General features: G+C 40.9%; 76 protein-coding genes and 20 pseudogenes (1 of these 96 running past the window's edge). 44 read left to right on the forward strand and 52 right to left on the reverse strand.

The window, feature by feature from the left end:
• From DXA05_RS07420 to DXA05_RS07425, 3 genes are all read left to right on the forward strand, one after another.
• On the forward strand, positions 1 to 81 hold the 3' portion of the coding sequence (locus DXA05_RS07420; protein ID WP_128858983.1) for a DNA-binding protein. Its footprint begins 408 nt before the window's first position; the window shows 81 of its 489 coding nt (coding positions 409-489); its start codon lies off the left edge, out of view; the stop codon is at positions 79 to 81.
• Positions 82 to 222: 141 nt separating this feature from the next.
• On the forward strand, positions 223 to 330 hold the full coding sequence (locus DXA05_RS26440) for a smalltalk protein (RefSeq protein WP_004303578.1): 108 nt from the start codon (positions 223 to 225) through the stop codon (positions 328 to 330).
• Positions 331 to 334: 4 nt separating this feature from the next.
• Positions 335 to 763 carry an N-acetylmuramoyl-L-alanine amidase gene (locus DXA05_RS07425; protein WP_128858984.1) on the forward strand — a complete coding sequence of 143 codons (429 nt, stop codon included), beginning with the start codon at positions 335 to 337 and terminating at the stop codon, positions 761 to 763.
• Between the two features lie 206 nt (positions 764 to 969).
• On the opposite strand, the gene DXA05_RS07430 is transcribed toward DXA05_RS07425, so the two are convergent.
• From DXA05_RS07430 to DXA05_RS07535, 22 genes are all read right to left on the reverse strand, one after another.
• Complete coding sequence (locus DXA05_RS07430) at positions 970 to 1,407, reverse strand: WbuC family cupin fold metalloprotein (RefSeq protein WP_128858985.1); 438 nt, start codon at positions 1,405 to 1,407, stop codon at positions 970 to 972.
• A gap of 5 nt (positions 1,408 to 1,412) precedes the next feature.
• Positions 1,413 to 2,402 (reverse strand): glycosyltransferase family 4 protein, encoded by a 990-nt coding sequence (locus tag DXA05_RS07435; protein ID WP_128858986.1) that lies wholly within the window; start codon positions 2,400 to 2,402, stop codon positions 1,413 to 1,415.
• 141 nt (positions 2,403 to 2,543) lie between these two features.
• Positions 2,544 to 3,440 (reverse strand): NAD(P)-dependent oxidoreductase, encoded by an 897-nt coding sequence (locus DXA05_RS07440; RefSeq protein WP_087317708.1) that lies wholly within the window; start codon positions 3,438 to 3,440, stop codon positions 2,544 to 2,546.
• Entirely contained in the window at positions 3,440 to 4,561 is a 1,122-nt protein-coding gene (locus DXA05_RS07445; protein ID WP_128858987.1) for a glycosyltransferase family 4 protein, read from the reverse strand. The genes DXA05_RS07440 and DXA05_RS07445 overlap by 1 nt, the downstream gene beginning before the upstream one ends.
• A gap of 49 nt (positions 4,562 to 4,610) precedes the next feature.
• A complete protein-coding gene (locus tag DXA05_RS07450; RefSeq protein WP_128858988.1) occupies positions 4,611 to 5,390 on the reverse strand; it encodes a glycosyltransferase in 780 nt (259 codons plus the stop codon).
• Between the two features lie 253 nt (positions 5,391 to 5,643).
• Positions 5,644 to 6,804, reverse strand: a complete 1,161-nt coding sequence (locus tag DXA05_RS07455; RefSeq protein WP_284515462.1) for a glycosyltransferase — start codon at positions 6,802 to 6,804, stop codon at positions 5,644 to 5,646.
• Positions 6,805 to 6,894: 90 nt separating this feature from the next.
• Positions 6,895 to 7,587, reverse strand: coding sequence for an acyltransferase (locus tag DXA05_RS07460; protein WP_128858990.1), 693 nt, complete (start codon positions 7,585 to 7,587; stop codon positions 6,895 to 6,897).
• Between the two features lie 6 nt (positions 7,588 to 7,593).
• The gene (locus DXA05_RS07465; RefSeq protein ID WP_128858991.1) at positions 7,594 to 8,736 is read right to left on the reverse strand and encodes a glycosyltransferase; all 1,143 of its coding nucleotides are present in this window, start codon (positions 8,734 to 8,736) and stop codon (positions 7,594 to 7,596) included.
• A complete protein-coding gene (locus tag DXA05_RS07470) occupies positions 8,733 to 9,929 on the reverse strand; it encodes a glycosyltransferase (RefSeq protein ID WP_128858992.1) in 1,197 nt (398 codons plus the stop codon). Before DXA05_RS07470 ends, DXA05_RS07465 begins: the two co-directional genes overlap by 4 nt.
• 460 nt (positions 9,930 to 10,389) lie before the next feature.
• Complete coding sequence (locus DXA05_RS07475) at positions 10,390 to 10,926, reverse strand: acyltransferase (protein WP_128858993.1); 537 nt, start codon at positions 10,924 to 10,926, stop codon at positions 10,390 to 10,392.
• A gap of 11 nt (positions 10,927 to 10,937) precedes the next feature.
• Entirely contained in the window at positions 10,938 to 12,032 is a 1,095-nt protein-coding gene (locus tag DXA05_RS07480; RefSeq protein ID WP_128858994.1) for a glycosyltransferase family 4 protein, read from the reverse strand.
• A complete protein-coding gene (locus tag DXA05_RS07485; RefSeq protein WP_128858995.1) occupies positions 12,016 to 13,290 on the reverse strand; it encodes an O-antigen ligase family protein in 1,275 nt (424 codons plus the stop codon). The genes DXA05_RS07480 and DXA05_RS07485 overlap by 17 nt, the downstream gene beginning before the upstream one ends.
• Positions 13,291 to 13,292: 2 nt before the next feature.
• On the reverse strand, positions 13,293 to 14,231 hold the full coding sequence (locus DXA05_RS07490) for a glycosyltransferase family 2 protein (protein WP_128858996.1): 939 nt from the start codon (positions 14,229 to 14,231) through the stop codon (positions 13,293 to 13,295).
• A gap of 11 nt (positions 14,232 to 14,242) precedes the next feature.
• Positions 14,243 to 15,766 carry a hypothetical protein gene (locus tag DXA05_RS07495; protein ID WP_128858997.1) on the reverse strand — a complete coding sequence of 508 codons (1,524 nt, stop codon included), beginning with the start codon at positions 15,764 to 15,766 and terminating at the stop codon, positions 14,243 to 14,245.
• Between the two features lie 378 nt (positions 15,767 to 16,144).
• The gene (gene wecB / locus DXA05_RS07500; protein WP_128858998.1) at positions 16,145 to 17,335 is read right to left on the reverse strand and encodes a UDP-N-acetylglucosamine 2-epimerase (non-hydrolyzing); all 1,191 of its coding nucleotides are present in this window, start codon (positions 17,333 to 17,335) and stop codon (positions 16,145 to 16,147) included.
• A 1-nt stretch (position 17,336) separates the two neighbouring features.
• On the reverse strand, positions 17,337 to 18,542 hold the full coding sequence (locus DXA05_RS07505) for an NAD-dependent epimerase/dehydratase family protein (RefSeq protein ID WP_128858999.1): 1,206 nt from the start codon (positions 18,540 to 18,542) through the stop codon (positions 17,337 to 17,339).
• A 7-nt stretch (positions 18,543 to 18,549) separates the two neighbouring features.
• Positions 18,550 to 19,599 carry a polysaccharide biosynthesis protein gene (locus DXA05_RS07510; RefSeq protein ID WP_128859000.1) on the reverse strand — a complete coding sequence of 350 codons (1,050 nt, stop codon included), beginning with the start codon at positions 19,597 to 19,599 and terminating at the stop codon, positions 18,550 to 18,552.
• Positions 19,600 to 19,645: 46 nt separating this feature from the next.
• Positions 19,646 to 22,054: a polysaccharide biosynthesis tyrosine autokinase gene (locus DXA05_RS07515; protein WP_128859001.1), complete on the reverse strand. Its 2,409-nt coding sequence runs from the start codon at positions 22,052 to 22,054 to the stop codon at positions 19,646 to 19,648.
• A gap of 9 nt (positions 22,055 to 22,063) precedes the next feature.
• The gene (locus DXA05_RS07520; RefSeq protein WP_165861484.1) at positions 22,064 to 22,897 is read right to left on the reverse strand and encodes a polysaccharide biosynthesis/export family protein; all 834 of its coding nucleotides are present in this window, start codon (positions 22,895 to 22,897) and stop codon (positions 22,064 to 22,066) included.
• Positions 22,898 to 22,913: 16 nt separating this feature from the next.
• Complete coding sequence (locus tag DXA05_RS07525) at positions 22,914 to 24,842, reverse strand: nucleoside-diphosphate sugar epimerase/dehydratase (RefSeq protein ID WP_128859002.1); 1,929 nt, start codon at positions 24,840 to 24,842, stop codon at positions 22,914 to 22,916.
• 326 nt (positions 24,843 to 25,168) lie between these two features.
• On the reverse strand, positions 25,169 to 25,759 hold the full coding sequence (locus DXA05_RS07530; RefSeq protein ID WP_004312725.1) for a UpxY family transcription antiterminator: 591 nt from the start codon (positions 25,757 to 25,759) through the stop codon (positions 25,169 to 25,171).
• A 148-nt stretch (positions 25,760 to 25,907) separates the two neighbouring features.
• On the reverse strand, positions 25,908 to 27,416 hold the full coding sequence (locus DXA05_RS07535; protein WP_004312723.1) for a DUF3078 domain-containing protein: 1,509 nt from the start codon (positions 27,414 to 27,416) through the stop codon (positions 25,908 to 25,910).
• A 189-nt stretch (positions 27,417 to 27,605) separates the two neighbouring features.
• Between DXA05_RS07535 and DXA05_RS07540 the strand changes: the two genes are divergently transcribed.
• The 4 genes and pseudogenes from DXA05_RS07540 (at position 27,606) to DXA05_RS07555 (ending at position 34,707) form a co-directional block, all read left to right on the forward strand.
• Positions 27,606 to 29,231, forward strand: a complete 1,626-nt coding sequence (locus DXA05_RS07540; protein WP_128859003.1) for a CTP synthase — start codon at positions 27,606 to 27,608, stop codon at positions 29,229 to 29,231.
• 57 nt (positions 29,232 to 29,288) lie between these two features.
• Positions 29,289 to 31,141 (forward strand): annotated as a pseudogene (gene yidC, locus DXA05_RS07545) (membrane protein insertase YidC).
• 84 nt (positions 31,142 to 31,225) lie between these two features.
• A pseudogene (gene bexA, locus DXA05_RS07550) lies at positions 31,226 to 32,556 on the forward strand (multidrug efflux MATE transporter BexA).
• A 48-nt stretch (positions 32,557 to 32,604) separates the two neighbouring features.
• Positions 32,605 to 34,707, forward strand: coding sequence for a S9 family peptidase (locus DXA05_RS07555; protein ID WP_044130186.1), 2,103 nt, complete (start codon positions 32,605 to 32,607; stop codon positions 34,705 to 34,707).
• 175 nt (positions 34,708 to 34,882) lie between these two features.
• Here the strand turns inward: DXA05_RS07555 and DXA05_RS07565 are convergent, their stop codons facing one another.
• The 4 genes and pseudogenes from DXA05_RS07565 to DXA05_RS07580 form a co-directional block, all read right to left on the reverse strand.
• Positions 34,883 to 35,389, reverse strand: a complete 507-nt coding sequence (locus DXA05_RS07565) for a flavin reductase family protein (protein WP_008022792.1) — start codon at positions 35,387 to 35,389, stop codon at positions 34,883 to 34,885.
• Positions 35,390 to 35,407: 18 nt separating this feature from the next.
• Entirely contained in the window at positions 35,408 to 36,406 is a 999-nt protein-coding gene (locus DXA05_RS07570; protein WP_009040515.1) for an MBL fold metallo-hydrolase, read from the reverse strand.
• Between the two features lie 152 nt (positions 36,407 to 36,558).
• A pseudogene (locus DXA05_RS07575) lies at positions 36,559 to 37,655 on the reverse strand (PspC domain-containing protein).
• A gap of 21 nt (positions 37,656 to 37,676) precedes the next feature.
• Positions 37,677 to 38,003, reverse strand: coding sequence for a PadR family transcriptional regulator (locus DXA05_RS07580; RefSeq protein WP_004312715.1), 327 nt, complete (start codon positions 38,001 to 38,003; stop codon positions 37,677 to 37,679).
• Between the two features lie 165 nt (positions 38,004 to 38,168).
• On the opposite strand from DXA05_RS07580, the gene DXA05_RS07585 reads away from it, so the two are divergent.
• Positions 38,169 to 38,666, forward strand: coding sequence for a GNAT family N-acetyltransferase (locus tag DXA05_RS07585; protein WP_128859004.1), 498 nt, complete (start codon positions 38,169 to 38,171; stop codon positions 38,664 to 38,666).
• 72 nt (positions 38,667 to 38,738) lie between these two features.
• On the opposite strand, the gene DXA05_RS07590 is transcribed toward DXA05_RS07585, so the two are convergent.
• The 3 genes and pseudogenes from DXA05_RS07590 to uvrA all read right to left on the reverse strand — a co-directional run bounded on the left by DXA05_RS07590 (position 38,739) and on the right by uvrA (position 43,889).
• Positions 38,739 to 40,298, reverse strand: coding sequence for a peptide MFS transporter (locus DXA05_RS07590; protein WP_008022801.1), 1,560 nt, complete (start codon positions 40,296 to 40,298; stop codon positions 38,739 to 38,741).
• A 97-nt stretch (positions 40,299 to 40,395) separates the two neighbouring features.
• Complete coding sequence (gene ybaK, locus DXA05_RS07595; protein WP_008643813.1) at positions 40,396 to 40,875, reverse strand: Cys-tRNA(Pro) deacylase; 480 nt, start codon at positions 40,873 to 40,875, stop codon at positions 40,396 to 40,398.
• 189 nt (positions 40,876 to 41,064) lie between these two features.
• A pseudogene (uvrA, locus tag DXA05_RS07600) lies at positions 41,065 to 43,889 on the reverse strand (excinuclease ABC subunit UvrA).
• 158 nt (positions 43,890 to 44,047) lie between these two features.
• On the opposite strand from uvrA, the gene DXA05_RS07605 reads away from it, so the two are divergent.
• Positions 44,048 to 45,814: a LysM peptidoglycan-binding domain-containing protein gene (locus tag DXA05_RS07605; protein ID WP_055234755.1), complete on the forward strand. Its 1,767-nt coding sequence runs from the start codon at positions 44,048 to 44,050 to the stop codon at positions 45,812 to 45,814.
• Between the two features lie 7 nt (positions 45,815 to 45,821).
• Complete coding sequence (locus tag DXA05_RS07610) at positions 45,822 to 46,556, forward strand: porin family protein (protein ID WP_004312709.1); 735 nt, start codon at positions 45,822 to 45,824, stop codon at positions 46,554 to 46,556.
• Positions 46,557 to 46,822: 266 nt separating this feature from the next.
• On the opposite strand, the gene DXA05_RS07615 is transcribed toward DXA05_RS07610, so the two are convergent.
• The 5 genes and pseudogenes from DXA05_RS07615 to DXA05_RS07635 form a co-directional block, all read right to left on the reverse strand.
• A complete protein-coding gene (locus tag DXA05_RS07615; protein WP_004312708.1) occupies positions 46,823 to 47,266 on the reverse strand; it encodes a DUF4293 domain-containing protein in 444 nt (147 codons plus the stop codon).
• 106 nt (positions 47,267 to 47,372) lie between these two features.
• Entirely contained in the window at positions 47,373 to 47,708 is a 336-nt protein-coding gene (locus DXA05_RS07620; RefSeq protein WP_004299989.1) for a DNA-directed RNA polymerase subunit omega, read from the reverse strand.
• A 14-nt stretch (positions 47,709 to 47,722) separates the two neighbouring features.
• Complete coding sequence (gene bamD, locus DXA05_RS07625) at positions 47,723 to 48,526, reverse strand: outer membrane protein assembly factor BamD (protein ID WP_004312707.1); 804 nt, start codon at positions 48,524 to 48,526, stop codon at positions 47,723 to 47,725.
• A 422-nt stretch (positions 48,527 to 48,948) separates the two neighbouring features.
• On the reverse strand, positions 48,949 to 49,374 hold the full coding sequence (locus DXA05_RS07630) for an amino acid-binding protein (RefSeq protein ID WP_008022809.1): 426 nt from the start codon (positions 49,372 to 49,374) through the stop codon (positions 48,949 to 48,951).
• A 137-nt stretch (positions 49,375 to 49,511) separates the two neighbouring features.
• A pseudogene (locus tag DXA05_RS07635) lies at positions 49,512 to 50,809 on the reverse strand (phenylacetate--CoA ligase).
• A gap of 135 nt (positions 50,810 to 50,944) precedes the next feature.
• Here DXA05_RS07635 and uvrB point away from each other — a divergent pair.
• Positions 50,945 to 52,972: pseudogene (gene uvrB, locus DXA05_RS07640) on the forward strand (excinuclease ABC subunit UvrB).
• A gap of 343 nt (positions 52,973 to 53,315) precedes the next feature.
• Here the strand turns inward: uvrB and DXA05_RS07645 are convergent.
• Positions 53,316 to 54,016: pseudogene (locus DXA05_RS07645) on the reverse strand (SGNH/GDSL hydrolase family protein).
• 345 nt (positions 54,017 to 54,361) lie between these two features.
• Here DXA05_RS07645 and DXA05_RS07650 point away from each other — a divergent pair.
• From DXA05_RS07650 to DXA05_RS07660, 3 genes and pseudogenes are all read left to right on the forward strand, one after another.
• A pseudogene (locus DXA05_RS07650) lies at positions 54,362 to 55,167 on the forward strand (KilA-N domain-containing protein).
• A 3-nt stretch (positions 55,168 to 55,170) separates the two neighbouring features.
• Entirely contained in the window at positions 55,171 to 55,647 is a 477-nt protein-coding gene (locus tag DXA05_RS07655; protein ID WP_074705229.1) for a hypothetical protein, read from the forward strand.
• A gap of 271 nt (positions 55,648 to 55,918) precedes the next feature.
• Positions 55,919 to 56,347, forward strand: coding sequence for an Hsp20/alpha crystallin family protein (locus tag DXA05_RS07660; protein WP_004300008.1), 429 nt, complete (start codon positions 55,919 to 55,921; stop codon positions 56,345 to 56,347).
• A gap of 161 nt (positions 56,348 to 56,508) precedes the next feature.
• On the opposite strand, the gene DXA05_RS07665 is transcribed toward DXA05_RS07660, so the two are convergent.
• The 5 genes and pseudogenes from DXA05_RS07665 to DXA05_RS07685 all read right to left on the reverse strand — a co-directional run bounded on the left by DXA05_RS07665 (position 56,509) and on the right by DXA05_RS07685 (position 62,492).
• Entirely contained in the window at positions 56,509 to 57,624 is a 1,116-nt protein-coding gene (locus DXA05_RS07665) for an ABC transporter permease (RefSeq protein ID WP_128859005.1), read from the reverse strand.
• 88 nt (positions 57,625 to 57,712) lie between these two features.
• Complete coding sequence (locus DXA05_RS07670) at positions 57,713 to 58,816, reverse strand: ABC transporter permease (RefSeq protein ID WP_055279283.1); 1,104 nt, start codon at positions 58,814 to 58,816, stop codon at positions 57,713 to 57,715.
• Between the two features lie 2 nt (positions 58,817 to 58,818).
• Positions 58,819 to 60,287 (reverse strand): annotated as a pseudogene (locus tag DXA05_RS07675) (ATP-binding cassette domain-containing protein).
• Positions 60,288 to 60,304: 17 nt separating this feature from the next.
• Positions 60,305 to 61,216, reverse strand: coding sequence for an HlyD family efflux transporter periplasmic adaptor subunit (locus tag DXA05_RS07680; protein ID WP_049703339.1), 912 nt, complete (start codon positions 61,214 to 61,216; stop codon positions 60,305 to 60,307).
• A 16-nt stretch (positions 61,217 to 61,232) separates the two neighbouring features.
• On the reverse strand, positions 61,233 to 62,492 hold the full coding sequence (locus DXA05_RS07685) for a TolC family protein (RefSeq protein ID WP_128859006.1): 1,260 nt from the start codon (positions 62,490 to 62,492) through the stop codon (positions 61,233 to 61,235).
• A 174-nt stretch (positions 62,493 to 62,666) separates the two neighbouring features.
• On the opposite strand from DXA05_RS07685, the gene DXA05_RS07690 reads away from it, so the two are divergent.
• Entirely contained in the window at positions 62,667 to 63,020 is a 354-nt protein-coding gene (locus DXA05_RS07690; RefSeq protein WP_007752298.1) for a type II toxin-antitoxin system RelE/ParE family toxin, read from the forward strand.
• A complete protein-coding gene (locus tag DXA05_RS07695) occupies positions 63,017 to 63,307 on the forward strand; it encodes a helix-turn-helix transcriptional regulator (protein ID WP_049702581.1) in 291 nt (96 codons plus the stop codon). The genes DXA05_RS07690 and DXA05_RS07695 overlap by 4 nt, the downstream gene beginning before the upstream one ends.
• A gap of 94 nt (positions 63,308 to 63,401) precedes the next feature.
• Here DXA05_RS07695 and DXA05_RS07700 read toward each other — a convergent pair whose 3' ends face one another.
• The 5 genes and pseudogenes from DXA05_RS07700 to glmS all read right to left on the reverse strand — a co-directional run bounded on the left by DXA05_RS07700 (position 63,402) and on the right by glmS (position 72,971).
• Positions 63,402 to 64,448 (reverse strand): mannose-1-phosphate guanylyltransferase, encoded by a 1,047-nt coding sequence (locus tag DXA05_RS07700; RefSeq protein WP_032839530.1) that lies wholly within the window; start codon positions 64,446 to 64,448, stop codon positions 63,402 to 63,404.
• 204 nt (positions 64,449 to 64,652) lie between these two features.
• Positions 64,653 to 67,879 (reverse strand): annotated as a pseudogene (gene carB / locus DXA05_RS07705) (carbamoyl-phosphate synthase (glutamine-hydrolyzing) large subunit).
• A 73-nt stretch (positions 67,880 to 67,952) separates the two neighbouring features.
• The gene (gene carA / locus DXA05_RS07710) at positions 67,953 to 69,086 is read right to left on the reverse strand and encodes a glutamine-hydrolyzing carbamoyl-phosphate synthase small subunit (RefSeq protein ID WP_128859007.1); all 1,134 of its coding nucleotides are present in this window, start codon (positions 69,084 to 69,086) and stop codon (positions 67,953 to 67,955) included.
• Positions 69,087 to 69,113: 27 nt separating this feature from the next.
• A pseudogene (locus DXA05_RS07715) lies at positions 69,114 to 70,995 on the reverse strand (amidophosphoribosyltransferase).
• 132 nt (positions 70,996 to 71,127) lie between these two features.
• Positions 71,128 to 72,971 (reverse strand): annotated as a pseudogene (gene glmS, locus DXA05_RS07720) (glutamine--fructose-6-phosphate transaminase (isomerizing)).
• Between the two features lie 362 nt (positions 72,972 to 73,333).
• Here glmS and gltB point away from each other — a divergent pair.
• The 6 genes from gltB (at position 73,334) to DXA05_RS07745 (ending at position 82,813) form a co-directional block, all read left to right on the forward strand.
• Positions 73,334 to 77,938, forward strand: a complete 4,605-nt coding sequence (gltB, locus tag DXA05_RS07725; protein WP_128859008.1) for a glutamate synthase large subunit — start codon at positions 73,334 to 73,336, stop codon at positions 77,936 to 77,938.
• A gap of 121 nt (positions 77,939 to 78,059) precedes the next feature.
• On the forward strand, positions 78,060 to 79,400 hold the full coding sequence (locus DXA05_RS07730; protein WP_128859009.1) for a glutamate synthase subunit beta: 1,341 nt from the start codon (positions 78,060 to 78,062) through the stop codon (positions 79,398 to 79,400).
• A 214-nt stretch (positions 79,401 to 79,614) separates the two neighbouring features.
• Positions 79,615 to 81,282: an asparagine synthase B gene (asnB, locus tag DXA05_RS07735; RefSeq protein WP_128859010.1), complete on the forward strand. Its 1,668-nt coding sequence runs from the start codon at positions 79,615 to 79,617 to the stop codon at positions 81,280 to 81,282.
• 172 nt (positions 81,283 to 81,454) lie between these two features.
• Positions 81,455 to 82,219, forward strand: a complete 765-nt coding sequence (locus DXA05_RS07740; RefSeq protein ID WP_165861485.1) for a glycerophosphodiester phosphodiesterase family protein — start codon at positions 81,455 to 81,457, stop codon at positions 82,217 to 82,219.
• A gap of 110 nt (positions 82,220 to 82,329) precedes the next feature.
• A complete protein-coding gene (locus tag DXA05_RS26445) occupies positions 82,330 to 82,500 on the forward strand; it encodes a hypothetical protein (RefSeq protein ID WP_153882613.1) in 171 nt (56 codons plus the stop codon).
• Positions 82,501 to 82,636: 136 nt separating this feature from the next.
• Positions 82,637 to 82,813 carry a hypothetical protein gene (locus tag DXA05_RS07745; protein ID WP_284515463.1) on the forward strand — a complete coding sequence of 59 codons (177 nt, stop codon included), beginning with the start codon at positions 82,637 to 82,639 and terminating at the stop codon, positions 82,811 to 82,813.
• Between the two features lie 142 nt (positions 82,814 to 82,955).
• Here DXA05_RS07745 and DXA05_RS07750 read toward each other — a convergent pair whose 3' ends face one another.
• A complete protein-coding gene (locus tag DXA05_RS07750) occupies positions 82,956 to 83,252 on the reverse strand; it encodes a thioredoxin family protein (protein ID WP_007752259.1) in 297 nt (98 codons plus the stop codon).
• A 414-nt stretch (positions 83,253 to 83,666) separates the two neighbouring features.
• Here DXA05_RS07750 and dapF point away from each other — a divergent pair, with 414 nt between their 5' ends.
• The 6 genes from dapF to DXA05_RS07780 all read left to right on the forward strand — a co-directional run bounded on the left by dapF (position 83,667) and on the right by DXA05_RS07780 (position 91,130).
• Positions 83,667 to 84,482, forward strand: a complete 816-nt coding sequence (gene dapF, locus DXA05_RS07755) for a diaminopimelate epimerase (protein ID WP_074910638.1) — start codon at positions 83,667 to 83,669, stop codon at positions 84,480 to 84,482.
• 50 nt (positions 84,483 to 84,532) lie between these two features.
• Positions 84,533 to 85,765: an LL-diaminopimelate aminotransferase gene (locus DXA05_RS07760; RefSeq protein WP_074705247.1), complete on the forward strand. Its 1,233-nt coding sequence runs from the start codon at positions 84,533 to 84,535 to the stop codon at positions 85,763 to 85,765.
• 186 nt (positions 85,766 to 85,951) lie between these two features.
• Positions 85,952 to 86,713: a hypothetical protein gene (locus DXA05_RS07765; RefSeq protein ID WP_118217875.1), complete on the forward strand. Its 762-nt coding sequence runs from the start codon at positions 85,952 to 85,954 to the stop codon at positions 86,711 to 86,713.
• 148 nt (positions 86,714 to 86,861) lie between these two features.
• Entirely contained in the window at positions 86,862 to 87,218 is a 357-nt protein-coding gene (locus tag DXA05_RS07770; protein ID WP_004303701.1) for a P-II family nitrogen regulator, read from the forward strand.
• 107 nt (positions 87,219 to 87,325) lie between these two features.
• Positions 87,326 to 88,765 (forward strand): ammonium transporter, encoded by a 1,440-nt coding sequence (locus DXA05_RS07775; RefSeq protein ID WP_055234777.1) that lies wholly within the window; start codon positions 87,326 to 87,328, stop codon positions 88,763 to 88,765.
• Between the two features lie 175 nt (positions 88,766 to 88,940).
• Positions 88,941 to 91,130, forward strand: coding sequence for a glutamine synthetase III (locus DXA05_RS07780; RefSeq protein WP_009040499.1), 2,190 nt, complete (start codon positions 88,941 to 88,943; stop codon positions 91,128 to 91,130).
• Between the two features lie 154 nt (positions 91,131 to 91,284).
• Here DXA05_RS07780 and DXA05_RS07785 read toward each other — a convergent pair whose 3' ends face one another.
• Complete coding sequence (locus DXA05_RS07785) at positions 91,285 to 91,863, reverse strand: DUF308 domain-containing protein (RefSeq protein ID WP_004315724.1); 579 nt, start codon at positions 91,861 to 91,863, stop codon at positions 91,285 to 91,287.
• Positions 91,864 to 92,038: 175 nt separating this feature from the next.
• Between DXA05_RS07785 and DXA05_RS07790 the strand changes: the two are divergent.
• Together DXA05_RS07790 and DXA05_RS07795 are read left to right on the forward strand one after the other, a co-directional pair.
• Positions 92,039 to 92,279, forward strand: a pseudogene (locus DXA05_RS07790) (Ppx/GppA family phosphatase); the annotation flags it as partial.
• A 169-nt stretch (positions 92,280 to 92,448) separates the two neighbouring features.
• Positions 92,449 to 93,096, forward strand: a complete 648-nt coding sequence (locus DXA05_RS07795) for an N-acetyltransferase (protein WP_032811781.1) — start codon at positions 92,449 to 92,451, stop codon at positions 93,094 to 93,096.
• A gap of 784 nt (positions 93,097 to 93,880) precedes the next feature.
• Here DXA05_RS07795 and DXA05_RS28320 read toward each other — a convergent pair.
• Positions 93,881 to 94,754: pseudogene (locus DXA05_RS28320) on the reverse strand (LruC domain-containing protein).
• Between the two features lie 347 nt (positions 94,755 to 95,101).
• The gene (locus DXA05_RS07805) at positions 95,102 to 96,961 is read right to left on the reverse strand and encodes an SLC13 family permease (RefSeq protein ID WP_049702569.1); all 1,860 of its coding nucleotides are present in this window, start codon (positions 96,959 to 96,961) and stop codon (positions 95,102 to 95,104) included.
• Positions 96,962 to 97,300: 339 nt separating this feature from the next.
• Between DXA05_RS07805 and DXA05_RS07810 the strand changes: the two are divergent.
• Positions 97,301 to 98,925: pseudogene (locus DXA05_RS07810) on the forward strand (ATP-binding protein).
• 231 nt (positions 98,926 to 99,156) lie between these two features.
• Here DXA05_RS07810 and DXA05_RS07815 read toward each other — a convergent pair.
• Positions 99,157 to 100,302: an iron-containing alcohol dehydrogenase gene (locus tag DXA05_RS07815; protein ID WP_009040493.1), complete on the reverse strand. Its 1,146-nt coding sequence runs from the start codon at positions 100,300 to 100,302 to the stop codon at positions 99,157 to 99,159.
• Positions 100,303 to 100,381: 79 nt separating this feature from the next.
• Positions 100,382 to 100,522, reverse strand: coding sequence for a hypothetical protein (locus tag DXA05_RS26450; RefSeq protein ID WP_004300101.1), 141 nt, complete (start codon positions 100,520 to 100,522; stop codon positions 100,382 to 100,384).
• 359 nt (positions 100,523 to 100,881) lie between these two features.
• Here DXA05_RS26450 and trpB point away from each other — a divergent pair.
• The 13 genes and pseudogenes from trpB to DXA05_RS07885 all read left to right on the forward strand — a co-directional run bounded on the left by trpB (position 100,882) and on the right by DXA05_RS07885 (position 114,719).
• Positions 100,882 to 102,068: pseudogene (gene trpB / locus DXA05_RS07825) on the forward strand (tryptophan synthase subunit beta).
• 135 nt (positions 102,069 to 102,203) lie between these two features.
• Positions 102,204 to 103,522 (forward strand): annotated as a pseudogene (locus DXA05_RS07830) (anthranilate synthase component I family protein).
• Between the two features lie 133 nt (positions 103,523 to 103,655).
• On the forward strand, positions 103,656 to 104,222 hold the full coding sequence (locus DXA05_RS07835) for an aminodeoxychorismate/anthranilate synthase component II (protein ID WP_008770619.1): 567 nt from the start codon (positions 103,656 to 103,658) through the stop codon (positions 104,220 to 104,222).
• Positions 104,223 to 104,226: 4 nt separating this feature from the next.
• Positions 104,227 to 105,222, forward strand: a complete 996-nt coding sequence (gene trpD / locus DXA05_RS07840) for an anthranilate phosphoribosyltransferase (protein WP_008022877.1) — start codon at positions 104,227 to 104,229, stop codon at positions 105,220 to 105,222.
• A 51-nt stretch (positions 105,223 to 105,273) separates the two neighbouring features.
• Positions 105,274 to 106,056 (forward strand): indole-3-glycerol phosphate synthase TrpC, encoded by a 783-nt coding sequence (trpC, locus tag DXA05_RS07845; protein ID WP_120071079.1) that lies wholly within the window; start codon positions 105,274 to 105,276, stop codon positions 106,054 to 106,056.
• Positions 106,057 to 106,082: 26 nt separating this feature from the next.
• Complete coding sequence (locus DXA05_RS07850) at positions 106,083 to 106,712, forward strand: phosphoribosylanthranilate isomerase (RefSeq protein WP_008640637.1); 630 nt, start codon at positions 106,083 to 106,085, stop codon at positions 106,710 to 106,712.
• Between the two features lie 12 nt (positions 106,713 to 106,724).
• Complete coding sequence (gene trpA, locus DXA05_RS07855) at positions 106,725 to 107,495, forward strand: tryptophan synthase subunit alpha (RefSeq protein WP_004316614.1); 771 nt, start codon at positions 106,725 to 106,727, stop codon at positions 107,493 to 107,495.
• Positions 107,496 to 107,716: 221 nt separating this feature from the next.
• Positions 107,717 to 108,756: pseudogene (locus DXA05_RS07860) on the forward strand (asparaginase).
• A 246-nt stretch (positions 108,757 to 109,002) separates the two neighbouring features.
• Entirely contained in the window at positions 109,003 to 111,387 is a 2,385-nt protein-coding gene (locus tag DXA05_RS07865; RefSeq protein ID WP_120071076.1) for an LruC domain-containing protein, read from the forward strand.
• Positions 111,388 to 111,621: 234 nt separating this feature from the next.
• Positions 111,622 to 111,987: a response regulator gene (locus DXA05_RS07870; protein ID WP_004300114.1), complete on the forward strand. Its 366-nt coding sequence runs from the start codon at positions 111,622 to 111,624 to the stop codon at positions 111,985 to 111,987.
• Between the two features lie 17 nt (positions 111,988 to 112,004).
• On the forward strand, positions 112,005 to 113,162 hold the full coding sequence (locus tag DXA05_RS07875) for a sugar transferase (protein ID WP_008022882.1): 1,158 nt from the start codon (positions 112,005 to 112,007) through the stop codon (positions 113,160 to 113,162).
• Positions 113,163 to 113,173: 11 nt separating this feature from the next.
• Positions 113,174 to 114,120 (forward strand): annotated as a pseudogene (locus tag DXA05_RS07880) (glycosyltransferase family 2 protein).
• The gene (locus DXA05_RS07885) at positions 114,072 to 114,719 is read left to right on the forward strand and encodes an acyltransferase (RefSeq protein ID WP_117684304.1); all 648 of its coding nucleotides are present in this window, start codon (positions 114,072 to 114,074) and stop codon (positions 114,717 to 114,719) included. Before DXA05_RS07880 ends, DXA05_RS07885 begins: the two are co-directional and overlap by 49 nt.
• A 417-nt stretch (positions 114,720 to 115,136) precedes the next feature.
• On the opposite strand, the pseudogene DXA05_RS07890 reads toward DXA05_RS07885, so the two are convergent.
• Positions 115,137 to 115,273, reverse strand: a pseudogene (locus DXA05_RS07890) (transposase); the annotation flags it as partial.

Genomic DNA, 115,273 nt, shown 5'->3' on the forward strand with positions numbered 1-115,273 from the left:
GCCGGCGGAGGTTCTGATTCAGGTGACACCCCTGATCCGAAACCGGACGGAGGCGGTGAAGCGCCTGATCCGGCTGCTTAAAAGGTTCACCACGGAGGACACGGATTTCCACAGATTATATTGAATTGGTAGTTGCTAAAGTAGTCGATTATTTATCTGTGTGAGTCTGTGTAGATCTGTGGTAAAAGAAAACTATTATCAATTTATTTAAAACCTGTTATTATGAGTAAATCATCATCTCCCCGCTCTGTATGGAGCTTAGTTCTCAAAATCGTTATCACTGTAGCCACCGCCATCGGAGGTGTGTTCGGAATACAAAGTTGCATGTAACTCCATGCGGACTATTACATTAATTATCATTCATTGCAGTGCCACGCCGGAAGGAAAGTCCCTTTCGGCGGAGGCTTGCCGACAGGATCATATCTTGCACCGTGGTTTTCGTGATATTGGCTATCATTTTTACATTACTCGTGATGGGGAGATCCACCGGGGACGTGCGTTAGAAAAGGTCGGGGCACACTGCCGTAATCATAATGCCCATTCGGTTGGTGTTTGTTATGAGGGAGGACTGGATGCGAACGGGAAGCCGAAAGATACGCGTACACTGGAGCAAAAAGGAGCTTTGCTCGCTTTGTTGAGGGAGTTGAAAAGACAGTTTCCGAAAGCGTTGATTGTGGGACACCGGGACTTGAATCCAATGAAAGGATGTCCGTGCTTTGATGCGGTGAAAGAGTATTCTCAAGTAATTTCTTGTCAAAAGTAGCTTCTTATAGATTTCCACCACAGCCTTATTGTATAAAAAATACCAACGATCTTCACAGACAGTTGGTATTTTTTGGAAATGCAGGGATTCATGTTTGTCACATGAATCTAGGGACCTACATTTTTCCATCTCATTGTAAATGTTCAATTATAACATAGCGTATTAAAAAGCACTTTCAGTACTTCTTATTCATTGTTTTTCATCGTTCAACGAGTATAAGCTCCATCTTTAGCCTCAAAGATGACAGATGGTTCAATCACTTCCACAGTATGCCATGCACCCTTAGGTATCTGACAGCCATACTTGGCTTCTGTAGGATTGAGATGGATACGCTGTACTTCTCGATACTCAACCTTACGAGCTACATCTTGTACACTCATCCCCTTCTGAAAATCATCCGTATCCTTCTCATACGAAACGACTTCCTCATAAATTACTTCGTCCAACTTACCACACAGGCAGATTACTGTTTCGGCAGTATCTTCATGCCGATGAATGGGCACAACTGTACCCGGAAGTAACGCGTTAAGCATTCGCTGGCTGGTATCAGCAGGTGAGGTACGCAAATCGAAGTTCTGACGCAAACGTGGATTCTCTTTAGCTTGCTCAAATAACTTATCTAAAAATTCTTTATCAAATTCCATAATCGTTATTGTTTCAATGATATGAGATATTCTTCATGTAAACGATAGTATTTTTTCATGAACAATATGTAAGCAATAGCCAATACAACTGATACACCCACCAGATATAACCAATGAGCAAACACCGTATCGGGACAAAGATAGACAAATCCTAGAGAAATCACTAACTGCATAACCGTATACAGTAATGAAACTTTTACATGCCCCACTTTCAACTCATTAGCCATAATCTGATAAGCATGCTTACGATGTGCCTCGCCCAAGTTCTCGTGCAACATAATACGATGTACAATAGTCAGACAACCATCCACACCATATACTAACAAGAATATCAGCCAAGTAATATCCGTTGTCTTGATCATCACATTACCTAACAGAAACAGTATAATAAAAGCAATACCGATAGAGCCGACATCCCCTGCGAAGCATTTCGCTTTACCCTTCGGACGGAAATTAAAAATACAAAACACCAATGAAGCAAGAATCGTTGATATGATCAAACTCTGTTCTACAAAAACACCATTTATATTCACCAGTGCCAACGGTATCAATACAGCCAAAGAGTAGCCTGCTGTGATACCATTGATTCCATCCATGAAGTTTATCACATTCGTGGCACCGACATAGACTATTAGTGCCAGTAATATTATCCACCACATTGACCAATGCAATATGCCGAGCTGATAGAATGCCATTGTGGCAGCTGCAAACTGAGCGACCAATCTTACAGAGTCCGGTAATGAATGGATGTCATCTACAAAGCTAATGCCTGCTACTAATGTCAAGCCGACTAGAAACCAAGGATATTGAAATCCGAAGAAGGCACTCCAAATCCATATACCAATCAAGAAGATTATTCCGCCACCACGTAATACTATCGTAGAGTGTGATGAACGTTCGTTGGGTTTGTCGATGATGTTACATTTATCCGCAATACGGAAATAGAGGAGTTCTGCTATGAGAAGCAGAATAAAAATAATAATGTATGTTATCATATGAATCAGTTTTGTCTGAATATATCCGGAATGATCTTATCCTTATTTATAACTCATGTGCATATTAAAAAATTATAGCTTTCAAAAATCTCTATATAGCACACTGTAAATAAACCCCAATAATTCGTTTCTTCTTCCGCTTCAAATTTTATAATTCGTTAGTACATCCAACGGTTCCCAACCAAGTTCTTTACGTGCTTTCTCATTACTAAAAGTGAGGTTCTTGGTCATCTTTTCTAATTTATAGCTATTGATAGGAGCTATTGTCCCTAAAAGATCACCGGCTAAAGCCATACACTTAGCCATCCACATTGGAATACAGATAGGTCTACTTTTGCCTAGTTGCTCTGCTATCGACTTGCTAATCTGACCAAAAGTCGGTTGGAATGTATCACACACATTATAAACTCCTCCTTTCTCAACCAAAGCAGGCATGATACGAGCAATATCTTCTGCCATCAAAATACTCTTCACAACCTTGCCTCCGGCGATATTCATATAAAAACCTTTCTTCACACCATTTACCATAGTACCAAGATTACCCGGAGCATCTTTACCAGCAAGAAGTGAAGGACGAAGAATTCCGAGAACCACATTATGCATCCCACACCATTTAGTCAGATACTCCTCAGCTAAAATCTTACTTTTAGCATATGGAGTTTCCCCTTCCAGCGGATGTTCTTCGGTAATCAATTCACCAGACTCACAACCATATACAGCCACAGTACTGATAAAAACCAGAGCCTTAGGGGGACCTACTTTCTCTAGCGCATCACACAAATGAACCGTACCGGTATAGTTCACATCAAAAAATGCCTGTTTTTCAGCTTCAGTCTTAGGTACAACATGAGCCTTACCACAAGCATGCAATACCACATCATAATGTTGCTCCAGACGAGGAACCTCCTTTGCCAAATTCGTTTTAACCATATCTTCAGAAGTGATACCACAAGTAGTCACTTCATACATTTTGTCCAATATCGGACGGATATTCTTGCCAAGAAAACCCGTACCACCGGTAAACAGTAATTTATCCATTATATAGCTTTCAAGAATTTATCCAGAATTACACTTTCAGAATACATACTCTCAGCCAGAACTCTTGCCTTTCGGCCCATTTCAATCAAAGTCGTTCTGTCCCATTTTTCAGGCCATCCACAATAGCCAATACCTTCCTCACGAATCAATAAATCTATCTCACTACCTTTAGGTCCAAAGAACAAAACAGGACGACCTGATGCTAGAATGTTGTAAGTCTTACTTGGAACACCCAGGCCGTACATACCCTCCTGAAGAGTTACGAGAGCAATATCACAAGCAGCCAATACCTCATTCTGCTGAGAACGGAAATAAGGACCATGAAAAAAAACATTTTTCCGCTTTCTCTCCTCGAGTTTTTTCTCCATCGCTCCCGTACCATAAAAATGCAGCTCCACATCCTCTGGTAACATATCCATCACCTTGTCCAATCCTTGCACACGCCCAATATTACCAGCATATTCAAGAATTATCTTACCCTCCGGAAACGGCTGTGGCTTGATATTACCGATATCCGCCCAATTTTCTATAATAGTGATCTTAGGATTTTCCCCTTTACCAACCTTCTGCTCTAGCACATTTGCCATATCACGCCCAAGAACAATCAGCTGATCGGCTTTCGTATAAGCCTTATCAAAGATATGTTTGAACAAACTGTACATGGGTAGTTTCAAGCCAGCGGGACGGGTATTCTCAGGAAATACATCATGTACAAGGATGTTCAGTTCAAATCCTATTTTTTTCTTTAGTCTCGCCATTAATGGAATCATAGGAGCCGGATTCGTCACCATCAGCACCTTATCCCCGGCACATACATGCTTACGTACCAGGGCTATCATTCTTCGACTCATTAGGATGAAAGAAAGAGCCTTACCCTTTGTGGTATTCTTATCCAAATCAGCACCTAACGCACGATGTATCTCAATGCTCTCGTGAAGTCTAAACTTATTGTTTACGTCAAGTTTCTTTCGCTTGTCATATATCTCAGGACCACAAATTACTCCCACGTTGTATTTCTGTACCATCGCATTGGCAATCTCGCCAAGGATATAGCTCGTGGAAGTTTCATCTGGTGGGAAAAGTTCGGTTACTATCCAAAGTCGTTGAGTTATGTTATTCATTATTTATATCCCCCACACCTTCAGTAATTAGAAATTGGATAATTTGACTTTAACCATAGATTATCTTCTTAAACAATTCATTATAAACTCTGTAATAGAATGATTTCTCAAATTCCCTACGACATTCTGTTGAAAAACTTTCTTGATCCTCGTATATCTTCTGTATTGCAGCAGCTATCTGCTCTTTATCAGAATTATCCTCAATAGCCACCACATTTACCCCGTCATGCGTAAACTCATTGAGATTCGCCCTCATCACTACAGCAGGTGTAGCAAACATGAAACTTTTAGCTAATACACCACTTTGAGTAGTACGAGCGTATGCATTCCATACTGCTATAGAGCTACTATAATAAGTATTTATCTCCTCATCGGTCATAGGAATACCCTTATGGATGGAGACTCTATTTGAGTTCTTTATTATCTCTGGAATCTCAAACTCACTTTTAGTACTAATCATAAACCTGATGCCCTCAAGCTTATTATTGGTTACCGCCCATTCTACGAACTCCAAATATTCCTGAAATGAATGATCTGCCGCCACTGTACCAATGTAACTGAAATACATTCGAGGTATAAATGTATGGCGCTCCTCACGCTCATCGCTATACATTAAAGGCAGATAATGATAGTTCTTATTCGTATAAAGACTATTCTCCTCATAATACTTCATAGCTTTCTCCGATGGGATAAGCACATAATCGCTCCACTTGACGGTAAGCGCACTGATATGATCAATCACCCAAAGTTTAGCAAGATACTTCTTAGAGAAGCCGGCTTCGCGATACACCTTCATCGGAGCCAGAGGCTCGTGGAAGATATACACCACCTTCGCCCCCTGTCGTTTCAGTTTCCAGATAAGTGTAGATTCTTTTGACTTGGGAAGAGGAAGATGGCCAGATCTGTTTTTAGCCTTTTCCCATCGGTGGCAGACACAGCCCTACTATCCTTCGGCAAAAATGGTATAAAGGCAGGATTGACATAATATACAGATTCGTAACCCAACTCTTCGCATTGCTTGTAGCTTGCGACCATGTGACTCACGTGTCCGGGGTTAAAATTTAAAGAAATAATTAACGCTCTCATTGATATGTATCCAAAATCTGTTTATACAGGTCTATGTATTCGTTATACTTCTTTTCCTTATCAAAATGTTCTATTGCATATTTTCGACAAATCAGACTTCTCCTATTACGTTCTTCACAACTTAGTTCACTATCATAAAGAATAAATTTTAATACCTGCATCTCATCTTTAGCTTCTGCTACATAGCCAGTTTCTTTGGTTACAATTTCCGCACACGCAGTGGCATTATAAACTATAGCAGGTGTACCACAAGACAATGCCTCTGCAGTAACAAGACCAAATGTCTCTTGATAAGAACCATTAAATAGGATATCGGCTGCAGAATAGATGCTTGCCAGTTCATCTACATTATTAGTACGAGCAATGCCAATTATCCCATTAGGCAACTGTTTTATTATGTCTGACGTACATCCAACCATAACAATAGCAAAATCGGAAGAAAGTTTGTTACGCAATCTAAAAAAAGTAGAAAGCCCCACCTCTTCACTCCAACCTGTAGCTACACCAAGTATAACATATTTATTATCTAATCCATACTGTGCCCTAATCCGACGAACTGCTTCGGTACGAGGACGAAAAGTATGTACATCTATACCATTTTGAATAACACAAATTGGATATGTTCCTAACATTGATTGCCGAGTAACATCCCCCAACCAGAACGATACTGGCACTATCGTCATATTAGGTATATCTGCATAAGTCTTTTTCTTCATAGCATAATTCTGTCTAGAGCGATCAAATACAAAAGAATTTGGATAAGAATTCTTTCGTGGACAAGCATAGCAACCTGTCTTCCATCTATTACACTTCACACAGGTGTAATGTACACAATGTCCCGTGAATGCCCAACAATCATGCAACGTCCATACCACTGGTATCCCAGATTGCTTAAGATAGTCAAATAAAATTGGTATATTCAGATAATACCCATGAAGATTATGCAGTTGGATTACATTAGGGTTAATATTTTTAATCTTTTGAATGAGTCGTTTTGTCGCATGTTTGGAAAGAAAGCCGCAACAATCAAAAACACGTGTCATTAATGCATGAAAATACTGGTCCGCTTTTGAACCTATTTTAATTAACATAGATTTGCTGGCAACTATCGGTACACGTGCTGGAAAGGCGATATAACTCTCCCAACCTTCACTCATTGCCTTCTCACCTATCTGTTGTACGATTCTCCCTGTCGATTGAGTTATGCAGGTATTTATTTGTAAAAGCTTTGGCATACAAATCTAAATTTAAAATCTCTGTCGTTCCCAGTTTACACCCTCTTTTATCACTTTGGCAGGATTTCCTCCAACAATACAGTTTGATGGAAACACCTTGCCCCCCACCACGGATCCTCCAGCCACAATTGAGTTATCACCTACTATGGCGTTCTTAAATATCAATACAGTATTACCTATCCAAACATGATTACCTATTTTTATAGACTTGCTTGGATTAATACGATTACCTTGCAGGTCTGTAATGCTATGGCTATCTCCTGTTCGTAATGTTATATTTGCTGAAAGTTGACAATCGTAACCAAATTCTATTGTCGTTCCTTCTATAGCTGCCAGCTCCGTATTGCTACCTACAGTAAATCTATCACCCAAAATAATGTGATTATTATCATCTTCAATACTGATTCTAAGGCCATTTCCAGAACTATGTGAACCTATAGTAATGGTATTGTCGTTGCCCCAAATAGATACATTCAATTTTTCAAAATGTGTAACTTCTCCGACCTTATTGGATGAAAACAAAAGTAAATTTCTATTACCTCGAATAAATATTTTTGCATGAGAAAGATAAAGACCCGAAACATTACAATTAATCTTATTATCTTGTCCTTTTATATCAAACTTGTTTCGCCCAAACAATCGATACACTTTTGCTAACATATAGTTAGCAAAAAAATGTTTTTTTATAAATGTTTTTGGATTCATGAAAAATTATGCCTTACTACAAGGGCCTTGTAATATAATTGAAAAATCTTGATAATTAATCTGGTTTATAAGACATATCAAATTTTTAGCCGCATTTTTTGGAGACCATATACTTCTCATCGTTGCTATACCATTTCGAGAAAGTCGATGGAGCTCTTTAGGATTGTCTAAAATATATTTAGCCTTTTCACAGAGAGAATCCAAATTGCAAGATTCAAAAATCAACCCATTAACTCCATCAACCAAAAGATAAGGAACAGCACCTGTAGCATCTGAGCCAATAAGAACACATCCATTACTCATGCTTTCATTAGCTACAGCTCCCCAACCTTCATTTTGATCAGAGGTAAATAGAAATACTTTATGTTCGCGCATCGCCTGGAGAATCTGTTCATTCGGCAAGTTCCCTTTGAAAATTACAACATCTTCAACATTGAGTTGCTTCGCTAAGCGCTTCGTTATATCAAAAACAACTCCATGACCATACATATCCAATATAAACTTATACCCTTCGGCCTTTAGTCTAGCAGCCATCCTTACTGGTAGTTCAGGATGTTTCCACCTCAGATATCTGCTACACCACATAAATGATATAACTTCAGAGGTAGAAACATCCCCCATAGAAATTTCAGTATCAAAGCTTTCATCAACATGAGTAAAATATCCCCACTTGTAGCACCTATTCTCATAAGTATGCAATTTTTGCATATCTATTGATGCGAAAGCAGAACAACAAAGTTGATAAAAATTTGCTTTCCTAAAATAGCGGATATAGTTTAGCCACCATTTCAAAAAATTGGGAGAAATAACATTAACCCAACCTCTCTTAAGCCAACGCTCTCCCATCTCGAAGCTAAGTCCCATTGGATTCTGTTTCGCTCTTGCAATAGCAAACTCGTAGGAATCTGCCCCAAAAATACATGTTTCTGATTCTATGGCAAGACGCAGAGCTTCTGTAAATGTGGACTTATCTCTTGCTGCACATAAACAATATGAACGATTACTATAATCATCACCACCTTTCATGTATTCTTGGTCAGACAGAAGTGTTGTAACAAAACGAAAATCATTTCCCAATAGATTATATAACTGATCCATAACCTGTACCTGGTGATGATTCAAAAAATTTGTGAATACTGTTAATTTCATTTTGTATTCAATTGCATATATTCAACAATGCTCTTTGTCCTTATACTCCATGTACGATTCTCTAGCATAAAAGCTCGGGCTTTCTGACCAAATTCAAACAAATCGTGTTTAGAAGTTTCTGTTATCTCATACATCAGATTAGCAAGTCCTTCGCTAGAAACATCATGCAATATTTTCATGTATTGTCCATAATCTCGTTCTGCATGAGCAATAGGAGTAGAAATAACCAATTTACCCATTGAAAGGCATTCTAACAGTTTTCCAGGGAAATGGAAATCTTCTTCTTCTTCTATACGAAGATTAAGAAGAACATCAGCATCTTCATATACTTTGAACAACTGATCCTGATTTAGCATACCAAGATATTCTATACGAGAATCTAATTTGGCAGATTCTTCTATCAGCTGAACGTCAATACCTTTACCACATATCCTTACCTTTACGTTCAATTTTGGACGAGATTTAAGGGCATTAAGAACTAATCTGGTTCCATTCTGATCCCATAACATACCAGCAAGTACAAAAGTATACACTGAGGATTTAGATTCTTTAAGAGAGAATAACTTTGAAACAAGCTGATCGGTAATTCCTCCATCAATGAGAAGATAATCTTTTCCAGGGGCATAATGATCAATTATACGTTCATTAATTACAATACGACCATCCAAAAGTGGAATGTATTTTTCTGCAGCTCTTTCTGCCCATTTATATCCATACATTGATAATTTAGTCAATCCAAGCCGTTTAGGTGGAATTCCTAAATCATAAAGCATACAATAAATCTTGACACCAGCCTTTTTACACGCCTTATAAATATAATCTATTGATGGATGATAGGTATTATAAATGAATACTTTACAATCTTCTCCCTGATGTCGTTTTGCCCATTGTTTTATAATCTTTGCATATTGCAAACTCCAATGAATAGTTTTGATAATTTTAAAATTTAGAGTAGGAAGAATAGTAACAGTTGCACCATTCTCCAATGTATCTGTTTTACCATTCAGCCACATAGGACCATTTGGGAACGACTGATATGATGGCATCGAAAAAAACTCTATATTCTCGTTCCCGATTATATTTGTCATAGAAAGACCAACTCCTTGTATAGCATTAAATCCAGAACGTGCAAACCCATTCGTCCAATATTCCTGCCTATCCGGAGTTAAACTTGATATAAATAGTACTGCCATATTTAATTTATCTGTTTCTTTAGTTTACTCTTGACACAGATGATTACCCATAGGCAAACCAAAAGTATCATATATTTAATCATCGAATTACCAATCAACAAATATTATACAATATAATTACCATCTATTAAAAAGCAACAATAACAAATGTTTCTCTAGCTATACACTGAAATAATGAACTTACAAAAAGATAATGCAAATATCATAGGGGTTCTGTTATAGCTCCAATAGCCAATGTAATAACAGGTATTATATTGTTTCAAGCCATATCCTGTTTCCAAAAGTATGAGACAATGAGAGTTATCCAAAATCCCAATATCAGAACACTGCTTTTAAAAATACCAATATACATCTGAAATCTCTTGACCACCAATATCATAAGACAAGCATAAGGAACAACACTTATTAATCATAGAAGTGATTGTTATAGAATAAAATAAATAATTTTGCCTGCATATACTTACTTATAAAGTTTTATTTCATGCTTTTCTATTTGTTCTTGGGTAAAACGCATTTTCAAGATTCTTGCAGGCGCTCCTCCTACTATACTATATGGTAACGTACTCTTTGTCACGACTGCTCCTGCTGCAACAATACATCCTCTCCCTATGGTCACACCTTTAAGTATAGTAGAATTCATACCAATCCAATTATCACCTTCAAATATAACATCCGCATCATTTTCTGGAAGCTTGTCACAATCTTTAATTTCATCAATAAAACGCCCTACAATATCTGTACGATGATCTCCACCACGTATACTGACATTAGGTCCAAATATTACATGGTCATTGATTATTATTTTCCTCCTTGTTGAAATGAAATCAGCGTGATAACCAATACAAACATTATTACCCACATATAGATTTTCATAAGAAAAGACACTATCAAATGGTGAAAAATAAACATTATCCCCACAACTGCCCATACGTTTCTTATACCAAGGAACGTATATCTTATTATATATCCTCGTAAAAAGCTCTTTAATATCTATCATCTTAGAAAAATTTATTTAGCCAACAAGTCATCATAAATATTTTTCATCATTTTATAATACTTAAAATTTGGCTTGACTTTCTTTTTAGGACAATTAATGTTTACCGCTATCTTTTGCAATAAATCTTCTTCATCGCCAAATCTATATGTAATCACCCCCTCTGGTCTTTTGCAAACATCACTTGCAATAACAATTGTTCCTTCGTCCAATGCCTCCCTTATAGCAACACTATCCCCATCAGTAGAAGTAGGCCTAACATATATACTAACATTTTTCCATAATGTCCTAATATTATCTATAGCTCCAGTCTGCCAATATATGAAATCATTTACTCCACGAAATTTTGCGTATTTATGCATTTCTTCAATCCTTTTAACATCGTGATTATCCGAAATACAAAGCACAAGACCTATTTGATTACTCAGACTATTGACTATATCAGCATATACATCTATAATACTTTTAAATCCATATACATCTATTCCATTATTCTGCATAAAGCTATGACCATAGAAAGCAATACAATTCTTATGACTATCAATATATTTTTGTAAATCTGCAGGAAGAGGAGTATAATATATGTCAACTATTGGCACATAAGCCGGTATAACATGCACAGGAGAAATTGGCTGTACAGGCAAAGACATTAGTTGCTCTTTCCCTTGTTCACTTACCGTAATCCAGCAAACCCCCTTAGAACGTAACATTTTATTTAAGAAGAAACGATTTACAACATTTGTTTGGGCATAAGAATTTAATACCATAGAATTATGTACTGTTATTACTATCTTCTTTTTTGCCCAATTTTTTATTACCCAAAAATATGGCATTCCTTCCAAACTAAAATGTGAATGTACAATCTTATATGGTCTTACTATCTTTAAATATTCCCATATTTTAATAGGAAATAAGTACGTTTGCATCCATTTCCAAGAATCATATAAAGGAGATATTTTCAAAGAATGATCATTAGTTTTTAGGTAAAAACCTCCTACTTTATAATTGTCTGCATTCAATTTATTAATAAGCCTTTTCACATATACACTGACCCCTCCATAAGGAGGAGGCACAAAACAAAATTCCTTAACATCATATTTGTTTTTCATACCTCACCTGACTTAATATTAATATATATAAATAAAAATATAAACACCCCCATTGCCCTCCAGTAAAAGGTTCTATAGAAAACATACATAAAGCAATGTATACAAGCCCTGAGAACACAATTCCTTTGTTTTTTCGACAAGATATAAAAGGATTCAACAACAAGCCGATCAAGCAAAAAAAACCAATAAATCCGTATTTAACCAGTATAGACAAATAATCATTATGAAATCCTATAAATTGGTTAGTTCCCAACTTCATCGCTTCATCCGTTCCTAATCCAAAAATCCATTGTAAAGGAGTACAGTCATTAAAAAAAGCATTTATTCTTGGTATCCATATTTCTGTACGTCCACCCGCATCCCCCGCATCACTTTGGAATCTAAGAATTAGAAGATCAAGCATATGAAGTTCATACATCAAAAACAATACTATAAGGCATATAAAAATTATTCCCAAACGATATGTTTTTTTTATAGGAGCAACCCACAACAATATTAGAGAAGAACAACCCAAGGCAACCACAGCACCACGAGAGGCTGTTGTAAACAATGTAAATAAAGACAATATAATAGTAGAACAATACAGAAGCCGTAATTTCCTTGATAATTTTTCATTTGTTATCAACTCAATCAAAGAGGTTAGAATTCCCATACCGATAATTGAACCGAAATAGTTAGGATCAGTCCATCCTTTACGCGCTAAATCTCCGTCCAAGGTATTTACACTTGTAATAAAATTACCCCCTACAAATATAAACTCCAAAGAAAGCACTAAAGATATTATCGCAAATGAAAAAGCCATAAATTGGACCCGTTTATAATCTTGACAATCAAAAAGTGACTCACCTACGACTATAATAGACAACCAACTAAAAGTTACTACCAAGCTACTTGAAAAGAATAAGTCAATGAATAAAGATAGTAAACACAACATTTTAAAACTTAATGGAACTTTAAGTTTCTCAACTTTTGATTTTCCTAAAACTACCACACTCACTAACATTGTAATAAAAACATACAGACCATCAACAGGCATATAGGATACGGCAAAACTAGATGCAGATATTACAACAAAAGTGAAAAAAACTTCAGGCAACAAATGACTTTTATTGATCCACAACGGCATTAATACTGCCACCATAAAAATTAAACGAAGTGATATTGGAGGAAGATTTTCCGTATCAGTCCATGTCGTCAAAACGATCAACAATAATAAATAGTAAAATACTCCGACCTTCTTTGTATTAATATTTTTCATCCTTAGCTTTTAAATATACGAGTTATTCTAAGTAAGAAAAACATTTTATCCTTTAAGCTCAAAGGCATAAATACAACCTTTCTATTAATGCCCTTAAAACATGTCTTCCATAATTTGAAATACTCCTTCTGAGAAATCACAGGAAGCAGTAAATCTCGTTGTTTATGTTTAAAACAATCCAACGAAAGTTCCATATTTTTTCCCATAACAAAATTCTGTCTAAAGAATCTTTCTAAAATCAAAACATTATCATAAGCCTGCTCAAATCTTGAAACCACACTTTCTACAGAATTGTGTTTACTTATAGAATTTTGATTACTGAAATAATAATAAAATGGTTTCGGAATAAAACAGATCTTCTTACAAAAATAAATCAACTGTAAACATAAAGCTATATCCTCCCCCATTCCATATATTGGATAAACAATTTCATTTTGAAACAATTCTCTTTTAAAAAGTTTAGAACACAAAGAAGCCGACTCTTTCTGAAAAAGACAATTTTGAATAAAAAGTTCCTTTTCTATGGATTGGCAATTAACATAAGGAGTAAAATGCTCACCATCTGTAACTTGATAACCACATACAACAACATCAGCCTTATTCTTTATCGCCTCATTATACATAGTTTCATACATTTTCTTATCTACCCAATCATCAGAATCACATTGTATTATAAAATCACCTGTTGTATTACTAATACCACTTTTACGAGCCATAGGAAGCCCCTTATTCTCAGTATGCTGAACAATCTTTATTTGATTTTCACGATTAGGATATTGAGCTATGACCGATTTCAAAATATTTATGGAATTATCAGGAGTACAATCATCCACAAAAACAAACTCCATATCATTCAAACTCTGCTCAAATAAACTTCGTGCACATCGAGCTATATATTTTTCTACTTTATAAATTGGAACAACTACAGAAACTTTTGGCATATGTATAATTATTATTTCCTAAAAAACATTTCTTTTACGTATTGAACTGTTTTCAATCTTTCTTTTCCCGATAATACTACAAAATACATTAATATTATACCGCCTATCACATCCGTTACAAGAACAAGTAGAAACCTAAGAATAGAAAAACTCATTACATTATGTACAAAAAAAGGAATTATCGGCAAAACAACCGTCATAACACAACATGGAACTATTACTGTTTTTAAATAGTCTCTAAGTTTATATGGAAATATATATTTAAGCTGAATAAGACAAACCAATTGATTCACTACAGAAAAAATAATAGTAATAACAAAAACACTTACAGCATCATAGCCTAAATATAGAAAAAGCCATGAAACTGGTATTAATCCAAGATTCACTAGTGAAGTTGCTATTTGATACTTATTTATACGTCCCACTGCAAATGCAACTTGGGAACAAGGAGTATTTAAAGTGCAAACTAAAGAATCAATCAACACTAAAATAGCAAATATTTTAGTGTTAGCGGGTATAGCATCTCCTAACCACAAAGGTAGTAGCACGTCAAGTTCCAACATTATTGGTATAGTCAACAAACACATTAAAGCGTAGCACACTCGCGATTCCATGAACATCAAATACTTGGTCTTATCATTGTCACCTTGCGCATAGGTATTTACAATTTGAGGGCGAAACGCGGTTGCAATATTTGTAGAAAAGCCATTAATTGCACCATTCACTTGATAAGCCACTCCCCTTGCAGCATTTATAATCGGACCAAAATAAACATTTAATACCATATTCAACCCTTGACCTTTAAGTAAAAATGCAAATGTTCCAATCAAGTTCCAGCCTGAAAAAGAAAGCATTGAATTAAAGAGTTGTTTGTCAATATTCCAACCATTTTTTTTAATTAGAATTTTTCGCTTTGCATATATATAGTAGCATACGAAATCAAAAATAGAAATTATCAAAGTTATTAAAGAATATATTATAAGTTTATCAAACGGCAAATATGGAAGTATTATTACTGCTATTAACTTCATTATAACATCCAACATACTCACAACTGCATAATAGTCCATTCGCTCTTTAGCCATTATTGCTCCCATGTAAGGAATCTGCAATATAATAAAAAACATAGATACAACAGTCGATTGATAAACTATATTTGCAGCAAATAACCTATCATCAGGAACGACCATTACAGAATTTACATACCATAGTCCAAACGTCTCAAGTAGAATAAAAATTATTACATATAAAGCCAAATGTATTATTAATCCTGTAGAATAAACTCTATAATAACCATTAACTTGATCATTAATACCTTCATAATTGTAAAATCGCTGCATACTTGAAGACAGTGTTGCATTAAAAAATCCAAACAAAGTAACAAAACCAGCAACAACATTATATACTCCAAAATCTTCTACACCAAGTGTATTTAATACTACACGTGATGTATATAGAGCAACAAAAAGAACAAACAGCATTCGTATATATAAGAATGCTGTATTTTTTGCTATTCGTTTATTATTATCTGACATTTAACGCTATATAAAGTCCTATTATTAGTTCACTGATCTTTAATCTACTTTTATCACTCAATCATATCCATAAAGCTCCAATCTACACAACACATCATTTTTAAAATATAGAGATAGACTTTGTAAAAATATTAAAACAACAGTTACTTGATAATAAATAGATTACAATATGTATAATACTCAATTTAAGTTTCTCCTCCCCTTTGTAGGTACTTATTAAGGCCTACAAGGAGGGAGGGAGCAATTATTACCTTTATCAATTATTTAAATTGTTCACAATATAAAAATCTCTTAACTTTTCACTTCTATTGCTCAACAATAAAAAATTATTCTTTCACCATGAAATCTTAACTTAAATTGTGACACATGATTAATATTTTAGAACTTACGCCATACCATTTTGTTAACAATTCCCACATAACTCTGAATTATCTTCACAACCTTAGTACTTACATTTTCATCCATATAGTCAGATACAGGAATACCATGTTGACCGTCCTTACACAGTTCAACTGCAATATCTACAGCTTGTAAAAGACTCTTTTTATCAATACCAGCAATTATAAAATCACCTTTGTCAACAGCTTCGGGGCGTTCAGTGGAAGTTCGGATACAAATAGCAGGGAACGGATGACCTACACTAATGAAGAAGCTTGATTCTTCGGGAAGTGTACCAGAGTCACTGACTACAGCAAAGGCATTCATTTGAAGACAGTTGTAGTCATGAAAGCCGAGAGGTTCGTGTTGAATAACCCGTTCATCAAGTTTGAAACCACTTGTAGTAAGACGGTTACGACTACGTGGATGACAACTGTAGAGAATTGGCATATCGTATTTTTCCGCCATTTTATTAATTGCAGAAAAAAGAGACATAAAATTCTTCTCGGTATCAATATTTTCTTCTCTATGCGCTGATAGCAATATATATTTACCTTTCTCCAAGCCAAGACGCTGATGTACATCGCTTGCTTCTATTTCTGCCAAATTATTGTGAAGAACTTCTGCCATTGGGGATCCCGTTACATAAGTACGTTCCTTAGGAAGGCCGCAATCAGCAAGATAACGACGGGCATGTTCTGAATATGCCATATTCACATCACTAATGATATCAACGATACGACGATTGGTCTCTTCCGGGAGACATTCATCCTTACAACGGTTACCTGCCTCCATATGGAAAATTGGAATATGCAAACGTTTAGCACCTATAACACTCAAACATGAGTTTGTATCACCAAGTACAAGAACTCCATCAGGCTTTGTCTGTGCAAAGAGCTTGTAAGAGCAATTAATGATATTACCGCAAGTAGCTCCCAAATCATCTCCTACAGCATCCATATAAACTTCAGGTTCTGCCAATTTCAAGTCCTTAAAGAAGATTCCATTCAAGTTATAATCATAGTTCTGACCCGTATGAGCAAGAATCACATCAAAATACTGACGACATTTAGTGATAACAGCCGCCAAACGGATTATTTCGGGCCGAGTACCGACAACGATAATGAGTTTCAACTTGCCGTTGTCCTTGAATTTTATATCTGAATAATCAAATTTTGGTTGTTTTTCCATATTATTTTTCTACTTTATCAAAGTACGTATCCGGTTTATTTGGATCGAATATCTCATTGCAGTACATAACAGTTACCAAATCTTCCGTATCAGAAAGATTGGTAATGTTATGGGTATAGCCAGGAAGCATGATGACAGATTGTATTTTGTCACCGCTCACTTCATAGCTAAGAACCTCGTCAGTTCCTTCTTTCCGAAGTTGAATAAGTCCATGACCACTCACTACGATAAACTGCTCCCACTTAGTGTTGTGCCAATGTTCTCCCTTAGTTATACCAGGCTTAGAAATATTAATACTTACCTGTCCACTGTTCAAAGTATGTACAAGTTCTGTGAAACTGCCACGCTGGTCAACATTCATTTTCAAGTCAAAAATGGCTTTTTCTTTTGGCAAGTAACTCAAAAATGTACTATACAGACGTTTTGCAAAAGAATGTGACGAAATTTCCGGAATCATCAATGTCTTAGGCATTTCTGCAAACTGATGCAATAAATCAACTATTTCACCCAATGTAACCTTATGGGTAACCGGGCAATAGCAATATCTACCATCAACCTTTGGATGTACTTCAAGACCTTCAAACTCGCAACGATGCTCCTCGCTTTTCAAGGCATGAATCATTTCATCCACAAGGTCATCAATATAGAGCAGTTCAAGCTCAATATTTGGATCATTGACTTGTATAGACAAGTCATTGGCGATGTTATTACAAAATGTAGCTACAGCACTGTTATAGTTGGGGAGACACCACTTGCCATAGAGATTTGGAAAACGATATACCAACACTTTTGCTCCTGCTTCTTTACCATATTGTAGAAAAAGATCTTCACCTGCCTTTTTGCTACGACCGTATTCACTGTTACCAAAACGACCGACCAATGAGGCTTGCGTACTGGAAGAGAGCATGACGGGACAAGTATTATGATGTTTTTTCAGTGTATCAAGCAACGTACTTGCAAAGCCGAAGTTGCCTTTCATAAACTCATCATTGTTTTGGGGACGATTCACTCCGGCAAGATTGAACACAAAGTTAGCTTTTTGACACCAAACATCCAATTCTTCAGGAGTGGAATTAAGATCATATTCAAAGACTTCATCTATTTGTAAGTTGCCGTAACAATGAGCCTTACCATCTTTGATATTATTGAGTTGAGCACAAAGGTTGCGACCAACAAAACCTTTGGCACCGGTAACTAAAATTCTCATAACTCTATTATTGCACAAAGTTACCTTCACCACTCAATTCCTTCTTTATGTAGTCCAGAGCAGCAATCTTAGCTTTGGTTTCCTCTACACTCAGAATATAGGTATTATTAGAGTTAAATTCAGTCAACATATTACGCTCCGTCTCTCCTTCTTTAAAGAACTTGTCATAGTTCAATCCACGATTATCTGCCGGTACACGATAAAAATCACCCATATCCTCAGCTTTAGCGCATTCTTCATTAGTGAGCAACGTTTCATACATTTTTTCTCCGTGACGGATACCTATTACCTTAATATCCTCTTTCTTGCCACCAAAAAGTTCACAGACAGCCTCAGCCTGAGTCTGAATTGTACAAGCCGGTGCTTTCTGTACAAGGATATCACCGTTCTGTCCATGTTCAAAAGCAAAGAGCACGAGGTCAACAGCCTCCTCCAACGACATGATGAAACGGGTCATTTTAGGTTCTGTCAATGTTACTGGATTACCATTACGGATCTGCTCTATCCACAGAGGAATTACAGAACCACGAGAACACATTACATTACCATAACGCGTGCAGCAAATCTTAGTCTTACCCGAGTATCGGCTCTTGGCTACAGCAATCTTTTCTTCAACCGCTTTGGTAATACCCATAGCATTGATAGGATAAGCGGCCTTGTCGGTAGAAAGGCATATTACAGCAGCTACACCCGCTTCAATAGCAGCTGTCAGCACATTGTCAGTTCCCATTACATTCGTTTTTACAGCTTCCATTGGGAAAAATTCGCAACTTGGAACCTGCTTCAAAGCAGCGGCATGGAAAATGTAGTCAACACCAGGCATAGCGTTCTTACAAGACTGAAGACTACGCACATCACCAATAAAAAACTTTATTTTATGTGCTACATCAGGATATTTTACTTGATATTCGTGGCGCATATCATCCTGTTTCTTCTCGTCACGTGAGAAAATACGGATTTCACCGATATCAGTTCGAAGGAAACGATTCAAAACCGCATTGCCAAAGGAACCTGTTCCACCGGTAATCATAAGTGTTTTACCTGCAAAAATGCTCATAATACTTATTTTTATTCGTTATATCAATAATTAGTTGAAACCATATCTACTTTTCTTTGCCGTAGCCATAACCGTAGCCATAACGCTTGCCATAGCCATAATGCTTGCCGTATTTACCATAACCATAATAATAGCCGTACTTCTTTTTCTGAAGATCCAAGCCGTTAATGGCGATACAGAGGTTAGGCAGTTTGTTGTTTTCCATAAGCTCATTGATCAAAGTAAACTCTGCCTTACGGGTATAATCAGCACGGCATACGTATACCGACAAATCAACTGTGCGACCTATCAGCAAGGTATCAGTTACCATACCCACGGGGGCCGTATCCAGAATCACATAGTCAAAATTAGCCTTCAATGTTTCGATGGCTTTTTCCAAGCCGTCACGGGCCAACAGTTCCGTTGGATTGGGAGGAACTGATCCGCCCGGAAGAATAAAAAGATTCCTGTTGATATCAGAAGGCTGTACCAAATCCATCAGATTAACAGCCGGATTGGTCAAAAATTGGGTGATACCTTGTTCTTTTCTCGAAAGATTGAAAACTTTATTCAATCCCGGTTTGCGAATGTCAAGACCAACTATCACAACTTTTTTACCTAACAAAGAAAGACTAATAGCCAAATTAGACGATACAAAAGACTTACCTTCACCACTGACGGTAGATGTCACCAGAATCACATTCTTGCCATTTTCAAGCATAAACTGAAGATTGGTACGGACATTACGGAATGTCTCGCTCATCAGGTTATTCTGATTCTCAAATACAGCTATAGAACCGGACTTTTCATCCGCCAACGGGATATCGCCAATAACAGGAAGAGAAGTTAGTTTTTCAACATCAGCACGGCCCTCAATCTTAAATTTGGTCAAGCCAATCAAATAAATGATACCTACCGGGATTCCCATTCCTAATACCAAGGCGGCAAGATAAACCATCATTCTTTTAGGGGAAACCGGATTGTCATCCGCTAAAGCTTCATCAATGATCTTGGCATTATTTGCAGTAGCTGCCAAAGTGATGGCATTCTCTTCACGTTTTTGAAGTAGCATCAAATAAAGGCCGGCCTTAATTTCCTGTTGGCGGGCAATGCTTACAAATTGACGTTCCTGAGTCGGGGCGTCACTGATACGACGGGAATAACGACTCGCTTCACGGTCCAAATCGGCTTTCGTGATCTGTAACCCTTTCAACGTAGCATCCAAAGTGGCCTGTACATTGCTACGCATGGCACGGATACTGGTATTAAGGTTGACAATCGCCGGGTTACTTTCCGTTGAAGTACGCAACAGACGGTTACGTTCAATCAGCATCTCATTATAACGAGAGATTGCTCCAACCAAGCCACCATCCTGCAAGCCAACATTGGCAGGTAACACTTCATATTCATTACCCTGAAGGTATTTTTGCAAATCAACAATAAGGTTGATCTGGGTCTGATTCTCCACACGTTTCTTTTCGTATTCCGCATTACCCGTCAAGGCGATCTGCGCCTCACTACTCAAATCCGTAATACCGGCTGTACGTTTGAAATTTTCCAGATCTTGCTCTGTACTACCCAACTCCTTGGAAATAATACCGATACGTTCATCTATAAACTCTGCTGTTTTCTGGGCAACTTCATTCTTGTCATTATTCGCATTGATGTTGTACATCTCGAGCAGTTTATTGATAAAATCCTTACCACGACGGGGATTGGTATTCTTCAATGAAATGACCACAACAGAAGTCGTTTTCGAAGTGGGTGCTACCAACAAGGAGTTGGCATATCCTTTTGCTACAGAAAAAGGCCTATTAATGAAAGCCGTAATATGACGTTCTTTCGTCACGTTTTCCGGACGAACAGCAGACAAAGTATCATTATTTGCGAAAAATGCGACCGTACCCTCATCGGTCGGGAATACGGCAGGTAATTTTTCAAATTGTCTCCGGTATTCTTTCTCACCCACTCTCATTTGTACATCCATCACCCCTGTCGGTTGAAGAGTCATGGCGACTTCCATCCTGCCCGGAAGCTTGTCTGCCTCCTGCGGAGTAAGGCTCACCAATACGGGAGAGGTCTGATAAAGTTCCTTTTTCGGGAACTCGTCTTCATCTATATAGGTAACAAACAATCCTAAATTGTTTACCACCTCTCCGGATAAAGACTTCGAGCGGAGCACTTCGATTTCATTATCAACATTACTGGATGAAGAGACAAACCCGTCCAAACCCATCCTCTCCAGTTCGGAAGACATACTTGTACCACCACCTTTTTTATCATCCTTAATCAAGACTGTAGCGGAAATATTATAAACGGGTGTCGTCAGTCGCAGGTAGCCCCACGCACAGGCGATACAAACAATTACTGAAAACACGAACCAAGGCCAGTGAACCAGACAACGGAAAAGGATTTCCTGAATATTAAACTGTTCTTCAGACTGTTCCATACACTTTTCCTTTTTTTCCTCAATCATACAGTAATATTATTTGAAGATTGTTACTAATAAACTTGCCAATGACACCAAGATAGAGGTGGCGGAGAACCACAAAGTAGTACTGTTACCTATATCGGAATTACGGGCTTTTGCTTTATTAGGAGTCACATAAACTATATCATTCTGCTGCAGCCAATAGTAGGGGGAAAGAATGGTTTCCGCACTGTTAAGATCCAATGTTATAATCTGCTGTTTGCCGTCAGCACCTTCACGAATCAGTTTTACATTGTCACGAAGCCCCCAGACAGTCATATCACCCGCCATGGCCAAAGCTTCCAACAGATTCACCTTCTCGTTATTGATGGTAAACGTACCCGGACGGGCAACCTCACCCAATACGGAAATTTTGTAATTGACCATGCGGACGGTTACTATCGGAGTCTCCTTGATATAAGGTTTCAACTTTTCTATAATTAATTGTTCTGCCTCTTTCTTTGTCAAACCGCCCACTTTTAATTCACCTAATACCGGAAAATTGATCTTTCCTTCATTATCCACCAGATAGGGCTGTAGGACAGGTTGGGTTGTCAACTGTGTATTCCCAGTAACCACACTGCCAGGACTCGCTACCGTCAAATTGAAAGGAACCGCCAACTCCGGACTGGTACATGAAACCACAATAGTAAGCAGGTCTTTAGGCATTATTTTGGCGTCATACAAATTTTCCTGTTGAGCTGTCTGTTCCACAATTTCCGCATCCTGCAGATAGGGTACCTTTTTATATGACTGACAGGAAACAAACAGAAGTATTGTAATCAAGCAAACAAGCACATTGCGTCCCATACCTTGTATATTCATATACATGTAAAATAGTTTATTCATAAAATTTTCCAGTTTATTATTCTTTATCCAATACTTCAAATCGCGGAGAATTCTTTGACTTGAACTCCGGAACTACTTTCTTCATCAACCGCACGGTATCCATGATCTTTACCGCACGCGACAACTTTTCAAATTCTGCATAAGTGTCAAGAATATCAGCATATTCATACCGACGAACTTTAGCGATCATGATTTTCTTATTCTCTGTCGGAATCGTATTTTCTTTATCGCTCAACACCTCTTCATAAAGCTTCTCACCCGGACGTAATCCCGTAAATTCGATCTTTATGTCTTCACCCGGACGATAGCCAGCCAATTCGATCATACGAGTCGCCAGATCAACGATCTTGACCGCCTTTCCCATCTCAAAGACAAAGATTTCATTGCCCTCACCCATGGTAGCAGCCTCCATTACCAGACGGCAAGCTTCGGGAATGGTCATAAAGAAACGGATGATATCAGGATGAGTAACAGTGACAGGACCGCCATTCTCTATCTGTTCTTTAAAACGGGGAATGACAGAACCGTTACTACCCAACACATTACCAAAACGGGTAGTGATGAATTTGGTATGACCTTTCACTTTTCCCTCACGGATAGCACATCCCAGACTTTGGACATAGATCTCCGCCAAACGCTTGGAACAGCCCATTACATTAGTAGGATTTACAGCTTTATCCGTAGACACCATAATCATCTTTTCTGCACCATATTCCACAGCCATGTCAGCCACCTGACGGGAACCGGTCACATTGACAAGTACGGCCTCACAAGGATTTTCCTCCATCAATGGTACATGCTTGTAAGCAGCGGCATGAAAGACGACTTGAGGATGATACAATTCGAAGACCATACGAACACGTTCCTTCACACGCACATCACCAATCACCGGAACAAAATCTATAGCAGGATATCTTTTCTCAAACTCAAGACGGACATTATGCAAAGGGGTTTCTGCAGAGTCGAACATGATAAGTTTCCGAATTCCCATCTGCACCAATTGACGGCAAAGCTCACTGCCAATACTACCTGCCGCACCAGTCACCAACACCACTTTTCCCCTGAATTCTTCTGCTACCTGACGGAGGTTGATGTTAATTTCGGCACGGCCCAACAAATCCTCAATCTTAATAGGACGTACCCACTGATGAAAGTTCCCGTCAGAATCCGCCTCACTGATAGTAGGGGCTATCAATGTCTTAAGTTCATTGCTTTTACAATATTCCAGAAGGCGTTTTTCTTCCAGGCGGGTATCTTCATAACGCGAAAACAGAATCCCCTTAATTCCGCGCTTCCGCATGATATAATCAACATCCGACTCATTTTCAAAGTAATAAACGGGAAGATCCGCCAATCGCCGTCGGCTGTTATTTTTACCATATACATAAAAACCGGTTACTTTATAATGTGCACTATCCCTAAGACGTAACTTCAAGGCTACACTCTCTTCATTAGTACCATAAATAAGAATACGTGTGTTCTTTTTATTCACCCAATCCAATAAAAAATCATAGACGATTATCAATGATACACGAAAGGTCGTCAAGATCACTAAAGTCAATAAACCATCAAATAGAAGATAGGATATTTTATAATTATATGGCAATTGGGTCTCATATATAACTCCAAAAGAAATAATGACCAAACAGGCTATTTTAAATAAAACGGCACACATGATACGCCAAAGTTCACGTGCCTGTGAGAAACGAATTGTATTACGATAAGTATGGAATAATAAAGAGCCCGCAACACTTGCCACCAAAGAAACGCAAGCAAATTTACAGAGCATCCAGTCGGTCATTGGAACATGCGCCATATAATGAATTACCGCATAAGCGACCAACGAACATAATACAGAAATTGCCGTGTCAATACCTAAAATAACCCAATAACTGAAATAATTTTTGCGGACATATTGCACTATGTCCTTCAATGTTTTTTCCATTATAGTATAAATGAATAAAATAATATTTCGAAATTTGATTTATCTGATTGATTATGATCAGTACAAGGACTATGACTACGATTTCCATGTTGGTGTAGCCCAACAAAGAATCCCTTCATCTTTCGATACGTACATACATTTCTACACTATATCTTTTGTAAAGATATAATTCATAATACTTTATGGATTTTTATTTTTGAGAGAGGTCATCGATAAATATATCCACTGTTTGGTTACCGATGTCAGATAGACTGCCTGCTATTTTACAGACTTTCATTACATTTTTGCAGTAAAATCCCCATACCCCTATAAAATAGATTGATTACTCAATCACGTAAATCCCCATTTTCAGATACCGGCTCTACACACCCAGCCGGTATATCTACACATGCACACCCTAACATTGTCAATCGAACAGCAACTTTCGATTTCCCATTCACATGTACTAATTCCCCTTCCAATCCTGCCAATGGTCCCTTGATTACCCGTATTCTTTCTCCCGGAGCTAACGGCGATGTACTCATGCTGATCGTCTCATCCGAGTAGTCGAGCATAAACTTGAATCGCAACATTTGTTGGTCAGGGACAACAGCCGGAGTACTCTCCCCACGTAATACCATGTAACGGCTGATAGCAGATAAAGTCAGGACTTCTTTTTGCTCTTGCGGATCAACGTGAACAAAGATCATCATTGGAAGTAATACCCGGTCGACAACTTTACGACGGTCGCTCCATTGATGGACTTCTTGTTGAATTGGAAGAAAATTTTCGATCCCCATTTTCGTAAGCCGCTCACTTGTTTTTTTCTCGTGACAGATACGTACAATAGCTACTAACCAACGTTTTGAGCGCGCTACGCTGCTGCCAATCACATCTGTTGACAGAAGATCCCGATCGTCATTTTTCTTAATGATCATGTATTTTTACCCCTCATTTCTCCGTCACCTTTAAGGTAATGGATTGAATTCAGTGGCAAAGATAGATAAAAATATAAATAGTAAACAAGAAAAAACTTTTCTTTTTTTACAGACAGACTGAATTGTGCTTTTTCTGTATCTACTTTGATTACCACTTATAGTTAATACCGAAGCTAAGCAATTCTTTCAACTGGAAGAAGCTGTCGCCTTCAGTCGGTTTCGAGCTGTCGTCAAAACGGGTATGTATATAGAGCTTGGTAGAAAGATAACGGTTTAATACGAAATTGAACGTATTTTCCCATTCTACACGTGCCCAATGGTAGTTGGTCAGATAATTGAGACGAGACTCTAAAGTCACTGCAGAAATGATGGTCCAGTTCAATGTCGATTGCAACTGGGAACCGAAATCGTTTTTAGAACATTTTCCTTTTTCTAAGCCAAACTTAGTTTCATCCACTTCAGAATTGCCTATATAACGTAAGTTGTAAGTCAACGGCGCCATAAACACGGAAAGATTAAATTTCTTCTTACTCAATTTATAATCCATACCGACACTGACCGCCAAATCTGCCGGAGACATGAAAGATGAAACCAATTCTTCACTGTTAGCTTTATATCCGTTGAAGAACTGTGTCTTAAACTCGGAAGAAATGGTATAATACCAATTTTTGAGGGCTCTCAAACCTAATTTGTTATATAAGCGGAATTGGTCGGTATTAAAAAGATATTTATGATATTCATCTGACGGAGTGGAAGTCATACCCACTTTAGCTTCCAATTGATTCTCAAACAGGACTTTCTCATTATCATTATAGTTGGCAAAAATCTGAAAAGTCGCTAATCCGGAGAAGTTACTTTCACCTCCCTTATACCAGTTATCCGAAAGGTGGTTCTGACTGATCTGCAACGATCCGTTACCTCCGGTCACCCACCAGTTCGGCCGGCTAATCTTCATATTGGCCTTTCCTACATTATCATCCATATTTTCCGGTTGAAACAGATGAATAACGTTTGCTTTGGGAGATATTTTCGGCTTCACATCGTGACGGAATACATCACGACTCATGATGCGGTCTTCTGTAGTGACAACCAAGTTCGGACGTTCCAAATAAAGATCCATCAATGCACTGTTCACTATTTTCTCGGCACGCTGGGTTTTGGTAAATGCCAGGGTATCATAAGGCAGAAGTTCCGCTGTCAGTTGAGGAGTGGTGTCCCATTGCATAGGCTTCCATTCCAATTTCGAATATTGTGCCATCGGAGCATAATAATATGCCAATGGTGTGAACAGACGAAAATAATCGGGATCAGACGGAATATAACGTGGCGGCACAGACAGATCGTTCAAATAATCTAATTGCGCGACATACTTATTATATAAATAAGAAACGGTATCCAGTTTCGGAGTCGGCCCCGACATATTCAGTTTGAGCATCAAATATTTCTGAAGCTCCGCCGAAAGCGTATCTGCTTTCACGACTCTGGCTTTTGCCACAACTGTTGAAGATTTAACCGTTTTGGCAGGTTTAATCGCTTCAGGAGCAGGCTGCAGAGAGTCAGTCGGAAGTGGAGAGGGATCGACAGATTCCTGTGCAAAAAGCGATAACGATAAGATTGACAGAATAAACGCTGAACATAAAGTAGTAATTCTCATCATATTTGTCTATGGTTTAGAGTGCAAAGCTACATTATTTTGTTCAGAAATCATAGGATTCTTTTAAAATTGCATTTTTTAATAAAATTGTGGAGACGAAAGACTGTAATCTTCCTCTTTTTTTTATAATTTTGCGGTTTTTAAGTTCGTAAGAATACTACTAAGTAAACAATTATTAAAACAGTTATAGCTGTGGGAGAAACAAAGTATATTTTCGTCACCGGTGGTGTTGCCTCTTCTTTAGGAAAAGGGATCATCTCATCATCCATCGGTAAGTTGCTGCAAGCAAGAGGTTATAATGTAACCATCCAGAAGTTTGACCCGTATATCAACATCGACCCGGGAACATTGAATCCTTATGAGCACGGAGAGTGCTATGTAACCGTAGACGGACACGAAGCCGACCTCGACTTGGGACACTATGAGCGATTCCTGGGTATACAAACGACAAAGGCGAACAACATTACTACGGGACGTATCTACAAGAGCGTCATTGACAAGGAACGTCGTGGAGATTATCTGGGTAAAACGATCCAGGTGATTCCTCACATCACAGACGAGATCAAACGGAATGTAAAACTGCTTGGTAATAAATACAAGTTTGATTTTGTGATTACTGAAATCGGTGGTACGGTAGGTGACATCGAATCACTCCCCTACCTCGAAAGTATCCGTCAGTTGAAATGGGAACTCGGTAAGAACGCTCTTTGCGTACACTTGACCTATGTTCCTTATCTTGCTGCTGCCGGAGAATTGAAAACAAAACCGACGCAACATTCTGTAAAGGAACTCCAAAGTGTGGGTATTCAGCCGGATGTACTGGTACTGCGTGCCGAGCATCCGCTAAGTGACGGACTGCGTAAGAAAGTGGCACAATTCTGTAATGTAGACGATAAAGCCGTCGTGCAGTCTATCGACGCGGAAACAATCTACGAAGTACCTATCCTGATGCAAGCGCAAGGGCTGGACAGCACTATCCTCGAAAAGATGGGACTGCCGGTAGGAGAAACTCCGGGACTCGGCCCATGGCGTAAATTCCTGGAACGTCGTCACGCTGCAGAGACTAAAGAACCGATCAATATTGCACTGGTTGGAAAATACGATTTGCAGGATGCTTACAAATCTATCCGTGAAGCTTTATCGCAAGCGGGTACTTACAATGACCGCAAAGTGGAAGTTCATTTCGTAAACAGCGAGAAACTGACAGATGAGAATGTAGCTGAAGCTTTGAAAGGTATGGCGGGCGTAATGATTGGTCCGGGATTCGGTCAACGGGGTATCGACGGCAAGTTTGTCGCTATCAAATATACACGTACACATGACATTCCGACTTTCGGTATTTGTCTGGGTATGCAATGTATTGCTATTGAGTTTGCACGCAACGTACTAGGATACGCAGATGCCAACTCACGTGAAATGGATGAAAAGACTCCGCACAACGTGATTGATATCATGGAAGAACAGAAAGCAATCACCAACATGGGTGGTACGATGCGTCTGGGTGCTTACGAATGTGTATTGCAGAAAGGTTCGAAAGCATATCAGGCTTACGGACAAGAACATATTCAGGAACGTCACCGTCATCGCTATGAGTTCAACAATGATTATAAAGACCGATATGAAGCTGCCGGCATGAAATGTGTAGGTATCAACCCGGAATCGGATCTGGTAGAAATCGTTGAGATCCCAACTTTGAAATGGTTTGTCGGTACACAGTTCCATCCGGAATATGGTAGTACGGTACTGAACCCTCATCCGTTGTTCGTTGCATTTGTGAAAGCTGCCATCGAAAACGAAAAAACAACGGCAAAAGGCTAACGATACGCGGTAAACGACCGGTAGTTTGTAATTTTATAATTTGTAATTAAAATAAGAATGGATAAAAACACCATCACAGGTCTCGTTCTAATAGGCATATTATTGGTAGGATTCAGCTTTTTGAGTCGTCCAAGCGAGGAACAGATAGCTGCACAAAAAAGATACTATGACTCTATTGCCGTAGTACAGCAGCAGGAGGAAGCGCTGAAGGCGAAAACAGAAGCTGCGCTGGCTAACAGCCAAAAAGAGGTTGCATCGGCTGCCGATTCTTCTGCTTTGTTTTTCAATGCCTTGCATGGGACCGATTCTAAAATCAGCATCCAGAATAATGTAGCGGAAATTACTTTCGCAACAAAAGGCGGACGTGTCTATTCAGCCATGCTGAAGGATTATATGGCACAGGACAAAAAGACACCGATTATGTTGTTCGACGGTGACGATGCTTCGATGAACTTCAACTTCTACAACAAAGCAGGAGCCATCCAGACCAAAGATTATTTCTTTGAAGCTGTAAACAAGACGGATAGTAGTGTTACCATGCGTCTGGCTGCGGATAGCGCAAGCTATATCGATTTCATCTATACGCTGAAACCGGATAGCTACCTGATGAACTTTGAAATCAAAGCGACAGGCATGGAAAACAAGTTGGCAAGCACCAAGTATGTGGACATCGACTGGTCACAACGTGCCCGCCAACTGGAAAAAGGATTCACTTATGAGAATCGTCTGTCGGAACTGACTTATAAAGTAACAGGTGACAATGTGGACAACTTATCTGCTGCCAAAGATGACAGTCAGGATTTGCCGGGACGCATTGATTGGGTAGCTTTCAAGAATCAGTTCTTCTCGTCTGTATTTATTGCTGAACAGGATTTCGACAAGGTTTCCGTAAAGTCAAAAATGGAGCAGCAAGGAAGCGGATATATCAAAGATTATTCTGCTGAAATGAATACTTTCTTTGATCCGACAGGCAAAGAACCGACAGAGATGTATTTCTATTTCGGTCCGAACCACTTTAAGACGCTGAAAGCGCTGGATAAAGGGCGCGACGAGAAATGGGAACTTCACAGACTGGTTTATCTGGCTGGCCGTTGATTCGCTGGATTAACCAGTTTATCACAATCAACGTATTCGACTGGTTATCCGGTTGGGGATTGAGCATGGGTATCGTACTGTTGATTCTGACCATCATGGTGAAAGTCGTGGTTTATCCGGCTACCTGGAAAACGTACATGTCTTCTGCCAAGATGCGTGTATTGAAACCGAAAATTGACGAAATCAGCAAGAAATATCCGAAGCAGGAAGATGCAATGAAGAAACAGCAGGAGGTGATGGGTCTTTACAGCCAGTACGGGGTAAGCCCGATGGGCGGCTGTCTGCCGATGTTATTGCAGTTCCCTATCTTGATGGCTTTGTTTATGTTCGTGCCGAGTGCTATCGAGCTGCGTCAACAGAGTTTCTTGTGGGCGGACGACCTTTCTACTTATGACGCTATCATCACATTCCCATTCCATATTCCGTTCCTGGGCAACCACCTTAGCTTGTTCTGCTTGCTGATGACGGTGACAAACATCTTGAACACGAAGTACACGATGTCTATGCAGGATACCGGAGCGCAACCACAAATGGCGGCAATGAAATGGATGATGTATCTGATGCCGATTATGTTCTTGTTTGTCTTGAACGACTATCCGTCAGGTTTGAACTATTACTATTTCGTGTCAACGCTGATTAGCGTGGGTACTATGATTCTGCTTCGTAAAACGACCGACGAAACTAAATTGCTGGCTATTCTTGAAGCGAAAAAGAAGGACCCGAAACAAATGAAAAAGACCGGATTTGCTGCCCGCCTGGAAGCGATGCAAAAGCAACAAGAGCTACTGCAACAGCAAAGACAGAATAAAAAATAAGGAATTATTCCTGAATCATATTCTAAGAAAGCCGGACACCCTATTTTGGTTGCCCGGCTTTCTTTCTCTAAAAAATAAAATAGGATGAAAACTAAATATTCTTATAAACAAATCTGGACAATCTCCTACCCTATCCTAATCAGTCTGATTATGGAACAGATGATTGGTATGACGGACACTGCTTTTCTGGGACGTGTCGGAGAAATCGAATTAGGTGCTTCCGCCATTGCAGGTGTATATTACCTTGCCATTTTCATGATGGCATTCGGTTTCAGCATCGGTGCCCAGATATTAATTGCACGTCGCAATGGAGAAGGAAACTACAAGGAAATCGGACCCATTTTTTATCAGGGCATATATTTCCTGCTTGCCATGGCAGTGATTTTATTCACGTTCTCCATCGTATTCTCACCATATATCCTCAAGAATATCATTTCGTCTCCTCACATTTACGATGCAGCCGAGAGTTATATTCATTGGCGTGTGTACGGGTTCTTCTTCTCTTTTATCATGGTGATGTTCCGCGCCTTCTTTGTAGGTACGACGCAGACCAAGACGCTGACTTTGAACTCTATTGTGATGGTACTTTCGAATGTGGTATTCAATTATATCCTGATTTTCGGAAAATTCGGTTTCCCGCAATTGGGAATTGCCGGTGCTGCTATCGGCTCTTCGCTGGCTGAAATGGTATCGGTGATTTTCTTTATCATCTATACCTGGAAACGGATTGACTGCAGGAAGTATGCATTGAATATACTGCCTAAGTTCCAAGGGAAAACACTGAAACGAATACTGAATGTTTCTGTGTGGACAATGATCCAGAACTTTGTTTCTTTGTCTACCTGGTTTATGTTCTTTCTATTTGTGGAACATTTGGGAGAGCGCTCTTTGGCAATCGCGAACATTATCCGAAACGTGTCGGGAATCCCGTTTATGATTGCAATGGCATTTGCATCCACCTGTGGTTCATTGGTCAGCAATCTGATCGGTGCAGGTGAACAGGATTGTGTACGGGGTACTATCAGACAGCACATTCGCATTGGATATATATTTGTATTGCCAATTCTGATATTCTTCTGTCTATTTCCGGATCTGATCTACGTATTTATACAGATATGCCGGATTTGAGAGCGGCATCCGTACCTTCACTGTGGGTACTATGCTCTGCCTATCTGGTACTGGTGCCTGCCAATGTGTATTTCCAATCGGTATCAGGAACAGGAAATACGCGGACTGCATTGGCTATGGAACTTTGTGTACTGGCTATCTATGTCACATACTCTGCATATTTCATCATGTATCTGCGAATGGATGTCGCATTTGCCTGGACGACAGAATGTGTGTACGGTACTTTTATACTGTTGTTCTGCTACTGGTATATGAAGAAAGGAAACTGGCAGAAAAAGAAGATTTAAATCCTTTTTTCACTATCTTCGCAAGAAAATAAACATTTTATAAAATATATGAGACAAGCTAATTTATTTATGATGTCGGCAGCAATGTTGTTAGCTGCCTGCGGAGGAACCAAAGACGCAGGCAAAACAGATCAGGTGCTTATCGAGAAATCGGATATTAAGATCGAAGGGAAGCGCATGACTCCCGAAGCACTTTGGGCTATGGGACGTATCGGCGGATTCGCCGTATCGCCCGACGGAAAGAAAATTGCGTATACGGTAGCGTATTACAGTGTACCGGAAAACAAGAGTAACCGCGAAGTTTTCGTGATGAACGCAGACGGAAGCGAAAACCAGCAAATCACTCATACCCCGTATCAGGAAAATGAAGTGACATGGATTAAAGGAGGCACCAAACTTGCATTCTTAAGTAATGACAATGGAAGCAGCCAGCTCTATGAAATGAATCCGGACGGTAGCGGACGCAAGCAATTGACCAACTACGACGGAGACATCGAAGGTTATTCCATTTCACCGGATGGCAAAAAGCTGCTGTTTATTTCACAAGTAAAGACGAAAGAAAGCACTGCTGATAAATATCCGGACCTGCCGAAAGCCACAGGTATCATCGTGACCGACCTAATGTACAAACATTGGGATGAATGGGTGACGACAGCTCCACATCCTTTTGTTGCCGACTTCGACGGTAACGGTATTTCCAATATTGTGGATATCCTGAACGGAGAACCGTATGAAAGTCCAATGAAACCCTGGGGTGGCATTGAGCAACTTGCCTGGAATACTACTTCGGACAAAGTGGCTTACACTTGCCGTAAAAAGACAGGATTGGAATATGCGATTTCCACCAACTCCGATATTTACGTTTATGACCTGAACACCCAAAAAACGGAAAATATCACGGAAGAAAACAAAGGGTACGATACCAATCCGCAATACTCTCCGGACGGCAAATATATCGCCTGGCAGAGTATGGAACGTGACGGTTACGAAGCCGACTTAAACCGTCTGTTCATCATGAATTTGGAAACCGGAGAGAAACGGTTTGTCAGCAAGGCGTTCGAATCGAATGTAGATGCCTTTGTTTGGGGAGCAGATGCAAAAGTGATCTATTTCACAGGTGTATGGCATGGAGAGTCACAGATTTATGCGCTTGACCTGGCAAATGATTCGGTAAAGGCCATTACTTCAGGAATGTACGATTATGAAAGTGTAGCTCTTTTCGGGGATAAACTGATCGCCAAACGTCATTCAATGAGCATGGGTGATGAAATTTATACTGTGGCACTGGATGGCTCTACTACTCAACTGACGCAGGAAAACAAGCAGATCTACGACCAGTTGGAAATGGGTAAAGTGGAAGGTCGCTGGATGAAAACAACAGATGGCAAACAGATGTTGACATGGGTAATCTATCCCCCGCAGTTTGATCCGAACAAGAAATATCCGACTTTGCTGTTCTGTGAAGGAGGTCCGCAAAGTCCGGTAAGCCAGTTCTGGTCTTATCGCTGGAATTTCCAGATTATGGCAGCCAATGATTATATCATTGTTGCTCCGAATCGTCGCGGCTTGCCGGGATTTGGCGTGGAATGGAACGAACAGATCAGTGGTGACTACGGTGGCCAGTGTATGAAAGATTATTTCACTGCTATCGATGAAATGGCAAAAGAGCCGTATGTAGACAAAGATCGCTTGGGATGTGTAGGTGCCAGCTTCGGAGGATTCTCTGTATACTGGTTGGCGGGACATCATGACAAACGATTCAAAGCCTTCATCGCCCACGACGGTATCTTCAATATGGAAATGCAATATCTGGAAACTGAAGAAAAATGGTTTGCCAACTGGGATATGGGAGGCGCATACTGGGAAAAACAAAACCCGGTGGCACAACGTACGTTTGCCAACTCTCCTCACCTATTCGTGGAGAAATGGGATACGCCTATCCTCTGTATTCATGGAGAAAAAGACTACCGTATTCTGGCTAATCAGGCAATGGCTGCTTTCGATGCTGCCGTGATGCGTGGTGTTCCTGCAGAGTTGCTGATTTATCCGGATGAAAACCACTGGGTATTGAAACCGCAGAATGGAGTTTTATGGCAACGCACATTCTTTGAATGGTTGGATAAATGGGTGAAGAAAGCTCCATCTAAGTAAAATTTTAAAGCACGGATTATACGAATCTCACGGTCATTTGATTCACTAAAACTGCATATTTCATATAATCTGTGCTTAACGACTTTCCAATAAAGTAAAATAAAAGAAGGCTCTGTTCTCAATCTACTTGAGTTCAGAGCCTTCTCCATTGCATCCATCATAAATCGGCTAAATCTTACTCCGAATAAATATTTTCAATTTCTACAATATACATCTTGTGGAAACCACCATGAGCACCACCGTACCACTTTTCCAATGATTCCTTATCCAGAAAACATTCCGGTTTGATACCGTCAGCATAAAGCTTCTTACACTCCAGGCTCAATCGTGCCTGCTCGAACAACACATTGCCATTTTCTGTAAACACTGGCTTCAATCCGGTCTCTTTTACTTTATCTATATTACGTCCCGACTTAGAACCACAAATAGCGTGAATCTTCTTATTTTCTGCCCCTAAGAAAGAAAGAGTCAGGTGATCGTTCTTCTCTACAAATTCATACGTATACCGTTCGGGACGGATAAAAACGAAAGCAACAGGCTTGTTCCACAGCCAACCGATGCCACCCCAACTTGCTGTCATCGTGTTAAACTTCTCTTTTGTTCCGGCCGTAACCAGCATCCACTCTTTTCCAATCGCTTCGAAAAAGTTTTCTTTCAGGTCTTTTACTTCTAATTTCTTCATCTCTTTATTCGTTTCTAATTATTTCTGTTTTTTCAATTTTACAATCTCTCCCAAATAGGGAATCTCCACTGGAATCTTCCGTTTCTTTGCTTCTGCTGCAAAAACTTTCGGAGGATCGTGCAAAGGCTCGTCAGACAAGTCGAATGTGCCATAATGCATGGGAATGGTAAGACCTGCATTCATTTCTTCGGCAGCAGTCAAGGATTCGTATGGCGATATATGGTTGGGACGCATAAACCAGCGAGGTTTGTATGCACCGATACCTAACAAAGCATAATCCGGTGCTCCGAACAGATCGGGAATCTCACGAAAATGGCTGGAATAACCCGTATCACCACTATAATAAAGAGAAATCCCATTTCCTTGCAGCATAAAAGCTCCCCACAGTCGCTGACCGCCATCGCGTACGGAACGTTTGCTCCAGTGTTGTGCCGGCAGAAACGTGATCTTCAATCCTTCATCTTCCATTTGTTGATACCATCCGGCTTCAATCACTTTCATTTCAGGGAACCATCCCTGAATCAGTTCACCGGTTCCCAAGCCGCAGAAAAGTTTCATTTGCGGGTTGTTCTTCAGTAAGCGGGCTATACTCTGTTTATCCAAATGGTCGAAATGGTCATGACTGACAAGTAGATAATCAATCTCCGTAAATATATCAGGATTAGCAGGAAATTCGCTCTGTCTTTTCACAAAAGGAATACTGCCGAACACCGGATCGAACATGATTCGCTTACCTGCTAATTGAAGAAAGAAAGAATTATGTCCGAGCCATATCAGAGAATCTCCTACCACCGCATCCAATGAGCGAAGATAACAAACTTTCGGGTCCCATTTCACCGTCTTCTTCTCTTTGCGTTGGGGATTGGGCGAAAGACGCCATTTCAACACGCTGCCCATCCCCGGACGGAAGCGATGCTGCCTGTTAAAAAAACGTCCGCGCACCATCGGATTTCCTCTCCAATAAGGATTGACTGTCGCTAAACGTTCGTTTCTCCTAAAACATATATGTTCACCCATTTTATTTCCTGAATACGTATTTACAAACTTACTAAAAAATCTCGATTTACGATGAATAAGGGAAAACAAAAAATGTACCCCGGACACACTATCGGGGTACATTTACTTATAAAAGAATAAATATTATCCTTTTTTAATAGAATGAGGCTTAGTTAACAGCAGTGTAGCCCATACAGAGGCAGTTGCCAGCCAAGAGCAGAAAGATTGATAACCATAATGACCGCACCCAATATCCATAAAATCAGTAACGACCATTTCAAACCTGTTCCCATTGGCGACCAATGGAATAGCTGGCGCAAGATAGTATACAAGAAAGCTCCTAATGGAATACCGATGAGGGCAACTCCGGCAATCGTACCTAATAATGTCATCATAGGAGAGACGGAAGTAACCGGCATCCAGTCGATGGCAGGCAACAACTCATAAAGTAAAGCTCCTCCACTGACTGCCACGCAATTGCCGCAAATACCAACGCTACCAATACGACAGCCAATACGAACAAGACAGGGCAACAAAGAATAACAAGAGCTACCAGAAATATCTTAAAGAGAACGGCAGCAATGGAAACAAATACATCGCCTATCTTTTGAAGAAAGGTACGAGGTTTACCGGAGTTCACATAATTATTAACCCCATCTGCTACCCGTTCGAAGCCGTCTGTCACTGTTTTGCCAATATTCTCAATGGTTACCGCTTCTCCACGCATACTTAACTTTTCTGCGGCGGTACGGGCTTCCGGAATAACGAGCCATCCGATAATATAAAGGATAATCATCGGACAATAAGGTACAAACACCAGAATAATCATCAGGATACGCACCAATGTGATGTCCCAACCGAAGTAAGCTGCCAGTCCTGCAGCCACACCACCCAACAATTTATTATCCGGATCACGGAACCAGCGACGTTGGGCAGAGGTTTGCGTATTACTTTGATTAGCGGACGATGCTTGCTCCGTTCTTTTCTGTGAATCTGTATCCTCGTCAGCAATGCCAAAATCTTCCGGTTTGCCTACGCGGGCGATAATTTCTTCTACATCCGAAACTGTGATGACCTGTTTTCCTTCAGTTACTTTCTCGGCAAACAGTTCAGCAATACGCATCTCAATATCGTCTACAATTTCTTCCGCACCCTCCTGTTTACGAAAATAATGTTTCAAATTAGACAGATAATTGTCTAACAGTCGGTAGGCATCGTCATCTATATGATAAACTATTCCTCCTAAATTTATGGTCAATGTCTTTTTCATTTTTATTTCTTCTTTTTCTAATTATCTATTGGCTATATGATTCACTGTGTCGTTAAGTTCTTTCCAGGAAATTTCCAGTTCTCCCAAAAAGGTTTCTCCTTGTTCAGTGAGTTTATAGTACTTGCGGGGAGGTCCCTGGGTAGATTCCACCCATTCATAACTTAACAAGTCGTCATTTTTCAGACGGGTCAGCAACGGATACAAGGTGCCTTCCACTACAATCAGCTGGGCTTCTTTCAATTTCTGAATAATATCAGAAGCATAGGCAGGCTCTTTGTGCAGCAAAAGCATGATGCAATATTCAAGCATGCCTTTCCTCATCTGTGATTTTACATTGTCTACTTTCATTATTCACTTCTTTTAGATAGCACAAATATATGCATTACTTAAGTACCTTGCATTACAAAGTACTATAAATTAATAATAATTAAAACATTAGAGAGTGCTTACCTTATTATAAAAAGAAATAATGGCTATATTTGTGCCCGTTAAACCATAAAATAGAAAATACGTATGTTTACAATTCGAAAAGCAACGGTAGCCGATTGCGAGCTTATTCATATGATGGCAAAGGAGGTATTCCCCGCCACCTACAAGGATATTTTATCTCCTGAACAACTGGATTATATGATGGACTGGATGTATGCTCCTTCCAATGTGCGCAAGCAAATGGAGGAAGAAGGGCATGTGTATTCCATCGCCTATAAAGAGAATGAGCCATGCGGATACGTCTCTGTGCAGCAACAGGAAAAAGATGTATTCCATCTTCAGAAAATCTATGTTCTCCCCCGCTTTCAGGGTACGCATTGCGGCAGTTTCTTATTTAAGGAAGCAATCAAATGCATCAAGGAGATACACCCAGAACCTTGTCTGATGGAACTCAACGTGAATCGTAACAATAAAGCCTTGCAGTTTTACGAATACATGGGAATGAGAAAGTTACGGGAAGGTGATTTCCCGATTGGCAATGGGTATTATATGAATGATTATATTATGGGATTGGATATTTAATAAACCAAAATGCCCCGGAACAAGTATCGTGAATGTTCCGGGGCATTTTGTTATTTAGTCAATGACGGGATTCTATTTCGCTACGCGTTCCAGCCATTTTACCATTGAAAGCATTACAATCATAGAAGCACCTGTTGCGCCTACAAATACTAACCAGCAAGCCCAAATAGGAACAGTGGTATAAAGAATACCACCGATAAACAGCAGTGAATTACCCACAGCTGTTGCAGCCAACCAGCAACCTTGCATTAATCCCTGCAAATGAGGAGGAGCCACCTTAGATACAAACGATAATCCCAGAGGAGAAATGAACAATTCGGCAACTGTAAGGATGAAATACAGACCGATCATAATCCACGGAGTCACACGAATAGCATTTATTTCAGCAGCACTCATAGTACCCAACACCTCTTTCGAAGGCAATGTAAAGGAGAATACCATCAAGAATACATACGCTAATGCGGCAATACCCATACCGATGGCAATCTTCATCGGGGTAGAAGGTTCTTTACCATTCTTTTTCATTGAGCCGAACATCCACATGATAAATGGAGTCAGGAATACAACGAAGAACGGATTAACGCTCTGGAATATTTCAGCTCCCTTGATCTGCGTAAAGCCTAAGTCGATATTAATCACACTCAAATCCACATAGTCACGGGCAAAATAAGTCAAAGAATAACCATTCTGGTGGAAAGATAACCAGAAGAAAATAACAACACCGAATACTGCAAACAAAGCATAGATACGTTGTTTGATTTCAGTAGCGCTCATTTGGATTTCTTCCTTATTCACAGTCGCAGTACCTTTACTGGTTTCCAATTTAGTCGCAGGATCCGGGAAGCGTTTCTTATTTGCCATATAAATAATCAGCGAAACAAGCATAGCACCAATAGCAGCCATAAAAGCATACTGAAAACCACGGTTAAACACATCAAGGTAGTTATTAACAAACATACCCATATCTGTTACAGGAGTCCCGTCAAGAACAACACTCTTAGCCAAAGTTGTCAGATTCTCCATTGCCTGTGGAGCCATATCATTTCCTTTTTCTAAATATTGATGGCACAATTCAGGTAAAGTGGCATCATAATCAAAATTGTTCACCTTCAGCCACCAGTTGCGCACACCAATAGCAATAAACGGTGCAAAAACAGCCCCAATATTGATAAACATATAAAATATCTGGAAACCGGCATCACGTAGGTTTGAATATTTAGGGTCATCGTACATCTGGCCTACCAAAGCCTGCAGATTTCCTTTAAATAAACCATTACCAAAAGCAATCACCAAAAGTCCGAAACAGGTTAATCCCAAGTAAAGAGCCATACTAGGAACAGGGGTCGGAGTAGGAATGGCAATAATCAAATAACCGATAGCCATTAATATCAGCCCTACTAAAATAGTGCCTTTAAAATTTTTCGTCTTATCAGCAATAACACCTCCCGCCAAAGCTAAAATATAAATGGAAGCATAGAACGCGGAATAAATGTATCCGGTAGTTGTCTCGGACAATCCAAATTTCGCTGAAATAAACAATGTCAAAATCGCCATCATAATATAGAAGCCAAAACGCTCTCCCATATTAGCTAAAGCTGCAGCAATCAGACCTTTAGGGTGTTTACTGAACATAGATATAAGTTTTTAGAATTAATAAATGATTGATTTAAATAAATATTTCTTGCAAATATATACTTTTTCTTGAGTTTTTGCACAATGATTTGTTAAACTACTCCTCAAATAAACGACAAATTTCTGCTCTGGATTCACGAATCAAATCTTCCGGAGCTATTTTTATCTGAAGTCCCCGTACCCCGGCACTTACATAAATATACGGAAATTCCCGGCTGGTTTCATGGATATAAGTAGGAAAATGTTTCTTCATGCCGATAGGCGAACAACCTCCCCGGATATATCCGGTAAGTGGCAGAAGTTCTTTTACGGGAATCAAATCACACTTCTTATTACCCGATGCTTTAGCTGCCAGTTTCAAGTCAACTTCATGTTCTCCCGGAATGACACAGACAAAATATCCGCTTTTATCGCCATGCAGGACAAGAGTCTTAAACACTTGCTCAATGTTTTCTCCTAAATCTGCTGCTACATGAACAGCACTTAAGTCGTTTTCATCCACTTCGTAGGGAATCAGTTCATAGGCTATCTTAGCCTTATCTAACAGCCGTGCGGCATTTGTTTTATTGATTTTCATTTTCGTTGTATTTATACTTTCTATATCTGATAAATAAAGAATTAGCGGGAGACAAAGTCCTCCATGACTTTTATTAAGACACGGATTACACGGCTCTAATTAAATAAAAACCATGTAATCCGCGCCTTAATTAATATGATTAGAGATAGTTGACTTTATTGGGGGAACGCCCTCACTCTATGCTTCAAATTAGAGCCCCAGCTCTTCGCGAAGAAACTTAGGTGTATATCCCTTAGGGCTCTTCGCAACCTCTTCCGGTGTTCCGTAACTAAGGAGTTCTCCCCCGCCCTTACCCCCTTCAGGGCCCATATCGATAATATAATCCGCCATTTTAATCACATCCAGATTGTGTTCGATGACGATAACCGTATTCCCTTTATCTACAAGCTTATTCAGTACTCCCATCAGTACACGGATATCTTCAAAATGAAGTCCGGTAGTCGGTTCATCAAGGATGTAAAGGGTCTTGCCTGTATCTCTTTTCGACAGTTCCGTTGCCAGTTTCACACGCTGGCTTTCTCCACCGGAAAGAGTGGTAGAAGATTGTCCCAACTTTATATATCCGAGTCCGACATCCTGCAATACTTTTATCTTATTCAAGATTTGCGGAACGTTTTCAAAGAATTCTACGGCACGGTTGATTGTCATGTCCAATACATCGGCAATCGATTTTCCCTTGAAACGTACTTCCAGTGTTTCCCGGTTATAACGTTTGCCGTGACATACTTCACAAGGCACATATACGTCAGGAAGGAAATTCATTTCAATTGTTTTATAACCATTTCCCGTACAGGCTTCACAACGTCCGCCTGAAACATTAAAGGAAAAACGTCCCGGCTTGTAACCGCGAATCTTAGCTTCCGGAAGCCCTACAAACAGATTACGGATATCAGAGAACACACCGGTATAGGTAGCAGGATTGGAGCGTGGCGTACGTCCCAAAGGTGATTGATCGACATTCACTACCTTATCGATATTTTCCAATCCTTCAATCGAATCGTATTCCAAAGGATCCTGCAAAGAACGGTAGAACTTCTGCGACAGAATCGGTTGCAGAGTTTCATTAATCAAAGTAGATTTCCCGCTTCCTGATACACCTGTCACACAAATTAGTTTACCTAACGGAAACTCTACGTCAACATTCTTCAGGTTATTCCCTTTCGCTCCTTTCAGCCAGATAGATTTCCCGTTTCCTTTTCTACGCTTGGCGGGGATTTCTATCTTCATCTTTCCATTCAGGTATTGCGAAGTCATCGTATCGGTCTTGAGCATCTCCTGGGGAGTTCCTGCAAAAACAACCTCTCCACCGAGACGTCCGGCTTTTGGTCCCATATCGATGACATAGTCAGCAGCCAGCATCATATCCTTATCATGTTCCACCACAATCACGGAGTTTCCCATGTCACGGAGTTCTTTCAAGGAGTTGATAAGACGTAAATTATCACGCTGATGCAGACCGATACTCGGCTCGTCGAGAATATAAAGCACATTCACCAATTGAGAACCAATTTGTGTAGCCAAACGGATACGCTGGCTCTCACCACCGGAAAGGCTGACAGAACTACGGTTCAACGCCAGATAATCCAAACCGACATCCAGCAGGAACTTCAAACGTGTACGAATCTCTTTCAGAATCTCCACTGATATTTTCTTCTGCTTATCGGAAAGGAACTCATCTACCTTCATCAACCAGTCATACAGCTCGTTGATGTCCATGTTTGCCAATTCATTAATATTCTTATCGTGGATGCGGAAATGCAGAGCTTCCTTATTCAGGCGAGCCCTTTACATTCAGGACAAACCGTTGTTTTGGCAAATTGTTCCGCCCATTTCTGCGCTGTCGCAGAAGCATCTTTCTCCTGCAACATCTGAATATACTTCACCACTCCTTCATAGGTAACAAAGTAATCGGATGAAGTGCCGATCAGCGAACTCTTGATTTTAATCCGTTCGTCAGAGCCATACAACACTTCATCAGTCGCATCGTCCGGCAACTCCTTAACCGGTGTTTTCAACGTTACATCGTACTTCTCAAGCAAAGCACCGATTTGCCAGAAAATCATCGCATTCTTATATTTTCCCAAAGGAGCTATCGCACCTTCGTAAATGGAAAGTTCACGATCGGGAATCACTTTGTCCACGTCAATCTGATTGACTACTCCCAACCCTTTACACTTCGGACACGCTCCTTGCGGTGAATTGAATGAGAAATTATGCGGAGCCGGTTCACGATAAGACAACCCGGTGACAGGACACATGAGTCGCTTACTATAATGCCGGATACTTTCGGACTGGGCATCCAAAATCATCATCAGCCCGTCTCCCTGACGCATGGCAGTTGCCACACTCTGTTTCAGGCGCCGGTCGTCTTTCTCTGCAACCACTAATTTATCGATAACCACTTCTACATCGTGGTTCTTATAACGGTCGAGCTTCATACCATGCGTGATTTCACGCACTTCTCCGTCTACTCGTACATATAAATATCCTTTTTTACGTATCTGTTCAAAAAGTTCTCTATAATGTCCTTTACGTGAACGCACCAATGGCGCCAGCAGATATATTTTCTTTCCTTTATAATCTTTCAGAATCAAATCCAGAATCTGCTCTTCGGTGTATTTCACCATTTCTTCCCCCGACAGATACGAATAAGCGATTCCCGCACGGGCATACAACAAACGGAGATAATCGTAGATCTCGGTAGTTGTTCCTACGGTAGAACGGGGATTTTTATTCGTTGTTTTCTGTTCAATGGAGATAACCGGGCTCAAGCCTGTTATTTTATCGACATCCGGACGTTCCAGATTGCCCAGGAAATTGCGGGCATAGGCTGAAAAAGTTTCGATATAGCGGCGCTGTCCTTCGGCAAAAATCGTATCGAAGGCTAAAGAAGATTTTCCACTACCACTCAATCCGGTGATAACAGTCAAGCTGTTACGGGGAATCTCGGCATCAATGTCCTTCAAATTGTGCACGCGCGCACCGTACACATTAATATATTCTGTTTCCTGCATATTCATATCCTTCCATAAATGTTGCAAAATTAATGTTTCCGCCCGAAATATGCTCCTAAAAAAGCACAATATTATTTTCTTAACTCAAATCTTATGAAGATATAGGGCATTATTTGTACCTTTGTTCCTTGATTTCAAGAACCAATAGTTATAATTTGATGAAACCGATAAACCGAATATTCTTATTTCTGCTTTTTATAAGCGTTTCATACGCTATCAGTTATGCACAGGAAAACCAATCTTATTTCTTGCATACCATCGAAAAAGGACAAAGCTTATACTCCATTTCCAAGATGTATAATGTCACTACGTCAGACATCATACGTCTGAATCCTGGTTGTGACGAAAAGATCTACGCCGGACAAACTATCAAAATTCCTACCGGGAAAGAAAGCCAGAAGGGAGAAACATTCCATACGATCCAAGCCGGAGAAACATTGTACAAACTGACAACGATGTATAATGTGTCCGCCAAAGATATTTGTGAAGCAAACCCAGGTTTGAGTGCCGAGAATTTCCGTATCGGACAAGTTATTCTGATTCCGCAGAAAAAAGAAGAACAAACTGACGCCGTAGTTCAAACGCCTACTGAACAATCGACTATTCAAGGTCCTGTCGTTCCGAGATGCAAAGATATGCATAAGGTAAAGCGCAAAGAGACTATATTCAGCGTGAGCCGTGAATACGGAATCAGCGAGCAGGAGTTGATTGACGCTAACCCGGAACTGAAAAAGGGCATGAAAAAGGGACAATTCCTTTGCATCCCCTACCCGGCAGCAACCACCGTACAACCTACACAGAAGGAAGATCCATACGCTGTTCCTCCCAGCAATAGCGAGCTTTTCCGCAAAAATAAGGAGACTCCCCAAAAGCTGTCTACTATTAAGGCTGCCTTGTTGTTGCCTTTCCAGGAAGACAAACGCATGGTGGAATATTACGAAGGTTTCCTGATGGCAGTAGACAGTCTGAAACGTACGGGCGTTTCTCTTGATTTATATGTATATGACAGTGGAAAAGACATTTCTACATTAAATACGATTCTTGCCAAAAACGAGATGAAGAGTATGAATATCATCATCGGTCCGATGCATCAGAATCAAATAAAACCATTGTCAGACTTCGCGGAGAAGAACGATATACGCCTGGTGATCCCTTTCTCTCAAAAAGGAGAAGAGGTATTCAAAAATCCTGCTATTTATCAGATTAATACGCCTCAATCTTATTTATATTCAGAGGTTTATGAGCATTTCACCCGCCAATTCCCTAATGCGAACGTTATTTTCATCGAACCGTCGAGTGCTGACAAGGAGAAAGCAGAATTTATCAGCGGCTTGAAACAAGAGTTGAAGAGCAAAGGAATTCCTATGAGAACCGTCAGCGAAAGCGCAACTAAAGAAACATTGAAAGCAACACTTCGCAGTGATAAAGAAAACATTTTTATCCCGACATCGGGCAGTAATGTTTTACTGATTAAGGTACTTCCTCAACTAACGTTGTTAGTCAGAGAGAATCCTGCAGAAAAAATTCACCTGTTCGGCTACCCGGAATGGCAGACTTACACCAGAGATCATCTGGAAAATTTCTTTGAGTTGGATGTATATTTCTACTCTTCATTCTATACGAATACATTGTTCCCGGCAGCCGTGCAATTCACCAACGCTTATCATAAATGGTATAGTAAAGATTTGGCAAGCAAATACCCCAATTACGCAATGCTTGGCTTCGACACCGGTTTCTTCTTCTTGAAGGGATTATCGCTCTATGGCTCGGAATTGGAAAACAATCTGCCTAAGATGAACCTGACGCCAATCCAGACAGGATTCAAATTCCAGCGCGTGAACAACTGGGGAGGATTTATTAATAAAAAAGTGTTCTTCATACGTTTCACTAAGAATTTTGAATTAGTAAAACTTGACTTCGAATAATACGAAAATGATAAAGATAAAACCATTTTTGATTGCAACACTCCTACTTACGGGATTTGCTCTTCCTGCCACTGCCCAAATTGGAGAAGCACGCAGCAATTTATCAGTAGGTGTCAATGGAGGTGTCAACTTAAACAGTGTTTCTTTCACTCCCAGCATCAAGCAAAATAGCTTGATGGGAATTACCGGAGGGTTGACGGCACGTTATATATCCGAGAAGTATTTTGCCATGATTTGTGGTGCACAAGTCGAATTGAATGTATCACAAAGGGGTTGGGACCAATTGTTTGAAACGGTATCATTGGACGATAACGGATATGAAGTCACCTCGAAGGATCCGAGCAAAACTTATACCCGCAAAATGACCTATATTGATATTCCTTTTCTAGCCCATCTTGCTTTCGGACGAGACAGAGGATTACAATTCTTTGTTCATGCAGGTCCTCAAATCAGCTTTCTGATAAGCGAATCGGAAACAATAAAAGGTATTGATATGAACACCTTATCCAATACACAGAAAGCCGTATACGGAGTTAAGATTCAGAATAAATTCGACTACGGTATTGCCGGTGGCGGCGGTGTAGAACTCCGAACAAAGAAAGCCGGCAGCTTCATCGTTGAAGGCCGTTACTATTTTGCGCTGTCCGACTTTTACAGCACCACAAAGAAAGACTATTTCGCCCGTGCAGCGCATGGAACAATTACCATAAAGCTCACGTACCTATTTGACTTGAAGAAATAAAATCCTCTCCCTCCTCCCTTTCGAGAGAAGGAGCTTGAATATCTACAAAGCATCGCTTTAGGGATACTCTTTAAATAAATAAGGCAACTAACTCGCAATGAATTAGTTGCCTTATTTGTATCTTTAAAACAGGGATATTCAGTAAATGCACCGTTTTAGGGATGCTAAAGCATAGCTTTAGAGAGCAAAAAGCACCGCTTTAACTCTTATAAAGCGATGCTTTTCATTAATCATATTAACGAATTACCCAGATATAGGGAAAAGTCTTATCTCAATCTATCCGCAGCCTTTACCATCACCTCATCGCGTCCAATAGCACGAACAGCCAATATATTCAGAATGATGGAAATAAGTGGTAAACACAATGCCCAACCTACCCGGAACATATTTGCATCATTCTTCAACGCAAAATAAAAAGCAAGGGCAGCAATGTAATAACCGACCAACAACAAGCTATTGAAAATCGTCATGCGAATCTGCAACATACGGTTCTTATATAAAAAAATGGTAGCCACGGCAACGATAGTACTAAGCATCAGAATCCCGAATAACCCCCATGTAGACTGAAAAGCGTCGTTTATTTCCAATCCTAATGCCTTAAAAGGATGTTCGCCCATTGTATCAATGAAGTAACCTATCGGCATACACATAGCTGTAATCAGTAATCCTGCAACAATCAATAAATAAACAGTTTGAATTCGTTGAATCATAAGTATTCTAAAGTAGTTGAGTTAAACAATAATAGCCAAGCAATAAGGAGTAGGGATAATCATCCCACTTACTACTTGACTATCAAATTCTTCGTCAGAAAATAAATTACTGAAGTTTTTCTTTCTCCTTAGCCGGATTTCTATAATATATTTTCCCTTCGATGTATTCTTGCGTAGCAATCAAGTCCGGTTTCGGCAATTTCTCATAATAACGAGAAATTTCGATTTGCTCTCTATTTTCAAACACTTCTTCCAAGTTGTCATTGTAAGAGGCAAACTCTGCCAATTTCTTTGAAAGATCGTTTTTGATTTCTACACTGATCTGATTAGCACGCTTGCCAATAATGGCAACAGTTTCATAAACATTACCTGTATCAGCACAGAGTTCCATCATGTCACGGGTTACTGTTGTAGCAGGAGCATTCGTTTTTTTGTAGTCCATAAATCTATTTAAATTTAGTCTTTAATTACTTTCTGTGATTCATTGAATATTTTCTCGGCTTCTTTCAAATATTTACTTTCAGGAAATTCATTCTTGAAAGCATAATATTCGTCCACTGTTTCGCGATAACGATCCATCTTCTTGTCTTCTACACTATAGATAGCCATTTCGTGTCTTGCACGCAGAATCAAGATAGAAAGTTCTTCACGATAGTCAGTATAAGGATAATCTTTCAGTGCATTTTGAGCTGTGATTACACAAGACTCATAGTTATTGCCTAAATAATTACCCAGATTATAATATAATCTTGCAGAATAAAGTTCTTTCAAAACCAGCTTATCCTGCAAAGCAAAAATCATATCCTGTGCTTCCTGCTTCTTTGTGCTGTTCGGGAAATACTCCATGAACATCTGCAACTGCTGGATAGCCTGATAAGTGCTTGATTGATCCAAACGTGGTTCCGGGGTATCCAGGAATAAAGCTTTACCTGCATGAAAACGTGCCAGTTCGGTAAAAGTGCCACGGGGATACGTATTGAAATAGGTGATAAATGTCTGGGCAGCTGTCTGATAATCTTTCTGATTATAATAACTCATTCCCAACATATACAAAGACTCTTCCGCTTTATCGGTTCCTTTCAGAATGGTTATCAACTCATTCAGCAACGTAGCTGAACGATTATACTGTCCCTTCGCAAAATAGTTTTTAGCGGCTTCGTACTTGTATTCGTAATCGGTGCTTTTCAGCAATTTATTGTACTCTCCACATGATGTCAGAGTAGCCGCCGCAAGCAAAGTTATAATGATATTTTTCTTCATCCTATTTAAAAATAATGCGCAAAGTTACTTATTCGCTGGGAATTTAGCAATTAATCTGTGTTTTTTAATACATAAAAGGCGTTAAACATCGACAAAAGGAGAGAAAATGACGTCGAATTGCAAACGCCAAACTGTAAACGGCAGGTAATAAACGAATCACACAGAAATCATGATTGACATAAACCTGACGAACAAACGTCAGATTCCTTGTTATAAGACAGAAAAAAACTTGTTATAAGGCAGAAAAAAAATAGTGACGGTATATGCCCGGGATAGTGACGGTATCGGTGAAGTATACCGTCACTATCCACATCGGATAGCGTCACTATTTTTTATAGCAAAAAAACGGCAAACAAATGTGTTATCCCATTCAAAGACAACGCAGCTATTTACCGTTCCCTGTTTATCGTTTACTGCTATATCTACAGCTTATACAAATCACTTGCAGCCAGCAGATCGACTTTCTTTTCTTTCAGTACCTCGATACATTTATCCAGATTGCTGGGGCGAATTACCACATTTGCAATATTGTTATTGGCAAACGAATACATATATTCAATAAATACACCCTCGTCTGATAAATATCCCAGCACTTTTGCCAAAGCACCCGGTATATTGGGACAGCTTATACCTACTACATCAGTCACATTCACTGCAAAATGATTATCTTTTAAAGCTTTGTATGCTTTATCCGGATCAGATACTATTCCACGCAAAATACCAAAATCAGCATTTTCGGCAATGCACAAAGCAGAAAGATTGATATTTTCTTTCGCCAGCACTTCAGTCACTTCCGTCAAACGGCCTGACTTATTTTCCAAAAAGATAGAAAGTTGTTTTGCTACCATATTTATTAAAGTATTAAGTAATAAGTAATAAGTATTAAGTATTAAGTAACAAGCATTAGGTATTAGGCAACAAGTATTACCGTAGTTCCAAGATCACCCGCATGGTTAATACTTAATACTTAATACCTAATACTTATTTATATTTTTCTATTATCAATCACACGTTTTGCTTTACCTACGCTACGCTCAATGCTGCGAGGCTCTACCAGTTTCACGTTGACTCCCAATCCAAGTACGCTTTGCAAACGTCCTCCCAGCTTTTTCTTCAAAGCCAGCATTTTGTTGATCTCATCAGAATAGAATTCCGGACGTACTTCAACCTGGAGCTCCATCGTATCGGTATTATTTTCACGACCCACTATCAACAAATAATGCGGTTCAAATTCTGCCATTTCAAGGATAACGGATTCAATCTGTGTCGGGAATACGTTTACACCACGGATAATCATCATATCATCACTGCGTCCCAAAATACGATCCATACGTACTAATGTACGACCGCAAGAACATTTATCATGATGCAAGGCAGTCAAATCACGCGTACGGTAACGGAGCAATGGCATACCCTCTTTGGTGAGGTGGGTAAACACCAGTTCGCCCGTTTGTCCCGGTTCAACCGGTTGCAAAGTATTCGGATCGATAATTTCCGGGAAATAATGGTCTTCATTCAAGTGAGTGCCGTTCTGACATTCGCACTCGTAACCGACACCCGGTCCGGCAATTTCACTCAACCCATAAATATCGTATGCTTTGATTCCCAGTTTCTCTTCAATTTCATGACGCATATTTTCCGTCCAGGGTTCCGCACCGAACGCACCGACTTTCAGTTGAAATTCTTCACGTGGCAAACCGGAATCTTTGATTGCATCTGCCAGGTAAAGCGCATAAGAAGGAGTGCAACAAAGCACTGTCGATCCGAAATCATGCATCAAGGTAATCTGTTTTTCAGTGTTGCCACTGGACATCGGAATAACAGAAGCACCGATATTCTCGGCTCCGGCATGTGCTCCCAGTCCGCCCGTAAACAGTCCGTATCCGTATGATACCTGAAAAATATCAGAACGGCCCGCTCCGTAAGCGGTAAAAGCACGTGATATACATTCCGCCCAAGAGGCCAAGTCCTTACGGTATATCCGACAACCGTCGGCTTTCCGGTCGTTCCGGAAGAGGCATGAATACGTACAATCTGGCTCATCGGCACGGCACAAAGTCCGAACGGATAATTATCTCTTAAATCATGTTTCGTGGTAAACGGCAGTTTTACAATATCATCGATACTATTGATATCATCGGGAGTTATTCCCATTTCCTGCATCTTCTTTCGATAGAAAGGAGTGTTGTGATAGACGTAATCTACAATTTTCTTGAGTCGTATGCTTTGAATCTTGCGAAGACTTTCGCGGTCCATACACTCAATGCTCTCATTCCAAATCATGTGTTTCTGGTATTACTAGTTGTATGAATCTGTTTTTTGATATTAATATGTTGCAAAGTAAAGGATTTATTTGGAAAAATGATTTGTTATCTCGATTATTTTACCGAATATTGCTCCACTTTTTAGGATTTAACTATGAATTATGAACTAACATCAGCTTACAAACCTACCGGGGATCAGCCGGAAGCGATAGCACAACTGACTGAAGGGGTACTTCAGGGAGTTCCCGCACAGACTTTGCTGGGAGTGACCGGATCGGGAAAAACATTTACCATTGCCAATGTGATCGCCAATATCAACAAACCTACGTTGATTTTGAGCCATAACAAGACATTGGTGCCCAGCTCTATAGTGAGTTTAAAGGTTTCTTCCCCAATAATGCGGTAGAATATTACGTTTCTTACTATGACTATTATCAGCCGGAGGCTATCTCCCGAGCAGTGATACTTATATAGAGAAAGATCTTGCCATCAATGACGAAATCGACAAGCTTCGACTCGCAGCCACTTCTGCCCTACTCTCCGGACGAAAAGACGTGGTAGTGGTTTCTTCCGTATCTTGTATCTACGGTATGGGAAATCCTTCGGACTTCTACAAAAATGTCATTGAAATAGAACGGGGACGGATGATGGACCGCAATGTCTTTTTACGTCGTCTGGTAGACAGCTTGTATGTCCGCAATGATATTGACTTGAACCGTGGAAATTTCCGCGTTAAAGGTGATACTGTGGATATCTATCTGGCTTATACCGACAATCTGCTCCGTGTCACCTTCTGGGGAGATGAGATTGATGGTGTAGAAGAAGTAGACCCGATTACAGGAGTCACCATGCTCCATTCGACGCCTATAAGATTTATCCGGCCAATTTGTTTATGACGACCAAAGAGGCAACTCTCCGTGCTATCCACGAAATAGAAGATGATCTGACCAAACAAGTGGCATTCTTCGAGTCTATCGGTAAAGAATATGAAGCCAAACGGCTCTATGAACGGGTGACTTACGATATGGAAATGATCCGGGAATTAGGGCATTGCTCCGGAATTGAGAACTATTCCCGTTATTTCGATGGTCGTGCTGCCGGCACTCGTCCTTATTGTCTGCTCGATTTCTTTCCGGATGATTTTCTGATTGTCATTGACGAAAGCCATGTAAGTGTACCTCAAATCCGTGCGATGTACGGAGGAGACCGTGCACGTAAAATCAATCTGGTGGAGTATGGTTTCCGATTGCCTGCGGCTATGGATAACCGTCCGTTAAAATTTGAAGAGTTTCAGGAAATGGCAAAACAGGTAATTTACGTCAGTGCCACACCGGCAGATTATGAACTGATTCAGTCTGAAGGTATCGTCGTAGAGCAGGTGATCCGTCCTACAGGACTGCTTGATCCTGTCATCGAAGTGCGCCCGAGCCTTAATCAGATTGACGACTTAATGGAAGAAATCCAGCTCCGCATTGAAAAGGAAGAACGCGTACTCGTCACCACACTAACCAAACGAATGGCAGAAGAACTGGCAGAGTATCTTCTTAATAATAATGTAAGATGTAACTATATCCATAGTGATGTCGATACATTGGAACGTGTGAAGATTATGGATGATCTCCGGCAAGGAATCTATGATGTGCTTATCGGAGTCAACCTGCTCCGTGAAGGACTCGATCTTCCGGAAGTGTCGCTCGTTGCTATTCTTGATGCCGACAAAGAAGGATTCCTCCGCTCCCACCGTTCACTGACGCAAACCGCAGGACGTGCTGCCCGTAATGTAAACGGCAAGGTAATCATGTATGCGGACAGGATGACGGATAGTATGAAACTGACGATTGACGAAACCAATCGCCGCCGGGAAAAACAGTTGGCATACAATGAAGCAAACGGAATTACTCCTCAACAGATTAAAAAGGCCAGAAACTTGTCGGTATTCGGTAATGCCAAAGAGGCGGATGAACTGCTAAAAGAAAGACATGCTTATGTAGAACCTTCTACTCCGAACATTGCAGCAGACCCGGTAGTGCAGTATATGAGTAAAGCGCAAATGGAAAAGAGTATCGAACGTACTCGCAAACTGATGCAGGAAGCAGCCAAGAAACTCGAATTTATTGAAGCTGCACAATACCGTGACGAGTTGTTGAAACTGGAAGATTTGATGAAAGAGAAATGGGGGTAAAAACTCCCCCTCTTCATATATTACATGAGAATTGCCAAGGGATAAAACTCTTAACAAACCTGTAACACAGGATTTAATCTATTAATTAGTGTTATAAAAACACCAATTAGCAGCTTATAATTTGCAAAGTTGCCAAAACTCCGTATCTTTGCACTGTGTTTTTCATAGTATTAGATTTAAGGTTAACAAAGGTTGGAGCAAGGCGTTGCTCCTTTTTTTATGTCTATACGTCATCTAAAACCTTTTCAACAACTATATCCATTAGAAGTGCACATTCACAATAAATGCCGCCCAACTTGATTATCAGACAGCATTTATATTTCAAAATTTACATCAATAAACCTTAGAGTGCTTTCTCAATAGCAGCTTTTATCAATGGCTCCATAATATCATACCCCTCGCCTGTCGGATGAACTCCATCTTTAGTATATTGGGGATTCAAGGCTGATTTTCATCCACCATTGCCTTATAATAATTAACAAACGGAATTTTATTAGCTTTTGCATAAGCCTCTATCCGATCATTTAAAGATTTAATTTTCTGTGGAACATCTTTTATTTCCATTCTCCATTTAAATGCAGCGGCAGGCAATACGGAAGTCAGAATCACTTTTATCTTATTTGCTTTTGCCAATTCTGTCATAGAAACGATGTTTCCAAATGTATAATCTTCATTATAAGTTTGTGTATTTTCGGCGACATCATTGGTTCCGGCATTAATCACCACTAAAGCAGGAGAAAGATTAATCACATCTTCCCGAAAACGCAACAAGAATTGGTAAGAAGTCTGCCCACTGATTCCACGGCCGATATAACCGTTTGATTTGAAAAAGTCCGGATGAGTACGTACCCAGCCCTCCGTAATGGAATTTCCCATAAAAATAACTCGTTTGTCTTTCTTCGTCGCCTTTGGAAGTGCAGCATTTTGTTTTGAATAACGAGCTAAATTTCCAAAATCATTTTTCTGTGCATAGCTTTCTCCTATTGAGAAACTCAAGCAAACAACAGCCAATAACATCCATTGGCTCAATCTTCTTTTATCCATGTTTATATTAAGTATTAGTAATATGATATTTTTCACAAAGATAAAAAAAACTCCATACATAGACGCCCAAAATATCGAATAACCGTTAAGACGAAAGATGTTTTTCTTAATCTATGTTATATAACATGCTATTTTACTTGGATTATTTGCTAATTTCCCAGGAGTCCGTATCTTTGCACTGTGTTTTTCATAGTATTAGATTTAAGGTTAACAAAGGTTGGAGCAAGGCGTTGCTCCTTTTTTTATGCCTATATATTAGAAGTGAGTTTAACATACCTTGAATAAAAAGTGATATACGTTTCTTTATTCCCAAATATAACTTTACCTTTACTGAAAAATCAGAATATGGCAAAGATTACAGTTCAGACCACAGACGTTACTATCTTAAAGATCAACGATACAGATTATATTTCTTTAACCGACATAGCTAAATACAAGACAACAGATGCTAATACTGTTATTGCCAACTGGCTACGTAATAGAATGACTATTGAATATCTAGGATTATGGGAAATATTATATAACCCCCATTTTAAACCCCTCGAATCGAGGGGTTTAGAAAAGAAGCAGGTTTAAATGCATTCACTCTTTCTCCTCAAAAATGGATAGAAACGACCTGTGCTATTGGACTCATATCCAAATCCGGAAGATATGGCGGCACTTTTGCTCACAAAGATATTGCATTCAAATTTGCAAGTTGGATTTCTGTTGAATTTGAGTTATATATAGTAAAAGAATTCCAACGTCTCAAAGAGCAAGAGCAAGCTCAAATTGGTTGGTCAGCAAAGCGAGAACTATCTAAAATTAATTATCATATTCATACTGATGCAATCAAGCAGCATCTTATCCCTCAAGAAATCACCCCACAGCAAGCATCCATGATTTATGCCAGCGAAGCTGATATCCTTAATGTAGCCATGTTTGGAATGACAGCCTTAGAATGGCGTGATACACACCCTAATTTAAAAGGTAATATTCGTGATTATGCCTCAATCAATGAACTTATCTGCTTATCAAACATGGAAAATTTAAATGCCGTTTTCATAAATGAAGGTTTGACACCCAAAGACAGACTTATCAAATTAAATCAAATAGCAATTCAACAAATGAGCATACTAGAAGATATCAAAAATAAAAAGTTATTGAAATAATTTATGGAACAACAAATTCAACTCAACGACCACAACAAGCAGGAGTATCCTCCTATGCATACAGCAGAGCATTTACTCAATGCAACCATGGTAAAAACCTTTGGCTGTCCACGTTCTCGCAATGCCCACATCGAAAGAAAAAAGAGCAAATGTGATTATATACTTTCGTCATGTCCGACAGCGGAACAAATCCAGTCCATTGAAGAGATAGTAAATGAAGCAATCAGTCAAAACCTACCTGTGACTGTTGAGTATATGACACATGAACAGGCCAAAGACATCGTAGATTTAAGCAAACTACCTGCTGACGCAAGTCCTACCCTTCGCATTGTCCGCATTGGAGATTATGACGCCTGTGCCTGTATCGGATTGCATGTATCAAATACTTCTGAAATGGGAACTTTCAAAATCATTAGCTATGACTATGACGAAGAAAGGCAAACATTAAGAATGAGATTCAAACTAATCGAGAAGAAATAGACATATTATCAAATTAATATCTATCTTATATAAAATAAATAAAAATAGAATACATTTTGTCATTATTATTGCAAAATTGGCATTATTATAATGACAAATAGACAATTTTAGTCTCAAAAATCACTTGGCATAAGGTTTGCACTTATAGAAGCGAACAACGGTTCGAGAGCAGACGATGGAAACCGGGACAACCGGTACCATCAGAAGTGAAAATACCGAAGTTCAAGAATAATTAACTGAATGTTTAACTTAAAGATAGGAGACTAAAATTATGATGCCTGTTAGAAGAACTCAAAGTTGGTTACCAAGTATCTTTAATGATTTCTTTGATAACGATTGGATGGTAAAAGCAAATGCTACTGCACCTGCAATTAATGTTTTGGAAACAGAAAAAGAATACAAAGTGGAATTGGCTGCTCCGGGTATGACGAAGGATGATTTCAATGTTCGCATTGATGAAGACAATAACCTCGTTATCAGCATGGAGAAGAAGACAGAAAACAAGGAGGAAAAGAAAGACGGTCGCTATCTGCGTCGCGAATTCTCATACTCTAAGTTCCAGCAAACAATGATTCTACCGGATAATGTAGACAAAGAGAAAATTGCTGCATCTGTAGAACATGGCGTTCTAAATATCGAACTTCCGAAACTCTCTGAAGAAGAAGTGAAGAAGCCAAATAGACAAATCGAAATAAAGTAATACAGTAACCACTTACTATTCACCGGAGACGGTGATGAAAAGAATCAAAAACAGCTCTCTCCCTTAAAGGGAAACGAGCTGTTTTTTATTGTCTTTGCAGGCAATGCCGCCTTATTAACATAACATACCCACAGGGTTTTCGGACTGACCCCTTATTATCTTCAGTTGTTCTTCCGATAACTAATTACCGCCCAACTATTAAACACGACTGCAAAAAGCAACAATATTCCGAACTGCGGCAGCAAATCAAAGAAACCACTCCCCTTCAGATATATCATTCGCATCACCTCCATAAAATACTTCAAAGGATTGAATATCGTTATTATTTGTGCCCATTCCGGCATGCTGCTAATGGGGGTAAACAAACCGCTCATCAAAATCACCACCAACAAACAGAACCACATAACAAACATTGATTGCTGCATCGTTGCTGAATAGTTGGAAATGACTAGTCCGAAGCCGGACATCACCAGAACAAAAAGAACCGCGAAAAAGTAAATCAACAGAAAATGCCCGACAGGTACTATGCCATAAATTAACCAGGCTAATATGAAACACACCGTCAGCACCAGAAAACCAATCAGCCAATAAGGCAGGAGCTTTGCCAAAATAAAAACAAACTTCGGAACCGGAGTCACATTGATTTGTTCTATTGTCCCCACTTCCTTCTCGCTAACCACATTCAACGCAGGCAAGAAACCACAAATCAAAGTCAACAACATGACCATCAATGCCGGAATCATATAGAGCTTATAGTTCAGATTCGGATTAAACAATCCCTGCGTATCAACCTGTATGGAAGCGAAAGCACCGGAAACGGTAGCTGCTTCGGGATGTTCCGAACGTAGTTCGGCTACATAATCATTAATGATAGAAGACAAATAAGAACTGCCCAGACCGCCTTTCGTTCCATTCACGGCATTGGCCGCTATCAATACATGAGCATCCTCTCCATTCATCCAATCCCGTTCCAAATGCCTTGGAATTTCCATCACAATATCAGCCGTTCCAATTTCAATGTTTCGAAGACCTTCTTCATACGAGGCCGGTACTTCTACCAAACGAAAGTAAGTGGAGGCAGCAATCTTATTCACTAAACGTTGTGAAATAGCCGAATGGTCATTATCCACAATATTCAGCTGTATATTCTTGATTTCCAGATTTACCGCCCAAGGCATCAATAGCATAATCATACATGGAAATACAAGAATCAATTTCGGAAGAAACGAATTGCGAAGCAATTGTTTAAACTCTTTTTCTATCAGGAACTTTATCATAAATAATTCTTCAATTTGCTGATATGTTTATATGTCAATGCTATGCAGTATAACACAGCCAATTGGCACATTTACATATTATTCTTATCTACTCCAATCTATACTTGAATTTTTTGATACTGATCGTAATAAGTACCGTCGCCATTAATAATAAGATGCCAATCTCCTTATATACCAATACAACAGGCACTCCTTCAATCATCAACTTTCGCACAGCCTGAATATACCAACGTGCCGGAAGTATATCTGAGATCCATTGAAGTATCAACGGCATACTCTCAATAGGGAAAATCATCCCCGATAAAAGCATCGTGGGCATCATCAACATCAAACCGGAAACCAGCATGGCCGCAACCTGTGTACGCGTGACTGATGAAATCAATAAACCCAACGCCAAGGATACGAAGATAAACAACAAAGAGACGGTTATCAACCAGAACAAACTTCCTACTACCGGAACATCCAGCACAAAGACCGAAAGTAAAAGAATTGTTATCAGATTGACAAACGACAACACAAAATAAGGCACAGCCTTTGCCAAAATAATAAATAATGGCTTCACAGGCGAAACCAGTAATACTTCCATGGTACCCGTCTCTTTTTCACGAACGATGGAAATCGAGGTCATCATAGCACAAATCAGCATCAGGATCAACCCCATTACCCCCGGAACAAAGTTATAAGCACTCTTCATTTGCGGGTTATACAACAGTTTTATATCCGACGTTAAACGGGCAGCCGACATATTGGGCGGCATCATTTCCTGACCTACCATAGAAACAATTCCCGTTGCATAATTAACCTGCGAAGTCGACATATTCGGATCTGTCGCATCTACTACCAGCTGCACACGAGCATCACCCGTATAGAGATCATCTATAAAACGTTCGCTAAAAACAATCGCCATATCAACCTTATTCTTCAGAAAAGCAGCTTCCATTTCCTGGGGCGAATGAAAACGTGCAGTAACGGTAAAGTACTCACTGGCGTCCAAACGATCAATTATCTTTCGTGTCACCACATCATTAGAAGGATCGAGCACCGCCAACCGGACATTTTTCACCTCTGTACTGATGGCAAAACCGAATAGTATAATTTGTACAACCGGCATCCCCAACAAAATCAGCATGGTTCGCCGGTCACGGAAAATATGATAAAATTCCTTCTTTACAAAAGCTATAAACTGTCTCATAATCAATCTGCTTTGCGCACCGCACCGCGGGCTAATTGCTGAAAAACATCATCCATCGTTTCCGCACCGAATTGCTGCTTCAAACGGGCAGGTGTATCAAGAGCTTTAATCTGACCATCCACCATGATAGATATCCGGTTACAATATTCCGCTTCATCCATATAATGGGTAGTGACAAATATGGTGATTCCCTGGTCGGCTGCCTGATAAATCAATTCCCAGAACTGCCTTCTCGTAGCGGGATCTACTCCACCCGTCGGCTCATCCAGAAAAACAATTCTCGGCTCATGGAAGATTGAAACTGAAAAAGCTAATTTCTGCTTCCACCCCACCGGAAGGCTCTTCACCAGAGTATCCCGTTCGGCAGTAAGCTCCAGGCGATCCAACAATTCTTCTGTCTTCCGTTCTATCTCTTGCTCTTTCATCCCATAAATCCCGGCAAACAGACGGATATTCTCCCACACCTTCAAATCTTCATACAGCGAAAACTTTTGGCTCATATAGCGATATGCTTCTTTACTTGTTCAGCTTCCCGGAAAATATCATATCCTGCCACCTTTCCGATGCCCGATGTCGGTTTGCTCAATCCGCAAAGCATGCGCATGGCCGTAGTCTTTCCGGCTCCATTAGCACCCAGAAAGCCAAATATCTCTCCCCGGTTCACCTGAAAGGAGATATGATCTACCGCTGTAAAATTACCAAAACACTTTGTCAACTGCTCCACTTCAATGACCGGAGCGGTTTCATGCCTCACCTCCTCCCGTTCCAAAGAAGGCGGGCAAAGGATGGATGCAAATTGCTGAAGAATACGCTCGGGAGTATCAATTCCATGAATCTTTCCATGATTGATAAAAGCAATCCGGTCACATTGCCGGGCTTCATCCATAATGGGAGTAGAAACAACAATGGTAATACCCTGTTCCCGCAAGTTCCGAAGCATTTGCCAAAATTCCTTGCGCGACACAGGATCCACTCCGGTAGTGGGTTCATCCAGGAATAAAATATCCGGTTTATGAATCAAAGCGCAACTCAATGCCAGTTTCTGCTTCATACCACCCGACAAAGCCCCTGCCCTTCTTTTCCTGAACGGTTCTATCTGCTGATAGATATCTTTAATTAAATCATAGTTCTCCTGAACAGTTGTATGGAATACGGTAGCGAAAAACTCCAGATTCTCCTCTACTGAAAGATCCTGGTAAAGTGAAAAACGGCCGGGCATATATCCAACCTTCGTACGAATCTGTTTATAGTCTGTTGCCACATCCAGTCCGCCGATCGTGGCCGTTCCCTTATCTGCCAGCAGCAAAGTAGTCAGAATACGGAATAAGGTACTCTTACCGGCACCGTCAGGACCTATCAGCCCAAAGATCTCTCCCCGTTCTACCACAAAAGAAACCTCTTTCAGCGCTTCCACCGTTCCATAGCTCTTGCCGACTTCTTTCACAACCACTATGGGTACATCCTTCTCCATCTCCCTGACTTTAATTTTTAATCTTCATTCTTTAATTTTACTCCGCCATACATACCAATCTTCAACGCTCCGTCATTCTTCACCGCAATCTTCACTGCATATACCAGATTAGCACGTTCATTCTTCGTCAGAATTGTTTTTGGAGTGAATTCCGAACGATCGGAAATCCAGGTCACTTCCCCCGGATAAGCTTTCTGCTCCGAGTTGCCATAGTCAGCATACACAGTCACTTGATCTCCCAGTTTCACTTTTGACAACTGTTCGGAAGTGATGTAAGCCCTCAAATACATACGATCCACTTCGCCCACCTTAAATAAAGGCTTGCCGATAGCCGCCAATTCACCGGCTTCCGCATATTTAGCCAATACTATACCTGCGATAGGTGACTGAACATGACATTTAGCTAACTGATCCTCCACTTGCGCTACCTGTATAGCAACCGAATTGCCTTGTTCTGTAAGGCTATTCGTACTATTACGCAACGATGATTCCTGTGCAACGAGCTGCCGTTCGAGTAATTTGACTTGCGCGTCCCAATCATCCAGTTGCTTCTGATTGGCCGCACCTGCAGCAAGCAAGTTTTCCACCCGTTTCCTCTCACGCTCTGCCGTGACAATTTGCTGTTTGGTAGCGGCAATCTGTTTGGCAAGATCAGGACGCTGGTTTTCTACCGATTTCATACTGGCTTCCAATTGCAGTTTCTTTAAATACAATTGTACCGTATCTACCAACCCGATCTCCTCACCCGCTTTCAGCTTTGTTCCCTCTTCTACTTCCAGTCGTAGCAATTTTCCGGCAGCCTCGGCGGACACTATTACTTCCGTAGCTTCAAATGTACCGGTTGCGTCATAATCTGGTGTTCCATTTCCACAGGCAGATAACATCATCAGCGTTATCCCCCACATTCCTATTTTTGTTATTCTTTTCATATCCGGAGAAGTTATATTAATCATTTATTGTATATTTCAATTGATAAATTCCCATTAACCGTTGAATCTCATGTATGGCTTTCGACTGACGCGCCAAGCTCTCATTAGTCAGTTCACGTAACATTTCAGTCACGGTCAATGTTCCATTTGCCACCTTTGCTTCGGCAGCTTTACGGATATTTGTACGCAACCGGATTATTTCATCATCATCCCGCATTTGCTTCTCCAAAGAATGGATAGCCTGATCCTGCTGCGTCATTTCCAGTCTTGTATTGAAAAGGAATACATCCCGGTTATTATCCAGTTGCTGTCTTTTCTTCTCGATCACCCGACGGTCATTTTTCAAAGTATACAGACTACCAAAATTCCATGAAAGCCGGACACCTGCCATATAATAAGGAGAAAATTCATTCTTCAGCATATCCAATCCGGGATTTCCGTATGCCCCCTGCACAAACAGTCCGAACTGCGGAAGATGACGCACATTCAAAGCCTTCTCCTGCACTTGCAGTCCGGCTCCCTGTGCATCAAACAAAGCCAACTCCGGCCGACGAATCTCACTGACAGCCGAAACCATACTTTGAGGTACAGGCTTCTCCAGCACTGTCTCCGGAGACAGTGCTTCTCCTACCAACAGCGAAAGCATTTTCAAATAAGCTGCCCGTGATGATACTAAATCCACTCTTTTCTGTTTTGTATTCAGCTGCTCCACTTTCACTGCATCCAAATCAGCTTGATTGGCTATTCCATTTTCCACATAAGCAGTAATCTGACGATAATTTCTCTCTAACTCATCTTGTAACAATGTATTCTGTTTGATTTGCTCGTCCAGCAGGAGAATTCCAAAATAAAGATCATTCACGCGGTCATTCAGCGCATACATATCTACATTCAGTTTTTCTTTCTCCACTTCAGCCTCTGCAATCGTCTGCTTCTTCTGCATACGGATTCCTCCCCCGTCCCATATCTTCTGTTGCAACTCCAACATGACCTGATATTGGTCTTTGGACAATCCTTTTAAATCTACTCCGGGAAGTTTTACCGGAATTTCTGTCACATCACTCTGATAAGAGGCCTTTGCCGAAAGAGCAAATTGAGGCAAATATCCCTTGGCTGCATTTTCCAGATTATATTCCTTTGTCTTCTCCACTAAACCATACTGATGTACCAACGGATAATTGTCCTGCGTCTTCCGCTGACATTCTTCCAATGTTATCTGCGCATACGCTCCTGCTACATACAGTAAAAAGGAGAAACTGAAAATCATTCTTTTCATATCCATTATTTCTTTGGTTTCTTCGAAAGACAAAGATAGGGATTTCCTGAATACAGTCACTCTCTATGAGTTGGCAAAAATGTTCTGAAGAGATAATGGATAAAATGATGAGAAAAATTAAAGAAAAAGTAGTCTAAAATTGCTTTTATGTAATTTATAAGTTACCTTTGTAAAGTGAAAGTAAGAGAAGTCATAACATATAAAGAATATTTTGATGATTTTTTCAAGAAACAACCACAGAAGGTTCGCGATAAAATCATCAAAGTGCTAGATATTATCGAGCAGATAGACCGAATCCCAACGACATATCTAAAATACATAGAAGGTACTAATGGACTATTTGAGGTTCGCGTGCAACTAGGCAATAATATCTTCCGCATTTTTTGTTTCTTTGACGGTAATAAATTGGTTGTTTTGTTAAGTGGCTTTCAGAAAAAGACACAAAAAACACCACCAGAAGAAATAAAAAGAGCAGAACGGCTTATGACCGACTATTATAAAGAAAAAGAAAAGGAGATTTTAGAATGAATACAAAGACATTAGACCAAATTAAAAATGAGTATTACGGTGAAGTTGGAGCACCGGAACGAGACAGGCTTGAGCGAGAACTTGAGGCTTTGCGCATTGGCTTTAAGATACGAAGTGCCAGAGAAAAATTAGAGATGACACAAGCAGAGCTTGCAAGTCGCATTGACAAGAAACGTACATTCATATCAAAAGTTGAAAACGATGGAGAAAATATTACTCTCAAAACATTATTTGATATTGTAGAACGTGGACTTGGTGGAAAATTAAATATCGAAGTGCAATTATAAAAATAATGCCGGAGTGCTTAACTCCGGCTTTCAATTGAATATCAAACGAATGACAGGAATGACACCACACGAATATCAGCAAACGAAATAATCTTTATTTCGAGAACTCTTTAATCCGTTGTTCCTCTTCCAATTTACAAATCAGTAATGTATTATCTTTCTCCGCGATGATATATCCATCCAGTCCTTGAACGACAACTCGTTTTTCTTCGCTGGCATGCACAATACAATTCTTACTGTCATACAAACGTATATCGGTTCCTACAGTAGCATTTCCCGATTTATCCTGTGGCAAAAGACCGCGAAGTGCTCCCCATGTGCCTAAATCCGACCAGCCGAAAGAAGCCGGTAACACGTAAATCGCTTCTGCTTTTTCCATCACCGCATAGTCGATAGAAATACTTTCGCAAGTCGGGAATAACTTTTTGATTGTTTCATTTTCTTTTTCCGTATAGAAATCCGGGAAAATACGGTCAAAAATCTGTGCGATACCCGGAGCATATACACGCATCACGGAAGTGATAGTACGCACGTTCCACACAAAGATTCCCGCATTCCAGAAGTAATTACCTTCCGCCAAATACTTTTCAGCTGTCTCTTTATCGGGTTTTTCCTTGAATGCGTCTACTGTATAAATTTCTTTATCTGTTTGAAGCTGGTTGGCAGCAGCAATATATCCGTAGCCTGTCTCCGGACGAGTCGGCCGAATACCTATTGTGACAATAGCACTGCTATCATCCGTAAAACGAAGTGCTTTCTCCATCACTCTACGGAACTCGCCCGTATCGATGACTAATGCATCCGAAGGAGTTACTACAATATTAGCACGGGGATGCTTCTTTTTGATTTTCCAGCAAGCAAACGCGATACAAGGTGCAGTATTTCGTGCACAAGGTTCCGCTAAAATATTACTTTCCGGGATTTCCGGCAACTGCTCCCGAACAATATCAATGTATTTTTCAGAAGTTACCACCCACATATTTTCCCTGGGGCAAACACCATCAAAACGGTCTGCCGTCAATTGAATCAGTGACCGGCCACATCCCATTACATCAATAAATTGTTTAGGACATTCCGGAGTGCTCATCGGCCAGAAACGGCTCCCTATGCCACCAGCCATTATTACAACATGATTATCCATACCTATCATCCTCCTGTAAAAAAAATATTATTTAAATAAGCGCGCAAGTTACATTAAAATGTCCAAAACAGCAAATAAAGACCAAGAGTATTTAATTTTCCAACTGAATAATCGAAAAATTGTATTTCTACAATAATAGACAAAGGCCGCTCTCGAATAATAAGAACGACCTTTGTCTTTTCATTTCAATAGAATATAATCATCTTATTTATATTCTGCCCAGCTCTTGATAGCTATATCATCCACACTCATTGTACAGAAAGCATTGATAAATGCACTAGCCAGACGAGCGTTCGTAATCAACGGAATATTTAAATCGATGGCGGCACGACGGATTTTATACCCATTACTTAATTCTCCGGCAGTCAAGTTCTTTGGTATATTGACTACCATATCTATTTCCTTACTATGAAGCATCTCCAACGCCTGCGGATGTCCCTCTTCACTCGGCCAATAAACATGAGTACTCTCAATACCGCTCTCGGCAAGCGCTTTATGTGTACCGCCCGTCGCAAAGAGTTTATATCCCTTATTCACCAACATACGGGCTGCATCCATCATATCCGCTTTTTGCTTCATCGTACCCGTAGAAAGCAAGATATTCTTCTTCGGAATACGATAACCTACAGAAAGCATTGCTTTCAATACGGCACAAGAAGTATCCATACCAATACAACCTACTTCACCGGTGGAAGCCATATCTACTCCCAACACCGGATCGGCTTTCTGCAAACGGTTGAAGGAGAATTGGGAAGCCTTGATTCCCACATAGTCCAGTTCGAAAAGATTCTTTTCCGGTTTTTCGACAGGCAGGCCAAGCATAACTTTGGTTGCCAGTTCAATAAAGTTAATCTTCAGTACCTTGCTGACAAATGGGAAAGAACGACTGGCACGCAAGTTACATTCAATCACCTTGATATCATTGTCTTTTGCCAAATACTGAATATTAAACGGACCGGAGATATTCAAAGCCTTGGCAATCTCACGGCTGATACGCTTAATACGACGAACAGTTTCTACATATAGCTTCTGTGGCGGGAACTGAATAGTCGCGTCACCGGAGTGTACTCCCGCAAATTCGATATGCTCACTAATAGCGTATGCCACAATTTCGCCATTCTGCGCCACGGCATCCATTTCTACTTCCTTGGCATGTTCAATAAACTGACTTACTACTACCGGATGTTTTTTCGAGACATTGGCTGCCAGTTTCAGGAAACGTTCCAGTTCTTCCTGATTGGAACAAACATTCATTGCAGCTCCCGAAAGCACGTATGACGGACGGACAAGTACAGGAAAACCTACTTCTTCAACAAACTCCTGAATATCATCCATAGATGTTAATTCACGCCAACGGGGCTGATCCACACCGATACGGTCGAGCATGGCAGAGAATTTCTCACGGTCTTCAGCATTGTCAATGCTCTTGGCACTTGTGCCAAGGATATTGATATTCTGTGCATCCAGACGCAAAGCAAGATTATTTGGAATCTGACCACCGGTAGATACAATTACTCCATGCGGATTCTCAAGCTCCAGAATATCCATCACGCGTTCGAAAGTCAATTCGTCGAAGTACAAGCGATCGCACATATCATAGTCCGTAGATACGGTTTCAGGATTATAGTTAATCATCACGCTGCGCCATCCTTCTTTACGAATAGTATTTAAAGCCTGCACACCGCACCAGTCAAATTCTACGGAAGAACCGATACGATAAGCACCAGACCCTAATACGACAATGGATTTATGGTCGCCCAAGTAATGAACATCATTTGCCACACCGCTATAAGTAAGATACAGATAATTGGTTTGTGCCGGATATTCGGCTGCCAAAGTATCGATCTGCTTCACTACCGGAAGAATACCCGCCTCTTTACGATGTTTGCGGACATAAAGAATACCATCCTCCATATCACCTTCGTAGCCGATGGCACGGGCAACCTGGAAATCAGAGAAACCTTGAACCTTGGCTTTACGAAGCAGTTCGTTTGGCAGATCGGCTATTTGTTTGTGATTATTTCCCCAGCTATGCAGTTCTTCGGAAGTCTGCATGATATTCATCAATTTCTGAAGGAACCATTTATCAATCTTAGTCAGTTCGTGTACCTGATCGATGGTGTAGCCGGCACGAAAAGCCTCGAGATAACAAAAATACGTTTATCAGTCGGTTCGCGCAAAGCCTTGTCGATGTCGGAAATAACTAGCTCCTTGTTTTCTACAAATCCGTGCATTCCCTGTCCGATCATGCGGAGCCCTTTCTGGATAGCTTCTTCAAAAGTGCGACCGATAGCCATCACCTCACCGACAGATTTCATAGAAGATCCCAATTCTTTATCTACACCGTGGAATTTACCCAAATCCCAACGTGGAATCTTACATACAACATAATCCAGTGCCGGTTCGAAGAAAGCAGAAGTAGTCTTTGTTACAGAGTTCTTCAGGTCGAAGAGTCCGTAACCCAGTCCCAATTTGGCCGCAACGAAAGCCAGCGGATAACCCGTTGCCTTAGATGCCAAAGCCGATGAACGGGAAAGACGGGCATTTACTTCAATCACCCGATAATCTTCGGATTCGGGGTCGAAGGCATATTGTACATTACATTCGCCCACAATACCGATGTGGCGGATGATACGTATTGCCAGTTCCCGAAGTTTATGATATTCTTTGTTCGTAAGCGTTTGTGACGGAGCAATAACGATAGATTCACCGGTATGAATACCCAGCGGGTCGAAGTTTTCCATATTACAAACGGTGATACAGTTGTCGAAACGGTCACGTACCACTTCATATTCCACTTCTTTCCAACCACGAAGAGATTTTTCCACTAATACCTGCGGAGAGAAAGAGAACGCTTTTTCTACAAGAATATCCAGTTGCTCTTCGTTATCACAGAAACCGGAGCCCAAGCCACCCAAAGCGTAAGCAGCACGAACAATTACGGGATACCCCAGTTCTTTTGCTGCGCGACGAGCATCTTCCGCATTTTCTACGGCTTCACTCTTAATGGTCTTTACATTGATTTCATTCAATTTCTGAACGAAAAGTTCACGATCCTCGGTATCCATAATGGCTTGTACCGGAGTACCAAGAACTTTTACATTATATTTTTCAAGAATACCTTCCTTATACAATGCCACTCCACAGTTCAAGGCTGTCTGACCACCGAACGCCAGCATAATGCCTTCCGGTTTTTCTTTCTGAATCACTTTCTCTACGAAATACGGAGTCACCGGGAGGAAGTAGATTTGATCCGCCACTCCTTCGGACGTCTGTACCGTAGCAATATTAGGATTGATAAGAATCGTTTCAATGCCTTCTTCCTTCAAGGCTTTGAGTGCCTGCGAACCGGAATAGTCAAACTCACCGGCCTCACCGATCTTCAGGGCACCGGAACCCAACAGCAATACTTTCTTTATATTTTCTTTCATTGATTCTACTTTCTGGTTCACCACAGATTACACAGATTAACACAGATTTTTTATAATCCGTGATGAATATGGGTTATAATAGTTTTACAAATTCGTCGAACAGGAATTCCGTATCCGTAGGTCCACTCGCTGCTTCCGGATGGAATTGTGCAGAAAACCAAGGGTTTCTTTTATGCTTGATTCCTTCGTTAGAGCCATCATTCATATTAATAAATAACGGTTCCCAATCTGCACTCAACGTATTATTGTCTACGGCATAACCGTGGTTTTGCGAAGTGATGAAGCAACGTTCCGTACCTACCATACGCACCGGTTGGTTGTGGCTACGGTGACCGTATTTCAATTTATAAATCTTGGCTCCTCCCGCTTTCGATAGCAGTTGGTTACCCATGCAGATTCCGAAAATAGGCAGTTTCTCGTTTGCCATCGCCTTGCGGATATTCTGCACCGCAGCATCACAGGTATCCGGATCCCCCGGTCCGTTAGAAATAAACAGTCCGTCAAATTCGAGTCCGTTATAATCATAATCCCAAGGTACACGGATCACCTCTACATTACGTTTCAGCAGACAACGAATGATATTAGTCTTCACACCGCAATCTACCAAAACAACTTTTTTTAATGAAGAATGAGGAATGAAGAATGAAGAATTAGCTGCGCTGTGGCTGCTTGTTCCACTAGGGAAATAATGAAAAATTTCTTTACAGGAAACCTGGTCTACATAGTTTATATCGCTATAAGACGGAAATTCTTCATTCTTCATTCTTAATTCTTCATTTTCAAATACTATTTTCCCCATCATTACTCCATGTTCACGAAGCACTTTAGTCAGCTCGCGCGTATCAATGCCCGTGATACCAAGAACCTTTTCGCGTTTCAACCAGTCACCGAGGCTCTCCACAGCGTTCCAATGGCTGTATTCATAAGAATAGTCACTTACGATAATCGCTTCCGCGTGGATCTTCTCACTTTCCATGAAAGTGGCAAGTCCATTCGGCTCGATAGTAAAAGGAGGAACACCGTAGTTACCTACCAAAGGATAGGTAAGCGTCATCAACTGTCCGGCGTATGAAGGGTCAGTGAGGCTCTCCGGATATCCGGTCATGGCAGTATTAAACACTACTTCGCCCGCCACCGGCTTCTCGTAGCCAAACGACTTACCGGAAAACCGGCTCCCGTCGTCAAGGATTAATGTCACATTTCTCATTCTTATTATTGAATCGTTGTATGGTTGTTAGAATTGATACATTTGTTCTATATAGTCGATGAACGCCCGGTTCACCATTTTCACACCACCCGGTGTAGGGTAGTTACCGCTAAAATACCAGTCGCCTTTATGATGCGGACAAGCCTCGTGCAATCCCTCCAACGTTGATAGACGATTTCCACTTTCGCCTTGGTTCCCTTGGGTGTCAGCAGTTCTACCATTTTGGCAGAGATTTCCTCATCAGTGAACGGAGCATAAATATCTTTCACATAGTTTACCATCTGCTCTTTCGGCAGTCCTACCTGCTCTTTCGATTTACGATAGGCGGCCGCAATCACATCTTTCATATCCCGTTCCTTTAAAAGTTCGACAGCAGCCCTGAAGGCGATAAACTCGCTCATCTTTGCCATATCAATACCGTAATAGTCAGGATAACGCACCTGCGGAGAAGAAGATACAATGACAATCTTCTTCGGACCGAGACGGTCGAGAATACCGATAATACTTTGTTTCAGCGTAGTACCGCGCACAATGCTGTCGTCGATAATCACCAGATTATCAACACCGGGTACAAGACTTCCGTATGTAATATCATACACATGGGCAGCCAAATCATTACGACTGTTTCCTTCGGCGATGAACGTACGGAGCTTAATATCCTTGATTGCCACCTTTTCGCTGCGAATACGACGGGAAAGAATAACTTCCAATTCCTCCATATTCGGGTTATGCCCCAATGCAGCGATCTGCTGCACTTTCTCCTCATTCAAGTAATCATCCAGTCCCTGCAACATTCCATAGAAAGCAACCTCCGCAGTGTTGGGAATAAAAGAGAAGACCGTATGATCGATATCATTATTGATTGCTTTCAATATTCTCGGAACCAACTTTTCGCCCAGCCGTTTCCTTTCTTTATAAATATCGACGTCACTGCCACGGGAAAAATAGATACGTTCGAAGGAACAAGCCTGATTTTCGCGCGGCTTATTGATTTGCGAAGTACGTATCTTACCTTCTTTGCTAATCAACAATGCCTGCCCCGGTTGCAGTTCCTTGATTTCCTCAAACGGAACATTCAAAGCTGTCTGGATAACCGGACGTTCGGAAGCAAGAACAGCAATCTCGTCATCCTGATACCAAAATGCAGGCCGGATGCCCCACGGGTCACGGATAGCGAAAGATTCACCGCTTCCGGTCAATCCACAAATAACATACCCCCCATCCCATTCGCGACTGGAAGTACGCAGTACGTTTGCCAAATCAATATATTCTTCTATATAATGCGTGATGCCCATGCCCGTAAGCCCTTCGGCTTCGGCAAGATTGAATACACGCTCCACTTCACGGTCAAGACGGTGTCCCACCTGTTCCAACATGATATATGTATCGGCATATTTACGCGGATGCTGGCCAATGGCAGTGATACGGGCAAATATTTCGTCCACATTCGTCATATTGAAGTTTCCGCAAAGAGCGAGATTCTTGGCACGCCAGTTATTTCTTCTTAAAAATGGATGCACGTATGAGATTCCGGATTTTCCCGTAGTGGAATAACGAAGATGCCCCATATATACTTCCCCGGCAAAAGGCAGGACTCGTTTGGCATACGCAGCATCATGCAACTGTTCGGGAGTGAGCTCCTTAAAATTGTTTTGAACATTTTCAAAGATCTCCGTAATAGCTCCGGAGCCTAAAGCACGTTCACGAAACATATATTCTTCACCCGGATTTGCTTCCAGTTTCACACATGCCAGTCCCGCACCTTCCTGTCCACGGTTATGTTGTTTCTCCATTAACAGGTAGAGCTTATTAAGACCGTACATCCATGTTCCGTACTTTTTCTCGTAATACTCCAACGGTTTAAGCAAGCGTATCATGCAACGCCACATTCATGTTTCAATTGTTCCATCTATACTATTTACGATTTGACGATTTACTATTTACGATTTAAATTACCACCTGCCAATCAAACAACTTACTATCTATCATTGATTCTTCAATCGTAAATAGTAAATAGTAAATTGTCTAATTGTAAATCACATTACTCCACCGTTACCGACTTCGCCAGATTTCTCGGCTGGTCTACATCCATCCCCTTACATACCGCAATGTGATAAGCAAGAAGTTGGAGAGGTACCGTAGTAATTAACGGATCGAGACACTCTATTGTTTCAGGAAGTTCGATACTACAATCGGCAATCTTGCTGATAACCGTATCTCCCTTCGTAACGAACGCAATCACTTTTCCCTTCCTCGCCTTGATCTCCTGAATATTACTTAGCACTTTTTCGTACAGTCCATTCTGCGTAGCAATCACCACTACCGGCATTTCCGCGTCAATCAAGCAATCGGTCCGTGCTTCATCTCGGCAGCCGGATAACCTTCGGCGTGAATATACGATATTTCTTTCAATTTCAATGCACCTTCCAAGGCAACAGGATAACTATATCCGCGTCCCAGGTAAATAAAGTTATGCGCATACGTGAAAGTTTTCGATAACTCCGCCAGGGTATCATTCAGTTTCAGCACTTCTTTCATCTTCTCCGGAATATGATTTAATTCCTGTACTATTGAAAGATAATGCCGTTCGTCAATTGTTCCTTTCGCTTTGGCAAGCGTCAATGCCAGCATTGCCAACACAGTGACTTGTCCGGTAAACGCTTTGGTGGAAGCGACTCCGATTTCCGGACCTACGTGGATATACGAACCGGTGTGAGTGGCACGGGGAATAGAAGACCCGATAGCATTGCAAATACCATATATAAATGCTCCGCGGCTTTTTGCCAATTCCACAGCAGCCAAAGTATCCGCAGTCTCACCGCTTTGGGAGATTGCTATCACTACATCCTGCTCGTCAATCACCGGATCACGGTAACGGAATTCGGAAGCATACTCCACTTCCACCGGTATGCGGCAGAAACTTTCAATCAGGTGTTTTCCAATCAGTCCGGCATGCCAGGAAGTTCCGCAGGCAACGATAATAAACCGCTTGGCGTTCAGCAGCTTTTCCCGATGATCGATCACAGCGGAAAGTACCACATTGTCTGCTTCCACATTGATACGTCCGCGCATACAATCATGAATACAATCGGGCTGTTCGAAGATCTCTTTCAACATAAAATGCGGATATCCCCCTTTTTCCAGCTGGCCGAGATTAAGCTCCACCTTTTTAATTTCAGGTGTCATTTCAACATTACTCAAGTTGACCACCTTCAATTCTTTTCCCAGATGGAGAACAGCAATTTCTCCGTCTTCCAGATAAACCACCTTATCTGTATATTCTACAATCGGAGTGGCATCCGAAGCAAGGAAGAACTCGTCCGCTCCAATCCCCACTACCAGCGGGCTACTCTTACGGGCAGCAATAATCTCATTGGGATGCTCTTTATCAAGAATCGCAATCGCATAGGCACCAATCACTTCTCCCAACGCCAATTGAACGGCTGTCAGCAAACTGACTTGATTAGTGACTTTCATGTATTCTATTAATTGAACAAGGACTTCGGTATCTGTACTACTTTTAAAAATATAGCCTTTGGCTTGAAGTTTTTCTTTGAGAACGGCGTAGTTTTCGATAATACCGTTATGAATGAGAGCGAGCTTTTCGGAAGAAGAGTAATGAGGGTGGGCGTTAGCGGAACAAGGTTCCCCGTGAGTAGCCCAACGAGTATGGGCAATTCCGATTGTACCGGAAATATCTTTTTGTGTGACGAAATTTTCAAGATCGGAGACTTTTCCTTTCGTCTTATACACATTTAACTGTCGGTCATCACTGATGATTGCTACCCCCGCGCTATCATATCCACGATACTCCAGTCGCTTCAGCCCTTTTATAAGGATAGGGTAGGCTTTTCGTTTACCAATATAGCCTACTATTCCACACATATTATGATATTTTTATTTCGACTGCAAATATACACATTACAAATAACATAAAGACAACAAAAAGCATATTTATTTGACAGAAACGCATAAAAAAGTTGTAAACACATCAAAAAGTTAAATAATATATTATTTTTAGCTCAAAAAGAAACAAATTACAATTAGCTCACCATTCACCCAAAAGAGCTAACAAATTAAAAGTAAATCTCCTTCTTTTAATTACAAATTAGAAGAAGACAGGCTCTTCTTTTAATTTCGCGTTACAGAAAACTTATATTTTACTATCATTTTGAAATTAAATCACTAACTTTGCCGAACAAATTGACACTTCAATTAGGTATTATCATACAATAAAGCTAGTAAGAATGAAGAAACAAGAACTTTTTAACAACGTAACAGAAGGATCCCCTTACCAACGACAGCCCAAACAGATGGGCTTGTACAATGCGGCATACGAACACGATGCCTGCGGTGTTGGTATGCTGGTAAACATTCATGGAGAAAAGTCACACGACATTGTTGAGTCGGCTTTAAAGGTATTAGAGAACATGCGCCACCGCGGCGCCGAAGGTGCGGATAACAAAACTGGCGACGGTGCAGGTATCATGCTGCAAATTCCGCATGAGTTTATTTTATTGCAAGGTATTCCTGTACCCGAAAAAGGACGGTACGGCACAGGATTGCTATTTTTGCCGAAAAATGAGAAAGACCAGGCAGCCATTTTAAGTATCATTATTGAAGAAATTGAAAAAGAAGGACTCACATTGATGCATCTGCGCAATGTGCCCACCTGCCCTGAAATTCTAGGAGAATCTGCTTTGGCAAACGAACCTGACATCAAGCAGGTGTTTATCACCGGATTTACAGAAACGGAAACGGCCGACCGGAAGTTATATCTGATCCGGAAAAGAATCGAGAATAAGGTCAGACTGTCATCCATTCCGACAAAGGACGATTTTTATGTTGTTTCGCTTTCTACAAAAAACATTATATATAAAGGTATGCTTTCGTCGTTGCAACTGCGCAACTACTATCCGGACCTGACGAATAGCTATTTTACCAGCGGACTGGCACTGGTGCACTCCCGTTTCAGTACCAACACATTCCCTACATGGGGATTGGCACAACCATTCCGCCTTCTGGCACACAACGGTGAAATCAACACGATCCGTGGTAACCGCGGATGGATGGAAGCCCGCGAAAGCGTACTCTCCACTCCTACCTTGGGTGACATAAAAGAACTTCGCCCGATTATACAACCGGGCATGAGCGACAGTGCTTCCCTGGACAATGTACTGGAGTTCCTGGTGATGTCGGGGTTGAGCCTGCCACACGCTATGGCTATGCTCGTGCCGGAATCTTTCAACGAAAAGAATCCCATCAGCGAGGATCTGAAATCATTCTACGAATATCACTCTATCCTGATGGAACCGTGGGACGGACCGGCTGCACTTCTCTTCAGTGACGGACGATTTGCCGGAGGTATGCTCGACCGCAACGGTCTGCGCCCTGCCCGTTATCTGATTACTAAAAACGATATGATGGTAGTGGCTTCGGAAGTCGGTGTGATGGATTTCGAACCGGGAGACATCAAAGAAAAAGGCCGCTTACAGCCCGGTAAGATTTTGCTGGTAGATACAGAAAAAGGTGAAATTTATTATGATGGCGAACTGAAAAAACAGTTGGCTGAAGCCAAACCTTACCGCACCTGGTTGTCTACAAACCGAATCGAACTGGATGAACTGAAGAGCGGACGCAAAGTACCTCATCATGTAGAAAACTACGACTGTATGCTTCGCACTTTCGGCTACTCCAAAGAGGATATCGAAAAACTGATTATGCCGATGGCAAGCACCGGAGCAGAACCGATCCATTCAATGGGTAATGATACTCCGTTAGCTGTACTTTCGGATAAGCCGCAATTGCTTTACAACTATTTCCGGCAGCAATTTGCACAAGTGACCAATCCTCCCATCGACCCGCTCCGCGAAGAACTGGTAATGTCATTGACAGAATACATCGGGGCAGTCGGCATGAATATCCTGACACCCAGTGAGAGTCATTGCAAAATGGTCCGCCTCAATCATCCGATTTTGAGCAACACACAACTGGATATTCTTTGTAATATCCGCTATAAAGGTTTCAAAACAGTCAAACTGCCCATGTTATTTGAAGCAGCGAAAGGGAAAGCCGGATTGCAGGAGGCACTGAACAGCCTCTGTAAAATGGCGGAAGAATCTGTGACGGAAGGCGTAAACTACATTGTCCTGACCGACCGTGACGTGGATATTACCCATGCCGCTATTCCTTCATTGCTGGCGGTAAGCGCCGTTCATCACCACCTGATTTCAGTTGGTAAACGTGTACAAACAGCATTGATTGTAGAAAGCGGTGAAATACGTGAGGTGATGCACGCTGCGTTATTACTGGGTTTCGGAGCAAGTGCCCTGAATCCTTACATGGCATTCGCCGTTCTCGACCGCTTGGTTAAAGACAGGGATATTCAGTTGGATTATGCCACTGCTGAAAAGAATTATATCAAATCCATCTGCAAAGGCTTGTTTAAAATCATGAGTAAAATGGGGATCTCTACCATCCGCTCTTATCGTGGTGCAAAGATCTTCGAAGCTGTCGGTTTGAGCGAAGAATTGAGTAAGGCCTATTTTGGTGGACTCGGTTCGCCCATCGGAGGTATTCGCTTGGAAGAAATAGCCAGAGATGCCATTGCTTTCCACAAGGAAGGAGTGGGAGAAGTTGAGAGTGGAGAGTTGAGAGTGGAGAGTGAGGCTCCGCATGGCAACCCTCAACTCTCAACTCTCCATTCTCAACTTCTTACCGGTTTGTATGCTTTCCGTAAAGACGGAGAAGAGCATGCATGGAATCCGGAAACAATCAGTACGCTGCAATTGGCTACACGGATGGGGAGTTATAAGAAGTTTAAAGAATATACTCATTTGGTAGACGAAAAAGAAAAGCCTATTTTCCTTCGTGACTTTCTGGGATTCCGTCGTAACCCGATTTCGATCGATCAGGTAGAACCGGTGGAAAACATTCTGCATCGTTTCGTCACGGGGGCCATGTCTTTTGGTTCTATCAGCAAAGAGGCTCATGAGGCAATGGCTATTGCCATGAATAAAATTCACGGACGCAGCAATACCGGTGAAGGTGGCGAGGACGCTGCCCGTTTCCAACCGCTGCCTGATGGCAGTTCCTTACGAAGTGCAATCAAGCAGGTAGCTTCCGGACGTTTCGGTGTAACGGCAGAATATCTGGTTAATGCGGACGAGATTCAGATTAAGATAGCACAGGGGGCAAAGCCGGGTGAAGGCGGACAACTTCCGGGATTTAAAGTGAATGATGTGATTGCAAAAACACGCCATTCCATTCCGGGAATTTCACTGATTTCTCCCCCACCTCATCATGATATTTATTCGATTGAGGATTTGGCACAATTAATCTTCGATCTGAAAAATGTAAATCCACAGGCCAAAATCAGTGTGAAACTAGTAGCAGAAAGCGGTGTCGGTACGATTGCCGCCGGGGTGGCAAAAGCAAAGGCGGACCTGATTGTCATCTCCGGTGCTGAAGGGGGAACAGGTGCTTCTCCGGCTTCTTCTATCCGTTATGCGGGCATCTCACCGGAATTGGGATTGAGCGAGACACAACAAACATTGGTTTTGAACGGACTTCGTGGGCAAGTAGTTCTGCAAGCCGACGGACAACTGAAAACCGGACGTGACATCATCTTAATGGCGCTAATGGGTGCCGAAGAATATGGCTTCGCCACCTCGGCATTGATTGTATTAGGGTGTGTAATGATGCGCAAATGCCATCAGAATACTTGTCCGGTGGGAGTTGCCACACAGAATGAGGAATTACGTAAACGCTTTCATGGGCGTAGTGAATATTTGGTAAATTTCTTCACATTCCTGGCACAGGAGGTCCGCGAGCATTTGGCCGAAATGGGATTCACCAGAATGGATGATATTATCGGGCGCACAGACTTGATCGAACGCAAATCCGTTGCCAACGACCCGAATCCGAAACATGCGTTAATCGACTTCACCAAATTGCTGGCACGCATTGATAACAACGCGGCTATTCGCCATGTCATCGATCAGGATCATGGTGTTTCTACTGTAAAGGATGTAACCCTCATTGATGCGGCACAGGAAGCTATTGAACATGAGAAAGAGATTTCTTTAGAATATACGATTGCCAATACAGACCGTGCAATAGGTGCCATGCTCTCCGGAGTGATTGCCAAGAAATACGGTGCCAAAGGATTGCCGGAACATACGCTGAATGTGAAGTTCAAAGGCTCGGCAGGTCAGTCTTTCGGGGCTTTTCTCGTACCGGGAGTTAATTTTAAACTGGAAGGTGAAGCGAACGATTATCTGGGTAAAGGATTGAGCGGCGGACGCATCTCCGTATTGCCCCCTATCCGCAGCAACTTCGAAGCCGAAAAGAATACAATTGCTGGTAATACCTTGCTTTATGGAGCAACAAGCGGTGAAGTATATATCAACGGTCGTGTAGGAGAACGTTTCGCAGTTCGTAACTCCGGTGCAGTTGCCGTAGTGGAAGGTGTGGGCGACCATTGTTGCGAATACATGACAGGAGGTCGTGTGGTAGTCCTCGGACAAACCGGACGTAACTTTGCAGCCGGTATGAGTGGCGGTGTGGCTTATGTATGGAACAAGGATGGCAACTTCGATTATTTCTGCAACATGGAAATGGTGGAACTGTCACTCATCGAAGAAGCCAGCTACCGGAAGGAGCTACACGAACTAATCCGCCAACATTATCTGTACACAGGCTCAAAACTAGCCCGTACCATGCTTGACAACTGGAATCATTATGCAGAACAGTTCATCCAAGTAGTACCCATCGAATACAAAAAAGTATTGCAGGAGGAACAGATGAGAAAATTACAACAAAAAATTGCAGACATGCAAAGAGACTATTAGATTTACAAATTGACTATTTACAATTTACTATTTGAATGTATAGTCTGTAAATAGTCAAATAGCAAATGACAAGATAGTCTAAAAATAGTAAATAGTAAATCGTCAAATAGTAAATAACAAGATGGGAGATCCTAAAGCATTTCTAAATATACCTCGACAAGAGGCGGGATACCGCCCTGTAAACGAGCGAATCGCTGACTATAGTCAGGTAGAACAGACTTTGAATACAAACAGCCGTAAATTGCAGGCGTCACGCTGTATGGATTGCGGCGTACCTTTCTGTCATTGGGCATGCCCGATAGGAAATAAACAACCGGAATGGCAGGATGCATTATACAGGGGAAAATGGAAGGAGGCATACGAAGTATTGTCGTCTACTTGCGATTTTCCGGAATTTACAGGACGTATTTGTCCTGCCCTTTGCGAGAAATCGTGTGTGTTGAAACTTTCCTGCGATCAGCCGGTGACTATTCGCGAGAATGAAGCAGCTATCGTGGAAGCGGCTTTTCGTGAAGGATATATACAGGTAAAAACACCGAGAAGAAACGGAAAGAAAGTGGCGGTGATTGGTGCGGGTCCTGCCGGATTGGTAGTGGCTAATCAGCTGAATTTAAAAGGATATAGCGTTACTTTATTCGATAAGGATGAAGCGCCCGGAGGGTTATTACGGTTCGGTATTCCTAATTTCAAACTGGATAAGAATGTAATTGACCGACGGATGAAGATATTGGCTGCAGAAGGAATACAGTTTGAAATGGGAGTAGAAATAGACATCAATCATTTGCCGGAAGGATTCGACGCTTACTGCATCTGTACCGGAACGCCGACTGCACGTGATTTGAGTATTCCGGGACGTGAACTGAAAGGCATCCATTTCGCACTTGAAATGCTGGCACAGCAGAACAGGATTCTGGCAGGACAGACTTTCCCGAAAGACAAATTGGTGAATGCCAAAGGCAAAAAAGTACTTGTGATAGGTGGCGGAGATACCGGTTCCGACTGCATCGGAACCAGTGTGAGACAGGGAGCCGTCAGTGTCACTCAAATCGAAATCATGCCGAAACCTCCTGTCGGCTACAATCCGGCTACTCCTTGGCCACAATGGCCGGCAGTCTTCAAAACGACTTCCAGCCATGAAGAAGGTTGTACACGCCGCTGGTGCCTGGCTTCCAATCAGTTCCTCGGAAAGAATGGAAAAGTGACAGGTGTAGAAGTGGAAGAAGTGGAATGGATTCCGGCAGCAGATGGCGGACGTCCCACGATGAAACCAACAGGGAAGAAGGAAGTCATCGAAGCTGATATGGTATTATTGGCGATGGGATTCCTGAAACCGGAGCAACCGAAATTTGCAAAGAATGTATTCCTAGCCGGTGATGCCGAGACTGGCGCCAGCCTGGTGGTACGTGCCATGGCGGGAGGACGAAAGGCTGCTGCGGAAATAGATGCTTATCTAATACAATAAGTTTTGCAACAGTGTACAACAAGAAGCTCGATTGCTATTACCGGTTCGTTCCATATCTGTGGAACTAAAGGATAACAGATATGGAACTAAAGGGAAACAGTTGTGGAACTAAACGATAACAATTATGGAACGAATTAAGAATAGCTAATCAGCTTCTTAGAAATAGCGAATAAACAATCAACAGATTACATTACCCCCTCTAAAAATTAAAGTTATGTGTGGAATAGCAGGTATACTCAACATCAAAGTTCAAACGAAAGAACTAAGAGATAAAGCACTGAAAATGGCCCAGAAGATCCGTCATCGCGGACCGGACTGGAGCGGAATCTATGTAGGCGGAAGTGCCATCCTGGCACACGAACGCCTTTCTATTGTCGACCCGCAGAGTGGCGGACAACCGTTATACTCTCCCGATCGTAAACAGGTGCTCGCCGTCAACGGTGAGATTTACAATCACCGTGATATTCGCGCTAAATATGCGGGAAAATATAACTTTCAGACTGGAAGTGACTGTGAGGTAATTCTTGCCCTTTACAAAGATAAAGGCATCCATTTTTTGGAAGATATCAGCGGTATCTTCGCTTTCGTGCTTTATGATGAGGAAAAGGATGAATTTCTAATTGCCCGCGATCCGATAGGGGTTATTCCTTTATATATAGGAAAAGATAAAGAGGGAAAAATCTACTTCGGCAGCGAATTGAAAGCTCTCGAAGGATTTTGTGACGAATATGAAGTATTCCTCCCCGGACATTATTTCTATAGCAAAGAGGGAAAAATGAAACGTTGGTATTCGCGCGGCTGGACAGAATATGAAACCGTCAAAGAGAATGATGCACAAACCGAGGATGTGAAAGTGGCATTGGAAGAGGCTGTGCACCGCCAGTTAATGAGTGACGTACCGTATGGAGTGTTGCTTTCGGGCGGGTTGGATAGTTCTGTTATCTCTGCTATTGCCAAAAAATATGCGGCAAAACGTATAGAAACAGACGGTGCAAGCGATGCGTGGTGGCCTCAACTCCACTCTTTCGCCATCGGTCTAAAGGGTGCCCCCGATTTGATTAAAGCGCGTGAAGTAGCCGAATATATCGGTACCGTTCATCATGAGATCAACTACACCGTTCAGGAGGGGCTGGACGCCCTGCGTGATGTTATTTATTTCATCGAGACGTATGATGTAACTACCGTACGCGCTTCCACTCCCATGTATTTATTGGCGCGTGTCATTAAATCAATGGGAATCAAAATGGTGTTGAGCGGTGAAGGTGCCGATGAAGTTTTCGGGGGGTATCTGTATTTCCACAAGGCCCCTACTCCACAGGCATTTCACGAAGAAACAGTACGTAAACTTTCAAAGTTGCACATGTACGATTGCCTCCGTGCCAATAAAAGTTTATCAGCATGGGGAGTAGAAGGACGCGTACCTTTCCTTGATAAAGAATTTCTCGACGTGGCAATGAACCTGAACCCGAAAGCTAAAATGTGCCCCGGAAAAAACATCGAGAAACGAATTGTTCGCGAAGCCTTTGCCGATATGTTACCGGAAAGTGTGGCTTGGAGACAGAAAGAGCAGTTCAGTGACGGTGTAGGATATTCATGGATTGACACATTGAGAGAGATCACAGCAGCTGCCGTGAGCGATGAGCAAATGGAACATGCTGCCGAACGTTTCCCGATCAATACGCCACAAAACAAAGAAGAGTACTACTATCGTAGCATTTTCGAAGAGCATTTCCCCAGTGAAAGTGCAGCACGCACCGTCCCCAGTGTTCCTAGCGTAGCTTGCTCCACAGCAGAAGCTCTGGCATGGGATATCGCTTTCAGAAATCTGAACGAGCCTAGCGGACGTGCAGTGAAAGGAATACATGAAGAGGCCTATACTTAACTGATAAAAAATAACGGAAACAGCAAATTCTGTTATTCTTTTGTAGCATTTCTATTCTAAAATCCCAAGGATTAACGCAGATTAGCATATTATCGGCTGATTTGCGTTATCTTTTTTATAATTTTGAGGCCAAACCCAATTAAATCTATCAAACTTTTAAAAGATCAAACAAATGAATTTAAAAAAAATGATGATGGCTTCTGCCCTTCTAATGGCTGCTTGCTGTATGCAGGCACAGACAAAAGTGATAGCTCACCGCGGTTTCTGGAAAACTCCGGGATCATCGCAGAACAGTATTTCATCACTTCTAAAAGCAGATTCCATCGGTTGTTACGGTTCAGAATTTGACGTATGGATCGCGAAGGATAACAAGTTAGTGGTTAACCATGATCCTGTATATAAGATGAGGCCGATGGAATATTCCAAAGGTGATGCGCTGACCGGACTTAAATTATCCAACGGAGAAAACTTACCCAGCCTGGAACAGTATCTGGAAACCGGAAAAAACTGTAAAACCCAATTGATTCTCGAACTGAAAGCACATAGCAACAAGAAACGTGAGACTAAAGCGGTGCAAGGAATTGTTGCCATGGTGAAGAAAATGGGACTGGAAAACCGTATGGAATATATCACGTTCTCTCTACATGCCATGAAAGAGTTTATCCGTCTGGCTCCTGCCGGTACTCCGGTATATTACCTTAACGGAGAATTGTCTCCCAAAGAGCTGAAAGAACTTGGTGCTGCCGGTCTGGACTATCACATGGGAGTGATCAAGAAACACCCCGAATGGATCAAAGAAGCGCACGACCTCGGCTTGACAGTCAACGTATGGACAGTAGACGAAGTAGAAGATATGAAATGGCTGATCGAGCAAAAGGTAGATTTCATCACCACTAACGAACCGGTCATCTTACAAGAAGAATTAAAGAAGTTCTAATCCTGAAAGGACACTTTTTTAAAAGCAAATTGAACAGCAAGCTTGAAGAAAAGACTCTTTGGGCTTGCCATAACAAAGAAATAGTGCTACCTTTGTATGTTGAATTAACAATGAAAGGAGAAAGCAAAGTGGCAAAGCCAATAAAAGAAACCCCAATTTTGTTTGGGGAGGATGCCCGGAAATTTGAAGCGCGAATGAAAGAAAAACGTAGAGAGACACCGGAACAAAAAGCAATCAGATTGAAACGTTACAAAGCCGTAATGAACGTTTTCAAAGATTGATAAGTATGATTTTAACAGAAGAAATATTTCAAGAGACATATATAGTGCGCCGCTTGAAAATGAAAAACGATTAAGAAGTTATCCGGCAGCGAAGATTTGTCGTTTAGGAGTAGATCGTTTAGTGAAGGGTACAGGCATGGGCTCATTCCTTTTAGCTTTTATTCAGAGCTATTTTGTTATAAATAATAAAACAGGGTGCCGCTTTCTTACCGTAGATGCCTATTCCGAAGCTGTTCCATTTTATATAAAGAATGGTTTTGTCCCGCTGACACCTGAAGATGAAAATTCTTCTACTCGTTTGTTGTTTTTTTGATTTGAATGATATTGTTGATGATGAAGTATCAGAAGGATAATAATTATGTTATATATAAGAAAAAGTGCTATTATTCAGTAAGTTTAACTCACGTGATAGCACTTTTTTAATAAACCGACAGATGAAATTACAATCTTTCATCTTATTGAAAATCATCCAATACCTCTTTTAATTCTTCTACCGTAAGCTCTCCTACCTGCCTCCAAAGTTCATGCCCCTTATGCAATAGAAGGAAAGCCGGTACTGTTTCTACATTATGCGCATCGGCAATTGTTCTATTCTCTTCTGCATTCACTCTAATCAATTCCACAGTTCTCTTTTCGTAAGTTCGAAGCACAGGCCCTATCCACTCATAATGAGGGGACCAATCGGCATAGAACACCACCAACACCAGATGGTTGGTTTTAACTGCTGTTTCTAATTGTTTCTCTATATTCATATCGCTACGTTTTTATATTAATGATAGTGCTAAAACAATGAATACAGAAAAAGGTTCTTCAAAACACTCCGCGAACAATATGATAGAGAAATAAGGATTTTCACTTTCATATCGTCAAAAGAAAAAAGATATATTTCTTGTTTTTATAACTGGTTTTATGGATTATCAGGACTAAATATTCTTCATATATTATGAAAGAATATGCAAAGCGATTCGCTCAAATAACAGTTTATTAATATATGAATATATATAATTCCAAATTATAACTAAACATAGCCGTATGAAAGGCAATTATAAGTTCACAGAAAATTAATAGAGATTAGACATACTTTTCAATAAAATATAAAGCAAAAAGTCATATCTTTGCATTGTAATAAAACAAAAGGATACAACAACCAACAAATACCAATCAAAATGACAACAAGAATTAAGTTCACTAAAATGCATGGAGCAGGAAATGACTACATATATGTAGACACGACCAGATATCCGATAGCAGACCCTGAAAAGAAGGCAATCGAATGGAGCAAGTTTCATACAGGAATCGGAAGCGATGGACTTATATTGATTGGTGTCTCTGATAAAGCAGATTTCAGTATGCGTATTTTCAATGCCGACGGTTCGGAAGCAATGATGTGTGGCAATGGTAGCCGCTGCGTAGGCAAATATGTATATGAATACGGATTGACTGATAAAACAGAAATAACTTTGGATACACTATCGGGAATTAAAATTCTGAAATTGCAGGTAGAGGGAAAAACAGTCAGTACAGTCACCGTAGATATGGGCAGTCCGCAAGAAACAGGAGAGATTGATTGGGGAAAGAAATATCCTTTCCAATCTACTAAAGTATCAATGGGTAATCCACATCTCGTCACATTTGTTGATGACATTACCCGAATTAATCTGCCGGAAATCGGTCCTGAACTGGAGAATCATCCTCTCTTTCCCGACAGAACGAATGTAGAGTTTGCACAGATCGTCGGTAAAGACACCATACGGATGAGAGTGTGGGAAAGAGGATCGGGAATTACTCAAGCTTGCGGGACAGGTGCCTGCGCCACAGCAGTAGCCGCCTTCATCAACGGACTTGCAGGAAGAAAAAGTGATGTGATAATGGATGGAGGGACAGTTACCATCGAATGGGATGAAACCTCCGGACATATATTAATGACCGGACCGGCAACTAAGGTTTTCGATGGGGAAATTGTTGAAGAAGTTGAGAGTTGAGAATGGAGAGTTGAGAATGAATAGTAATAGAAACTTAAAACAATAACAAGATGGCATTAGTAAACGAGCATTTTTTAAAATTACCGGGAAGTTATTTATTCTCGGATATAGCGAAAAAGGTAAATACTTTCAGGATAACGCATCCCAAACAGGACATCATCCGGCTAGGTATCGGCGACGTTACGCAGCCACTTCCTCCAGCCTGTATAGAAGCAATGCATAAAGCGGTAGAAGAACTGGCCGGCAAAGATACATTCCGCGGATATGGTCCTGAACAGGGATATGATTTTCTGATTGAAGCAATCATAAAGAACGATTTCGCTCCACGCGGGATTCATTTCTCGGCATCCGAGATTTTTGTCAGTGACGGTGCTAAAAGCGATACCGGAAATATAGGTGATATTCTTCGCCACGACAATAGCGTAGGTGTTACAGATCCCATTTATCCGGTTTACATAGACAGTAACGTTATGTGCGGACGCGCCGGAGTATTGGAAGAAGAAACGGGTAAATGGAGCAACGTTACTTATATGCCTTGCACAAGTGAGAACAACTTTATCCCGGAAATTCCGGACAAACGGATAGACATCGTTTATCTCTGTTATCCGAACAACCCGACAGGGACCACCTTAACCAAACCGGAACTGAAAAAGTGGGTGGATTATGCCTTGGCAAACGATACACTGATTCTGTTCGATGCCGCTTACGAGGCATATATCCAGGACGAGAATGTCCCCCACTCTATCTATGAGATTAAGGGAGCTAAAAAGTGCGCGATTGAATTCCGTAGTTTTTCAAAAACGGCAGGATTTACAGGAGTACGCTGCGGATATACCGTAGTTCCGAAAGAGCTCACTGCCGCCACTCTGGAAGGCGATCGCATACCACTCAACAGATTGTGGAACCGTCGCCAGTGTACTAAGTTTAACGGCACTTCTTATATTACCCAACGGGCAGCAGAAGCCGTTTACAGTGCAGAAGGCAAGGCACAGATTAAGAAAACAATCGACTATTATATGACCAACGCAAAAATCATGAAGGAAGGCTTGGAAGCCACGGGACTGAAAGTATACGGCGGCATCAACGCTCCCTACTTGTGGGTGAAAACTCCGAACGGACTTTCTTCATGGCGATTCTTCGAACAGATGTTGTATGAAGCCAATGTGGTCGGTACTCCCGGTGTAGGTTTCGGCCCAAGCGGTGAAGGGTATATCCGTTTAACTGCATTCGGCGAACGCAACGACTGTATCGAAGCGATGAGAAGAATAAAGAACTGGCTCTGATTGAATGAATAATGGATAGCGGGAAATAGAAAGTTCAACATGCCCCCATTAAACGAACATCATCATTCCTACAGGATCAGTTATCCATAATCAGTTATCCATAAAAAACGATAGTATTTTGCGCGCTACTATATAACAAATGGACCGTACATCCACATTTTTCTAACTTTTAAAGGTAAAAAGACGATGAAAACGACGATTAACAACAAATTGGGGGTAATAACAGTAGCATTATTACTGTCAGGACTTGTCCCGTCTACAATGATGGCACAAGATAAGGTAGAAGCTTCCGTTGGGGCAGATTTGGTAAGTGGTTACATCTGGCGCGGTCAGAATTTAGGCGGAGTTAGCGTCCAGCCTTCACTGGGAATCTCTTACAAAGGTTTATCACTCGGAGCATGGGGATCAGTGGGAATTGAATCCAAAGATGCAAAAGAGTTTGACTTAACTCTCGGTTATTCAATTGGTGGATTTAGTGTTTCAATAACGGATTATTGGTTTGATAAAACATATACAGGGGATGTAGATGAATACGGAAAGGAGATTTATACAACCAATAAATATTTCCAATATGGGGCCTATTCTACAGCACATGTATTTGAAGCACAAGTGGGATATGATTTCGGTCCGCTAGCCGTCAACTGGTACACAAACTTTGCAGGTGCCGACGGTGTGAAAGAAAACGGCAAAAGAGCTTATTCTTCTTACCTCGCACTTAGCGCACCTTTCAAATTGGGAGGTCTCGACTGGACAGTAGATTTAGGTATGGTTCCTTGGGAAACGACTTTTTATAATGGCTATACCAGTGGATTCTGCGTAACAGACATCAGTCTCGGAGCATCCAAGGAGATTAAAATCACAGATTCCTTCTCCGTACCGACATTTGCCAAAGTAACAGTGAACCCACGCACTGAAGGAGCCTACTTTGCTTTCGGACTAAGTTTTTAAGAGAGAGAATTTACAATACAAAGAGCGTATAGGGATTAGAAAAGGTAGTTAGAGTTTAGATTTTATCGGTTTGTTGTATGGTAACCTGCTATGGCTGCCGCTACCCTATACCTCTTTCTTTTACAGGACACACTAATATTTAAGGTATATGAAAAAGATTGAAGCTATTATCCGTAAAACCAAATTCGAAGACGTAAAAGACGCCCTACTCGAAGCGGACATCGAATGGTTCTCTTATTACGATGTAAGAGGCATTGGAAAAGCACGGCAAGGACGTATCTACCGTGGCGTAGTTTATGACACCAGCACCATTGAACGAATTTTGATCTCTATTGTCGTGCGCGACAAGAATACCGAGAAAACAGTACAGGCTATCATCAAAGCTGCACAAACCGGAGAAATCGGTGACGGACGTATTTTCGTCATTCCTATTGAAGACGCTATCCGCATACGCACTGCCGAACGTGGTGACATAGCCCTCTACAATGCAGAACAAGAACGTTAATCGGCAGCGGCAAGGTGCCGCTCCCAGGTTTCCTTGCGGATCATAACGTTTATAAAGAGGTTTACAACATCACTAATAAATAATAGGTATAAAATAAGATAATTATTATGGATACAAAATATAAAAGCCATAGCTTCGTAAAGCTGTGGATAGCCACTACTATATTCATTTTGTGCTGTTTTACTACTGATATGTCGGCACAAAACACGGCCGCTGCCGATACAGTTGCAGCAGTTACAGAAACAATTACCGAAGTCGTTACCGCTCCTGCCGAAGAAGCATCAGCAGCTCCCGATACGGTTGGTGAATTAGCTCTTGGATTAAATACTGTATGGATGTTGCTTGCAGCAATGCTCGTATTCTTCATGCAGCCGGGATTTGCATTAGTAGAAGCAGGTTTTACCAGAGTGAAAAATACTGCCAACATTCTGATGAAGAACTTTGTAGACTTCATGTTCGGCTCTTTACTATACTGGTTTATCGGTTTCGGATTGATGTTCGGCGCAGGCGGATTCATCGGAATGCCCCACTTCTTCGACCTTTCTTTCATTGATAATGGTCTGCCAACCGAAGGATTCCTCATATTCCAAACCGTATTTTGTGCGACAGCAGCTACAATTGTATCAGGAGCCATGGCAGAACGCACAAAATTCTCCATGTATATCGTCTACACCATCTTTATCAGTGTACTGATTTATCCGATATCCGGTCACTGGACATGGGGCGGAGGCTGGTTGATGAACGGTGAAGAAGGTTCTTTCATGATGAGTCTCTTCGGAACCACCTTCCATGACTTTGCCGGTTCTACGGTCGTTCACTCTGTAGGTGGATGGATTGCTTTGGTAGGTGCTGCCATTCTTGGTCCCCGTATCGGTAAATATGGTAAAGACGGCAAATCAAAAGCTATCCCAGGCCATAGCCTGACTATTGCCGCACTAGGCGTATTCATTCTTTGGTTCGGATGGTTCGGATTCAACCCCGGTTCTCAATTGGCAGCAGCAACCGAAGCCGATGCTATCGCCATCTCCCACGTATTCCTGACAACGAATCTGGCTGCTTGTGCCGGTGGTTTCTTCGCTCTGTTGGTGAGCTGGATGAAATATGGAAAACCTTCCCTGTCATTGACACTGAATGGTATCTTGGCAGGGCTGGTAGGCATCACAGCAGGATGTGACGCAGTATCTCCTGCAGGAGCAGCCTTAATAGGTGCAATATGTGGTGTCGTAATGATATTCTCCGTTGACTTCATTGACAAGGTGTTAAAGATAGACGATCCGGTAGGTGCATCTTCTGTACATGGTGTTTGTGGCTTTTTAGGAACTATTCTTACAGGTTTGTTCTCCACCAGTGAAGGTTTATTCTATGGCTACGGTTTCGGATTCCTCGGTGCACAAATATTTGGAGCATTGGTAGTAGGTGCATGGGCAGCAGGCATGGGATTCATCATTTTCAAAACGCTTGATAAGATTCACGGACTTCGCGTTCCGGCACGTATCGAAGAAGAAGGTCTTGATATTTACGAACACGGAGAATCTGCTTACAACTAATTTAGTGATGAACGGTTTAGTGATTAGTGAAAGACAGCTACGCACAACTTACTACTAATCACTACCCCGCTAATCACAGAAAAAACTTCCGGACAGGTTGATCGCCTTTCCGGGAACCACATAACAAAGTAATTATTTACTCTAACATATTTAACAACAAATCAAATCAGGTATTATGTCAAAACTTAGATTCAGAGTAGTAGAGACAGCTTTCAAGAAAAAGGCTGTTGAGGTAGCAACACCTGCCGAACGTCCTTCGGAGTATTTCGCCAAGTATGTATTCAACAAGGAGAAAATGTTCAAATACCTTCCCAGCAAGGTATACAATGCACTGATTGACGCCATTGACAACGGTGCTCCGCTAGATCGCAGTATTGCCGACGAGGTAGCTGCCGGCATGAAGAAATGGGCCATTGAAATGGGTGTTACTCATTATACGCACTGGTTCGCACCGCTGACCGAAGGCACAGCTGAAAAACATGATGCTTTCGTTGAACATGATGGCAAAGGCGGTATGATGGAAGAATTTACTGGTAAACTGCTTGTACAGCAGGAACCGGATGCTTCTTCTTTCCCGAATGGCGGTATCCGTAACACATTCGAAGCCCGTGGTTACAGCGCATGGGACCCCTCATCACCTGCTTTCATTGTAGATGATACACTTTGCATCCCAACTGTGTTTATTGCATATACCGGTGAAGCTCTCGACTATAAAGCTCCCTTGCTGAAAGCATTGCGTGCCGTAGATAAAGCTGCTGTAGACGTATGTCGTTACTTCAACCCGGAAGTGAAAAAAGTAGTTGCTTACTTGGGCTGGGAACAGGAATACTTCCTCGTAGACGAAGGATTGTATGCCGCACGCCCGGACTTGCTAATGACCGGTCGTACTTTGATGGGACATGACAGTGCCAAAAACCAACAGTTGGAGGACCACTACTTCGGTGCTATCCCCACCCGCGTAGCCGCTTTCATGAAGGATCTCGAAATTGAAGCGTTAAAGCTGGGTATTCCTGTTAAGACCCGTCACAACGAGGTTGCCCCGAACCAGTTCGAGTTAGCCCCCATCTTTGAAGAGTGTAACCTTGCTAACGACCATAACTTGCTGATTATGTCATTGATGCGTAAGGTTAGTCGCCGTCATGGTTTCCGCGTACTGCTTCATGAAAAACCTTTTAAGGGCGTCAACGGATCGGGCAAACACAACAACTGGTCGCTGGGAACTGACACGGGCATTTTATTAATGGGACCGGGTAAGACTCCGGAAGATAACCTGCGTTTTGTTACTTTCGTCGTAAACACATTGATGGCAGTTTATCATCATAACGGATTGTTGAAAGCTTCTATCTCCAGCGCTACCAACGCCCACCGTCTGGGAGCTAATGAGGCACCTCCTGCCATCATCTCCTCTTTCCTAGGGAAGCAATTGTCGCAGGTATTGGATCACATTGAAAACAGTACGAAAGATGATTTGATTAGTCTTAGCGGCAAACAGGGAATGAAGTTGGATATTCCGCAGATTCCCGAATTGTTGATTGATAATACTGACCGTAACCGTACCTCTCCTTTTGCTTTCACCGGAAACCGTTTTGAGTTCCGTGCCGTAGGTTCCGAGGCAAACTGTGCGTCTGCCATGATTGCATTGAACTCTGCCGTAGCAGACCAATTGGTGAAGTTTAAGAAAGATGTGGATGCTTTGATTGAAAAAGGAGAACCTAAAGTGTCTGCCATTCTCGAAATTATCCGTGGATATATCAAGGAATGTAAAGCGATTCATTTTGACGGCAATGGTTACAGCGACGAATGGAAGAAAGAAGCAGCCCGTCGTGGACTGGATTGCGAAACCAGTGTTCCTGTTATCTTCGATAACTACCTGAAACCGGAAACCATTGCCATGTTCGAAGCTACCGGTGTAATGACAAAGAAAGAACTGGAAGCCCGCAACGAAGTGAAATGGGAAACATATACGAAGAAGATTCAGATCGAGGCGCGTGTATTGGGTGATTTGGCTATGAACCATATCATTCCGGTGGCCACTCAATATCAAACGGATTTAATTAATAATGTCTATAAGATGCAATCTCTTTTCCCGGCAGAAAAGGCAGCGAAATTGTCTGCTAAAAACCTGGAACTTATTGAAGAGATTGCCGACCGCACAGCCTTCATCAAGGAACATGTAGATGCAATGATTGAAGCTCGTAAGGTTGCGAACAAGATAGAAAGCGAACGGGAAAAAGCCATTGCCTACCACGACACGATCGTTCCGGCACTGGAAGAAATCCGCTACCACATCGATAAGTTGGAACTCATTGTTGACAACCAGATGTGGACGCTTCCGAAATACAGGGAACTGTTATTTGTGAGATAGAAAAAAAGAACGGTGAACGATAAACGGTGAACGGCGAACAAGTTGTATTGCAACGCATTTACACTCACAGTTCATCGTTATGAAATTATCTATTTCTTTTGTTGGTTGTTTTAAGTTTGCGGGGAGGGGTGCTGTGAAGCAGTCCTCTTCTTTTTTATTCGATTATCTTTGCATCCTCAATATCATCATCGTCATGTACCACCGGAGTCTTCGGACGACGACGGGTAAACTTGAACCAGTTGATTAATTCGGTAAGCGAATAAACCAAACTACTCACACCAATAATTATAAATGCAGTATTACGTGCTCCTGTCGGATTAAACAAAGCGATGATACCTGCAATAAGAATCAATGAAGGAACCAGGTAAAACGCTCCCGGAACAGGCATCCACCGACGTGCCATCGATAAAGAAGCAATCTGTTGCACTCCTCCCATTATCAGGATAAATCCCAATAGAAACATCAGAACATCTGCAAAGAATTCAGGCATCACAATCAGCCAAAGTCCAAATAATAAACTGCCGATTCCTTCTATCGGGAAACGGGGAGCCGCCTCACCTTCCTGTCTTTTCCGGCCGAAATAGCCAAAAAGGCTGATAACACCAGGAATCAAAAAGGCAACACCAACTGTAATGACAATGTAGCTGGCAGCCGCATTTGGCCAAATAACGAGCACCAATCCTATCACAAGTGCAAAGAGAATACGAATAAGGGAATAATTCATTGTTTTCATAAATTCTATATTTTTTAACCGAGTCTGTTCCAATACTTTTGCGAATATAAGTGTTTCTACTGATATATAAAAATAACAAATAAACATTGTAATAAGTTCGTAATAATATCGTTATGACGATTACATCCCACATTGATATTTTTGCAAAAAATTTAGACGGTTCTCTTTCAGTATGAAACAAAGTGAAATAAAAAAATCACTGCAAGATATATATGAAACATTGAAAGCTCTCTACCGAACAGTGTATCAAGCAATATAAGTTGAAACCGGACCGGGCCGATGTTCTTGTACCTGCTGCTGAAATATTTCTCGAGATAGCTACTCATATAAAAGCCACCGGAATTATTGTACCTACCATCAGACTGTTCGACGGTATCATCAATAGTCTGTACACGCAAAATATGAACAAGGTTTAATTCTCTACAATCTTGATGCATCAATACAAAAAGCTCCTGATACTAGTGTATATTCAAACTTTGTATCGGGAGTTTTTGTCTCATCTTGCTATAATGTACAGATTCGTCCTTAAAGAGGTAAATATTCAAATTTTGTTCTCTATATTTGTGCAACTATATATTTGATAAGATGGATATAAAACTTAGAATTGAGCAACCTTCGGATTATAATGAAACCGAAAATGTCACACGGGAAGCCTTTTGGAATCATTTTTCTCCGGGGTGTGACGAACATTATCTGCTCCATATCATGCGTAACCATCCCAAATTTGTACCGGAACTCGATATTGTTGCAGAACTTAATGGCAAGATTGTCGGCAATGTGGTCTGCCTTAAATCATTTATCATGGCAGATGACGGTAACCAATATGAAGTATTGAGTCTGGGGCCTATTTCTGTTCTTCCCGAATATCAACAGAAAGGTATTGGAGGAAAAATGATTGCGCTGACCAAAGAACGAGCTTTCGATATGGGATTTCGTGCCATTTTACTTTGCGGTGATCCGGATTATTACCTCCGGCAAAGATTCATTCCTGCTGAAACATTAGGGATTCGCACCGAAGATAATATGTATGCCACAGCTCTTCATGTTTATGAATTATATGATAATGCTTTAGCCAACGCTAAAGGACGTTACATAGAAGATGAAATATATCAGGTCGATAAATCAGCTGCTAATGAGTTCGATAAGCGATTCCCTCCAAAGGAAATTATAGTTGGCACTCCGTCACAAAAGCGGTTCGATCAGATAGTAGTGATGCGGAGAAAAGCGATTTAAGTTTATTCAACCTTAAATCGCTTGATTTGTACATTACGGAAGTTCTATCGTGCTATGCCATCAAGCAACTATTATTCAACATAGCTACTATTCTTTGTCTCTTCATAGTTACAAAGCATTAAAATATATAATTGTAACAGAGAGAAAAAATGCCTTAACAATTGATGAAACCTATCTTATAGAAACTATAGTTTACAAAAAGTCACCATTGACACTTTGTAATTCTTAATCTACCAGGAATCGTTTCTTTCCTCCCTTTTATTGGAATAAAGAGTTTCTGCCACTGTAGAGGAATTTGCTCAAATCGTTATTCTATAATCAGGCACGATATATACACTTTTTGATACATCATCAAAACATTTACCACCAAAGAGAGATTATCTATACCAATAAAGTTTCCTTTTATTCTTTTCTATTTATCATTATCAAAGACCGAAATAGAAAAATCAATGGAAGGAAAGTAGAAAATACTAACAATATTTACGACATAGCGACACTATCCCAATGGTTTGCTTACTCTATCCATAGCTTTTGGTGACATTATCCGCATCTTTTGCTTACTTTATCCTTATGTTTTTCACAAATATAACGATGCTTTTCCGATAAAAACACGGTGCTTTTGTACAAAACAAGCAAAATTTTCAGCATTTTAAAGGTTTTTGCTTGCTAACAGAGAAAAATAACAAAACATGTGAGATAGCAAAATCCCTGATTACACAAACAATCGTCAGTATAATCAGGGATTCTAAAACTTTATGTAAAAAGTGTAGAGATGACGAAAAGTTTAGTACTGAATCACCTTGTCACTACTAACAGTCTTATACCAATCTGTGGTTGAGCTCTGATCGTGTGCCCAATCTGCAAATTTAGAATATGCATTCGTTATCACTGTTGTTTCTGTTGGATAAGCAAATTTATCAGGAACACAAAGAGCCCAAGTATTATTAACTGCCTTGATTACTTCGAGCACTTCATTATCTGCCAATTGCCCATTCGCCGTAGCCGAATTAAAATGAGTCAAATGGATTTCCGTTCTCTTTTGACCTATCCCCTGATAAGCAATGAAGAAGTCTAAGCCATCTGTCACACTAGGGACAGATATTGCATTCTTAAGTTTGACGTTCACTTCAAGAGTGTATATATCTGTAAGAGGGGTACTAGCATTCCCTGTATTCAACATGAGACGTTGTGCTCCTGTATATCCATATATAATGTGCGTCTCCTAAATGCGCTGTCACTGTACCATTTTCAATCGCTACCGGTTGAACCAGATAGCGTTTGTGCTCATCTATGCGTGCAACAAACACCTTATCAAGCGCTGTTGCACAATCCATCACCACATTCAAAGTCGTACTTTGATTGACAGTTCCTTCCGCTAAGAGTTTTGCTGTACTTCCCGGACTTAATGGATCGGCATCAAATATTTGTATCTTATAATCTACTCCCTGATCTCCATTAACTGACACACACGCTATCACACTTCGTGACACTGTCCAATCACCATCAAGATCGATGTTTTTTACAGGAAAAGTTTCTTCGTAAATTTGCTTCAGTTGATCTGCATCAAACAGATTTTTCTCATTATCAACACAACTGATAAAACTGATGGAAGACGCCAACAACGAGAAAGTGAATACTTTTGCAATGTTCTGTTTCATAATCTTTTAATGCTTTAGTTTGTTTTATTTGCGAAAAACATAAATCACTACTAATCAATAATCAGCAATGACGCACAAAGATAATTGTATTTATAAACATTATACAGATTACATTGCATTTTCCGATTTGCAGTTAACATCTTTTAAAACGCCTCACTCTAATTATTTATATTAGAAGACAGTTAGTTATATCGTTGAATATTAAAATTTTAATACTATTTATTCAATAGTATACAGCAAAAAAAGAGTTGCATGGAAATATGCAACTCTTCATAAAAAGACAAAGATTCAGCGCTACAAATCTCTATTTCTTTCATCTCCCCCACTGACAAGATAAAAATCAAAGACTAAAAGGGGAAAATCAATGGCAATACAAAAATCATCACGATTCCCATAATAATCTGCAATGGCAATCCTACTTTTACATAATCCATAAAGGTATATTGTCCGGCAGGCATCACCAAGGCATTAGGCGGCGTAGAGAACGGAGAAGCAAAACACATACTTGCACCTACCGTCACGGCAAACAGGAAAGGAACCGGACTGACTCCAATCTGTATGGCACTTTGCAAAGCAATCGGAGCAAGCAAAACAGCGGTAGCCGTATTACTAATAAACATCGTCATCAACGAAGTCGTAAAATAAATACCTGCCATCAATGCAATCGGTCCATATGATCCCAAACCGTTCACCAATGTATTGGAAATATATTCCGAAGCTCCCGTTTTCTCCAATGCCAGAGACATAGGGAGCATGGCAGCAATCAATACAATACTTTCCCAGTTGATCGTTTTATAAGCCGCTTCCACATTGCGGAAACATCCCGTAAGCACCATCAATATACCCGCTATCATAACGGCTGTAACCGGAGCTACCGGAATGAAATCAAAAACCATCATTGCCACCATTAACACCATAATAGCAGCTGCTACCGGAGCTTTATAATCTAACGTAACTTTAGCCGCTTCCGCCAAAGGTTGTCCCAAAACAACCCAATCAGCATCTTCCTTGCTAAGACGGGCTATATTATTCCATGTTCCTTGCACCAAAAGCACGTCACCACTATGAATACGCTCATTCCCCAAATCTTGCAATAAATATTCCTTTTTACGACGAACCCCCAATACGTTCACATTAAACTTATCACGGAAACCAGCTGCTTTAATTGTCTGGTTTATCAAATTAGAAGATGGCATCAATACTATTTCAGCAATACCGATATCATAAAAATCAAGCGAATTAGTCGTACTTTTTGTTTCTTCCGTTGCATGGTCGCCCAAGATCTCCAACAGGTAATCTTCCGCAAAGAGTTGCACCTTATCAAAGTCTCCAGTCACATACAAAATATCCTCTACTTCTAACATCGTGTCCGGTGCAGCAAACTTTTGAGTAATCGTTTTTAGAAAACGATGTTGCGATGCATCACCACGACGAACTTCCATAATATTCAAACCATATTTACGGCGAATATCCAGATCAATAATTGTCTTCCCCAAAAGCCTTGAATCTTTTATCACCTGTAAACGAAACAAATTACTGGAAAGTCCATATTCATTAACCAACTGTTTCAATGACTTGCCCGAACGTTTATTATCATCTTTCTGGCCTTTTTTAGAAAGAAACCATTTACTAAGCGGCATCAGAACCAGTGTACCGACAATTACACAGACAATGCCGACAGGCAGGAAAGAGAAGAAAGAAAGCGGCTCAAGTCCGGCGGAAGTCAACGTATTCTGTATCACAAGGTTCGGCGGAGTACCAATCAGAGTCATCATACCTCCCATACTACTTGCAAAAGCCAACGGCATCAACAGCCTGCTGGGATTCATGCCGGCACTCATCGCCAGACTAACAACAATAGGAAGCATCAATGCCACCGTACCTGTGTTACTGACAAACGCGCCAATGACAGAAGTCACCAACATCACCAATAGAAACAACCGGATCTCACTGGTTCCCGCAAGTTTAAGAATTCGGGAACTAATCATTTTTGCCAGTCCCGTCTGGAAAATAGCCCCTCCTACAACAAACAATCCGATCATCATAATGACTACCGAATTGGAAAAACCGGAGAGTGCCTCGTCAGGAGTTAATATCTGAAAAACAAGTAAGGCTATCAGCGCACATAGCGCCACAATATCCGAACGAACCTTGCCGTTCACGAAAAAGACAGCCGAAAGAACGAGAATAATAATGGTTATCAGCATACGTAATTAAATGATTATTTTATTTTGACTCTATCAAAACTAATTTAGGTGAACAAAAATAGAAAATACTCCAGCGTTATTAAAACAAATTAGAAATGATTTTAGTTCATGAGACATCATTTAATATTTTAATACATTTTACCTCTAAAAAAAGAATCAAAATTAAGCAAAATATCATACCATACAGGAAATAAAAGACACCATACGTCCCCATTTATCCATCACATTTTATTACACTGTCACAATATAAGGTTGAAAATCAAATATATTTATGTATTATCTTTTGATAATTCAGAGAACAATTCATATCTTTACAACCTTATTTATATCAAACATTTTATGGCAAACAATATTTTGTTAATTTCTTGGATTAGTGAAGCATATTGGAGTTATAATTATTTACTGGTAATTATTTTACTCCTTATCATCAGCATCTTATTATATAGAATCCGTAAATTACAAAAAACGATTAAAAAAACCAATCATTCCTACCGTTTCTCTTTTGACATTCTCGACAACCTTCCTTTTCCTATCTTCGTAAAAGACATTACAAATGATTTCGATACTATTACTGGAATAAAGAATCAGCCGCTCAATCCGGCATTAGCAGTGAAGAAGCCATCGGACATACTGACTACGAAATATACGGAGAAGAAAGAGGAGAAAAATACCGGAATATCGACAAAGAACTCGTACAAGAAGGCAAAGTATACCGCAAAGAAGAAAAATATATCACTCCCGATGGAATCACCCATGATACGATTGCTGTAAAATCAATTATTTCATGGGAAGGGGAAAAAAGATGGCTGCTCGCAACCCGATGGGAGATCACTCAACTCAAGAATTATGAAAGAGAATTGGTTGCAGCCAAAGAAGAACTGGAAAAAGCATTGAAGAAGCAGAAACTAGCTCTAAAAAGTATTGACTTCGGGCTTATCTATATTGATAAAAATTACCGGGTGCAATGGGAAGAAACAAGACAAATCGCCAGCCTGGTAAAAGGAAGACGATACATACCGGGAAAAATTTGCTATCAGACCAGTGCACTTCGTAATGAACCATGTGGACAATGTGCTTTCAAGAAAGCAATCGAACAAGGCAAAATAATCCGACATACAATCAGAGTAGACGATGTCGATTTTGAAGTGACCGCAACTCCCGTTTTTGGCGACGAAAAAGAAACTGAAATTATTGGCGGATTACTTCGTTTTGAAAACATCACTGAAAAACTAAAAATGAACAGAATGTTGCAAGAGGCAAAGGAAAAAGCCGAAGAATCCAATCGACTAAAATCTGCCTTTCTCGCTAATATGAGCCATGAAATACGAACCCCACTAAACGCAATTGTAGGATTTTCCGAAATGGTTTGTCAGACAGAGGAGGAAGAAGAGAAACAGGAGTTCGTGAAAATAATCTCCAGCAACAACATCTTATTATTGCAACTGATAGACGATATTCTGGATCTTTCCAAAATCGAAGCCGGTACTATGGAATTCACATTTGCGCAAACTGACATTAATGAACTGATGGAAGGTATTTGCAGACAAATGCAAGAAAAAAACTCTTCACCGGACGTACAAATCGTATTCACAGAGAGAGCAAATCAATGTATTATTAATACAGACCGCATACGCTTATCACAGGTTATCATCAACTTTACAAACAATGCCTTAAAGTTCACTTCCAAAGGTTCTATCGAAATGGGATACCGGATTGAAGAAGCAAGTGATGAAATATACTTTTATGTAAAAGATACAGGTATCGGAATTCCTGCTGACAAAATAGACAAGGTGTTCGAACGTTTCGTCAAACTGAATTCGTTTATTAAAGGAACAGGTCTCGGACTAGCCATCTGTCGTGTCATAGTAGAGCGGCTGGGAGGAGTTATCGGAGCGGAATCTAAAGAAGGAGAAGGTTCTTGTTTCTGGTTCAAAATTCCAAGAACAGAGAAAATTGAGAAATAGTAAGCAGAATACCGAAAAGCCTTGGATTTATAAAATCATTCTTTCTACTGCTACTGATTATGAAGTATACCCTGTAAGATGATAATACTGCCCCGCTACTTTACATTATTACCACTACTAATGAAATGTACCCCAAAAGTTTTATATCCAACTTTTAGGGTACACATTTTATTTAGCAAGAAGGATTTTTCGGAAACCTTCTTATTCTATAAACTTCATGTAAGAGTGTGCCTAAAGTGCAGTCTCTAATATTCTACGAGCAACAGCACCTGTTACATTTCCATTCTCACCATATTTAGCACCACGTTCATTGAAGCGGCGTTCGATTTCCAGAATAGTTTCCTGTCCGATGTTCTCTTCATGCAAACGTGTAGTCAGTCCCAGTGAACGGAAAAATTCTTCGGTACGGCAAATTGCTTCATCAATCCGCTCTTCTCTTGTACCGGAAGTAATTCCCCAAACTCTTTCACCATACTGCAAAAGCTTATCCCCTTTTTCTTCATGAAGCACTTGCAACGTGGCAGGAAGAACAATGGCTAACGTATGGCCATGTGTCAATCCGTGCAAAGCAGTAATTTCATGCCCGATCATGTGAGTAGCCCAGTCTTGAGACACTCCCATAGCAATAAATCCATTCAATGCCATTGTAGCCGAAAGCATAAAATCAGCCATCAGTTGATAATCATGCTGGTTTTCACGAATTTTCGGAGCAATCTCCACCAAAGTTTGTAGAATACCTTCCGCCCAACGGTCCATAACGCGACTCTGTCCGGAAGTAGTCATATATTGCTCCATCACATGAACATAGGTATCAGCCAATCCACAAGCTACCTGATGAGGTGGCAAGGTAAAAGTTACTTCCGGATCAAGAATAGAGAAGATTGGATAGTTGGCATAAAAAGGATATTTCTCTTTCGTTTCGCGACGGGAAATAACTGCTCCGTTATTCATTTCCGAACCGGTAGCAGGCAAAGTCAATACAGTGGAAAGAGGTACAGTATGAGTTACCGGGCGTCCGGCAAGTACTAAATCCCAGGCATCACCATCATACAGGATTCCTGCGGAAATCAATTTCGTACCGTCAATAACAGAACCGCCGCCAACAGCCAGCAAATAATCCACTTTCTCTTCTTTTCCCAAAGCAATCGCTTTACGGAGAGTTTCGATAGCAGGATTGGGCTCGATTCCCCAAAATTCTACCGTAAAATGGTCCTTCAATGCTTCCTTTACCTGATCGTACACTCCGTTTTTCTTCACGCTTCCGCCGCCAAAAGTAATCATAATACGTTTGTCTAACGGTATTTCTTTAGCCAGCCGGGCAATCATCCCTTTTCCCATGATTAGTTTCACGGGATTTTGAAAAATAAAATTTTCCATATCTTAGTCTATTGTTATTATTTTGGTTATTAGTCACTATCCTTGCAAAGATACATGATTTATCCGAAGCCTGTCAGAATCAAGCAAAGAATTGTTGTGCCACGGAAGGAACCATAGCCGACAACCAGGGTTTCATATCCTCTGCTACCAATAACCAATACAATAATAATATAATGAAAATGGCAATAGCGATACCTACTAAAACTTTTCTCTGTTTCATAATTGTTTTTGTTTAAATATTCAATATTTATAAGAACAGTTCTGGTTGAAAATTGTTCTATATCAGAAAAATGAAGGCAAAAGAGAAAAAAAGTCATATTTTGTTTGCTGTTTCAAACAAAGTGTCTATATTTGCCCCCATAAAATTACAAAAGACAATGAGAACAATGTTAGTAAATACATATTGGTGGTGGCGCCCGTTACAACTCCGACAGTCGTAAGGGAGCAGTGCTCGTATGTATATACCTCATTAAAGATATAACAAATTTGAAAGAGCCCTGTCGCAACCTGCGACAGGGCTCTTTTTATTTACCCGTTTCAAAACAGATTCAATAATAACATAAAAATACAGATAGGATTATGAAAAGTTTTTTAGTTGACCAGGATGGCTATTACGGAGAATTCGGCGGTGCTTACGTACCAGAAATCCTCCACAAATGTGTTGAGGAACTAACGAATAAGTACCTCGAAGTGATTGAAAGCGAAGATTTTAAGAAGGAGTTCGACCAGTTGCTACGTGACTACGTAGGACGTCCCTCCCCACTCTATCTGGCCAAACGCCTTTCTGAAAAGTACGGTTGCAAGTTGTATCTGAAACGGGAAGACCTGAATCATACAGGTGCTCACAAAATCAACAACACCATCGGACAAATCTTACTGGCACGCCGCATGGGAAAGAAGCGTATCATCGCCGAAACCGGAGCCGGACAACATGGAGTAGCAACAGCTACCGTCTGTGCATTGATGGATATGGAATGTATCGTTTATATGGGAAAGACGGACGTAGAACGCCAGCACATCAATGTAGAGAAAATGAAAATGTTGGGAGCCACCGTTATCCCCGTTACTTCCGGCAACATGACTCTGAAAGATGCAACCAACGAAGCGATCCGCGACTGGTGCTGTCATCCTGCCGACACTTATTATATCATCGGATCTACCGTAGGTCCTCATCCCTACCCTGACATGGTAGCACGTCTGCAATCTGTTATCAGCGAAGAAATCAAAAAGCAACTGCAAGAAAAAGAAGGACGCGATTATCCGGATTATCTGATAGCCTGCGTGGGAGGAGGAAGTAATGCTGCCGGAACGATTTATCATTATATCAACGACGAACGGGTAGGCATTATCCTGGCGGAAGCGGGAGGTAAAGGAATAGAAACCGGAATGACCGCCGCTACCATCCAACTCGGCAAAATGGGAATTATCCACGGAGCACGTACCTATGTCATCCAAAACGAGGACGGACAGATAGAGGAACCATACTCCATTTCCGCCGGACTAGATTATCCGGGCATTGGTCCGATACACGCTAACCTTGCCGCCCAAAGCCGTGCCAACGTATTGGCAATCAACGACGACGAAGCGATAGAAGCTGCCTACGAACTAACCAAACTCGAGGTATTATCCCTGCATTGGAATCCGCCCATGCATTAGGAGCTTTGAAAAAATTGAAGTTCAAGCCGGAAGATATCGTTGTATTGACTGTTTCGGGACGAGGAGACAAAGATATTGAAACCTATTTGTCGTTTAACGAACAGCTATAAATAATTAGTCAACCATCATTCGCAATCAATAATCAAGCAATTATAGAAATGAAAACATTTAATTATACTACCCATAGCAAACAAGTGCTCGGAGACATGCATACTCCCGTCAGCATTTATCTGAAAGTGCGCGACATGTATCCTCAATCCGCATTAATGGAAAGTTCCGATTATCATGCCGGAGAAAATTCCCTGTCATTTATAGCCCTTTGTCCCTTGGCAAGCATCGGTGTAAACGGTGGCATTGTCACTGCCAACTATCCCGATAATAGCCGTACGGAAGAACCGCTGACAAAAACATTCAATGTAGAAAAGGCCATAAACCGGTTTATCAATCAGTTCCAGGTGACCGGAGATAATAAGAATGTATGCGGGCTTTACGGATACACGACGTTTAATGCCGTGAAGTACTTCGAGCATATCCCGGTGAAAGAAAGTCATGATGAGCAAAACGATGCTCCGGATTTACTATACATATTATATAAGTATGTCATTGTTTTCAATCATTTCAAAAATGAGCTGACATTAGTTGAAATGTTGTCCGAAGGAGAAGAAAGCGGTTTGCCGGAACTGGAAGCAGCCATCGAAAACCGGAATTATGCTTCCTATAATTTCTCTGTAACAGGCCCCGTAACCAGCCCCATCACCGACGAAGAACACAAAGCAAATGTGCGCAAAGGAATCGCACACTGTATGCGCGGAGATGTTTTCCAAATCGTGCTTTCCAGAAGATTTATCCAACCATACGCTGGGGATGATTTCAAAGTTTATCGCGCACTCCGCAGCATCAATCCTTCTCCTTATCTTTTCTATTTCGACTTCGGAGGATATCGTATCTTTGGTTCTTCACCGGAAACACATTGCAAAATCGAAAACGGCCGCGCTACATTGATCCGATTGCCGGAACCACCCGTCGCACGGGAGACACAGTAAAAGACCGCGAATTGACAGAGGCTTTACTGGCCGACCCTAAAGAAAATGCAGAGCATGTCATGCTGGTTGATCTTGCTAGAAACGATCTTTCACGTAATTGCCATGACGTACGCGTGGTATTCTATAAGGAACCGCAATATTATAGCCATGTTATTCATTTGGTAAGCCGTGTCAGCGGTATGCTGAATGAAGGCGCAGACAAAATAAAAACGTTTATTGACACGTTCCCGGCCGGTACGTTAAGCGGCGCCCCCAAAGTACGCGCTATGCAGTTAATCAGTGAAATCGAGCCACATAATCGTGGAGCCTACGGTGGTTGTATCGGTTTTATCGGATTGAATGGCGAATTAAACCAAGCAATCACCATCCGTACTTTTGTAAGCCGCAACAACGAACTCTGGTTCCAGGCCGGAGGAGGTATCGTAGCACGCAGCCAAGATGAATACGAACTGCAAGAGGTGAACAATAAACTGGGAGCACTGAAAAAAGCAATTGATTTAGCTGTCAAACTAAAAAATTAACCGTCCCAAATAGTCAGCCTAAAAAATAATTGCTGTTGCCTGAAAAAAGATTCCCGTTGCCTAAACGCTTCTATTTCTTTAGGCAGAAAAGCAGAGATAGTATTTGAACAACCATTTTACAATGACAATAAAAATGAAAATATTACTTTTAGATAACTACGACTCTTTCACTTATAACCTGCTGCATGTAGTGAAAGAATTAGGGGCTACAGATATAGAAGTAGTCCGCAACGACCAGATAGAGCTTGATGAAGTAGATCGTTTTGATAAAATCATCCTGTCTCCCGGACCGGGCATACCCGAAGAAGCCGGCTTGTTACTACCTATTATTAAGAGATATGCTCCGACCAAAAGCATTCTGGGGGTCTGCCTGGGTCATCAGGCTATCGGCGAAGCCTTCGGAGCACGTCTGGAAAACCTCAAAGAAGTATATCATGGCGTACAAACTCCGGTAAGTATCATTCGTCAGGACCTGCTTTTTGAAGGATTAGGAAAAGAAATCCCTGTCGGAAGATATCATTCCTGGGTAGTCAGCCGGGAAGGTTTTCCGGACTGTCTGGAAATAACAGCAGAAAGCCAGGAGGGACAAATCATGGCAATCCGCCATAAAACGTATAATGTACATGGTATTCAGTTCCATCCCGAATCAGTATTAACTCCGCAAGGAAAAGAAATTATCAAAAACTTCTTAAACGATTAAACTTATGAAACAGATTCTATACAAACTTTTCGAACATCAATATTTGGGACGCGATGAAGCGCGCACCATTCTACAGAACATCGCGCAAGGGAAATATAACGATGTGCAAGTGGCCTCACTCATCACCGTCTTTCTGATGCGTAATATTTCCGTAGAGGAATTATGCGGTTTCCGTGACGCACTGTTGGAAATGCGTATTCCGGTCGATTTGAGTGATTTCGCTCCGATTGATATCGTAGGAACCGGAGGTGACGGAAAAAACACATTCAATATTTCTACAGCTTCCTGCTTCACAGTTGCCGGAGCCGGCTTTCCGGTTGTGAAACATGGTAACTATGGAGCAACGTCGGTCAGTGGTGCCAGTAATGTAATGGAGCAACACGGTGTAAAATTCACCAGTGATGTAGACCAACTGCGTCGCAGCATGGAAAAATGTAATCTTGCTTATCTGCATGCCCCTTTATTCAATCCGGCATTAAAAGCAGTAGCTCCGGTTCGTAGAGGATTGGCAGTGCGCACTTTCTTCAATATGCTCGGTCCATTGGTAAATCCGGTATTACCTGCCTACCAATTGTTAGGAGTTTACAATCTACCGTTACTTCGCCTTTACACCTATACTTATCAGGAAAGCAAGACGAAATTTGCCGTTGTTCATAGCCTTGACGGATATGATGAAATTTCTCTGACCAATGAGTTTAAAGTGGCAACCAGCGATCATGAAAAGATTTACACTCCCGAAAGCCTCGGCTTCTCCCGTTATAAGGATATTGATCTGGATGGCGGACAAACACCGGAAGATGCAGCTAAGATTTTCGATCATATCATGAATAATACAGCTACGGAAGCTCAAAAAAATGTAGTGATAGTCAACTCCGCTTTCGCTATCCATGTGATTCGTCCGGAAAAGACAATTGAAGAATGTATTGCTCTTGCCAAAGAATCATTGGAAAGCGGACGTGCATTAGCAACACTAAAAAAATTCATTGAATTGAATAGTTAATTTGATTTACGATTAGCAAGTCTGATTATAAATATAAAAACAAACGAACTGATGAAAGATATATTATCCGAGATTATAGCAAACAAACGATTTGAAGTTGACCTGCAAAAGCAGGCTATTTCTATCGAACAATTACAGGAAGGTATCAGCGAATCTCCGACTCTCCGCTCTATGAAGCAGGCATTAGCCTCTTCCGCATCAGGTATTATCGCCGAGTTCAAGCGGCGCTCTCCTTCCAAAGGATGGATACAAGAAGAAGCGTGTCCGGAAGAGATCGTTCCCTCCTATGCAGCGGCAGGTGCCTCCGCCCTTTCCATCCTTACTGATGAGAAGTTTTTCGGAGGAAGCCTGAAAGATATCCGCGCCGCACGCCCTTTGGTGGAAATTCCCATTCTTAGAAAAGACTTCATCATTGATGAATACCAGCTTTACCAAGCTAAAATTGTTGGTGCAGATGCCGTACTTCTCATCGCAGCCGCACTAGAACTGGAAAAGTGCAATGAACTGGCAGAGAAAGCCCATGAATTAGGACTGGAGGTCTTATTAGAGATTCATAGTTCCGAAGAACTGGCGTACATTAACAAAGGAATAGATATGGTAGGTATCAACAACCGTAATCTGGGTACTTTCTTCACCGATGTAGAAAACTCTTTCCGCCTGGTCGGACAACTTCCTCAAGATGCGGTACTGGTATCTGAAAGCGGCATCTCCGATCCGGAAATAGTTAAACGCCTCCGGGCAGCCGGATTCCGGGGATTCCTGATCGGCGAAACATTTATGAAAACACAGCGACCGGGAGAAACTTTACAGAATTTCCTGCAAGCCATTCAATAAACTAATTATTCAAAACGGACAGCCCTATGATTAACGGAAAAATTATCAAAGTATGCGGTATGCGAGAAGCTGAAAACATACAGGACGTAGAGGCTATCGAAGGCATAGATATGCTGGGATTCATCTTTTATCCTAAATCTCCCCGATGTGTCTACGAGCTTCCGGCTTACCTGCCCACTCATGCCCGGCGTGTCGGCGTCTTTGTCAATGAAGATAAGCAAGTGGTCAGCATGTATGCTGATCGTTTCGGACTGAATGATGTGCAACTCCACGGAAATGAATCGCCGGAATACTGCCGGTCCTTACATTCTACCGGATTGAAAATCATCAAGGCCTTTTCCGTAGACCGCCCCAAAGACTTGAAAAAGGTGTATGACTACGAAAAAGTCTGTGATCTTTTTCTGTTCGATACCAAATGCGAGCAATATGGTGGTTCGGGAAATCAATTTGATTGGAGCATATTACACACATATAACGGAGATGTACCTTTCCTTTTGAGCGGAGGTATCAACTCATACAGTGCCAATGCCCTGAAAGAATTCAAGCATCCCCGGCTTGCCGGATATGATCTCAACAGCCGTTTTGAAACCAAACCGGGAGAAAAAGATCCGGAGCGTATCCGGACATTTTTAAACGAATTAAAATCATCACTTTAAAATTCCAACGTCATGAATAGAATTAATCAACTTTTCAATAGCAACAAGAAAGACATACTTTCTATTTATTTTTGTGCCGGCACCCCCACTTTAGATGGTACTGCCAATGTAATCCGCACACTCGAAAAACATGGAGTAAGCATGATTGAAATCGGTATTCCTTTCAGTGATCCGATGGCAGACGGCATTGTTATCCAGAATGCCGCTACCCAAGCATTGCGCAACGGCATGTCTTTAAAACTTCTTTTTGAACAATTGCGGGATATTCGCAAGGACGTAAAAATACCACTTGTATTCATGGGGTACTTAAATCCAATCATGCAATTCGGATTTGAAAACTTCTGCCGTAAATGCGTGGAATGCGGTATTGATGGCGTCATCATCCCCGATCTCCCTTTCCGTGATTATCAAGAACATTATCGTATCATTGCCGAGCGCTACAACATTAAAGTGATTATGCTCATCACACCGGAGACCAGCGAAGAACGGGTACGCGAAATAGATACACATACCGACGGATTCATTTACATGGTTTCATCAGCAGCAACTACCGGAGCACAACAGAATTTCAACGAACAAAAACAGGCATACTTCAAGAAAATAAAAGATATGCATCTGAACAATCCGTTGATGATAGGATTTGGCATCTCCAATAAAGCAACGTTCCAGGCAGCTTGCGAACACGCTTCCGGAGCTATCATCGGCAGTAAGTTCGTTACTCTGCTCGAAGAAGAAAAAGACCCGGAAAAAGCCATCCTTAAATTAAAAGAAGCGGTGAAATGATTTATGATTTATAATTTATGAATTATGATTTATGCGAATCAGCAGTTGAATCCAGGTCATTGGTAATTCTAATAAATTAATCAAGTGTGAGGGACGTGAGGGAGGTTCACATGAATGATAAATCTACAAAATCATTCGAAAACTCATAAATCATAATTCATAAATCATAAATCACTATTTTTTCCTATCTTTGCCAGCGTTTTAACAGTAATTCAACAATTATGAGAGCAGAAACCCCTTCCGTTTTGTTAATTTACACGGGTGGAACTATCGGAATGATAGAGAATCCGGAAACAGGTGCCTTAGAAAACTTCAACTTCGATCATTTGCTTAAGCATGTACCCGAACTAAAAAGATTCAACTACCGCATCTCTTCCTACCAATTTGATCCCCCTCTCGACTCTTCGGATATGGAACCTGCTTACTGGGCAAAGCTAGTAAAGATTATCAATTACAATTATGATTATTTTGATGGTTTTGTCATCCTTCACGGAACAGATACGATGGCTTACACAGCCTCTGCATTAAGCTTTATGCTCGAAAACCTAAGCAAGCCCGTCATTCTCACCGGTTCCCAGCTACCAATCGGAACTTTGCGCACAGACGGAAAAGAAAATCTCATCACAGCCATTGAAATCGCAGCTGCCAAAAACCCGGATGGTACGGCCATCGTTCCTGAAGTTTGTATTTTCTTTGAAAATCATTTGATGCGTGGCAACCGTACCACCAAAATTAATGCGGAGAATTTTAACGCTTTCCGCTCTTTCAATTATCCACCTTGGCACGGGTAGGTATCCACATCAAATATGAACCCCATCTTATCCGGAAACCAGATCCGACAAAACCATTAAAGCCGCATTATCTATTTGACACCAATGTAGTTATTTTGACTCTCTTCCCTGGTATTCAGGAGAGTATCGTAACTTCTCTGCTTCATGTTCCCGGATTGAAGGCAGTTGTCATGAAAACCTTCGGTTCGGGAAATGCCCCGCAAAAGGAATGGTTCATCCGTCAGCTAAAAGAGGCTACCGATCGTGGAATTATCATTGTCAACATCACACAATGTGCCTCCGGAGCAGTAGAGATGGGACGTTATGAAACAGGAATGCACCTTTTGGAAGCAGGTGTAATCAGCGGATATGACAGTACTCCCGAATGTGCCATAACAAAACTCATGTTTTTATTGGGACATGGATTACCCAACAAGGATATCCGATATAAAATGAACTCCTGCTTAATAGGAGAAATTACTAAGTCTTAAATTAAATACACTTAATATAATCCTTTGATTTTCATTTTAAGCAGAGCAGTCTTATAAAAGTGAAAATCAAGGGATTTCTCTTCACCATCATCGAGACTTCATCAAACCTAAACGAGCCAAAGAAGAACCAAAACAGAAGTATAGTTGTTTTCACTCTATAAAATAACAGAAAAAACATTTCCAATAAAAGATATGCAGTTATTTTTGTGATGGATTTGGTTACAAACAATCAAGCAATAATACATTATGATGAAAAAAACAGTTCAATTTGTGCCCATTATTGCAATAGCAATGGCAGGTACTATGTTTAGTTGTGTGGACTCCGGAAAGGATCTCTATGATCCGTCTTATGAAACACCTAACCCGATGGGAGATGGCTTTGCTGCTCCCGATGATATCAATTGGAACATGATAACCACTAAAAATGTTTCAGTCGAAGTGAAAGATGAAGAAGGAGGGCAATTTGCTTATTTAATTGAAATATATGCAGAAGATCCTTTGACTAACGAAAATGCTTCCGTACTCGCTACAAGGACAGCTAACAAAGAAAACAACTTTAAATTTACAGCTGCTGTCAGCCTGCTTCCCACTCAAAAGGGTATTTACGTGAAACAAACCGACCCAAGAGGACGTGAACAGGTATATCAGTTCGATGTGCCGGAAAACAGCGATAATATTACCTGTAAGCTCTATTATGCAGAATCTGCAGCACAAAATAGAGCATTAATGAGTCGTGGTGCCGCTACAAGAAGCCTCGCATTTGAAAAACCGGATTATTCTTCCATACCAGCTGACGCTAAGGAAGTTACAGAAATGACAGGAACTACTTTACTGCGTAATGCTAATTACAAAATCACCTCTGACTATAATGGTATATTCAAATTTGACGGATATGACGGTGATATTGCAACCAGAGTTTATGTAGATGCCCAATGGACTATTCCTGCAACTTTCCAATTCCAGAACGGAATTGAAATCATTGTGATGAACAATGCAAAGATTAATGCATCAGGAACCATGACATTCATCAGAAACTCCATGCTGACTATCATGGAAAAAGGAGAAGTAAACGCAGACGATGTATCATTCACTAATGGAGCGCCTGCTGCATTAAGAAACTGGGGGACACTGGCGGTAACAAATACCATGATTCTGCATTCCGGTGCAACACTCTACAACGAAGGAACCATAACAAGCAGAGACATCTCAATCAATTCTAACACAAAAATTGTGAATGATAATAAAATTGAGCTTGAAGGTACATTAAATCTGCCATCTAATTTCTCACTAGAAAATAACGGAGAGATTTATGGTAAGGAATTAATTGCAAATTCTGATGCTGTTGCTACCAATAACAACATCATGAGATTTACAACTATAAGCCTCACCAATACAACATTCAACAATGCTTGCAGCCTGGAAGCCACAACTTCTTTCTATGCAAACGGAGCAACATTCAACTTTACCCAAGGATATTTAAAAGCTCCTACGATGGAGTTTGTTAATGGGACAGTCAACTTGAGCAATGGTTCTATGCTGGATGCAACTACAAGTATTTACATGAATACAGCTCATGCTAAATTTTACGGAAAGGGCGAAAATACTTCTATGATAAAATCTCCGGTTATAACCGGACAAGGTTTTACGTATGACGGAAACTTAGTTATTGAATGTGATAATCATGTTGAAAAGAGCCCATATTGGAACAACTTCTATGTACAAAATGGCGCATACTTCACTAAAATGGGAGAATCCAAAGTCGTGATAGATGTCTGCACGGGTACTAAGAATAATGGAAATGAAGGAGAAGAACCAGAAGATCCTAAATTCCCGATCATCATGGATGACACTCGTAATTACGCTTATCTATTTGAAGACCAGTGGCCTTTATATGGAGATTACGATATGAACGACCTTGTTTTGATTATCAAAGAAAGAAAGATTTCCATCAACAAGGATAATAAGGCAGAAGAGTTCACGCTAAGTCTTGATTTATCGGCTGCCGGAGCTACGAAGAGCATCGGAGCTGCTATCATGCTGGACGGTGTTCCTGCCAGTGCTATCACACAACCGGTGGTGTTCAGTGATAACTCTCTTGCTAAAAACTTTAATGTGAATAGTAATAAGATTGAGAACGGCCAGGACTATGCTGTTATCCCATTATTTGACGATGCTCACAACGCATTGGGAAGAGACCGTTACGAACAGATTAATACCATTAAAGATCATTCTGCCAATACGAATCCTAAAAATATCAGTTTCACTATCAAGTTCAGTAACCCAATTTCTGTGGATGAGCTTAATATCAACAAACTGAATGTGTTCATCTTCGTAGAAGGAAACAGAAACCAGCGTAAAGAGATCCATATCGTCGGTTACCAACCCACTAAGTTAGCAAATACCGACTTGTTCGGAGGCAACAACGACGATAGCTCTACTTCTCGCAAAAGATATTACATCAGTAAAGATAACCTGGCATGGGGAATCATGGTTCCGACAGACTTCAAATGGCCTTTGGAATATGTGAATATCAAATCTGCTTACTCGCTGTTCGAAAGTTGGGTAACAAGTGGCGGTACTAAGAATGAAGAATGGTGGAAAACTTTTGATTCATCAAGAGTCTATAAATAAGCCAAACAGTCAATCATCAACACGGATTTCATGAAAGTTGAAATCCGTGTTTTTTCATCAAGATACTGTTAGTCGCAATTAATAGAAAAAAAACATATATCACGAATTTTACTCTCCAGAATGGAGATTATTCTAAAATAATATCTATATTTGCAGTGTATCACAAATATAATGTGGCAACAATCTCAATCAATAAATCAAATAACAAAGCAAGCGATAGAAAGGTCTATTCGTATGAAGAAAAAAATATTACTAGTCGACGATAAATCGACAATCGGAAAAGTGGCCGGTGTGTATCTAGGAAAAGAGTATGATTTTACCTATTTGGAAGATCCCATCAAAGCAATAGAATGGCTTAATGAAGGCAATGTACCTGACCTCATTATTTCAGACATTCGTATGCCTCTTATGATGGGTGATGAATTTTTAAGATACATGAAGAACAATGAATTATTCAAGTCAATTCCTATCGTTATGTTATCCAGCGAAGAAAGTACAACGGAAAGAATCAGACTACTGGAAGAGGGAGCAGAAGACTATATCCTGAAACCATTCAACCCATTGGAACTCAAAATCCGAATCAAAAAGATTATTGACTAATACCGGGTCTTCTACACATGCAATATTTTGTTTATATAGGCAGAGATAGCAAAACAATAGAACTACTCTCCCGACTAAGTATTGGGGTATTCTATGCTGCGTCCAATTGTAGCAAAGCTGTCAAAGTATTGGAGAAAATACGCGAAAAATATGACGCAGCCCTATTTTTCGAACAGGTGAACTTATCCCAAGATATTGCAGATATCCAATACATGCGCAAAAAATATCCGGGACTTTATATGATACTCGTCATCGATTCCTTGTCTAAGGAAGAAGCATCCGAATATCTTAAAGCCGGCATTAACAATACAATCAAATATGAAACGAGCCAAGAGGCTTTAAAGGACTTATCGACTTTCCTTAAACGAAGAAAAGATCAGAAAATAAAGGCACTTCAGCTTAAAACACAAAATATTAATGCTTTCCGGTTGCCTTTATGGAAACGAACTTTTGATATATTCTTTTCGGGAATGGCGATATTATGCCTTTCTCCTCTCCTAATATTTACTGCATTAGCTATCCGGTTAGAAAGCAAGGGTCCCATTATCTACAAATCCAAGCGAGTAGGAAGTAACTATCAGATATTCGACTTCCTTAAATTCCGTTCGATGTACACTGATGCCGACAAGCATTTAAAGGATTTCAATGCTCTTAACCAGTATCAACAGGAAGATGAGGATATTTGGGGGGAAGAACTGGAACCGGATATTAATGAAGAAGCCGACGAAGAAGAAATCCTCCTGATATCGGACGATTTCGTAATCTCCGAAGAAGACTACATCAACAAGAAGTCCAAAGAAAAAAGCAATGCTTTCGTTAAATTGGAAAATGACCCGCGAATAACAAAGATAGGACGTATTATCCGTAAATATAGTATTGACGAATTACCCCAGCTTATTAATATTTTAAAGGGGGATATGTCAATAGTAGGCAACCGTCCTCTCCCACTCTACGAAGCCGAATTGCTGACAAGCGATGAGCACATCGACCGTTTCATGGGTCCGGCCGGATTGACCGGTTTATGGCAGGTAGAGAAAAGAGGCGAAGCCGGTAAACTTTCTGCCGAAGAACGCAAGCAGTTGGATATCACCTATGCAAAGACATTCTCTTTCTGGCTGGATATAAAGATTATTCTGAAAACAGTTACTGCATTCATTCAAAAAGAGAACGTATAATCTCCTTTCAGATGATAGACTCTTATATCTACATAATAGATGATCTGATATTCTTTTGTACAGGGCTTTTGCTGCTATACCTCTTTGTGATGGCCGTAGCTTCACATTTCAAACATATCACTTATCCTAAAGCTCAAAAAACATATCGTTGCGCTATTCTCGTTCCGGAAGGAAGCCTTCTTCCGGAAATATATAAAGAAGAATCATACGAGTTTATCACATACAGCGATCTGCATCAGGCAATCAACAGTTTAGACCAGGAGCATTACGATCTGGTTCTCTTTCTGTCCCATACAGCCTCTGCTTTATCTCCGCAATTTCTGGACAAAATATACAATGCATACGATGCCGGTATACAAGCCATCCAGCTACATACGGTAATAGAAAACCGCAAAGGTTCCGTAATCGCTTCCGTGCTATACGTGAAGAAATAAAAAACAGCCTTTGCAGAGCCGGTAATACACAATTCGGACTATCATCCTATTTGCTTGGAACCAACATGGTAATCGATCTGAAATGGCTGCAAAAGAACATGAAAAGTTCCAAAACCAATATTGAGCGAAAGTTATTCCGGCAGAATATATACATTGATTACCTGCCGGACGTAATTGTATACTGCCAATCCGCTCCGGTCTGCCCTTATCGGAAACGTATCCGGAAAACGACTTCCTACTTGCTCCCTTCCATATTTGAGGGAAACTGGAGTTTCTGCAACCGGATCGTACAACAATTGACACCTTCTCCACTTAAATTATGTATCATCGTAAGCGTTTGGGCTTCGTTGATAACCGTATACAATTGGACCTTATCATTCGGATGGTGGATCGCACTCTTCGGTCTATTAATCACTTACAGCCTGGCAATCCCTGATTATCTGGTAGAAGACAAAAAGAAGAAAAAACATTCAATATGGAGAAAAAAACACTTAAACAACGAATTAAAGAAAACCCCGGCTTGAAACAGGCTGTGCATCGTTTCATCATGCATCCCGTTAAAACTCGCCCCAACTGGTGGATACGGCTCTTCGATTTCATATACCTGAAACGTGGAAAGGGTTCTGTCATCTACCGGAGTGTCCGCAAAGACCTCCCTCCTTTCAACCGGTTCTTCTTGGGAAAATATTCTGTTGTCGAAGATTTCTCCTGTCTGAACAATGCAGTTGGCGACTTAACAATCGGAGATTATACACGCATCGGATTAAGAAATACAATCATAGGTCCGGTTCATATCGGTAACCACGTCAATCTGGCACAGAATGTAACAGTCACAGGACTCAACCACAATTATCAGGATGCGGAAAAGATGATTGATGAACAAGGAGTCAGCACACTGCCTGTTGTCATTGAGGATGATGTATGGGTAGGCGCCAATTCGGTCATTCTACCGGGAGTAACTTTAGGAAGACATTGCGTAGTGGCTGCCGGAAGCGTAGTCAGTCATTCCGTTCCACCTTATTCAATATGCGCCGGATGCCCTGCCAGAATCATAAAAGCATACGATTTCGAGACTAAAGAGTGGAAGAAAGTAGAGAAAGCGCCTGCCACTAACCATAAATAGTGAGAACTACTACATAATATACCTCATAAAGGTGATTGTGACTCATACTGAAACGCACTATCTTTGCAGTATCAGAATTGAATTAATTAGTCATAATTTTATTACGTAGCCACATTTAAGTAAAAATGAAATAGAGTCCTGCCGAAGCGATTTCGTCAGGATCTTGTTTTTATTCTCCTCCTTAACTATAAGACCAAATGAAAATATTCGTCGATAGATTCATTCCCGTACTGATTTCACCACAGAGGACACGGAGGACACAGAGGTTTACTATTTTTTATTCACTATAGAGTAACACAGAGTCTCACGTATTTAGAATCGTATTTATCGCTCTGTTTTACTTACGGAAAGAGAGAGAAACCTCTGTGTCCTCGGCTCAGTTGTAATTCTTGGGGGATTAAGTTTAGTCAATTCCCTTCATGCATATACCTTTGCTAGCCTAAAAAGGAAGAAGCTCATATCCACTACTCCTCTAAATGATGCCCTAAATGCTTTGATTTTAGCATTAAATGCTTCCGCTGCTGCATTTGTACTCCTGTTCACAAAGAAGTTCA

Origin of the sequence: Bacteroides sp. AM54-2NS (assembly GCF_003602935.1) — a bacterium.
Classification (GTDB): Bacteria; Bacteroidota; Bacteroidia; order Bacteroidales; family Bacteroidaceae; genus Bacteroides; species Bacteroides xylanisolvens.

Excerpts from the sequence above, each read along its gene's own strand:
- DXA05_RS07875 (WP_008022882.1), top strand. The coding sequence starts at position 112,005 with ATGCAATATTTTGTTTATATAGGCAGAGATAGCAAAACAATAGAACTA.
- DXA05_RS07680 (WP_049703339.1), bottom strand. The coding sequence starts at position 61,216 with ATGAAAAGAATAACAAAAATAGGAATGTGGGGGATAACGCTGATGATG.
- DXA05_RS07495 (WP_128858997.1), bottom strand. The coding sequence starts at position 15,766 with ATGTCAGATAATAATAAACGAATAGCAAAAAATACAGCATTCTTATAT.
- DXA05_RS07885 (WP_117684304.1), top strand. The coding sequence starts at position 114,072 with ATGGAGAAAAAAACACTTAAACAACGAATTAAAGAAAACCCCGGCTTG.
- DXA05_RS07780 (WP_009040499.1), top strand. The coding sequence starts at position 88,941 with ATGTCAAAACTTAGATTCAGAGTAGTAGAGACAGCTTTCAAGAAAAAG.
- trpA (WP_004316614.1), top strand. The coding sequence starts at position 106,725 with ATGAATAGAATTAATCAACTTTTCAATAGCAACAAGAAAGACATACTT.
- DXA05_RS07795 (WP_032811781.1), top strand. The coding sequence starts at position 92,449 with ATGGATATAAAACTTAGAATTGAGCAACCTTCGGATTATAATGAAACC.
- DXA05_RS07515 (WP_128859001.1), bottom strand. The coding sequence starts at position 22,054 with ATGATTGAGGAAAAAAAGGAAAAGTGTATGGAACAGTCTGAAGAACAG.
- DXA05_RS07620 (WP_004299989.1), bottom strand. The coding sequence starts at position 47,708 with ATGGACTACAAAAAAACGAATGCTCCTGCTACAACAGTAACCCGTGAC.
- DXA05_RS07685 (WP_128859006.1), bottom strand. The coding sequence starts at position 62,492 with ATGAAAAGAATGATTTTCAGTTTCTCCTTTTTACTGTATGTAGCAGGA.
- gltB (WP_128859008.1), top strand. The coding sequence starts at position 73,334 with ATGAAGAAACAAGAACTTTTTAACAACGTAACAGAAGGATCCCCTTAC.
- DXA05_RS07740 (WP_165861485.1), top strand. The coding sequence starts at position 81,455 with ATGAATTTAAAAAAAATGATGATGGCTTCTGCCCTTCTAATGGCTGCT.
- DXA05_RS07590 (WP_008022801.1), bottom strand. The coding sequence starts at position 40,298 with ATGTTCAGTAAACACCCTAAAGGTCTGATTGCTGCAGCTTTAGCTAAT.
- DXA05_RS07750 (WP_007752259.1), bottom strand. The coding sequence starts at position 83,252 with ATGAATATAGAGAAACAATTAGAAACAGCAGTTAAAACCAACCATCTG.
- DXA05_RS07815 (WP_009040493.1), bottom strand. The coding sequence starts at position 100,302 with ATGGAAAATTTTATTTTTCAAAATCCCGTGAAACTAATCATGGGAAAA.
- DXA05_RS26450 (WP_004300101.1), bottom strand. The coding sequence starts at position 100,522 with ATGAAACAGAGAAAAGTTTTAGTAGGTATCGCTATTGCCATTTTCATT.
- DXA05_RS07475 (WP_128858993.1), bottom strand. The coding sequence starts at position 10,926 with ATGATAGATATTAAAGAGCTTTTTACGAGGATATATAATAAGATATAC.
- trpD (WP_008022877.1), top strand. The coding sequence starts at position 104,227 with ATGAAACAGATTCTATACAAACTTTTCGAACATCAATATTTGGGACGC.
- bamD (WP_004312707.1), bottom strand. The coding sequence starts at position 48,526 with ATGAAGAAAAATATCATTATAACTTTGCTTGCGGCGGCTACTCTGACA.
- DXA05_RS07535 (WP_004312723.1), bottom strand. The coding sequence starts at position 27,416 with ATGATGAGAATTACTACTTTATGTTCAGCGTTTATTCTGTCAATCTTA.
- carA (WP_128859007.1), bottom strand. The coding sequence starts at position 69,086 with ATGAGAAATGTGACATTAATCCTTGACGACGGGAGCCGGTTTTCCGGT.
- DXA05_RS07435 (WP_128858986.1), bottom strand. The coding sequence starts at position 2,402 with ATGATAACATACATTATTATTTTTATTCTGCTTCTCATAGCAGAACTC.
- DXA05_RS07520 (WP_165861484.1), bottom strand. The coding sequence starts at position 22,897 with ATGAATAAACTATTTTACATGTATATGAATATACAAGGTATGGGACGC.
- trpC (WP_120071079.1), top strand. The coding sequence starts at position 105,274 with ATGAAAGATATATTATCCGAGATTATAGCAAACAAACGATTTGAAGTT.
- DXA05_RS07430 (WP_128858985.1), bottom strand. The coding sequence starts at position 1,407 with ATGGAATTTGATAAAGAATTTTTAGATAAGTTATTTGAGCAAGCTAAA.
- DXA05_RS07850 (WP_008640637.1), top strand. The coding sequence starts at position 106,083 with ATGATTAACGGAAAAATTATCAAAGTATGCGGTATGCGAGAAGCTGAA.
- DXA05_RS07870 (WP_004300114.1), top strand. The coding sequence starts at position 111,622 with ATGAAGAAAAAAATATTACTAGTCGACGATAAATCGACAATCGGAAAA.
- DXA05_RS26445 (WP_153882613.1), top strand. The coding sequence starts at position 82,330 with ATGAAAGGAGAAAGCAAAGTGGCAAAGCCAATAAAAGAAACCCCAATT.
- DXA05_RS07465 (WP_128858991.1), bottom strand. The coding sequence starts at position 8,736 with ATGAAATTAACAGTATTCACAAATTTTTTGAATCATCACCAGGTACAG.
- DXA05_RS07665 (WP_128859005.1), bottom strand. The coding sequence starts at position 57,624 with ATGATAAAGTTCCTGATAGAAAAAGAGTTTAAACAATTGCTTCGCAAT.
- DXA05_RS07865 (WP_120071076.1), top strand. The coding sequence starts at position 109,003 with ATGATGAAAAAAACAGTTCAATTTGTGCCCATTATTGCAATAGCAATG.
- DXA05_RS07615 (WP_004312708.1), bottom strand. The coding sequence starts at position 47,266 with ATGATTCAACGAATTCAAACTGTTTATTTATTGATTGTTGCAGGATTA.
- DXA05_RS07530 (WP_004312725.1), bottom strand. The coding sequence starts at position 25,759 with ATGATCATTAAGAAAAATGACGATCGGGATCTTCTGTCAACAGATGTG.
- DXA05_RS07460 (WP_128858990.1), bottom strand. The coding sequence starts at position 7,587 with ATGAATCCAAAAACATTTATAAAAAAACATTTTTTTGCTAACTATATG.
- asnB (WP_128859010.1), top strand. The coding sequence starts at position 79,615 with ATGTGTGGAATAGCAGGTATACTCAACATCAAAGTTCAAACGAAAGAA.
- DXA05_RS07610 (WP_004312709.1), top strand. The coding sequence starts at position 45,822 with ATGATAAAGATAAAACCATTTTTGATTGCAACACTCCTACTTACGGGA.
- DXA05_RS07700 (WP_032839530.1), bottom strand. The coding sequence starts at position 64,448 with ATGGATAATCATGTTGTAATAATGGCTGGTGGCATAGGGAGCCGTTTC.
- DXA05_RS07570 (WP_009040515.1), bottom strand. The coding sequence starts at position 36,406 with ATGGGTGAACATATATGTTTTAGGAGAAACGAACGTTTAGCGACAGTC.
- DXA05_RS07470 (WP_128858992.1), bottom strand. The coding sequence starts at position 9,929 with ATGGCAGTACTATTTATATCAAGTTTAACTCCGGATAGGCAGGAATAT.
- DXA05_RS26440 (WP_004303578.1), top strand. The coding sequence starts at position 223 with ATGAGTAAATCATCATCTCCCCGCTCTGTATGGAGCTTAGTTCTCAAA.
- DXA05_RS07425 (WP_128858984.1), top strand. The coding sequence starts at position 335 with ATGCGGACTATTACATTAATTATCATTCATTGCAGTGCCACGCCGGAA.
- DXA05_RS07695 (WP_049702581.1), top strand. The coding sequence starts at position 63,017 with ATGAATACAAAGACATTAGACCAAATTAAAAATGAGTATTACGGTGAA.
- DXA05_RS07580 (WP_004312715.1), bottom strand. The coding sequence starts at position 38,003 with ATGAAAGTAGACAATGTAAAATCACAGATGAGGAAAGGCATGCTTGAA.
- wecB (WP_128858998.1), bottom strand. The coding sequence starts at position 17,335 with ATGGAAAAACAACCAAAATTTGATTATTCAGATATAAAATTCAAGGAC.
- DXA05_RS07490 (WP_128858996.1), bottom strand. The coding sequence starts at position 14,231 with ATGCCAAAAGTTTCTGTAGTTGTTCCAATTTATAAAGTAGAAAAATAT.
- DXA05_RS07485 (WP_128858995.1), bottom strand. The coding sequence starts at position 13,290 with ATGAAAAATATTAATACAAAGAAGGTCGGAGTATTTTACTATTTATTA.
- DXA05_RS07770 (WP_004303701.1), top strand. The coding sequence starts at position 86,862 with ATGAAAAAGATTGAAGCTATTATCCGTAAAACCAAATTCGAAGACGTA.
- DXA05_RS07555 (WP_044130186.1), top strand. The coding sequence starts at position 32,605 with ATGAGACAAGCTAATTTATTTATGATGTCGGCAGCAATGTTGTTAGCT.
- DXA05_RS07765 (WP_118217875.1), top strand. The coding sequence starts at position 85,952 with ATGAAAACGACGATTAACAACAAATTGGGGGTAATAACAGTAGCATTA.
- DXA05_RS07445 (WP_128858987.1), bottom strand. The coding sequence starts at position 4,561 with ATGAATAACATAACTCAACGACTTTGGATAGTAACCGAACTTTTCCCA.
- DXA05_RS07440 (WP_087317708.1), bottom strand. The coding sequence starts at position 3,440 with ATGGATAAATTACTGTTTACCGGTGGTACGGGTTTTCTTGGCAAGAAT.
- DXA05_RS07565 (WP_008022792.1), bottom strand. The coding sequence starts at position 35,389 with ATGAAGAAATTAGAAGTAAAAGACCTGAAAGAAAACTTTTTCGAAGCG.
- DXA05_RS07745 (WP_284515463.1), top strand. The coding sequence starts at position 82,637 with ATGGGCTCATTCCTTTTAGCTTTTATTCAGAGCTATTTTGTTATAAAT.
- DXA05_RS07660 (WP_004300008.1), top strand. The coding sequence starts at position 55,919 with ATGATGCCTGTTAGAAGAACTCAAAGTTGGTTACCAAGTATCTTTAAT.
- DXA05_RS07805 (WP_049702569.1), bottom strand. The coding sequence starts at position 96,961 with ATGCTGATAACCATTATTATTCTCGTTCTTTCGGCTGTCTTTTTCGTG.
- DXA05_RS07505 (WP_128858999.1), bottom strand. The coding sequence starts at position 18,542 with ATGAGAATTTTAGTTACCGGTGCCAAAGGTTTTGTTGGTCGCAACCTT.
- DXA05_RS07655 (WP_074705229.1), top strand. The coding sequence starts at position 55,171 with ATGGAACAACAAATTCAACTCAACGACCACAACAAGCAGGAGTATCCT.
- DXA05_RS07670 (WP_055279283.1), bottom strand. The coding sequence starts at position 58,816 with ATGAGACAGTTTATAGCTTTTGTAAAGAAGGAATTTTATCATATTTTC.
- DXA05_RS07525 (WP_128859002.1), bottom strand. The coding sequence starts at position 24,842 with ATGGAAAAAACATTGAAGGACATAGTGCAATATGTCCGCAAAAATTAT.
- DXA05_RS07630 (WP_008022809.1), bottom strand. The coding sequence starts at position 49,374 with ATGGTAGCAAAACAACTTTCTATCTTTTTGGAAAATAAGTCAGGCCGT.
- DXA05_RS07785 (WP_004315724.1), bottom strand. The coding sequence starts at position 91,863 with ATGAAAACAATGAATTATTCCCTTATTCGTATTCTCTTTGCACTTGTG.
- dapF (WP_074910638.1), top strand. The coding sequence starts at position 83,667 with ATGACAACAAGAATTAAGTTCACTAAAATGCATGGAGCAGGAAATGAC.
- ybaK (WP_008643813.1), bottom strand. The coding sequence starts at position 40,875 with ATGAAAATCAATAAAACAAATGCCGCACGGCTGTTAGATAAGGCTAAG.
- DXA05_RS07730 (WP_128859009.1), top strand. The coding sequence starts at position 78,060 with ATGGGAGATCCTAAAGCATTTCTAAATATACCTCGACAAGAGGCGGGA.
- DXA05_RS07510 (WP_128859000.1), bottom strand. The coding sequence starts at position 19,599 with ATGAGCATTTTTGCAGGTAAAACACTTATGATTACCGGTGGAACAGGT.
- DXA05_RS07760 (WP_074705247.1), top strand. The coding sequence starts at position 84,533 with ATGGCATTAGTAAACGAGCATTTTTTAAAATTACCGGGAAGTTATTTA.
- DXA05_RS07605 (WP_055234755.1), top strand. The coding sequence starts at position 44,048 with ATGAAACCGATAAACCGAATATTCTTATTTCTGCTTTTTATAAGCGTT.
- DXA05_RS07585 (WP_128859004.1), top strand. The coding sequence starts at position 38,169 with ATGTTTACAATTCGAAAAGCAACGGTAGCCGATTGCGAGCTTATTCAT.
- DXA05_RS07455 (WP_284515462.1), bottom strand. The coding sequence starts at position 6,804 with ATGAGTGAAGGTTGGGAGAGTTATATCGCCTTTCCAGCACGTGTACCG.
- DXA05_RS07775 (WP_055234777.1), top strand. The coding sequence starts at position 87,326 with ATGGATACAAAATATAAAAGCCATAGCTTCGTAAAGCTGTGGATAGCC.
- DXA05_RS07835 (WP_008770619.1), top strand. The coding sequence starts at position 103,656 with ATGAAAATATTACTTTTAGATAACTACGACTCTTTCACTTATAACCTG.
- DXA05_RS07480 (WP_128858994.1), bottom strand. The coding sequence starts at position 12,032 with ATGAAAAACAAATATGATGTTAAGGAATTTTGTTTTGTGCCTCCTCCT.